This window comes from Chromatocurvus halotolerans (assembly GCF_004340525.1).
Classification (GTDB): domain Bacteria; phylum Pseudomonadota; class Gammaproteobacteria; order Pseudomonadales; family Halieaceae; genus Chromatocurvus; species Chromatocurvus halotolerans.
In genome coordinates this window covers 1-115,343 of the sequence record NZ_SLWX01000007.1, presented here as the reverse complement: position 1 = coordinate 115,343, position 115,343 = coordinate 1, and the positions used below count along the sequence as shown (strand labels likewise).

Annotated in this window: 97 protein-coding genes, 1 tRNA gene and 1 pseudogene; 35 read left to right on the top strand and 64 right to left on the bottom strand. The window is 62.8% G+C overall.

The genetic code is table 11. The annotated features are described in order from the left end of the window. Window positions 1–65: 65 nt before the first annotated feature. From EV688_RS09865 to leuC, 16 genes and pseudogenes are all read right to left on the bottom strand, one after another. A complete protein-coding gene (locus tag EV688_RS09865; RefSeq protein WP_420867060.1) occupies window positions 66–1,001 on the bottom strand; it encodes an AAA family ATPase in 936 nt (311 codons plus the stop codon). After that, on the bottom strand, window positions 992–2,197 hold the full coding sequence (locus tag EV688_RS09860; protein WP_117317735.1) for an O-succinylhomoserine sulfhydrylase: 1,206 nt from the start codon (window positions 2,195–2,197) through the stop codon (window positions 992–994). The genes EV688_RS09865 and EV688_RS09860 overlap by 10 nt, the downstream gene beginning before the upstream one ends. Window positions 2,198–2,231: 34 nt before the next feature. Continuing rightward, the gene (gene purF / locus EV688_RS09855) at window positions 2,232–3,758 is read right to left on the bottom strand and encodes an amidophosphoribosyltransferase (protein WP_117317733.1); all 1,527 of its coding nucleotides are present in this window, start codon (window positions 3,756–3,758) and stop codon (window positions 2,232–2,234) included. A 42-nt stretch (window positions 3,759–3,800) separates the two neighbouring features. Next, window positions 3,801–4,322, bottom strand: a complete 522-nt coding sequence (locus EV688_RS09850) for a CvpA family protein (RefSeq protein ID WP_117317731.1) — start codon at window positions 4,320–4,322, stop codon at window positions 3,801–3,803. After that, on the bottom strand, window positions 4,312–4,890 hold the full coding sequence (locus EV688_RS09845) for an SPOR domain-containing protein (RefSeq protein ID WP_117317729.1): 579 nt from the start codon (window positions 4,888–4,890) through the stop codon (window positions 4,312–4,314). The genes EV688_RS09850 and EV688_RS09845 overlap by 11 nt, the downstream gene beginning before the upstream one ends. Then, a complete protein-coding gene (folC, locus tag EV688_RS09840; protein ID WP_240624360.1) occupies window positions 4,875–6,173 on the bottom strand; it encodes a bifunctional tetrahydrofolate synthase/dihydrofolate synthase in 1,299 nt (432 codons plus the stop codon). The genes EV688_RS09845 and folC overlap by 16 nt, the downstream gene beginning before the upstream one ends. A 421-nt stretch (window positions 6,174–6,594) precedes the next feature. Further along, window positions 6,595–7,440 (bottom strand): annotated as a pseudogene (gene accD, locus EV688_RS09835) (acetyl-CoA carboxylase, carboxyltransferase subunit beta); the annotation flags it as partial. A gap of 40 nt (window positions 7,441–7,480) precedes the next feature. Continuing rightward, on the bottom strand, window positions 7,481–8,314 hold the full coding sequence (trpA, locus tag EV688_RS09830; protein WP_117317724.1) for a tryptophan synthase subunit alpha: 834 nt from the start codon (window positions 8,312–8,314) through the stop codon (window positions 7,481–7,483). Window positions 8,315–8,322: 8 nt separating this feature from the next. Beyond that, window positions 8,323–9,543, bottom strand: a complete 1,221-nt coding sequence (trpB, locus tag EV688_RS09825) for a tryptophan synthase subunit beta (RefSeq protein WP_117317722.1) — start codon at window positions 9,541–9,543, stop codon at window positions 8,323–8,325. Further along, window positions 9,540–10,190: a phosphoribosylanthranilate isomerase gene (locus tag EV688_RS09820; protein WP_117317720.1), complete on the bottom strand. Its 651-nt coding sequence runs from the start codon at window positions 10,188–10,190 to the stop codon at window positions 9,540–9,542. Before EV688_RS09820 ends, trpB begins: the two co-directional genes overlap by 4 nt. 66 nt (window positions 10,191–10,256) lie before the next feature. Then, entirely contained in the window at window positions 10,257–11,093 is an 837-nt protein-coding gene (gene truA, locus EV688_RS09815; RefSeq protein ID WP_240624352.1) for a tRNA pseudouridine(38-40) synthase TruA, read from the bottom strand. Beyond that, on the bottom strand, window positions 11,086–13,884 hold the full coding sequence (locus EV688_RS09810; RefSeq protein WP_117317716.1) for a motility hub landmark protein FimV: 2,799 nt from the start codon (window positions 13,882–13,884) through the stop codon (window positions 11,086–11,088). The genes truA and EV688_RS09810 overlap by 8 nt, the downstream gene beginning before the upstream one ends. A gap of 197 nt (window positions 13,885–14,081) precedes the next feature. Beyond that, window positions 14,082–15,107: an aspartate-semialdehyde dehydrogenase gene (locus tag EV688_RS09805; protein WP_117317714.1), complete on the bottom strand. Its 1,026-nt coding sequence runs from the start codon at window positions 15,105–15,107 to the stop codon at window positions 14,082–14,084. 18 nt (window positions 15,108–15,125) lie between these two features. Further along, the gene (gene leuB, locus EV688_RS09800) at window positions 15,126–16,229 is read right to left on the bottom strand and encodes a 3-isopropylmalate dehydrogenase (RefSeq protein WP_117317712.1); all 1,104 of its coding nucleotides are present in this window, start codon (window positions 16,227–16,229) and stop codon (window positions 15,126–15,128) included. A 1-nt stretch (window position 16,230) separates the two neighbouring features. Beyond that, window positions 16,231–16,893, bottom strand: a complete 663-nt coding sequence (gene leuD, locus EV688_RS09795; protein ID WP_117317710.1) for a 3-isopropylmalate dehydratase small subunit — start codon at window positions 16,891–16,893, stop codon at window positions 16,231–16,233. Further along, window positions 16,890–18,323, bottom strand: coding sequence for a 3-isopropylmalate dehydratase large subunit (leuC, locus tag EV688_RS09790; RefSeq protein ID WP_117317709.1), 1,434 nt, complete (start codon window positions 18,321–18,323; stop codon window positions 16,890–16,892). The genes leuD and leuC overlap by 4 nt, the downstream gene beginning before the upstream one ends. Window positions 18,324–18,457: 134 nt before the next feature. Here leuC and EV688_RS09785 point away from each other — a divergent pair, with 134 nt between their 5' ends. Next, complete coding sequence (locus EV688_RS09785) at window positions 18,458–19,357, top strand: LysR family transcriptional regulator (protein WP_240624351.1); 900 nt, start codon at window positions 18,458–18,460, stop codon at window positions 19,355–19,357. On the opposite strand, the gene EV688_RS09780 is transcribed toward EV688_RS09785, so the two are convergent. The 5 genes from EV688_RS09780 to EV688_RS09760 are packed head-to-tail and all read right to left on the bottom strand — an operon-like array spanning window position 19,347 to window position 24,471. Then, window positions 19,347–19,820 carry a PaaI family thioesterase gene (locus tag EV688_RS09780; protein WP_240624350.1) on the bottom strand — a complete coding sequence of 158 codons (474 nt, stop codon included), beginning with the start codon at window positions 19,818–19,820 and terminating at the stop codon, window positions 19,347–19,349. The genes EV688_RS09785 and EV688_RS09780 overlap by 11 nt on opposite strands. 49 nt (window positions 19,821–19,869) lie before the next feature. Next, window positions 19,870–20,325, bottom strand: coding sequence for a flavodoxin family protein (locus tag EV688_RS09775; protein ID WP_205686627.1), 456 nt, complete (start codon window positions 20,323–20,325; stop codon window positions 19,870–19,872). Then, window positions 20,322–22,535 (bottom strand): bifunctional 23S rRNA (guanine(2069)-N(7))-methyltransferase RlmK/23S rRNA (guanine(2445)-N(2))-methyltransferase RlmL, encoded by a 2,214-nt coding sequence (rlmKL, locus tag EV688_RS09770; RefSeq protein WP_117317707.1) that lies wholly within the window; start codon window positions 22,533–22,535, stop codon window positions 20,322–20,324. Before rlmKL ends, EV688_RS09775 begins: the two co-directional genes overlap by 4 nt. Then, the gene (locus EV688_RS09765) at window positions 22,532–23,674 is read right to left on the bottom strand and encodes a hypothetical protein (RefSeq protein ID WP_117317705.1); all 1,143 of its coding nucleotides are present in this window, start codon (window positions 23,672–23,674) and stop codon (window positions 22,532–22,534) included. The genes rlmKL and EV688_RS09765 overlap by 4 nt, the downstream gene beginning before the upstream one ends. After that, on the bottom strand, window positions 23,671–24,471 hold the full coding sequence (locus EV688_RS09760; protein ID WP_131917618.1) for a hypothetical protein: 801 nt from the start codon (window positions 24,469–24,471) through the stop codon (window positions 23,671–23,673). Before EV688_RS09760 ends, EV688_RS09765 begins: the two co-directional genes overlap by 4 nt. A gap of 94 nt (window positions 24,472–24,565) precedes the next feature. On the opposite strand from EV688_RS09760, the gene ppdK reads away from it, so the two are divergent. The 4 genes from ppdK to EV688_RS09740 are packed head-to-tail and all read left to right on the top strand — an operon-like array spanning window position 24,566 to window position 30,464. After that, on the top strand, window positions 24,566–27,166 hold the full coding sequence (gene ppdK / locus EV688_RS09755; RefSeq protein WP_117317701.1) for a pyruvate, phosphate dikinase: 2,601 nt from the start codon (window positions 24,566–24,568) through the stop codon (window positions 27,164–27,166). A gap of 40 nt (window positions 27,167–27,206) precedes the next feature. Next, on the top strand, window positions 27,207–28,403 hold the full coding sequence (locus EV688_RS09750) for a pyridoxal-phosphate-dependent aminotransferase family protein (protein ID WP_205686626.1): 1,197 nt from the start codon (window positions 27,207–27,209) through the stop codon (window positions 28,401–28,403). A gap of 24 nt (window positions 28,404–28,427) precedes the next feature. Then, complete coding sequence (gene pap, locus EV688_RS09745) at window positions 28,428–29,942, top strand: polyphosphate:AMP phosphotransferase (protein ID WP_117317882.1); 1,515 nt, start codon at window positions 28,428–28,430, stop codon at window positions 29,940–29,942. 33 nt (window positions 29,943–29,975) lie between these two features. After that, a complete protein-coding gene (locus EV688_RS09740) occupies window positions 29,976–30,464 on the top strand; it encodes an asparaginase domain-containing protein (protein WP_117317699.1) in 489 nt (162 codons plus the stop codon). 6 nt (window positions 30,465–30,470) lie between these two features. Here EV688_RS09740 and EV688_RS09735 read toward each other — a convergent pair whose 3' ends face one another. The 4 genes from EV688_RS09735 to EV688_RS09720 all read right to left on the bottom strand — a co-directional run bounded on the left by EV688_RS09735 (window position 30,471) and on the right by EV688_RS09720 (window position 34,746). Beyond that, complete coding sequence (locus EV688_RS09735) at window positions 30,471–31,991, bottom strand: acetyl-CoA acetyltransferase (RefSeq protein ID WP_117317698.1); 1,521 nt, start codon at window positions 31,989–31,991, stop codon at window positions 30,471–30,473. 158 nt (window positions 31,992–32,149) lie between these two features. Further along, on the bottom strand, window positions 32,150–32,872 hold the full coding sequence (locus EV688_RS09730) for a dienelactone hydrolase family protein (RefSeq protein ID WP_117317696.1): 723 nt from the start codon (window positions 32,870–32,872) through the stop codon (window positions 32,150–32,152). Between the two features lie 12 nt (window positions 32,873–32,884). Next, complete coding sequence (locus EV688_RS09725) at window positions 32,885–33,673, bottom strand: lysophospholipid acyltransferase family protein (RefSeq protein WP_117317695.1); 789 nt, start codon at window positions 33,671–33,673, stop codon at window positions 32,885–32,887. Further along, window positions 33,670–34,746, bottom strand: coding sequence for an alpha/beta hydrolase (locus EV688_RS09720; RefSeq protein ID WP_117317880.1), 1,077 nt, complete (start codon window positions 34,744–34,746; stop codon window positions 33,670–33,672). Before EV688_RS09720 ends, EV688_RS09725 begins: the two co-directional genes overlap by 4 nt. Before the next feature lie 161 nt (window positions 34,747–34,907). Between EV688_RS09720 and EV688_RS09715 the strand changes: the two genes are divergently transcribed. The 3 genes from EV688_RS09715 to EV688_RS09705 all read left to right on the top strand — a co-directional run bounded on the left by EV688_RS09715 (window position 34,908) and on the right by EV688_RS09705 (window position 37,867). Next, the gene (locus tag EV688_RS09715; RefSeq protein WP_117317693.1) at window positions 34,908–35,231 is read left to right on the top strand and encodes a hypothetical protein; all 324 of its coding nucleotides are present in this window, start codon (window positions 34,908–34,910) and stop codon (window positions 35,229–35,231) included. Window positions 35,232–35,294: 63 nt separating this feature from the next. Next, the gene (locus EV688_RS09710) at window positions 35,295–36,704 is read left to right on the top strand and encodes an SDR family NAD(P)-dependent oxidoreductase (RefSeq protein ID WP_117317691.1); all 1,410 of its coding nucleotides are present in this window, start codon (window positions 35,295–35,297) and stop codon (window positions 36,702–36,704) included. An 11-nt stretch (window positions 36,705–36,715) separates the two neighbouring features. Beyond that, window positions 36,716–37,867 (top strand): epoxide hydrolase family protein, encoded by a 1,152-nt coding sequence (locus tag EV688_RS09705; RefSeq protein ID WP_117317689.1) that lies wholly within the window; start codon window positions 36,716–36,718, stop codon window positions 37,865–37,867. On the opposite strand, the gene EV688_RS09700 is transcribed toward EV688_RS09705, so the two are convergent. The 3 genes from EV688_RS09700 to EV688_RS09690 all read right to left on the bottom strand — a co-directional run bounded on the left by EV688_RS09700 (window position 37,838) and on the right by EV688_RS09690 (window position 40,575). Continuing rightward, window positions 37,838–39,004, bottom strand: coding sequence for an acyl-CoA dehydrogenase family protein (locus EV688_RS09700; RefSeq protein WP_117317687.1), 1,167 nt, complete (start codon window positions 39,002–39,004; stop codon window positions 37,838–37,840). The two genes, EV688_RS09705 and EV688_RS09700, sit on opposite strands and share 30 nt — an antisense overlap. Window positions 39,005–39,014: 10 nt before the next feature. Then, window positions 39,015–40,250: an acyl-CoA dehydrogenase family protein gene (locus EV688_RS09695; protein ID WP_117317685.1), complete on the bottom strand. Its 1,236-nt coding sequence runs from the start codon at window positions 40,248–40,250 to the stop codon at window positions 39,015–39,017. Between the two features lie 88 nt (window positions 40,251–40,338). Then, complete coding sequence (locus EV688_RS09690; RefSeq protein ID WP_117317684.1) at window positions 40,339–40,575, bottom strand: SlyX family protein; 237 nt, start codon at window positions 40,573–40,575, stop codon at window positions 40,339–40,341. An 86-nt stretch (window positions 40,576–40,661) separates the two neighbouring features. Between EV688_RS09690 and EV688_RS09685 the strand changes: the two genes are divergently transcribed. Continuing rightward, on the top strand, window positions 40,662–41,021 hold the full coding sequence (locus tag EV688_RS09685; protein ID WP_117317682.1) for a translation initiation factor Sui1: 360 nt from the start codon (window positions 40,662–40,664) through the stop codon (window positions 41,019–41,021). Between the two features lie 32 nt (window positions 41,022–41,053). On the opposite strand, the gene EV688_RS09680 is transcribed toward EV688_RS09685, so the two are convergent. The 4 genes from EV688_RS09680 to EV688_RS09665 all read right to left on the bottom strand — a co-directional run bounded on the left by EV688_RS09680 (window position 41,054) and on the right by EV688_RS09665 (window position 44,531). Then, complete coding sequence (locus EV688_RS09680) at window positions 41,054–41,761, bottom strand: TIGR04282 family arsenosugar biosynthesis glycosyltransferase (protein ID WP_117317680.1); 708 nt, start codon at window positions 41,759–41,761, stop codon at window positions 41,054–41,056. Then, on the bottom strand, window positions 41,751–42,428 hold the full coding sequence (locus EV688_RS09675) for a TIGR04283 family arsenosugar biosynthesis glycosyltransferase (protein ID WP_205686625.1): 678 nt from the start codon (window positions 42,426–42,428) through the stop codon (window positions 41,751–41,753). Before EV688_RS09675 ends, EV688_RS09680 begins: the two co-directional genes overlap by 11 nt. Window positions 42,429–42,431: 3 nt before the next feature. Then, entirely contained in the window at window positions 42,432–44,372 is a 1,941-nt protein-coding gene (locus EV688_RS09670) for a transglycosylase SLT domain-containing protein (protein WP_131917616.1), read from the bottom strand. Window positions 44,373–44,454: 82 nt separating this feature from the next. After that, window positions 44,455–44,531: transfer RNA gene (locus EV688_RS09665), tRNA-Arg, on the bottom strand. A 170-nt stretch (window positions 44,532–44,701) separates the two neighbouring features. Here EV688_RS09665 and EV688_RS09660 point away from each other — a divergent pair. Beyond that, window positions 44,702–45,823, top strand: a complete 1,122-nt coding sequence (locus EV688_RS09660) for a PilT/PilU family type 4a pilus ATPase (RefSeq protein ID WP_117317676.1) — start codon at window positions 44,702–44,704, stop codon at window positions 45,821–45,823. Window positions 45,824–45,839: 16 nt separating this feature from the next. Here EV688_RS09660 and EV688_RS09655 read toward each other — a convergent pair whose 3' ends face one another. The 7 genes from EV688_RS09655 to EV688_RS09625 all read right to left on the bottom strand — a co-directional run bounded on the left by EV688_RS09655 (window position 45,840) and on the right by EV688_RS09625 (window position 54,740). Further along, window positions 45,840–46,862, bottom strand: coding sequence for a zinc-dependent alcohol dehydrogenase family protein (locus EV688_RS09655; protein ID WP_117317674.1), 1,023 nt, complete (start codon window positions 46,860–46,862; stop codon window positions 45,840–45,842). 30 nt (window positions 46,863–46,892) lie between these two features. After that, on the bottom strand, window positions 46,893–48,185 hold the full coding sequence (locus EV688_RS09650; protein ID WP_162883901.1) for an acetyl-CoA hydrolase/transferase family protein: 1,293 nt from the start codon (window positions 48,183–48,185) through the stop codon (window positions 46,893–46,895). A gap of 79 nt (window positions 48,186–48,264) precedes the next feature. Continuing rightward, a complete protein-coding gene (locus tag EV688_RS09645; protein ID WP_240624349.1) occupies window positions 48,265–48,705 on the bottom strand; it encodes a DUF3429 domain-containing protein in 441 nt (146 codons plus the stop codon). Beyond that, complete coding sequence (locus tag EV688_RS09640; protein ID WP_338065945.1) at window positions 48,702–49,310, bottom strand: DUF3833 domain-containing protein; 609 nt, start codon at window positions 49,308–49,310, stop codon at window positions 48,702–48,704. Before EV688_RS09640 ends, EV688_RS09645 begins: the two co-directional genes overlap by 4 nt. Window positions 49,311–49,531: 221 nt before the next feature. Then, window positions 49,532–49,888, bottom strand: a complete 357-nt coding sequence (locus EV688_RS09635; protein ID WP_117317672.1) for a hypothetical protein — start codon at window positions 49,886–49,888, stop codon at window positions 49,532–49,534. Window positions 49,889–50,049: 161 nt separating this feature from the next. Further along, window positions 50,050–51,525 (bottom strand): hypothetical protein, encoded by a 1,476-nt coding sequence (locus EV688_RS09630; protein WP_117317670.1) that lies wholly within the window; start codon window positions 51,523–51,525, stop codon window positions 50,050–50,052. 56 nt (window positions 51,526–51,581) lie between these two features. After that, window positions 51,582–54,740: a TonB-dependent receptor domain-containing protein gene (locus EV688_RS09625; RefSeq protein ID WP_240624348.1), complete on the bottom strand. Its 3,159-nt coding sequence runs from the start codon at window positions 54,738–54,740 to the stop codon at window positions 51,582–51,584. A gap of 291 nt (window positions 54,741–55,031) precedes the next feature. On the opposite strand from EV688_RS09625, the gene EV688_RS09620 reads away from it, so the two are divergent. The 3 genes from EV688_RS09620 to EV688_RS09610 all read left to right on the top strand — a co-directional run bounded on the left by EV688_RS09620 (window position 55,032) and on the right by EV688_RS09610 (window position 57,870). Further along, window positions 55,032–55,223, top strand: coding sequence for a hypothetical protein (locus tag EV688_RS09620; protein WP_117317668.1), 192 nt, complete (start codon window positions 55,032–55,034; stop codon window positions 55,221–55,223). Between the two features lie 63 nt (window positions 55,224–55,286). Beyond that, a complete protein-coding gene (gene olsF, locus EV688_RS09615; protein WP_117317666.1) occupies window positions 55,287–56,999 on the top strand; it encodes a bifunctional ornithine lipid synthase OlsF in 1,713 nt (570 codons plus the stop codon). Between the two features lie 10 nt (window positions 57,000–57,009). After that, on the top strand, window positions 57,010–57,870 hold the full coding sequence (locus tag EV688_RS09610; RefSeq protein ID WP_117317664.1) for a UDP-2,3-diacylglucosamine diphosphatase: 861 nt from the start codon (window positions 57,010–57,012) through the stop codon (window positions 57,868–57,870). On the opposite strand, the gene EV688_RS09605 is transcribed toward EV688_RS09610, so the two are convergent. Continuing rightward, window positions 57,788–59,128: a M20/M25/M40 family metallo-hydrolase gene (locus EV688_RS09605; RefSeq protein WP_117317662.1), complete on the bottom strand. Its 1,341-nt coding sequence runs from the start codon at window positions 59,126–59,128 to the stop codon at window positions 57,788–57,790. The two genes, EV688_RS09610 and EV688_RS09605, sit on opposite strands and share 83 nt — an antisense overlap. Window positions 59,129–59,238: 110 nt before the next feature. On the opposite strand from EV688_RS09605, the gene EV688_RS09600 reads away from it, so the two are divergent. From EV688_RS09600 to EV688_RS09580, 5 genes are all read left to right on the top strand, one after another. After that, complete coding sequence (locus tag EV688_RS09600; RefSeq protein ID WP_117317660.1) at window positions 59,239–60,723, top strand: FAD-linked oxidase C-terminal domain-containing protein; 1,485 nt, start codon at window positions 59,239–59,241, stop codon at window positions 60,721–60,723. Beyond that, entirely contained in the window at window positions 60,716–61,771 is a 1,056-nt protein-coding gene (glcE, locus tag EV688_RS09595) for a glycolate oxidase subunit GlcE (RefSeq protein ID WP_117317658.1), read from the top strand. The genes EV688_RS09600 and glcE overlap by 8 nt, the downstream gene beginning before the upstream one ends. Window positions 61,772–61,783: 12 nt before the next feature. Next, complete coding sequence (gene glcF, locus EV688_RS09590) at window positions 61,784–63,043, top strand: glycolate oxidase subunit GlcF (RefSeq protein WP_117317656.1); 1,260 nt, start codon at window positions 61,784–61,786, stop codon at window positions 63,041–63,043. A 269-nt stretch (window positions 63,044–63,312) separates the two neighbouring features. After that, window positions 63,313–63,516 carry a ribosome modulation factor gene (rmf, locus tag EV688_RS09585; RefSeq protein WP_117317655.1) on the top strand — a complete coding sequence of 68 codons (204 nt, stop codon included), beginning with the start codon at window positions 63,313–63,315 and terminating at the stop codon, window positions 63,514–63,516. A gap of 261 nt (window positions 63,517–63,777) precedes the next feature. Next, window positions 63,778–65,898 carry a putative bifunctional diguanylate cyclase/phosphodiesterase gene (locus EV688_RS09580; protein WP_117317653.1) on the top strand — a complete coding sequence of 707 codons (2,121 nt, stop codon included), beginning with the start codon at window positions 63,778–63,780 and terminating at the stop codon, window positions 65,896–65,898. Window positions 65,899–65,928: 30 nt separating this feature from the next. Here EV688_RS09580 and EV688_RS09575 read toward each other — a convergent pair whose 3' ends face one another. Continuing rightward, window positions 65,929–70,836 carry an NAD-glutamate dehydrogenase gene (locus tag EV688_RS09575; protein ID WP_240624347.1) on the bottom strand — a complete coding sequence of 1,636 codons (4,908 nt, stop codon included), beginning with the start codon at window positions 70,834–70,836 and terminating at the stop codon, window positions 65,929–65,931. A 169-nt stretch (window positions 70,837–71,005) separates the two neighbouring features. Here EV688_RS09575 and EV688_RS09570 point away from each other — a divergent pair, with 169 nt between their 5' ends. The 6 genes from EV688_RS09570 to EV688_RS09545 are packed head-to-tail and all read left to right on the top strand — an operon-like array spanning window position 71,006 to window position 77,951. Then, entirely contained in the window at window positions 71,006–71,962 is a 957-nt protein-coding gene (locus EV688_RS09570; protein ID WP_117317651.1) for an AAA family ATPase, read from the top strand. 10 nt (window positions 71,963–71,972) lie between these two features. Continuing rightward, window positions 71,973–72,914, top strand: coding sequence for a DUF58 domain-containing protein (locus EV688_RS09565; RefSeq protein WP_117317649.1), 942 nt, complete (start codon window positions 71,973–71,975; stop codon window positions 72,912–72,914). Continuing rightward, window positions 72,911–73,390, top strand: coding sequence for a DUF4381 domain-containing protein (locus tag EV688_RS09560; protein WP_117317647.1), 480 nt, complete (start codon window positions 72,911–72,913; stop codon window positions 73,388–73,390). The genes EV688_RS09565 and EV688_RS09560 overlap by 4 nt, the downstream gene beginning before the upstream one ends. Next, a complete protein-coding gene (locus EV688_RS09555) occupies window positions 73,383–74,417 on the top strand; it encodes a VWA domain-containing protein (RefSeq protein ID WP_117317645.1) in 1,035 nt (344 codons plus the stop codon). Before EV688_RS09560 ends, EV688_RS09555 begins: the two co-directional genes overlap by 8 nt. Then, a complete protein-coding gene (locus EV688_RS09550; protein WP_117317643.1) occupies window positions 74,414–76,261 on the top strand; it encodes a vWA domain-containing protein in 1,848 nt (615 codons plus the stop codon). Before EV688_RS09555 ends, EV688_RS09550 begins: the two co-directional genes overlap by 4 nt. Then, window positions 76,245–77,951 carry a BatD family protein gene (locus EV688_RS09545; RefSeq protein WP_162883900.1) on the top strand — a complete coding sequence of 569 codons (1,707 nt, stop codon included), beginning with the start codon at window positions 76,245–76,247 and terminating at the stop codon, window positions 77,949–77,951. Before EV688_RS09550 ends, EV688_RS09545 begins: the two co-directional genes overlap by 17 nt. 34 nt (window positions 77,952–77,985) lie before the next feature. Here the strand turns inward: EV688_RS09545 and pepN are convergent, their stop codons facing one another. Genes pepN through EV688_RS09520 form a run of 5 tightly spaced genes read right to left on the bottom strand, consistent with a single transcriptional unit; the run spans window position 77,986 to window position 83,341 of the window. Next, entirely contained in the window at window positions 77,986–80,640 is a 2,655-nt protein-coding gene (gene pepN / locus EV688_RS09540) for an aminopeptidase N (RefSeq protein WP_117317639.1), read from the bottom strand. Window positions 80,641–80,645: 5 nt separating this feature from the next. Further along, on the bottom strand, window positions 80,646–81,491 hold the full coding sequence (locus tag EV688_RS09535) for a DUF2797 domain-containing protein (RefSeq protein WP_240624346.1): 846 nt from the start codon (window positions 81,489–81,491) through the stop codon (window positions 80,646–80,648). Then, entirely contained in the window at window positions 81,484–81,780 is a 297-nt protein-coding gene (locus tag EV688_RS09530) for a YeaC family protein (RefSeq protein WP_117317637.1), read from the bottom strand. The genes EV688_RS09535 and EV688_RS09530 overlap by 8 nt, the downstream gene beginning before the upstream one ends. Before the next feature lie 47 nt (window positions 81,781–81,827). Continuing rightward, complete coding sequence (locus tag EV688_RS09525; RefSeq protein WP_117317635.1) at window positions 81,828–82,457, bottom strand: rhomboid family intramembrane serine protease; 630 nt, start codon at window positions 82,455–82,457, stop codon at window positions 81,828–81,830. Window positions 82,458–82,459: 2 nt separating this feature from the next. Next, window positions 82,460–83,341 carry an NAD(+) kinase gene (locus EV688_RS09520; RefSeq protein WP_117317633.1) on the bottom strand — a complete coding sequence of 294 codons (882 nt, stop codon included), beginning with the start codon at window positions 83,339–83,341 and terminating at the stop codon, window positions 82,460–82,462. A gap of 118 nt (window positions 83,342–83,459) precedes the next feature. On the opposite strand from EV688_RS09520, the gene EV688_RS09515 reads away from it, so the two are divergent. Further along, a complete protein-coding gene (locus tag EV688_RS09515) occupies window positions 83,460–84,410 on the top strand; it encodes a DUF1853 family protein (RefSeq protein ID WP_162883899.1) in 951 nt (316 codons plus the stop codon). Window positions 84,411–84,428: 18 nt separating this feature from the next. On the opposite strand, the gene lipA is transcribed toward EV688_RS09515, so the two are convergent. The 11 genes from lipA to EV688_RS09460 form a co-directional block, all read right to left on the bottom strand. Then, a complete protein-coding gene (lipA, locus tag EV688_RS09510) occupies window positions 84,429–85,418 on the bottom strand; it encodes a lipoyl synthase (RefSeq protein WP_117317629.1) in 990 nt (329 codons plus the stop codon). 102 nt (window positions 85,419–85,520) lie between these two features. After that, on the bottom strand, window positions 85,521–86,498 hold the full coding sequence (locus EV688_RS09505; RefSeq protein WP_240624345.1) for an ABC transporter ATP-binding protein: 978 nt from the start codon (window positions 86,496–86,498) through the stop codon (window positions 85,521–85,523). Next, window positions 86,495–87,466 carry an ABC transporter ATP-binding protein gene (locus EV688_RS09500; RefSeq protein WP_240624344.1) on the bottom strand — a complete coding sequence of 324 codons (972 nt, stop codon included), beginning with the start codon at window positions 87,464–87,466 and terminating at the stop codon, window positions 86,495–86,497. Before EV688_RS09500 ends, EV688_RS09505 begins: the two co-directional genes overlap by 4 nt. A gap of 7 nt (window positions 87,467–87,473) precedes the next feature. Continuing rightward, complete coding sequence (locus EV688_RS09495; RefSeq protein ID WP_117317625.1) at window positions 87,474–89,441, bottom strand: extracellular solute-binding protein; 1,968 nt, start codon at window positions 89,439–89,441, stop codon at window positions 87,474–87,476. Window positions 89,442–89,466: 25 nt separating this feature from the next. After that, on the bottom strand, window positions 89,467–90,534 hold the full coding sequence (locus EV688_RS09490; RefSeq protein WP_117317623.1) for an ABC transporter permease: 1,068 nt from the start codon (window positions 90,532–90,534) through the stop codon (window positions 89,467–89,469). 3 nt (window positions 90,535–90,537) lie between these two features. Beyond that, the gene (locus EV688_RS09485) at window positions 90,538–91,557 is read right to left on the bottom strand and encodes an ABC transporter permease (protein WP_117317621.1); all 1,020 of its coding nucleotides are present in this window, start codon (window positions 91,555–91,557) and stop codon (window positions 90,538–90,540) included. A 140-nt stretch (window positions 91,558–91,697) separates the two neighbouring features. After that, a complete protein-coding gene (locus EV688_RS09480) occupies window positions 91,698–92,138 on the bottom strand; it encodes a group I truncated hemoglobin (protein WP_117317619.1) in 441 nt (146 codons plus the stop codon). Continuing rightward, window positions 92,138–92,950, bottom strand: a complete 813-nt coding sequence (locus EV688_RS09475) for a DUF3034 family protein (RefSeq protein WP_117317618.1) — start codon at window positions 92,948–92,950, stop codon at window positions 92,138–92,140. Before EV688_RS09475 ends, EV688_RS09480 begins: the two co-directional genes overlap by 1 nt. A 31-nt stretch (window positions 92,951–92,981) precedes the next feature. Next, the gene (locus tag EV688_RS09470; RefSeq protein WP_117317616.1) at window positions 92,982–95,348 is read right to left on the bottom strand and encodes a putative bifunctional diguanylate cyclase/phosphodiesterase; all 2,367 of its coding nucleotides are present in this window, start codon (window positions 95,346–95,348) and stop codon (window positions 92,982–92,984) included. After that, window positions 95,338–95,943 (bottom strand): methylamine utilization protein, encoded by a 606-nt coding sequence (locus EV688_RS09465; RefSeq protein ID WP_117317614.1) that lies wholly within the window; start codon window positions 95,941–95,943, stop codon window positions 95,338–95,340. The genes EV688_RS09470 and EV688_RS09465 overlap by 11 nt, the downstream gene beginning before the upstream one ends. 44 nt (window positions 95,944–95,987) lie before the next feature. Then, complete coding sequence (locus EV688_RS09460) at window positions 95,988–96,968, bottom strand: sensor domain-containing diguanylate cyclase (protein WP_117317612.1); 981 nt, start codon at window positions 96,966–96,968, stop codon at window positions 95,988–95,990. 157 nt (window positions 96,969–97,125) lie between these two features. On the opposite strand from EV688_RS09460, the gene EV688_RS09455 reads away from it, so the two are divergent. Next, on the top strand, window positions 97,126–99,234 hold the full coding sequence (locus EV688_RS09455) for a putative bifunctional diguanylate cyclase/phosphodiesterase (protein WP_117317610.1): 2,109 nt from the start codon (window positions 97,126–97,128) through the stop codon (window positions 99,232–99,234). Here the strand turns inward: EV688_RS09455 and EV688_RS09450 are convergent. Further along, window positions 99,227–100,102, bottom strand: a complete 876-nt coding sequence (locus EV688_RS09450) for a crotonase/enoyl-CoA hydratase family protein (RefSeq protein WP_117317608.1) — start codon at window positions 100,100–100,102, stop codon at window positions 99,227–99,229. The genes EV688_RS09455 and EV688_RS09450 overlap by 8 nt on opposite strands. Before the next feature lie 178 nt (window positions 100,103–100,280). Between EV688_RS09450 and EV688_RS09445 the strand changes: the two genes are divergently transcribed. Genes EV688_RS09445 through EV688_RS09435 form a run of 3 tightly spaced genes read left to right on the top strand, consistent with a single transcriptional unit; the run spans window position 100,281 to window position 103,556 of the window. Next, a complete protein-coding gene (locus EV688_RS09445; RefSeq protein ID WP_117317606.1) occupies window positions 100,281–101,189 on the top strand; it encodes an alpha/beta fold hydrolase in 909 nt (302 codons plus the stop codon). Window position 101,190: 1 nt separating this feature from the next. Then, window positions 101,191–102,810 (top strand): alkaline phosphatase family protein, encoded by a 1,620-nt coding sequence (locus tag EV688_RS09440; RefSeq protein WP_117317604.1) that lies wholly within the window; start codon window positions 101,191–101,193, stop codon window positions 102,808–102,810. Next, the gene (locus EV688_RS09435) at window positions 102,810–103,556 is read left to right on the top strand and encodes an FkbM family methyltransferase (RefSeq protein WP_205686624.1); all 747 of its coding nucleotides are present in this window, start codon (window positions 102,810–102,812) and stop codon (window positions 103,554–103,556) included. The genes EV688_RS09440 and EV688_RS09435 overlap by 1 nt, the downstream gene beginning before the upstream one ends. A 21-nt stretch (window positions 103,557–103,577) precedes the next feature. Here EV688_RS09435 and EV688_RS09430 read toward each other — a convergent pair whose 3' ends face one another. After that, window positions 103,578–104,414 carry a class I SAM-dependent methyltransferase gene (locus EV688_RS09430; RefSeq protein WP_117317602.1) on the bottom strand — a complete coding sequence of 279 codons (837 nt, stop codon included), beginning with the start codon at window positions 104,412–104,414 and terminating at the stop codon, window positions 103,578–103,580. Further along, window positions 104,411–105,469, bottom strand: coding sequence for a glycosyltransferase family 4 protein (locus EV688_RS09425; RefSeq protein WP_205686623.1), 1,059 nt, complete (start codon window positions 105,467–105,469; stop codon window positions 104,411–104,413). Before EV688_RS09425 ends, EV688_RS09430 begins: the two co-directional genes overlap by 4 nt. 138 nt (window positions 105,470–105,607) lie before the next feature. On the opposite strand from EV688_RS09425, the gene ribA reads away from it, so the two are divergent. From ribA to EV688_RS09405, 4 genes are read left to right on the top strand one after another with little or no spacing between them, the layout of a single operon-like run. Beyond that, a complete protein-coding gene (gene ribA, locus EV688_RS09420; RefSeq protein WP_240624343.1) occupies window positions 105,608–106,219 on the top strand; it encodes a GTP cyclohydrolase II in 612 nt (203 codons plus the stop codon). Beyond that, entirely contained in the window at window positions 106,209–106,952 is a 744-nt protein-coding gene (locus EV688_RS09415; RefSeq protein ID WP_117317598.1) for a RibD family protein, read from the top strand. Before ribA ends, EV688_RS09415 begins: the two co-directional genes overlap by 11 nt. Then, the gene (locus tag EV688_RS09410; RefSeq protein WP_117317597.1) at window positions 106,949–107,983 is read left to right on the top strand and encodes a zinc-dependent alcohol dehydrogenase; all 1,035 of its coding nucleotides are present in this window, start codon (window positions 106,949–106,951) and stop codon (window positions 107,981–107,983) included. The genes EV688_RS09415 and EV688_RS09410 overlap by 4 nt, the downstream gene beginning before the upstream one ends. 10 nt (window positions 107,984–107,993) lie before the next feature. Beyond that, the gene (locus EV688_RS09405; protein ID WP_117317595.1) at window positions 107,994–108,374 is read left to right on the top strand and encodes a 6-pyruvoyl trahydropterin synthase family protein; all 381 of its coding nucleotides are present in this window, start codon (window positions 107,994–107,996) and stop codon (window positions 108,372–108,374) included. Here the strand turns inward: EV688_RS09405 and EV688_RS09400 are convergent. Further along, complete coding sequence (locus EV688_RS09400) at window positions 108,363–109,457, bottom strand: lysylphosphatidylglycerol synthase transmembrane domain-containing protein (protein ID WP_162883898.1); 1,095 nt, start codon at window positions 109,455–109,457, stop codon at window positions 108,363–108,365. The two genes, EV688_RS09405 and EV688_RS09400, sit on opposite strands and share 12 nt — an antisense overlap. Then, window positions 109,454–110,284 (bottom strand): CDP-alcohol phosphatidyltransferase family protein, encoded by an 831-nt coding sequence (locus EV688_RS09395; protein WP_117317591.1) that lies wholly within the window; start codon window positions 110,282–110,284, stop codon window positions 109,454–109,456. The genes EV688_RS09400 and EV688_RS09395 overlap by 4 nt, the downstream gene beginning before the upstream one ends. A 212-nt stretch (window positions 110,285–110,496) precedes the next feature. On the opposite strand from EV688_RS09395, the gene mdoH reads away from it, so the two are divergent. Next, window positions 110,497–112,416, top strand: a complete 1,920-nt coding sequence (gene mdoH, locus EV688_RS09390; protein ID WP_117317589.1) for a glucans biosynthesis glucosyltransferase MdoH — start codon at window positions 110,497–110,499, stop codon at window positions 112,414–112,416. On the opposite strand, the gene EV688_RS09385 is transcribed toward mdoH, so the two are convergent. Then, window positions 112,400–112,942, bottom strand: a complete 543-nt coding sequence (locus EV688_RS09385; RefSeq protein ID WP_117317587.1) for a cytochrome b — start codon at window positions 112,940–112,942, stop codon at window positions 112,400–112,402. The two genes, mdoH and EV688_RS09385, sit on opposite strands and share 17 nt — an antisense overlap. A gap of 276 nt (window positions 112,943–113,218) precedes the next feature. On the opposite strand from EV688_RS09385, the gene EV688_RS09380 reads away from it, so the two are divergent. After that, complete coding sequence (locus tag EV688_RS09380) at window positions 113,219–114,031, top strand: copper resistance protein NlpE N-terminal domain-containing protein (protein WP_162883897.1); 813 nt, start codon at window positions 113,219–113,221, stop codon at window positions 114,029–114,031. 157 nt (window positions 114,032–114,188) lie between these two features. Here the strand turns inward: EV688_RS09380 and EV688_RS09375 are convergent, their stop codons facing one another. Next, entirely contained in the window at window positions 114,189–115,064 is an 876-nt protein-coding gene (locus EV688_RS09375; protein ID WP_117317583.1) for a ParB family protein, read from the bottom strand. Between the last annotated feature and the right edge of the window lie 279 nt (window positions 115,065–115,343).

Here is a 115,343-nt window from a genome sequence, read left to right as displayed (position 1 = left end):
ATGCCACAGGTAACGTCGTTTCAGGCTATCCGGCAGGATGACTCACCTCAGGGCCTGTCCACACATCATGACGCCAGTACAGGCACATCCTGCTGCAACATTGCGACCAGCGCCATTCCGTCGCCGGCGAAGCGCTCGCCCGGCACCAGCCGATGGCCCGCAACGGGGCCCAGGACCGCCTGCAGATCCTCGGGCAGAACATGGTCGCGATCGTCCATGAGTGCCCAGGTCTTTGCAGCGCGCAGGAGTGCGAGCACACCACGCGGGGACAGGCCGACGGAGACATCGCCTCCAGCGCGGGTGCGGGCGACCAGCCTCTGCAGATAATCCAACAGGGCTTCCGAAGTATGCACGGCTTCCACCTGATCGCGGATCGCGCCCAGTTGCTCCACCGACATCACCTGCTCGAGGCTGGCTGCCTGACCGCCGAGGTCACCCCGTCTCATCAGGTCGCGCTCTGCCCCGGGATCGGGGTAGCCGAGCTCGATGCGCATGAGAAAGCGGTCGAGCTGCGATTCCGGCAGCGCGTAGGTTCCCGACTGTTCACTCGGGTTCTGCGTGGCAATGACAAAAAACGGCGTTGGCAGTGGCCGTGTCTCGCCCTCAATGCTGACCTGGCCCTCTGCCATCGCCTCGAGCAGCGCACTCTGGGTCCGCGGCGTCGTTCGGTTGATTTCGTCGGCGAGCAGCACCTGAGTAAAGACCGGCCCGGGGTGGAACAGGAAACTGTTGTCCTCCCGTTGATAGACAGCAACACCGAGAATATCCGCAGGCAGCAGATCACTGGTGAACTGCACGCGGTTATAGGAGAGACCGAGTACCCGCGCCAGCGCGTGTGCCAGCGTGGTCTTGCCCATCCCGGGGAGATCCTCGATCAGCAGATGGCCGCGCGCCAGCAGACAGCACAGCGCCAGGCGAATCGGCTGTGATTTCCCGAGCAGAACCGTGGAAACCGCCGCCACCGCGGCATCGATGGCTTGCTTGTGACTGTTCACGGCGATGCTATCGCGGCCAGCCCGCGCGCGAGATCCGCCTGCAGATCCGCCACATCCTCAAGGCCTACGGCGATGCGAATGAGGCCATCGCGGATGCCTGACGCATCGCGCTGCTCCTGGGTCAGTCGACCGTGGGTGGTCGTTGCCGGGTGCACGATGGTGGTTTTGGCATCCCCGAGATTTGCGGTCAGCGACATGACCCGGGTTGCGTCGATGCAGCGCCAGGCAGCCTCCCTCCCCCCGGCCACGACGAAAGAGAGGACACCGCCGAAGGCAGATTGCTGCCGCGTCGCCAGCGCGTGTCCCGGATGAGATTCCAGCCCGGCGTAATACACCTGCTCTACCGCGGGCTGCTGCTGCAGCCAGAGGGCAAGCATCATAGCCGCCTCGCTGTGCGCCCGCATGCGCAGCCCCAGCGTTTCCAGGCCCTTGAGAAACACCCAGGCGTTGAACGGACTCATTGTGGGGCCACAGGTGCGCAGGAAGGCGACAATTTCCTGCAGGTGTTCCGCCCCACCGACGACCGCGCCGCCCACACAGCGACCCTGGCCATCGAGATACTTGGTTGCCGAATGCGTCACGATATCGGCCCCCAGGTCGAGGGGCTTTTGCAGCGCAGGCGTGCAGAAGCAGTTGTCGACAACCAGCAGGCTGTTGCTGGCACGGGCGATTTCCGCCATCGCGCCAAGATCCGCGACCTCGCATAGCGGGTTCGAGGGTGTCTCCAGAAACAGCATGGCGGTTTCCGGACGGACGGCAGCGCGCCAGGCGGACAGGTCAACCAACGGCACGAAGCTGGTGCTGACGCCGAACTTTTCCAGGTAGCGGGTGAAAAGACCGCTGGTGGTGCCAAAGACATCCGCCGAACAGATCACATGGTCGCCGGATTTCAGCAATGCCATGCACACGCTGAGAATCGCAGCCATGCCAGAGCTGGTGCCCACAGCCTGCTCACCCCCCTCCAGGGCCGCGAGGCGCTGCTCGAAAATGCGCACCGTCGGGTTGGTATAGCGCGAGTAGACATTCCCCTTTCGCTCACCGGTAAAGCGGGCTGCGGCATCGGCGGCGGAATCAAACACATAGCTGGAGGTCGCGAAAATCGGCTCCGAGTGTTCTCCCTCGGCAGTTCTTGTCACCCCGGAGCGGACCGCACGGGTCTGCGGTCCCAGTGTTTCAAGAAATGCCTCATCGAGCTCTCTCATCATTCCTCCTGGCGACGACGTCGCTGGTGGCCCACTAGCGATCGTTGTGTATGCCGACAACGGCACCATGGGCGGGATCATTGGCATCCTGCTGCGCTCTCGCTTCGTCGTTGCGCGCCACGTCGAGATCCCTGAGATACCCGGCATCAACATCGCCGGTGATGTACTTGCCGTCAAATACCGAGCAATCAAAACCGCTCACGTTGCTGTTACCCTCCTGGGAGCAGCGCACGAGGTCATCCAGATCCTGGTACACCAGCCAGTCTGCGCCGATCGCCGCACAGACCTCGTCCACCGTTCGCCCATGGGCAATCAGTTCGGCGGCCGATGGCATGTCGATGCCATAGACGTTGGGATAGCGCACCGGGGGCGCCGCGGACGCGACGTACACCCGCGCCGCGCCGGCATCCCTGGCCATCTGGATAATTTCCCGCGACGTCGTGCCGCGAACAATCGAATCATCCACCAGCATCACGTTCTTGCCCTCGAACTCGAGCCGGATCGGATTCAGCTTCTGGCGCACGGACTTCCGCCGCTGCCGCTGTCCCGGCATGATGAAGGTGCGGCCGATATAGCGATTCTTGATGAAGCCCTCACGGAACTTGATCCCCAGGTCGTGGGCCAGCGATTGCCCCGCGGTACGACTGGTGTCGGGAATGGGAATCACCACATCGATATCGTGCTGTGGGCGTTCGCGCTGGATCTTGCTTGCCAGCGCGGACCCCTGCCGCATGCGCGTTTTGTAGACAGAGATCCTGTCGATCATGCTGTCAGGGCGCGCGAAGTACACATGCTCGAAAATACAGGGGCGCAGCTCGGGGTTTTCCGCACACTGCTGGCGGTGCAGCACGCCGTCCCCATCGACGAACACGGCCTCTCCCGGCGCGACATCATCTATCAGGGTAAAACCGACGACGTCCAGCGCGACACTCTCAGAGGCAACCAGGTAATCCCTGCCGCCGGGACTGTCCCTGTAGCCGATCACCAACGGACGGATACCGTATGGATCGCGGAAAGCCACCATGCCGTGGTTGACCAGCATGGCCACCGCCGCATACGCGCCGCGACAGCGACGATGGACCGAGTTCACCGCAGCAAAAATATCGGAAGGCTGCGGCTTCAGCTTGCCCAGCCGCTGCAGCTCATAGGCAAAGATGTTCAGCAGCACCTCAGAGTCCGAGTCCGTATTCAGGTGCCGCAGCTCGCTCTCGAACAGGGCGCGCGTCAGTGCCGCCGAATTGGTCAGATTGCCATTGTGTGCCAGTGCGATACCGTAGGGGGAGTTCACGTAGAACGGCTGCGCCAGCGCAGGCCCGGAACTGCCGGCAGTCGGGTAGCGCACATGCCCGATCCCCATCGAACCCTCAAGCCGCTGCATGTGTTGCTGGCGGAAAACATCGCGTACCAGGCCCTCACTCTTGCGCTGATTGAATTTCCCGCGACTGCAGGTCATGATCCCCGCCGCGTCCTGCCCGCGGTGCTGTAATACCGTCAGGGCGTCATATATCTCGGGCGCCACGTTGACGTTGTCACGACTCACCAGACCTACCAGACCGCACATAGACTACTTTCCAGGTTGTAACGCAGAGTGTTTGTTTCGCTATCACAGCGATAGTGATGGCACCTGACCGGCACGCACATCGGCGAAAGCGCGCAGGCTCCAGTCGAGCGTCATGTCGATGGACGGCATCAGTGCAGATTCGTACAGCACCTGCTGATCCCGCGGTGGCACCAGGTCCCGCAGCACAAAGACAATTGCCAGAACAATCAGCAGACCGCGCAGAAAACCGAAAACCGTGCCCAGGAGCCGGTCGAGCAAGCCCAGGCCGGAAGCCTTGACCGCACGCGAGAAGACTTTTGCCAGCAGACCACAGACAAGCAGCACCACCACGAACACCAGCGACCAGGCGACGATATAGCGGCCTGTCAGGTTTTGTATCAATCCCGTCAGCAGCGTTGCGACATCGCTTGCAAACAGGTTAGCAGTGATAAAAGCGATCACCCAGCCGGCAAGTGACAGTGCTTCCCGGGAAAAACCCCGCCACAGGCTGATGACCATGGAGACCGACAGCAGCACCACCACGAACCAGTCAAAGCCGTTGAACGTGGCAAGGTCAGGGGACATAGCGCGCCACCAGGGATTCAACGCCGTAGCGTGCGTCGACGCGCTGCTTGATGGTTTCCAGTTCTGCGCGTTCAAACTTGGGACCGACGTACACACGGTACAGGGTGCCGCTGCCGCGTTGTAGCGGTCTGATGTAGGATTTCATCTCCTGATGATTGAGTTCGTCGCGAAGCTGCTGCGCCTTGTCCCGGGAGCTCATGGTGGCGACCTGCAGCGACCAGGCAATCGGGATTCCGTCGGCATCCAGCGCGGGCAATTCCGGCGACGCATCACGGGTAACGGGGCCCGGATCAGGTGCTGGCGAGGGTTCTGCGTCCCTCGGCTCTTCCGGTAAGGTCACATCTCCCCCTTCATCCACGGCAGCAATGGCAGGCTCCGGTGAGGCGCGCAGACCCTCGCTGTCCGGAGACGGCAGCGCCCGGTTGTCCACGCGGGGGGCGGGGGGGATATTCTCGGGCCGCGTCGGCGACGCCCGCTCGGGCGACACGAAGATGATCGGCCAGAACACCACGCCAAGAGCAACCAGTATCAGGGCTCCGACCAGTCTCTGTTTCAGAGGGGTGTCCACGTCTTCTCCAGGTCTCCTGCGACACCAGTATCCAGCAGTGCGGGCATTATACCCCCCACCGTGTGGAAGGACCCAAAGACGACGACACGATTGCCCGGCGACACACGATCCAGAAGACGGCTCCACGCCTGCAGCGGATTTTCCGTCTCTTCGATGACGTTCACACCGGACGCGCTGACAATGCGGGAAAGCGTCGCCGAGGCCATCGAGCGCGTCGTATCGGGCAGGCTGCAGACCACAGCGCCAGAAAGATGCGGCGCCAGAGGTTCGATGACGCCTTTGACGTCCTTGTCGCCCAGCACACCCACAATGGCGATAGTCTCGGCAGCGGGCAGCGTCGCAAGGTGCTCAGCCAGCGCCTGCGCCGCGTCAGGATTGTGGGCAACATCAAGCACAAGGTCGAGGCCCTGGAACGCCACGTGCTGTTGCCGCCCCGGAAAGACAAGTCCGGCGAGCGCCTGTTCGGCGATCGCCTGTGTGACCGGCATGCCAGCCAGGCTCGCGGCACACAGTGCAGCGGCGACATTGGATGGCTGCAGGCCTGCCGAGAGCGGCACCTGAAGCCGCTGGGCATTGGGCAGCGTCACCTCCAGTTGCCGGTCCCCGAGCAACTGCCATTGCCAATGGCTACCTGCGCGCTGGGGCCGCGCCAATCGATCCTCGACCACACGATACAGGGAGTCAGGGTAGCCGGGTTCCGCGAGGACAACCGGCTTCGCCTCGCGCACAATGCCCGCTTTCTCGGCGGCGATAGCCTCGAGGGTATCGCCGAGCCACTTCTGATGATCCAGCGCGATGCGCGTGACCACCGCAACGCTGGCATCTACCGCATTCACGGCATCGAGCCGGCCACCAAGCCCGACCTCCAGAACCGCGATATCCACCTGCTGGTCTCGAAATACGTACAGCGCTGCCAGCGTGGCAAACTCGAAGTAACTGAGGGAAATATCGCCCCGTGCTCCGTCAATGGCAATGAAGGCACTAATAATCAATGCGTCGGGGACCGGCAGACCATCAATGCAGATGCGTTCGTTGTAGCGCATCAGGTGCGGCGAGGAATACGTCCCTACCCGCCTGCCGCCGGCAACGAGCAGGGCGGTGGCACAGCGCACAACGGTTCCCTTGCCATTGGTTCCGGCGACGGTAATAACGGGAACGCGGCACGGCAGCAAACCGAGTCGTGTGGCAACAGCGGAAACCCGCTCCAGCCCCAGATCAATCTTGCGCGGGTGCAGTGTCTCTAGGTGCGTTAGCCAGGCGTTGAGATCCCGATTTTCAGTCATCTCCACGCGCAGGCTTCTTGTCCGGATCCTCGTCATCCGATGGCGCCGATTCGGCCGAATCGTGACTGGCCTCAGAGGCATCGTTATCGTCAGACTCCGCGTCTGACCCGGCCTCTGCGGCAAGCGCTTCGTCATCTTCAGAGGACGCGCTGTCGGCCTCCGCGGAAGCAGACCCGGAAACGTCTGCCACAGCGCTGTCTTCAGACGCCGCAGGCGACTCCGAGGAGGCTTCCGATACCTCTCCCGGCGCAAGCTCAGAGGCAGATTCGGCGGCAAACTCTCCGGTATCGGCGGCGCCGCCCTGGACCACAGCTGCTGCGGCTATCACTGCAGCGTCCTGATCCTCTGTCTGTACTGCTTCCTCCTCCGCTTCAGTCGCGCTTTCGGCACCATCGACATGATCCGGGTGAGTGGCTACGGCCGTGAGTTTGGCCAGCACACGACCAATCGTGTCGCGCATGTCACCGCGATGCACGATCATGTCGATCGCCCCGTGCTCCAGCAGAAATTCACTGCGCTGGAACCCCTTCGGTAACTTCTGTCGTATTGTCTGCTCAATGATATTGGGCCCGGCAAAGCCGGCGCGGGCATCGGGTTCGGCAATGTTCAGGTCGCCGAGCAACGCCAGGGAGGCAGAAACACCGCCGTAAATCGGGTCCGTCAGCACGGAAATGTAGGGCACCCCCGCCTGACGCAGCCGCTCAATGACAGCGCTGGTCTTCGCCATCTGCATCAGCGAGATCAGGGCTTCCTGCATGCGCGCGCCGCCAGAGGCCGAAAAACACACCAGGGGCTGCCGGTTCTCCAGCGCCAGCTGGGCCGCCCGCGTGAATTTCTCTCCCACCGCGTAGCCCATGGAGCCACCGTGGAAATTGAACTCGAAGGCGACTGCCACCAGCGGGATCTGCTGCACGCTGCCGCGCATGGCAATCAGTGCGTCGCGTTCGCCGGTGGCCTTCTGGGCCGCCGAGAGCCGGTCCCGATAGCGTTTCTTGTCCCGGAACTTGAGCCGGTCCACCGGCTCGATGTCCTTGAAAATCTCTTCGCGCCCCTCGGGGTCAAGAAACAGGTCGAGGCGCCGGCGGGCGCCGATACGCATGTGATGATCGCATTTCGGGCAGACCTCCCGATTGCGCTCCAGATCGGGAATGTAGAGAACCGCCTCGCATTTGATGCATTTCTTCCATAGCCCTTCCGGCACGCTTGCTCGACGGCTGCCCGACTGGCGGTTGACGCCCGATGGCAAAATCTTGTCAATCCAGCTCATTTCTCCCCCTTCCTAACCGACCGGCCGCGCCGGCGCGGCGTTATAGTGCGTCAGTTACAGACCTTGCATCAATGCCCGAGCGAATCTCTCCCAGCAGCGATGCCGCCGCTGCCATGGCCTCTGCGGGCTCGCCGCCGCCCGCGATAACATCCGCCACCAGGCTGACGAGGGCCGAGCCCACCACGACGCCATCTGCGACGCGAGCCACGGCAGCCGCCGATGCGGCATCCTTGATACCGAACCCGACGCAGACAGGGAGTTCCGTGCAGAGACGGATACGGGACACGTGGTCACTGACATCATCGATATCCAGATTTCCGGCACCGGTAACGCCCTTCAGCGACACGTAATAAATGAAGCCGCTGGCCTGGTCAGTGATCAGGTGAAGCCGGGCTTCTGGCGTCGTCGGTGCAATGAGGAAGATATTGTCCATACCTACCCGCTTGAGCTCGCGATTCACGCGCTCGACTTCCTCCGGAGGAACATCCACCGTCAGCAGACCATCGACACCGGCTTTCACTGCCGCGTCGGCAAACGCGGGGTAGCCCATGTGCTCCACCGGATTGGCATAACCCATCAGGAGCAAGGGGGTATCGGGATCCTTTTCACGAAATTCACTGACCATCGACAACACATCGCGAAGACGTACCCGGTTCTTCAGTGCACGCTCATGGCCACGCTGTATGACCGGACCCTCGGACATCGGGTCGGAGAACGGCACCCCGACCTCAATCACGTCGGCGCCGGCATCAACCAGTGCATGCAACAACGGCACGGTGAGCCCGGGGGTCGGATCGCCGGCAACGACATACGTTATCAGGGCCTTGCGACCGGCCGCAGACAGGTCGGCAAAACGCTGCGCTATTCGACTCATGGCGTCCCTTACAGTTCTATACCGTCGATTTTGGCGACGGTCAGGATATCCTTGTCACCACGTCCGGACAGGTTAACCACAATGGTCTGCTCAGGCGTCATGCTCGCGGCGAGTTTCTCGGCATAGGCCAGCGCATGTGCGGTTTCCAGTGCCGGCATGATGCCTTCTGTACGCGTGACTCGGTGAAACGCCGCCAGTGCCTCGGTATCGTCAGCAGAGACGTAGGTGACACGGCCGGTATCTTTCAACCAGGAGTGCTCGGGACCGACACCGGGGTAATCAAGGCCGGCCGACACCGAGTGGGTCTCGGTAATCTGGCCATCTTCATCCTGCATGAGATAGGTCCGATTGCCGTGAAGTACGCCGGGAGACCCCGCCGAGAGCGGTGCCGCGTGGCGTCCTGTGCCGATTCCATGACCACCTGCCTCGACCCCGTAGATCTCGACGGCGTCATCCTGCAGAAACGGATGAAACAGACCGATCGCATTGGAGCCTCCGCCGACACAGGCGACCAGCGCATCCGGCAGCCTGCCTGTCTGTGCCAGCGACTGCGCGCGGGCTTCACGACCCATAACGCACTGGAAATCGCGAACGATCATCGGATACGGGTGTGGGCCGGCTACGCTGCCGATGATGTAGAAGGTATTGTCGACGTTGGTCACCCAGTCGCGCATTGCCTCGTTCATCGCATCCTTCAGGGTGCTTGATCCGGACGTCACCGGCACCACCGTCGCGCCGAGCAACTTCATGCGGTACACGTTGAGCGACTGACGCTGCACATCCTCGGCGCCCATGAATACGTGGCACTCGAGACCGAGGCGTGCAGCAATAGTTGCGGTGGCAACACCATGCTGGCCCGCGCCGGTCTCGGCAATCACCCGGGGCTTGCCCATATGCTTGGCGAGCAGGGCCTGCCCCACGGTGTTATTAATCTTATGCGCACCTGTGTGGTTGAGGTCCTCACGCTTCAGGTAAATACGTGCACCCCCGATCATGTCCGACCAGCGGCGGGCCTCGTACAGTGGTGAGGGACGACCGACATAATGCGCGAGGTCGTGGTCGAACTCGCGCTGGAAATCGGGGTCTTTCGACAGCATGCGGTACACATCATCGAGTTCGGCCAACGCATGCATCAGCGTTTCAGATACGAATTTGCCACCGTAGTCGCCAAAGCGACCCTGTGCGTCCGGCATGCTCGCAATGAGTCTGCTGTCCAGTTTGCTTGTCATTCGTCTATCTCGCTGTTGAGTTGATCATCTGCTTCACGCACTGCCTGGACAAGCCCGGCGATCATGCGCGGGTCTTTTTCACCCGGCGCGACTTCAACCCCCGTGCTGGCATCCACCGCAGCCGGTCGGACCTGGGTGATCGCCTGGCCGATATTTCCGGCATGCAGCCCGCCCGCGAGCACCACAGGGCGCGTCAGGCCCGGGGGTATGGCATCCCAGCTGAACGTCTCGCCGGTGCCGCCCGGAGCCTCGGGACGATACGTATCGAGCAACAAGCCGCTGGCCGAGCGGTAGGGAATGGCCTCCTGCGCGAGATCGACATCCGGCCGCATCCTGAGCGCCTTGAGGTAAGGCATCCTGAATTGCTCGCAGAAATTGCTCGACTCATCGCCGTGGAATTGCAGCATGCCTATCGGCAGCTTCTCGATCACTCGCTCGACAAACTGTGCTTCCGGATTCACGAACAGGGCGACAAGCGTCACGAAGGGCGGTACGGCAGCAGCGATGTCTGCGGCCTGCGCCAGCGATACCGACCTGGGGCTGGGATTATAAAAGACGAGGCCAAGTGCATCGATGCCCAGAGCAGCAGCCGCTTCAGCGTCGCAGGGCCGCGTCAGCCCGCAGATCTTGATGCGCGTCCTGAGCATGCAGGCAGTCCACCTCACCAGAAACAAAGTGTCACAATCATAACAGAAACGCGCCCCGGGATGGCCTCAGGCGTGCAATAAAAGCGGACGATCCTGTGCCGGATCCTGCGGCAGCGCAAAGCGCTCGGGATAGGTCACGCCGGTGAGGTAGAGGCCCTGCGGCCCGGCCGTGGCTGCTGCGCGGGTGCGATCCCTGTCACGCAGCAGGCTACCGACCCAGGCCACGTTATGTCTGCCCGAGCCAACCGCAACCAGCGTGCCAGCGATGTTGCGCACCATGTGGTGGAGAAAGGCGTTGGCGGAGATGTCAATCGCCACCAGGGGGCCTGATCGCCGCACCGACACCCGGTGCACACAGCGCATTGCCGTGCGGGACTGGCAGGAGGCGGCGCGAAACGCACTGAAGTCCTGCTCACCCACAAGAACCTGCGCGGCCTCGTGCATGCGCGGCGCATCCAGCGGCTCCCGGATCCAGGTTGCGCGGTCGCGATACAAGGCCGACGCCACAGGGGTGTTGGCGATGATGTAGCGGTAGTGTCGTGCCAGGGCGCTGTGACGCGCATGAAAATCGGTGGCTACTGTGGCTGCGTGCAGTAAGCGGATATCACCCGGAAGATTGGCGTTGCCGCCCCTGACCCAGGCGCCACTGCCACGCTCGCAGGGCGCAACAAAATGAATCCACTGCGCCGCTGCGTGGACGCCGGTATCGGTGCGCCCAGCGCAGTGAACGCGAAGCGGCTGGTTCGCCACACGGGACAAGGCGTTTTCCAGTGAATCCTGCACCGTAGCGACGCCGGACTGCGACTGCCAGCCTGAATAGCCACTGCCATCATATTCGACGCAGCAGGCGACAATGTCGCCAGCCGCAGTGGCAGAACGCTGACTGAAGAGGTTGTCAGCCAATGCGGTCGAGCAGGGCCCGTGCTTCCCGCTCTTGCGCTTCAGATCCTGCAGACATGACCTGCTCGAGAATCCGGCGTGCACCGTCATCGTCGCCCATATCGAGGTAGGCGCGTGCAAGATCCAGTTTTGTCGCAACCTGGTCCGCATCGGTGGCAAACATCATCTCGTCTGAGCCGGGCTCATCACTGCCCCTGTCATCACGCGAGTGCTCGTCTGGCGCCTCCGCCTCACGCAATGCCTCGCTGAGGTCGAGCTCGTCATCCTCCAGATCCGCTGTCGCCGCCGGCCTGTCGTCCTCAATCGCCAACTCGTCGAAATCCAGTTCCAGCTCCATGACCTCTTCAGACTGCGGAGGCCGCGAAACGTCGTCGGGCACCGGGCCCGCCGCGCCGTGGCTGCCGCCAGAGACGCCAAGAACCTCGTCGTCCTCCGGGGAGATATCATCGAGGGAGAATTCCAGCGGCTCGTACTCGACCTCCCCCATCGAGCGGTCATCGGGCGCGTCGTAGCTGACGTCGTCCCGTGCATCTTCCCGGGCCGCGGGGGTGCCCGCCAGCGGCGCCGAGGGCGCCGGACCGGCTGCTGGCTCCTCGTAGGACCTGAGCCAGGCGTCTTCGGGGGATTCGGGCTCTGCCGCTGTCTCTGGTGCAGACTCCGCTTGCGGCTCGGACTCCTGCAGGGGTGACGACTGCGGACCGAATGCTGACAATCCTTCAGATTCCGGCGCGAACTGGAACTGAGACTCTGTCTCGATCTCCGCGTTCGGATCCGGCTCCGGCGCGATTTCCGGCTCCGGCGCGATTTCCGGCTCCGGCGCAATTTCCGGCTCCGGCTCATTAGCGGGCGCCACGGATTCGACGCTACTGCCGACAATCGCCTCTCCCCGACGCATGGCGTCGGCATCACCGAGCTCGCTCAATGCGTTGAGTTGTTCCCCGGCTTTGTCCGGCTCACCCATATCGACGTAAAGTTCGATCAGCTTCAGGCGGTAGGCCGCGTTACCGGGCTCAGCGTCGATCGCGGTAGTCAGCAGTTCCGCCGCCTGCAGATATCGCCCGTAAGCGATGTAGATGTCTGCCTCGGCAAGTGCGTCGCCCGCACCGGAATCGTCAATGTAATCATCGTAGCGACGTTCGCCGTAGCCACGATTATTACGCGCAGGTGCAGCAGCATCAGAACTTCCCGGCTGCGGGCCTGCGGGAACAACCGGTGTGACGGGCACCGTCGGCGGCTTCTCAGCCGCAGCCGGTTCATCGCGAAGCGTGACGCCGGCGAAAACGTCGTCACTGTCGTCGTCATGTGCGCCATCGACGTCGAAGCTGTCATCCTCGAGCGCCGCCTGTTCACGCCGTCGCAGCCATAACAACAGGCCGAGAAGCGCGACCAGCAGCGCCGCCGCGATCGCGTAAAGCCAGCTGCCCAAACGCTCGAGAAGACCGGGCGCCGGCTGCGGTGCCGGCTCTGGGACGGGTGTTTCAGCCACCGGCGTAGACCGCGACGGTGCCACGGCCGGCGGCTCTGCCGTTTCAGCTTGCGCAGCAGGCGCCTGCTGCGCTGCCAGGCGAGCTTCCCGCAGCGCCTGCTCGAGTGTGGCGATCTGCTCATCCTTGAGAGCAACAATCTGTTCGAGCGTGTCCAGTCTCTCGGACATCTCTGCGAGTTGCCCCGCAAGCTCACCCTGCCCCGACCGGGCTTCTTCATCACTGGCATCCGATGTCGCCGGTGCGTCAGGTGCAATGTCCTGCACGGTTGGCGCGAGCGATGCGGAATCGTCTGCTGCACTGCCGGCGGCGCTGGCGTCACTGACCTCGCGTGACGGCTGGCCTTCAAGAGGAGCGTCCGAACCATCGGCAGGGTCTGCGGAGATGCGCAGGGAAGCGGCTGCCGTCACGCCTGGCGTACCCGCCTGCTGACTCGCCCAGTCTGCGTTCTGCTGCTGCACCTCGGCCAGTGCCTCGGAAAAATCACCTGAACTGATATCGCCGTCCGCAGGCAGATAAATGATGTAGCCGGCCTTCACGCGGTTGATGTTGCCATTGATGAACGCTTCCGGATTGAGGCGCTGAATGTCCAGCATCGCCTGCTGAACGCTCACGCCCTGCGGGCGTCCCCGGGAGGCAATCTGCCACAGCGTTTCATCGCGCCGCACCATATAGCGCTGACCCGGCGCGGGAGTCTCGGAAGTTTCGGCTGAAAATGCCCGCCTGGGCATCCCGCCCGCCGGCAATTCGCTGCCGCTGGTGGTCACCTGCCCGCCCCCGCCGTTGCTCGTGTCAACGCTCGTGTCAGGCTCTGCTGCCGCTTCGGACGCATCGTCAGAGCGCTGCGCAGCACTCTCGGCCGCAGCAACCTCCTCCGATGCGGAAACTATCAGCGGCTCTTCGCGAAACACCGGGGGATCAACCAGCACCGTGTACTCCCTCAACAACCTGCCGGAGGGCCAGCGCGCCTCGATAATGACGTCGACAAAGGGTTCGAGTACCGGTTCCGTAGTTGTCAGGCGAATGACGCCAGTATTGCGCTCGCGGTCGATACTGACCTCGAACTGAATGCGTGTGAGGAAATAGCTGCGCTCGACGCCGAGACGGTCGAAATCCTCCGTGCCGGCGAGGCGTACCTTGATCTCGTCGGCGACCAGATCCCGCGTATCGTTGAGCCTGACCTCGGCGTCGAGGGGCTCATTCAGGTAGGAGTTGAGGGTGATGTCGCCAAGGCCAAGAGCGGATACCGTTCCAGCATGCAGCAGACTGCCAATGAGAACAGCTGATGATAGGTGAACTCGCTTTGCCATGTATCGACGCCTTGTTATTGTCCTGACTCCCGGAGGCGATATTGCCTGGGATCCCCCCTCAGGGACTCACAACGTACAATGCAAAATGCCATTATTCACAACGGCTTGCAACGCAATATGAACAAAATGCTGAAAGACGCCTCAGTGCTGTGGCCAGCCCCCCCGCGCGGGGTTCAAGTATCGAGTAAGGCCATGCGTTAATCAAGATAGTCACGGATCATAAGTTCGGCGATCTGCACGCTGTTGAGCGCTGCGCCCTTGCGCACATTGTCTGCGACCACCCAGAGATCGAGACCTCTCGGATGCGAGATATCCTCGCGCACACGGCTGACAAACACCGGATCCTTACCCGCGGCCTCCGTCACCGCGGTGGCGTATCCTCCGTCGGCGTGATCATCGAGCAAGGTGATCCCCGGGGCCTTGCGCAGCAGCTCCTGCGCCTCGGCGGCGGAAATCTTGTCGACTGTCTCGATATGCACTGCCTCTGAATGCCCGAAGAACACAGGCACACGCACGCAGGTCGGATTCACCAGAAGCCCACTGTCGCCAAAGATCTTCTGGGTTTCCCACACCATCTTCATTTCTTCACGCGTGTAGCCGTTGTCCTGAAAGGTATCGATGTGTGGCAGAGCATTGAACGCTATCTGCTTGGGATAGACCTCGGGCTCTGCGGGCTGGCCGTTCAGCAGACGGGCGGTCTGGCCGGCCAGTTCCTCAATGGCTTCCTTGCCGGTGCCCGACACGGCCTGGTAGGTCGCCACGTTAACGCGGCGGATGCCGACGGCATCGTAGATCGGCTTCAGCGCCACCAGCATCTGAATCGTGGAACAGTTGGGGTTGGCGATGATGCCGCGGTCACGCCAGTTGGCCAGCGCCTCCGGGTTCACTTCGGGAACCACCAGCGGTATGTCATCGTCGCGTCGGAAATGCGAGGTGTTATCGATGACCACACAGCCCGCAGCGGCCGCTTTCGGCGCGAACTCCGCCGAAATGGAGCCTCCCGCGGAAAAAAGCCCGATGTGCGCCTGGCTGAAATCGAAATCGGCCAGGTTGCTGATGGTAATGCGCCTGTCGCCGTAACTGATTGTCTTGCCCGCGGAGCGCTCACTCGCCAGCGCGTAGAGATTGTCCACCGGGAACTGACGTTCGGCCAGAATCTCGAGCATGACCTCACCGACCGCGCCGGTTGCGCCGACGACGGCCACATTATAGGTTTTTGACATCTGGCGGTATCTCCCCTCTCAGCTGCTGTGTCTGGTACTGCTGTGTTGTGAAAGTGCGGCGACCACGGCATCGCCCATCGCTTCGGTCGTGATCGCTGTCTGCCCCTGCGCGCAGATATCCGCGGTACGCAGACCTGCATCGAGGACCTGGCCGACCGCCGCCTCGATGGCGATAGCCACCGCAGGCTCGGCAAGCGTATAGCGCATCATCATGGCGACCGACAGAATGGTCGCCAGCGGGTTGGCCCTGCCCTGCCCCGAAATGTCCGGTGCCGAGCCATGGCACGGTTCATACAGGCCAAAACCCGCTTCGTTCAGCGATGCAGAGGGTAACATACCTATGGATCCGGTGAGCATCGCGGCCGCATCCGACAGAATATCGCCAAACAGATTCCCTGTGACGATGACATCGAACTGCTTCGGCGCCATGACCAGCTGCATGGCCGCGTTGTCGACGTAGAGATGCGTCAGCTCGACATCGGGGTAAGATGGCGCTATGGACTCGAGAACCTCGCGCCACAGGGCGGTCACCTCGAGCACGTTCGCCTTGTCGACCGAGCACAGGCGACGATCGCGCTGTCGCGCCAGCCTGAAAGCGAGATGTGCAATTCGCTGTATCTCTGACTCCCGGTAAACATCGGTATTGAACCCTTCCCGCTCACCGTTTTCCAGCGTGCGAACGCCGCGCGGCTCACCAAAATAAATGCCACCCGTCAGCTCCCGCACAATCAGGAGATCAAGACCAGCGACGATTTCCGGCTTCAGGCTCGAAGCCCCCGCCAGCTGCGGATAGAGCAACGCCGGGCGCAGGTTACCGAAAAGTCCAAGCTCACTGCGGATCTTCAGCAGCCCCCGCTCCGGTCGCAGTTCCCGCGCAACCCCATCCCACTGCGGCCCGCCCACTGCGCCCAGCAGGATCGCATCCGACTGCCGGGCACTTGCCAGCGTACTGTCCGGCAGCGGTACACCCTCGACGTCCAGAGCCGCTCCGCCGATCAGCCCGTAGTCCAGATCAAGGCCAAGCCCAAAGCACCGGTCCACCGCGCGCAGCACTTTGTCAGCCTCTGCAACGATCTCGCCACCGATGTGATCCCCGGGCAGCATTAGAATCCGACGGCCCACGCTACCTCTCCGCCGCTGTATCAAGGCTGCCGAAAAGCCATGGCGACCGTTGTCGCCACTGGGCCTCGAAACGCCGGATGGTGTCCGCGCTTTTCAATGTCATGCCGATGTCATCGAGACCCTCGAGCATGCGCTGCTTGCGGAAAGCATCAACCTCGAAGGAGAACACGTCTCCTGCCGGCGTCATCACACGCTGTGACCGCAGATCGACCTCCAGCGTAAAACCCTCGTGCGCGTAGACACTGGCGAACAGCGTGTCTACCTGTTCCGCTGTCAGCACCAGCGGGAGCACGCCGTTCTTGAAACAGTTGTTGTAGAAAATGTCCGCGAAACTGGGTGCAATAATCACCCGGAATCCATAATCCGCCAACGCCCAGGGAGCGTGCTCGCGGCTGGAACCGCAGCCGAAGTTCTCCCGCGCCAGGAGTATTGTCGCGCCCTGGTAGCGTGGAAAATTCAGCGGAAAATCCGGATTCAACGGTCGCCCGCTGCAGTCCGCCCCGGGCTGCCCCTCGTCGAGGTAACGCAGATCATCGAACAGGTTGGGACCGAAGCCCGTTCTCTTGATGGACTTGAGAAACTGCTTGGGAATAATCAGATCTGTGTCCACGTTGGCACGATCCATGGGTGCAACCAGGCCCTCGTGATGGCTAAACGGCGTCATGCGGCGACCTCCACCAGTTGGCGAACATCCGTAAAATGGCCGGTGACCGCCGCGGCTGCCGCCATGGCCGGGCTCACCAGGTGGGTGCGGCCGCCAGAGCCCTGCCGACCCTCGAAATTACGGTTGGACGTCGACGCGCAGTGCTCACCGGCGCCGAGCCTGTCGGCGTTCATGGCCAGGCACATGGAGCACCCGGGTTCGCGCCACTCCATGCCCGCCGCCAGGAATATTCGGTCGAGACCCTCGGCCTCCGCCTGCCGCTTGACCTGGCCCGAGCCCGGAACCACCAGCACCTGCCTGACCGAGTCGGCTTTGCGCCGACCCCGGACAACGGCTGCCGCCTCACGCAGATCCTCGATTCTGGAATTGGTGCAAGAGCCGATAAACACCCTGTCCGGCCTGATATCCGTGATCGGCATGCCCGGCCGGAGCCCCATGTAGTCCAGTGCACGCTGTACGGCAGCTGCGCGCGATGGGCTGTCCATACCTGCCGGATCCGGTACGTGACCGTGCACCGATGTCACCATCTCGGGCGAGGTGCCCCAGGTCACCTGCGGCTCGATGGCGGCACCGTCGAGCTCGACCACGCGGTCGAATTTCGCACCTTCATCGCTGTGCAGGTCGCGCCAGGCTGCGACCGCAGCCTCCCACATGGCGCCCCGGGGTGCGAAGGGGCGGTTGCGTACGTAGTCGATGGTGATCTCATCGACCGCAATCACGCCCACGCGTGCACCGGCTTCGATCGACATATTGCAAAGCGTCATGCGGCCTTCCATGGAAAGTGCACGCACCGCTTCTCCGGCAAATTCAATGGCGTAGCCCGTCCCCCCCGCCGTGCCTATCCTGCCAATGATTGCGAGCGCGAGGTCCTTGGCGCTGACGCCTGGCTGCAGGCGCCCACTCACCCGCACCTGCAGATTTTTCATTTTCTGCTGGACCAGACATTGCGTGGCCAGAACGTGTTCAACCTCGGAGGTGCCGATGCCGTGCGCCAGCGCAGCGAAGGCTCCGTGGGTAGAGGTATGGGAATCACCACACACCAGTGTCATGCCTGGCAGTGTGGCTCCCGTCTCGGGGCCGATCACATGAACAATGCCCTGGCGGACATCGTTGATGGGGATTTCGACAATGTCGAACGCGCGGCAATTATCGTCGAGTGTCTGGACCTGGAGACGGGAGATGGGATCGAGAATACCCGCCACCCCTCCACGACGCTCATCGGCGCCGGTGGGCACATTGTGGTCCGGGACGGCCAGATTGGCCCCCAGACGCCACGGCTTGCGCCCCGCGAGCCGGAGACCCTCAAACGCCTGTGGCGACGTCACCTCATGCAGAAGGTGACGATCGATGTAGATCAACGCAGAGCCGTTGTCCCACTGCTCCACCAGATGATGATTCCAGAGCTTGTCGTACAGTGTCATTGCAGCCATTGTCGATCTCCCGGTATCCCTGGCAACCTGCGAGGCGACAGCGTATCGCGCCTTTTTGAATTACTCCAATTTATTATTTTTATTTATCGCATAACCAAATACTATAGGTCGACCTCCACGGAAGAGTCATCCGCGTGTCTGCCGATCTCGACCTGCACAACCTGCGCGCTTTCCGCGCTATCGCCGAGACCGGCTCGTTCTCCGCAGCGGCGATGCGCCTGCACCTGTCCCAGCCGGCAATCAGCAAGCGCATTGCACTCCTGGAGGCACATCTCGGGGTAACCCTGTTCGATCGCGTGGGAAGACGCGTCCTCCTGACCGAGGCAGGCTCCGCACTGCTGCCCCATGCCACTGCGATCGAGCTGTCTTTCGCTGCCGCCGAGCAGGCGGTGAGAGACCTTGATGGCGAGGTGTCCGGTCGACTGCACCTGGGCACCAGTCACCATATCGGGCTGCACCGGCTGCCGCCGATCCTGAGCGCCTTTACACGCGCTTATCCGGACGTGCGGCTAGACATACAGTTTCTCGATTCCGAGCAGGCGTATGCGGCGCTGGCCGCGGGAGACATCGAGCTTGCAATCGCAACGCTGGCGCCCCAGGACAGCCGGCAACTTGCCAGCCATGCACTGTGGCAGGACCCACTGGATTTCATGGTGGCAGCAGACCACCCTCTGGCCAGCAGCTCCGAGACAACCCTCATGGCACTATCGAACCACGCCGCCGTGCTCCCGGGTCTTGAAACCTTCACCGGTCAACGGGTGTCGCGCTGCTTTGACGCGGCGGAGCTTCAGCTTCAGGTCGCCATGTCGACCAACTATCTGGAAACCCTGCGCATGATGGCAGCCGTGGGCCTTGGCTGGACTGTGCTGCCGCGGCGCATGCAGGATCGCTCGCTGCGCTGTCTCGCCGTCAAGGGGGTACAGCTGGAGCGCACCCTGGGCTACGCCATTCACCGCCAGCGCTCACCCTCCCGAGCGGCCAGCGCACTGATTGAGGCTCTACGCCGTGCCGGCGATGGCGCAATCAGACACTGAAGATTTTCGCGGCAGCGGCGCGACCGGCATCGTCCTTCCAAACGCCCTGATGATCAGGGATGTAGAACGTGCCGCTGTAGCGGGCGATGACCTTGTCACCATCGCGAATCACACCCGAGCAGAAACCGAAGCGACGCTTTGTCTCCACGTGATCCGTGTGTGTCTGCAGCCAGCTGCCCTTGCGGCCAGGGGCGATGAAATCGAAAGACAGGCTGACGGTGGGCAGACCGCGGGGGGCTTCGAGTTGCGAACTCACTGTTGATGCCGCGGCAATATCCGCCAGTGTCATGAGGGCGCCGCCATGGCATATCCCCATGAGGTTGCAGTGCTGGTCGAGCACGCGAAGACCGAACATCAACTCCCGGTTGGCCCCCACACAGCGGTAATAGGGTTGAAGACTGTCGCTGTAGGCCAGGCCTTCCGGCATGAGCTCAAAGCCCTCGGGTACGCTATCTGGTGACAAGGTTTCCTCCTGTTTGTGTTGGCCGTCTGCGGCCGTTGCGGCAGAGCGATCAGAAAATGGCCATCGCCACTCCCGTGGCGAAAGCTTCACCGAATTCCCGGGCAACATCGAGTGCCTGAGCATCCGGCAGACCGTGGAGTATTTGCGGCTCGGTCGCCGGTGTAAAGGGAATACCCTTGAATATCCGCTGCGCCTCGGCGACCGCGCCCTGACCGTCGCTGCCGGCGCTGATCAGCAATCCGTAGGGCAGCACCAGACCCCTGGCTATCGTCGGGTAAAAAATGCGGTCGAGAAAATCCTTCGCGCCGCCGTTGAGACGCCCGTTGTTTTCGGCACAGACCAGCAGCAGTGCATCCACCCGCGCCAGGTCGGCACTGCCCAGGTCCGCACATCGGCCGCAGCGGACAGCCAGCTCACCGCTGGCTCTTGCCCCGGCGGCGGCGGCGAGCGCCAGGGCCGCGCTGGCACCGCTCTGGCTGTGGTAGGCAATAAGCAGAGTCTTCATGACAACGCCCCGTGGCGATGCGAGAAACGAAAGCAGACATGTGGCTTCTTGCCCCGACGAAAATCGGGATCCAGAGTCTGTGCAGTGACGTCCTCACAGCAGAACTCTTCGGCCATGGCCGGGTCCAGCTGAAACCTGCGCTTGTTGTTGGAAAAGTACATCACGCCGTCGGGACGCAGTCGCCGCATGGTGGACCGGATCAGCGCCGGGTGATCACGCTGCAGGTCAAAGACGTCTTCCAGTCGCTTCGAGTTGGAGAACGATGGCGGATCCAGCAGGATGAGATCGGCGTCCTGGCCACCGCGCTCCAGCCAGGCTCGGGCATCGTCACGCACAAGGTGGTGACGATTCTCTGCCAGTCCGTTACGCGCCAGATTTTTGCGCAACCAGTCGAGGTAGGTGTTCGACATGTCGACGCTGGTGGTCGAACGGGCGCCGCCCAGTGCCGCGTGCACCGTCGCGGAGCCGGTGTAACAGAAGAGATTGAGGAAATCCCGTCCACGGGCCTCCTCGGCAAGACGACGACGCAGGGATCGATGATCCAGAAACAGGCCGGTATCGAGGTAATCCTGAAGGTTGACCAGGAGTGACGCCTGCCCCTCTCTCACCGTCAGCAGTCGGTCGCTGCTGTCCTGACGCGTGTACTGGGCCGTTCCGCGCTGCCGCTGACGCTGTTTGAGAACGATGTGCGATGGCGCAATAGCCAGCGCGTCGGGTACCGCCTGCAGGACATCCTCGAGACGAAGCCGGGCCGCCTCGGGATCGACGCCGGCCGGTGCCGCGTATTCCGCGATATGTACCCAGTCCGCATAGATATCGACCGCCACCGCGTACTCGGGCATGTCGGCGTCGTAAACGCGGTAGCACTCAATCCCGTTGCGCTTCACCCAGTTGGCCAGATGCCGACGATTCTTGCGCAGACGGTTGGCAAACATGACCGCGCCCTCGCTGAGCGCAGTCCTGTCCTGCGACGGCGCGTTGTCTGTGGCTTCCGCGCTCTGCGGCTCGCGCTGCAGCGGCGCGTCCCGCAGGCGATTGTCGCGCAGCGCAAACAGCAGCAGTGACGACTTCAGCGCACCGTTGTAAAGCGCATACTGCCGGTGACTGCGCAGTCCGATCGCCCGTCCCAGCTCAAGATCAGCGGTAAATACCGCCGCGTCCCAGCCATCGAATTCGTCGTGCAGAACCTGTCCGAGACGCTGATACAGATGCCGCAGCGAGGCTTTTTCCCCCAGGCGCTCGCCATAGGGCGGGTTGCAGATCACCAGCCCCTGGGACATCGGCCGGTGGCTGGGCCGGCGAAGCTCAGCGAGGGGCTTGCAGCTCACCCTGACATGGCGCTGCAGACCTGCCGCTGCAATATTGGCCTGCGCGTAGCGCACGACAGCCGGATCGGCGTCGTAGCCGCGAATTTCCGGGAGCTCCCGCTCCAGTCCCCTCGCCGCGCGGGAGCGGGCATCACCCAGCACCGCCTCCCACTGCCGGGCATCGTGGGCAAGCCAGGCCTCGAACGCAAAGCGCTGGCGTGAGAGTCCGGGGGCATGATCTGCGGCCATCAATGCCCCTTCGATAAGCAAGGTCGCAGATCCGCACATCGGGTCAACCAGGGCACCGCCGCGGGCGGCCATCCCCGGCCAGTCCGCCCGCAACAGCAGCGCCGCCGCAAGATTCTCCTTGAGCGGCGCGTCACCGGCGCGAACCCGATACCCCCGCTGGTGCAGGCTGCCGCCACACAGATCCAGCGCCACTCTGGCGAGTCCCTTGAACAGCTGCACACTGACACGGATATCCGCCTGACGTCGGTTGACATCCGGCCTCGGCTGGCCGCGATCCCTGAAGGTATCGACGATGGCGTCCTTGCTGCGCTGGGCCCCGAACTGCGTGTTGCGAATTGCCGGTGTCTGGCCATGAAAGTCCACGGCGAAGGAGCTGTGCGCCGAAAACAGCTCAGGCCAGGCTATCTCCCTCAGGCCCCGATACAGTGCGTCGGGGTCTGTCGCCTCGAAATCCGCCAGAGGCAGGAGTATCCGGTTGGCCAGCCGCGACCAGAGACAGGCACGGTAAAGCGTCGCCCGACTGCCGGCAAAGAAAACCCCTGCCGGGGTCTCGCGCACACCGGTTGCTCCCAGGGCGGCAAGTTCGTGCGTCAGCAGGGAACCAATCCCACGCGGGCACAGGGCGAGGTATTCGCGCGTCGTATCGGCATTCATGACGTCGGACCGGCCTCCAGGGCAAATATCCGCTCCAGCAGACTGCGCCATTCGACAAACTGCTCGCGCAGTGACCCCTGGAGCCGAAAGATGCGGTCGTCGACATCGACAACCGTTGCGGTCACCTCATTGTCGAAGCCGGTGGCCAGCTCATACAGGTCCTGCTCATGCACCTTCGCCCGGCGAAAGGTGTTGTAGGTCTGCTGCATCGCTGAAAACGTCCCCCGCCGGCTCTGTATCTCTCGCTGGGACTGCCGCGCCACGTAGTCTTCCTCATACACGACAAGTTCGCGGCTGTACTCCCGCCACAGGTGGTAGGTAGGGGCAAAATCCTCTACCAGGACGCGGTACTGTTCGTCCACAGTGTCGATAAACAGATTTTCCTGGCGCTGCAGGCGTCGCACCCGCTGCAGCATGGTGTCACCCTCCGCGGGAAAGCCCGTGAGCGCCACGCGCCCCGACGCGTTGCGCTCGAGATAATCCGAAAATACCGCGGGTGCCAGGCGCTCGGCGAAGCGCATCAACGCAATATCGGGCAACGCGGCGACAGCGGCGGCATCGCTGCCTGAGCGCACCGCGTGCAGGTCGTTGGCAATCTGGTGATAGACGCTTGCAAAGGGGTCCCGGCCGTCCGCAACCGGATAGTCATCGGCAGTGGTACGCCCCCTGTAGGTTCGCGACAGCCATTCACGGCCGGCCGCATCGGTAGCCATGACTGACAGCACCAGATCGCGGCCATCGGCATGCAGAATCTTCCCCGACACAATGAGCGCCGCGGAATCAGGGCGCTCCGGCACCACGCGGACGACCCCCCAGTGGCCGCTCTCCTCCAGCGCCCGGCGCAGCTGTACCGGAATAAACAGGGATTCCGCCTTGCGAACCTCGGCGAAAACCGCGTCGACATCGTCCTGCCGCACGGTATCGAGCCCAGTGTCGAAAACCAGCACGGCGACGTCCAGCAGAGGCTGCTTCGCCGATGTGCCTGCGCGCTTCAATGCTGTCTCTGCCACCGGATCAGGCCAGGTCGCGTCCACCGGCGCAGGCGCCCGTGCGGACCGCGACGTCGGGGCCGACGAACAGGCGCTCAGCAGTGCGACGCACAGGCATATCACCATTACATTCGGCCAGCCGCGCATCATTTGCTCTCCGTCGTGCAGACCCGCCCACGGGTGACCGTCATTTCGCAGCGGTACCCGCGATCTCCGGGTTCGAAGCGGTTGTAGACACGCTGCACACTGAACGGCGAGCTGACGCGATCCGAGAATACCGTGGTGTAGACGCCGAGCTGGTCACCCGAGGGCGCCAGGCTGAAGCGATGGCGGATTGACAGTCCCTCCGGCAGGGCGATGCGGAACACGAGCTGGGAGCCGTCCCAGCCGCAGGCCTCGCGACCCACGCCGAGATCCCGCACGCTGGTCGCCTGGCGCAGAAAGTCACAGGTCAACGCGAAATTGCCCTCGCGCTTGACCTGTATTCGCGTGCGGCTCTGCTCCACTTCGAACAACTGTGATTCGGTAATCAGCTCGGCCATGCGAGCGAGACCGATCACCGAGGGTGCGCTGTCCGTGCCGGACCCGCCGAGTACGACACCCGGTCCTCCGCGGCCGCCTCGCTCACTGCGCATTGCCGCCTGGCGCTCGGCCTGTTTACGCAGATTACGCACCAGGGCGCTCATCTGCGCCTGGACGTTATCGCTCTGGGCGAAATTCAGTTCCCAGTGGCCGGAAAAATCCACGGGGGCAGCGACGGATGGCTCACTGCGCTCCTGCGCTGTTTGCGTGCAGGACGCCAGAAAAGCGGCAACGCCGGCAGTGCACCACGCGGACATCCTGCGCAGGCCCCACCGGGTGGGGGCGGCGCGGTCGGGGCCGCCGGTAAGTGGCAAGCGACGACCCGTTGACCGCCCGCTGCGATCCTCGAATAACACCACGCGCATAGTTTTCTTGTCGTCCGGGATAAATGACGCATGGTACATGAAACAGTATACTCGCGCTCCTTGACTCAAGCCGCAGGCAGCATCGGGAGAGACCATGGCAAAGCGCGTTTACCTGTTCAATGAAGGCAACCGTGACGATCGGGACCTGCTGGGAGGCAAGGGCGCGAATCTCTGCGAAATGACCAATCTGGGTCTCCCTGTGCCCTTCGGCTTTGTCATCACCACGCCGACCTGCCGGGAGTTCTTCGAGAACGGGAACCATCTGCCGAATCTGCTGGAACAGGAATATCGCGTGGCTCTCGACCTGGTCGAGAAGAAGATGGATGCGCGCTTTGGCGATCCTGAGAATCCGCTGCTGTTCTCGGTGCGCTCCGGCGCGCCCATCTCGATGCCCGGCATGATGAACACGATTCTCAACCTGGGGCTGAACGACGCCATTGTCGAGGGTCTTGCCAAGAAAACCGGCAACCCTCGCTTCGCCTACGATTCCTACCGACGCTTTATCCAGATGTTCGCCGACGTGGTGATGGATCTCGACGGCGCGCAGTTCGAGCGGGAAATCGAGCGCTACAAGCACGCCCAGGGCTACCAGAGCGATATCGACATGAGCGCGGCAGACTGGCGCGCCATTGTCGAGATCTTCAAGGGCATTGCCGATTTTCCGCAGGATCCCTTCGTGCAGCTGCGCAAGGCCGTCGAAGCCGTATTTCTCTCCTGGCATACCCCCCGCGCCAACGTTTACCGGGAAATGAACAACATCCCGGATTCGCTGGGCACGGCGGTGACCGTGCAGGCCATGGTGTTCGGCAATTTTGGCGATGACTCCGGGTCCGGCGTGGCGTTCACCCGCAACCCCTCTACCGGCGAGCACACCTTTTTCGGCGAGTTTCTGTTCAATGCCGCAGGAGAGGATGTCGTGGCAGGCACGCGCACGCCGCAGCCGATCTCGACGCTGCAGGATCGCCTTCCCGAGGTCTACCAGCAGCTCGATGAAACCCAGCGCCTGCTCGAGAGGCACTACCGCGACATGCAGGACATCGAGTTCACGGTTCAGGAAGGCCGCTTCTACATGCTGCAGACCCGCAGCGGCAAGCGCACCGGGCGCGCCTCCATCAAGATCGCGGTCGATATGGTGAATGAGGGCCTGATCAACGAGAAGGAGGCACTGCTTCGGGTATCTCCCGAGCACGTCGAGGCGTTCCTGCATCCCATGGTGGACCCCGCCGCGAAAAAGGATGTGGTCGCCACAGGCCTGCCGGCAAGCCCCGGAGGGGCAACGGGACACGTGGTGTTCTCGGCTGACGAGGCGGTAGAGGTGGCTCGCGGCGGCCGCCCGGTCATCCTGGTACGCCGGGAAACGACGCCGGAGGACATTCACGGCATGAAAGTTGCTCAGGGCATACTGACCGAGCTCGGCGGCATGACCTCCCACGCCGCCGTCGTCGCCCGGGGCATGGGCGTCTGTGCCATCACCGGCGCTACCGGGTTGAACGTAAATATAGAAGCGGGAACGGCCACCACGCGGGACGGCCATGTGATCAGGCGCGGCGACGTCATCACCCTCGACGGCAGCAGCGGCGAGGTGATGCTCGGCGATATTCCCAAGACCGAAGCCAGCTCCAGTGACGACTTCCAGACCCTCCTGTCCTGGGCCGATACCCATCGCCGCCTGAAAGTCCGGGCGAATGCCGAAACCCCCGAGGACGCCCGGCGCGCGCGCGAGCTCGGCGCCGAAGGCATTGGCCTGTGCCGCACCGAACACATGTTCTTCGACCGCGAACGGATTGATCTCATGCGCGCGATGATCCTGGCGCGCAACAAGGATGAGCGTGAGCCCTACCTGCAGAAACTGCGCGTTTTCCAGCAGGAGGATCTGCTGGCGCTGTTCAAGGTGATGGATGGCCTGCCGGTGACGGTGCGCCTTCTTGACCCGCCGCTGCACGAGTTCCTGCCCCACGGCGAGGAGGATGTGGTCGAGCTGGCGAAGCGACTCGGTCGCTCTGCGGACGAGGTCCGCGAGGCTGCGGCGTCGCTGTCCGAGGTCAACCCCATGCTCGGCTTCCGCGGCTGCCGCCTGTCGGTCGTCATGCCCGAGATCACCCGCATGCAGGTCAGCGCCATTATTGGCGCCGCCATCGAGGCCATCGAGCAGGGCTACCAGCCCTACCCGGAAATCATGATTCCCCTGGTCATCAACGTGCGCGAGATACGCCTGATCGGAGAGATTATCGACAGCAGCATCCGCAAGATGCTCAAGGAAAAGTCCGTGTCGCTGCGCTACAAGGTCGGCACCATGATGGAGACACCCCGCGCCTGCCTGGGCGCCGACCGGCTGGCACCCGAGGTGGAGTTCATGAGCTTCGGCACCAATGACCTGACGCAGATGACCTACGGTTTTTCGAGAGACGACGCCGGCCGCTTTATCCCCGATTATCTGGAGAACAAGCTGATCGAGCACGATCCCTTCGTCAGCCTCGACCAGCGCGCGGTGGGCCGCCTGATGCGCATGGCGGTGGAGGAATCCCGGGGCGCGAACAAGAACATCAAATACGGTATCTGCGGCGAGCACGGCGGCGATCCGCGCTCGATACAGTTCTGCCACGACCTTGGCCTCGACTACGTGTCCTGCAGCCCCTTCCGACTGCCCGTGGCCCGGGTTGCCGCGGCGCAGGCACAGGTGCTGTCCGAAGGCTGACGCAGCCGTCCGACCACCGACCACAAACGGAGTCCGTTGCATGCACCACAGCTTCCATCCACCGCAGCGAACGCTGATGGGGCCGGGCCCCTCGGACGTACCGCCGCGGGTGCTCGCCGCCCTCGCCCAGCCGACTATAGGCCATCTGGATCCGTGCTTCATCGAATTGATGGATGCCATCAAGAAGCAGCTGCAGTACGTCTTCCAGACCGACAACCCGCTGACGCTGCCCATTTCGGCGCCCGGCTCTGCGGGCATGGAAGCCTGCTTTGTGAACCTGGTATCGCCCGGCGACACCGTCATTGTCTGCCAGAACGGGGTTTTCGGTGGGCGCATGAAGGAAAATGTCGAACGCTGCGGCGCGACCGCAGTGATGGTCGAGGATGCCTGGGGCAAGCCCGTGGATGTCGACAAGGTCGCGGCCGCATTCTCCGCCCATCCGCAGGCCAGCCTGCTGGCCTTCGTGCATGCGGAAACCTCCACCGGTGCGCGCAGTGATGCGGCGGCGCTGTGTGCGCTCGCGCGCGAAAACCGGGCGCTGAGCATCGTCGATTCGGTCACCGGACTGGCAGGCATTCCCGTAGCGGTGGATGCCTGGGGCGCAGATGCAGTGTATTCGGGCACGCAGAAATGCCTGTCCTGTGTGCCCGGCATCTCACCGGTCACCTTTAGTCCGCGCGCCGTGGAGCGCATCCTATCGCGATCGCACAAGGTCCAGAGCTGGTTCCTCGACATGCAGCTGGTGATGGCGTACTGGGACGGCGACAGCAAGCGCGCCTACCACCACACCGCGCCAGTCAATGCGATGTATGCGCTGCATGAATCGCTGCTGATGGTAGAAGAAGAAGGACTGGCAGCGGGACACGCGCGTCATCGACGCAACCATGAAGCGCTGGTTGCCGGTCTCGGCGCCATTGGTCTGGAGATGGCGGTCGCGCCGGAGCATCGCCTGCCGCAGCTGAACGCCGTGTGCATCCCCGAGGGGGTCGACGATGCCTCGGTCCGTTCAACATTACTGGCCGAGTTTGACCTGGAGATCGGTGCCGGTCTGGGCGCGCTGGCCGGGAAGACCTGGCGTATCGGTCTGATGGGACACAGCAGCCGGCCGCGCAACGTGTTCACCTGTCTGTCAGCGCTCGAATCCATACTCTCGCGCCAGGGTGCCATTTCGGTGGCGCCCGGCAGCGCGATTACCGCCGCGAGGTCCACCTATGGCGCAGACGATCAGGCGCATTAGTGCACTGGCGACGGATTGAAGCGCGTGTTTGAAGCGCTGGAAACCGGCAAAAAGCTGCCCAGGAAGGAATTCAAGCGTCTGCGGGATGCACTGCGCCCCGCCCTGCTGTCACAGCAATTCGAATTCCAGGCACGACAGTACCCTGTGATTATTATCCTCGGCGGTTTCGACGGCAGCGGCAAGGGCAGCGTGAGCCATCGTATCAACGAGTGGATGGATCCACGGTTCATTGACACGCACGCATTCTGGCTGCACTCGGACGAGGAGGAGTCACGACCACGCTACTGGCGTTTCTGGCGCTGCATGCCACCGAAGGGGAGCACCAGCGTCATGCTTGGCGCCTGGTACCAGGAACCCGCCTATCAGGCGATGGCGGATGAAATCTCGGATCGGGAGTTTGTCTCCCGTCTGCGCGACATAGAGGCCTTCGAGCGCATGCTGAGCGCTGACGGGACTCTGATCATCAAGATATGGCTGCACGTGACGCGCAAGACCCAGCGCAAACAGCTGGCGGAGGAGCTGCCCCAGAAGGCCAGAAATCCACGCGTGCCCGCGGACGCCGAAGCCTGGTGGAAACGCTACCCGCGCGCGCTCGAGGTTTCCGAGGAGATGCTGCGCCTGACCGACTCCAGCCACTCCCCCTGGCATCGCCTGGAGGCAGATGACCACAACTATCGCGACATTGCGGCTGCCGATGTCATTCTCAAAGCCATGCAGGCCCACGACAGACGGCGTGCGCAGCGAGACAAGGCGCCCTCGGCGGCGCCGGCGGTAGAGGATCTGGGCCAGGACCCCGCCGAGCCGTCCAGCGGACGGCTGCCAACAGTGCTGGATCGGGTCGACCTCGGTCAGTCCCTGGAAAAAAGCACGTACAAGAAAAAGCTCGCGTCACTGCAGGCGACGCTGCAGGATCACGCCTGGCGCGCTCACCGGGAGAAACGGTCCCTTGTCGCAGTGTTCGAGGGCTGGGATGCCGCAGGCAAGGGCTCTGCCATCCGGCGCGTCACTTCCGCCATCGACCCGCGACTCTACAAGCTGCTTCAGTTCGCGGCACCCAGCGACGAGGAGCGCGCGCAGCACTATCTCTGGCGTTTCTGGCGGCGGCTCCAGCGCGACGGTTGCGCCACCCTGTTCGACCGGTCCTGGTACGGACGCGTGCTGGTGGAGCGCATAGAGGGTTACGCGACCCAGGCAGAGTGGCAGCGCGCCTACAGCGAGATCAATCAATTCGAAGCCCAGCTGGCCGCGCACGGCTGTATCGTCGCGAAATTCTGGCTGCACATCAGTCCACAGGAACAGCTGACGCGCTTTCGGGAGCGCGAGGAAACCCCACACAAGCAACACAAGATGTCGGACGACGACTGGCGCAACCGCGATCGCTGGAACGATTACGCCATCGCCGTCGAGGATATGGTGGCAAAGACCAGCACAGCCCATGCGCCATGGACGCTGGTTGCGGGAGAAGACAAACGCTTTGCACGGGTGCAGATCCTGAGTACCCTGTGCGACCGTTTCGAGGATGCGCTGGGCAAGACCTGACGCATCGGTCAATGATCCAGCCAGGAAAACCGGATGCATCCACACGTTATTACCACGGGCGGCACAATCGACAAGATCTATTTCGATGCCAAGAGCGACTATCAGGTTGGCGAGCCTGTCATTGGCGATCTGTTACGCCAGATGGGCGTGGCCTTCGAATTTACCGTGGAATCGGCGATGCGCAAGGACAGCCTCGACATCACCGAGGCCGACCGCGCATTGATCAGGGATCGCGTGCAGGCCGCGGACAGTGACCACATCCTCATCACCCATGGCACGGATGGCATGGTGACGACGGGCCTTGCGCTGGTTCGCGAGGCCGCTCAAAAACGTATCGTGCTGACCGGCGCCCTCCAGCCAGCCGCCTTTGCGGGCTCGGATGCCATCTTCAATATCGGCTGCGCCATCGGCGCACTGCAGTGCGTTGATCCGGGGGTCTATATCGCCATGAACGGCCGGGTTTTCCCAGTCGGAAACGTCAGGAAAAATCTCGAGAAAAATCGCTTCGAGCCAGTGCGCTAAGGCCCTTCAGGTAAAGCGGAACCGGTTCACCGGTTCATCGGGGACCACCCGACCTTCCCGCCCTATGCAATCATTGTGTAGCAGCGTGTCACAGGCGGCTTCATCAACGGCATGCGCAAGACAGCGGCGACCATCATCGAGGCGACCGACAACAATGCCCCGCGCCGGCATGCCGTCCTTGAAGGGAACGGCATGCGCCTCTACGACGAGACGCCCGCTATGCGGATGCGCATTCAGAGTAGGGTGCGCCAGGGCATCCACGCTGCGCTGCACGCTGTCCCGGTCTCTTTCGAGCCAGGGGACGGAGGGTGCAGACCGCCCGTAGAGACCGACCGCATGCTTGGTCAGATAACCGCCGTTTGCGCTGACGAGACCACAGCGGCCGCGGGAATCGCGCAACAGGTCGACCATGCGGGCAATCGCATGCAGGGAGTAATTGTTGCCGGGCCCGCCAAAACGCATCAGGCCGCCCGTAACCGTGACACCCCGGGGATCATCCGCCGCCATCCCCAGTGCATCACAGGCGACCTCCACGGCGGAGGGAAAGCAGCTGTACAGGTCAAACCGTTCCACGTCACCAATGGAAATATCCGCCATGTCCAGTACCTGTGAGAAACACCCGGATAACGCCGGCGAGCGGTAAAAATCCACGCGCTCGGAGGTGTGCCAGACATCGTTGGCCTCGGCTCCTGCCTGCAGGTACACCATTCTCTCGGGTGGGACACCCAGACTGCGGGCATGCGCGTCCGTTGTCAGGATGACGCTGGCCGACATATCCACGGCAAGAATAGCGTTCATCGCCCGCGTGTAGGGGCTGGTAATCATGCGGTTCCCCGCCTCGGTGCTGAGAACCGCCTCCACTGACAGCGGATCCTGCTTCCAGGCCAGGGGATTGCTCGCCGCCACCTGGCTCATGCGACTGACAAGCCCGCCGAGGCGCCCGGCCTGTTCGCGTTCCGTCCAGCCGTGTGCGTGTCGCAGCGCGCTCTGAAACAGGGGATAGGTATTGATGGGCTCGAACAGCCCATGTGCGTGCTCTGACGGTAGACAGGGCTCGCGGCCGCTACCCAGATCACTGGACTCGCGGGTGCCACCCTGCTGCCATGCGGACAGGTCGGCGCCATTGCGCAGGCCGGCAAACAGGGTCGCCATGAGTTCGCCGCCGCTGACAAGCACCGCGTTGACCTCGCCGCGGACCAGGTCATCGGCGCAGCGATTGATGAACCACTGCGGCAGATTGCCGCCGAAATCCGAGGTGAGCAGCGTGGCTGGCTCAATACCCAGCGCCTCGGCGACGCCGGAGCCGGCCGTGGTCGGGAACATTGCCGCCAGTTCGGGAACCTGGCGCGCGAGGAAAGGCACCGTTACGAGGCAGTCGATGCTCTGCAGCAGCCCGTGGCAGTCGGCGTCCGCCAGCGCGAGACGCGCACTGTCCACCATTGCATCAATGGGCGTCCGCCCGGGGTCAGTGTCGCGGTAGGTGCATTGTCCGACGCCAATCACCACAGGATGTAACGGCTGTCCCATACCTTATCTCTCCTTGCTCATGCTGCTATCACCTGCATCCTCCCGGGCCAGCCTGCCGGTGGGCAGGGCTGCGAACCGTGGCCTGGCTCAACGCCCTGTTGAACCGTAGCGCGCAGGTATCCGCCGATGCGGCGCCGACCCCGAACCGCTGGGAACGGCTAAAACAGCTCCTCAAGGAAATTGTACAGTGAGCGATGGGAACGCCGGTTCGCCGACTCGCTGTACACCGCCCCGAAGTCGGGGTCGTTGGCCTCGGGAACCGTAAAGGCGTGCATGGTGTTGCCGTAGGCGTGCACCTGCCAGTCCGCCCCCGCCGCGGTCAGCTCATGACCCAGATCGAGAACACTCCCGGGATCAACCATCGGATCGTCGTAGCCGTGCAGGCAAAGCACTTTTGCGGTGATGGGCGCGGGCTTGTCGCCGGCAGTCCCCGGCGGGGTAAACAGCCCGTGGAAAGAGATCACACCACGCACATCGCTGCCGCTGCGCGCCAGGTCCAGGACACACAAGCCGCCAAAGCAGAAGCCCATCGCGGCGACCTTCTGCGCATCGACCTCTGCCTGCTCTCGTAAAACATCAATCGCGCGGTGCATGCGACGCGCCACCCGCTCCCGATTCTCCATGAACGGCATCATCAAGGCCTGGTTCTCCTCCGTGGAGCTTCCCCTTACACCCTTGCCGTACATGTCGAGAGCAAAGCCCACATAGCCCCTTGCCGCAAGATCCCTCGCCTTGGCCATCTCGAACTCTCCCCGACCGCCCCAGGCGTGGGCAACAGCCACCGCGGGTAACGGTTGGGAGGCACTGGCGTCAAACACCAGATAGCCCTCCAGCAGAGAGCCGTCACAGTCATACTCGATAAATCGCTCTTCAAGCGCCATGGAAAACTCCCCTTATTGGCTTGCTGACGTGTCAGTGACGCGGTCCTGTCCCGGCCTTGCCGCGATGTATGCCTCGGGGTCGAGGCGCCGCATCTCCGCCTCGATCCAGGCTTCAACCTCATCCATCACGGGCCCGGGCCGGCGGCCCGCCGCATCGATGGACGGACCGATCGATACATCGATCGTGCCAGGCACCAGCCAGAAAGAGCGCCGCGGCCAGCAGCGGCCCGACGTCAACGCGACCGGAATAATACTCGCGCCGGTCGCCACTGCGAGCCGACTGGCGCCCGACTTGTAGGTCCCCTTTTCACCGCGTGCGGCGCGGGTGCCCTCAGGAAACATGATGACCCATTTGCCGCGATCCATGAGCTTCGCACCCAGCGTGGCAACGCGCGTCCACGCGGCGGAGCGCTGGCTGCGGTCAATCGGAATCATCTCGAGGCGACCCAGCGCCCAGCCGAAGACGGGGATACGCAGGAGTTCGCGCTTGAAGACATAGGCCAACGGGTGTGGCGTGATGCTCGGGAAAAAAAACGTTTCCCAGGTCGACTGATGCTTCGGGCACAGAATCACGCGCTGCATGTCGCTGGGCCCCGGCAGGTTTTCCCAGCCACTGATGCGATAACGAACCCCGCCGATCCGCCGGGCCGCGCCGATGACGCCTCGAAGCCAGGGCACGGCGAACCACCACCATAGCCTGTCCGACGACACGAAGGGAGAGCAGATGAGAAGCCCCGCGCCCAGCGGGACAAGCGTCAGGACGAGCCAGGCAAAAACCAGCAGCGAACGGAGTGCATTCATGCAGACCCGGCCTGCACCTGCTTCGGCATTTCCAGGGCAGCAACAAACTCCGCGATGTTGGCATAGGCCTCCTCCGCTTCGGGCAGCTCAGGGGTGAACATCGGCCAGACATGCACCATGTGAGGCCAGGTCTGCAGCTGTACGGGAGATCCCGCCGCCTGCGCTTTCGCAGCGTAGCGACGGGCATCATCAATCAGCATCTCCGCCTCGCTTGCGATTATCAGCACCGGGGGAAGCTTCTCAAGATTACCCCGAAGCGGTGACACCCGCGGGTCTCTCGGCGGGATCCGCCAGCTGAACCAGTAATACCACCAGAGGACCGGCGTCGGCACCTTGACCAGTTTCGCAAACGCCGGGCCGAGCATCGGATCGGTCTCGATATTGTCGCGAAGGCTCGGCGAGGTCATGGTGGTATCGGTCGAGGGCGAGAGCGCGACGGCGGCATCGGGCATGCGCAGACCGGAGTCCCGCGCCCAGGCAATCACGTCGAGGGTAAGACTGCCCCCCGCGGAATCCCCCGCAACCAGCAGGAAATCCGGCGGCTCGGCATCCTCGGGGCCATTGTGCAGAATCCAGCGATAACCTTCCCGGGAATCGACAATCCCGTCTATGCGACGGTATTCCGGGAGCAGACGGTAGTCGAGGGCAAACACTGCGGCGTTCAGCGTCTGCGACAGCTTGTCCGTTACCGGCCGATGACTCAGGGGACTCCCCGCAAACCAGGCCCCACCGTGGATATAAAGCACCCGGCGACGCGTATCCACGCCGGGCGACTGCACCCACTCGCCGCTGATGCCGTCGCGCTGGACCCGGGTGAACGTGCTGGCATAGCTTTTACCGGCAGGAATGGAATCCATTAATTCGCGAATCGCCTTGATCCGTCCGAAACCGGACTCACCTTCGCCGACGCGGGCGAACCCCCGCAGCTGCTCCACCACGGCGTGATGGGCGTCACTCGGCCGGGTGTCGGGGGACGGCTGCGGCGGCCGGTCGAGATAACGCAGGTTTTCTCCGCGAAGGTAGCTGACGCTGAACCAAACCAGCGCGACGATAATCAAGATGACCCAGATCATGCAGATGCTCCGGTGAAACGTGAGCCGCATTAAACCAGACTCCGTTGAACTTGAAAAATGCGCAACATGAAAAATGCGCGGATGCATTGGCGGTCAGATAGCGTAAACTGACGGGTTACCGAGCAGAGAGCGCCTCATCCCAGGAGCCCCCCGGCACGCCAATGAAGAAGCTGTTGACCAAGGCCGAGCTGCGCGCGCAACTGGCACAGGAAATGGAGCAGTACCTGAACCAGGGCGGCGCGATCAGCAGCGTAGACCAGGGCGTGAGCGGCCGAGAGACTGGCGCGCCTTTCCGGGCGACGACGCGAGAGCTGTTTGTCGAACCCCGCGCCGAGCGAACGCAGATCCCGGAAGTCATCGCTGCCCTTGAGGCCCGACGCAGGCCACCCCGCAAGGCACCGGCACCGACGCGCAAACGCCAGCGCCGCAAAGTCATTTACGACGATTTTGGCGAACCGCTAAGGCACGTCTGGAGTGACGACTGATCGACGCTTCGGTGAACTGCGCCTGTTCGGTTGCCGTATATCGCCGAGGCACAGGAGTTTTGCATGATTACGCTGCACGAAACCATCACCGTTGAACGGACGCGAAGCGAAGCCTTCCGCTACATCTCGGATTTCCGCACGACAACCGAGTGGGACGCCACCGCCATCAGGGCAGAGAAAACCACCCCGGGCGCGGTGGACAAGGGCACCGAATTCGTTGTGCATTGCCGGCTGCCCCTCGGCTCTGTGGCCATTCGCTACACGGTAGCGGCGCTCGAGCCCGATCACTACATCGAGCTGCACGGATCGGCATCCCTGTTTGATATCGTCGATCGCATCACCTTTGATGACTCGGGATCGGGTACGCACATCGATTACGTGGCGGAAATCACGCCCAAGGGCGCGATGCGGATGGCAGAGAGCGCCCTGGTGCCCGGAATGCAGCGTATGGGCAGGAATTCCCTGCAGGGTATGCAGCGTGCGCTCGAGGATGATTTTCCAGCGCCCACCACTTCCGATAGCAGCCGTCGCGCCGACAACCTGGTGCTGCCCGGGCTCGCGATGTTCAGCCGCTGGGGGTATCGCCGCGGCCGCAAGCACTGGAATCCGGTGTCTGCCGACCTGCGCGACCAGCACATGGTGATCACCGGCGCCAATTCGGGAATCGGCCTGGCTGCCGCGCGCCAGCTTGCGGAGCGAGGGGCCCAACTCACCCTTGTGGTTCGCAACCCCGAGAAAGCTGCCGCAACCGTCGAGTCCCTGATCTTTGAGACAGGAAACCACAGCATCGCCGCGGAAATCGCCGACCTGTCCCTGATGCACGAGGTCGACCAGCTCGTTGACAGGCTGGTGACAGCGGGACGACCGATCGATGTACTCGTCAACAATGCAGGCGCCCTGTTCAACCCGAGACGCGAAACCTCCGAGGGGCTGGAAGCCAGCTTTGCCCTTCTCTTGTTGAGCCCCTATCGCCTGAGTCGCGGCCTGCAGCCACTGCTCGCCGCCTCCGGCGGGGGCCGCATTGTGAACGTCGTCTCCGGCGGCATGTACAGCCAGCCGCTGGAAGTGCACAAGCTCATCGCGCGGGAAAAGAACTATTCAGGCAGCGTCGCCTATGCGCGGGCCAAGCGCGCCCTCATGGTCGTGACCGAGCAGTGGGCCGAGGACTGGGCGGACGACAACATTGTGGTCAACGCCATGCACCCGGGCTGGGCAGACACCCCAGGCGTGGAGTCGGCGCTGCCCGGCTTTCACCGCCTGACCCGTCGCATTCTGCGCAGCCCCGACGAAGGTGCCGACACCATTGTCTGGCTGGCTGCCGCCACCGAGGCCGGCGCCGTGAGTGGAAAACTGTTTCTCGACCGCGAACCGAGAACCACACACCTGCGGGACAATACCCGTGAAACGCCGGAAGAACGCGAAAAGCTGCGCGCCTTCCTGGAGGACTTCAGGCTCGAAAACGCGGCGGGGTAGGACAAGGACTCATGCAGCAGGCTGTTTACCCTTTTCGTATCGACATCCCACAGGCGCAGCTGGACGACCTGCAGTATCGGCTGTCCCGGACGCGCTGGCCGGATGCAGAAACCTGCGAGGGCTGGGACCAGGGAACGCCCCTGTCCTATGCGAAGGCGCTTTCCGCCCACTGGGCAAAAAGCTATGACTGGCGGCGCTGTGAGGCACGACTGAACGGCTGGCAGCAGTTCACGACCGACATCGATGGCCTCTCGATTCACTTCATTCACCGGATGAGCCCTAATCCGGACGCCCTCCCCCTGCTGATCACGCACGGCTGGCCGGGATCGGTCATCGAATTTCACAAGGTGATCGAGCCACTGGCGGACCCCGCGGCCCACGGCGGTGATACCGCGGATGCCTTCCATCTCGTCATCCCCTCCCTGCCCGGCTACGGGTTTTCCGGCAAGCCCACAGGCACCGGGACGTCCGTCGAGAAGATCGCCGCCCTGTGGGGAACGCTCATGCAGCGGCTGGGCTATGAGCGCTATGTCGCCCAGGGCGGCGACTGGGGCAGCCTGGTCACGCTGGCCATGGCCACGGCCAGACCCGCTGGCCTTGCCGGCGTGCATGTCAACATGCCGGTGGCCGCACCCGACGCGAACAACATGGATGCGCTGACTGACGCGGAGCGAACTGCATTGGCGGCGCTTGAGCATTACCAGCGCTGGGGCTCCGGCTACGCGCGCCAGCAGTCAACGCGCCCGCAGAGCCTCGCCTACGGCCTTGCCGATTCACCGGTGGGTCAGATGAGCTGGATTGTCGAGAAATTCCAGGCGTGGACGGATTGCGAGCGCGACGGCGTGCGCCATCCCGAAAATGCCCTGAGTCGTGATGAGATGCTCGATAACGTCATGCTCTACTGGCTGAACAACACCGCGGGCAGTTCGGCGCGACTGTACTGGGAGAGCTTTCACCATACGGCGTTCGATCCCGTCGAGCTTCCGGTTGGCTGCTCGCTGTTCCCGGGTGAAATCCTGCGCACCAGCCGCCGCTGGGCGGAGAAACGCTTCCTCAACCTCATTCACTGGAACGAGCTGCCAAGAGGCGGCCATTTCGCCGCCTTCGAGCAGCCGCAGCTGTTTGTCGAGGAATTACGCCGCTGCTTCCGCGCCCTGCGCTGACCCGCCTGCGGCCGCGGGGTCGCCCAGCAGGATGTCGGCCAGACGTGCGCGATGCCAGGTGGCGTCTCCCCACAGAACCTCGCTGTGCTTCTGGCGCTTGAAGTACAGGTGTACGTAGCACTCCCAGGTAAAGCCGATGCCTCCGTGGGTCTGCACGGCGCGGCCCGCCGAAAACGCCGCGGTGTCACAGGCAGAGGCCTGCGCCATGTGTGCCAGCTGGCGTGCCCGGCCGGGTTCATGATCGATGGCGCAGGCAGCGCTATAGAGCAGTGACCGGGTCGCATCAACATGGATCATCACATCCACCAGGGGATGCTTCACCGCCTGGAAGAAGCCGAGGGGATGATCAAACTGCTGGCGGGACCTGGCGTACTCGACGCTGGTCTGCAGCAACCATTCCGCGGCACCCGCCATATCCGCTGCAAGCAGCACCCAAAGCGCCGGCATGGCCCTGTCCAGCGCGGCGGCGCCGGCATCACCCAGCCGGCTGGCGGCAACGCCGTTGAACGTAACGCGTCCCTGATCCCGGGTCAGATCGACGATGGCATCCGGTTCCACGCCGACCCCGTCTGCGTCCACCGACACCCAGAACAGCTGCAGACCCTGCGCGCCGCTGGCACTGACCAGAAGCCGCGTCGCCTTGCGCACATCCTGGATAAAATGCGCGCCGCCGCTGAGCACCTCACCGTCGTACGTGACGCCGCTGCTGGCGATATCCCAGGAACCGGTTTTGTCGGTCAGCGCCAGGGCGACGGCACAGCCTTCGACGATCTCCTGCTGCGCTGTGTGCCCGGCATCGCCGCACTCGGCGAGGATATAGCTGGCGGCCAGCGTACCGAGGAGAGGACAGGGGAAGGCCGCCCTGCCGAGCTCTTCCACGAGCCCCGCCACGGCAACGCAGGGCATGCCCAGGCCGCCGGCGCTTTCCGGCACGGCGAGCGATGTCCAGCCGAGGTCCACCATCGGCTGCCACAGTTCCTGCGGCCAGGGCGCCTCGGGACACCGATACGGATCGTGCGATCCGGCAACCCGTGCATGCAGCCTGTCGACCGGCAGATGCTGGGCAAAGAACTTTGCCGCCGAGGATTTCAGCAACGCGGCTTCTTCACCAAAGCCGTAATTGTTCGGTTGACTCATGATCTTTGCCCTATTTTGACTTTGCCAGGCCCAGCACACGCTCGCCAAGGATATTGCGCTGCACCTCGCTGGTGCCGGCGGCGATCGTCATGCCGAAGGAATTCATGTACGCCAGCGGCCACTGCCCCCTGTCCGGCGCGTGCTCGTCTGCCATGTACAGCGTGGCAGCGGCACCAGCCACCTCGAGCGCGACCCGCGCCGTATCCTGCCCGAGTTCGCTGGCAAGCAGCTTGTTCTGCAGCGGCAGACGCATGGGGTGATCCAGAAGGGCCGGCACCCGCGCGCGCCGCTGGTTCTCCTTGAGGGCCTCCTCCCGGATCACCTGCTGCATCATGCGATCGCGCAGCACAGGGTCATCCGCCGCCGTACCGGCGCCCCGCGGCGTCTTGCGGGCGAGTTCCAGCAGGCTCCGCGCCGTCGCCGAGTGCGACTCCCGGGATTTGAGCCCGCCAGCCCGCGGCGCCTGCAGCTCACCGGCGCCCCGCTCGTGCAACAGTGTCGTCATGGCCACCTGCCAGCCCTTGCCGAGTTCGTCCAGCCGGTAGCGATCATCAACCTCCAGCCCGTCGAAGATCACCTCGTTGAAACCGGTCTCACCGGTCATCTTGATCAGGGGCCGCACGCTGACGCCCTTGCCGAGGGCTGCGCGAATGGGCACCACGAAATAGGACAGCCCCTCGTACTTGTGGGACTTGTCGGTACGCAGCAGGATGATCATCCATTCGGCAAAGTGCGCCAGGGACGTCCATACCTTGTGGCCATTGATTACCCACCTGTCGCCCTTCGGCTCCGCAAAGGTCTGCACCGAGGCCAGGTCAGAGCCCGCGCCGGGCTCGCTGAAGCCCTGGCACCAGATGTCCTCGCCCGAGAACAGCCTCGGCAGCAGCTCTCGCTTTACGTCATCCCGGGCGTGGTGAAGAACGGTGGGCGCGGCCATGCCCAGGCCGATCACGTTGGGAAAGAAGGGCGTGCGCGCCGCCTGCATCTCCTCGTTGGCCACGCGCTGGCAGTCCTTGCGACCGCCGCCGCCAACCTCCACGGGGTAGTCGCAGCCGACCAGCCCGGCATCGTAGGCGGCTTTCTGCCAGGCCTGGAGGTAGTCAAGCTGATCCCGGGTCATGATTTCCAGGGGCGACTGCGGCAGGCGCACCGTGGGTTCACCGGGATGATGGTCAGCCAGCCAATCGCGGCAGTAGCTGCGAAATTCCGCCTGCTCCGCGCTGTCTCGTTTTCCGCTGTCACTCATGAGTCACCCTCAATAAAACTGCTTGATCGCTCAATACCGAACCGAAGTGTGGTGTATTCGCGGCCGGCCCGCAATACGGAGGGCGCGCTCAGTAATGCGGGGGCGGCGGCTCCGCTGAGTTTTCCCCGGCGTCACCGTCCGGCTCGGAGCCTGCCAGAACTTCACGCAGCCTGGCCTCCAGGAGTCGCACATGGTGGCGCAGCTCGATCAGCTGCATCTGCTGTGCCGCCAGTGCGTCGTTCAGTGCGCGCACAGTCTCCGACTGGTAGGCCTGCTCGGTCTGCAGACGTTCAAGCTCAGCTCGCGTAAAATTCTCTGTGCTCATGTTTCCCACACCCTGACGTTGGCCACCGCAGCGTACACGCCTTGGCACCCTGCGCAAGCCGATGCGGACAGAAGAGGATTGCAGGAATGCCACGCAACAGCAGTCGCCCCGTTTATTCCACCGATGTCGGCAGACTCTGCCCCGGCTGCCGGGAAGCCGTACGCCAGTGCCGCTGTCGCGCCAGCGGCACTGGCCGCCCGCCGTCAGACGGGATTGTGCGCCTGCACCGGGAGAGCAAGGGACGCGGCGGCAAGGCCGTCACCATCATTCGGGGACTGCCCCTCGATGGGCAGGAACTCAAGGCGCTGGCAAAAAAACTCAAGCAGCGCTGTGGCGTCGGCGGCGCCGTGAAAGACGGCGCGGTGGAAATACAGGGCGACCAGCGCGAACTGCTGAAAACCCTGCTGTCTGACGAGGGCTACCAGGTCAGGATTGCCGGGGGCTGAATCGATCGTCCGGCAGGCATCCCCGGGGCGCCTCAGCGACTGCAGGCGCAAAGTCGCCGACCCTGCGCGAGCAGGCTGTCACTTCCCTCGTGATCGGGCCGCCCGGTCTCCCGCTGTTGCGTCGCCCGCCAGAGTGGCAGGTCCTCGGGACGATCAATATCCTCGCGCAGCGGCAGGAGTGTATGGGATACCCCACAGTGGCGCGCCCGGGCAAGCGTCTGCGCCATGACGTCACTGCTGCCCCAGCCGATGCCGTCGAAACAGGCAGGGTTGACGCGGGTGGCGCCCACCAGGACATAACCGCCATCCGTGGCGGGCCCCCAGACCATGTCGTGATCATCCAGTGATCGGGCCGCCGCACGAAGATAGCCGGTATCGAGTCCCGGACAGTCACTGCCGACCAGCATCACTTTTCTAAACCGGCAAAGGCCGTCCTGCAGCGCATTCAGCATGCGCTCACCGAGATCTGCTCCGCGCTGCAAATGCAGCCCCATGCCGTAATGCGACGCCAAGCGTGACAGCCACGGATGCGCGACATCCCCGGTCACCCACAGCTCGCGGGCGCCCGTCGACAAACGCGCCAGCTGGGTCGCCGTATAAACGAGCAATTCACAGTGCAGTGCACAGGCCTCCTGCGGATCCAGAGCAGGGTGCATGCGCGTCTTTACGCTGCCTGCCTGCGGCGCGCGGGCGAACTGAATGTACAGACACGCATCTTTCTGCAGCCGCTCAGCGGTCATAGTAAATACGCCAGAGCGTCATTGGCGGTACGCCGCAGACGTAGAGGAAACGCAGCCACCACATGGTCAGCACCGTGCGCAGGATACCGTTTTCTTCCCAGCGCCGGCTCGAGGTACACACCACGGCGTCCAGTATGAGAGGTCCGGCAACGCGGCGCAGGCGCTTGCAGATGTCAACGTCCTCCATCAGCGGCAGCGACGCGAAGCCCTGCACTCTCTGAAACAGCTCCCGGGAAACAAACAGCAGCTGATCACCGGTGGCAACCCGGGTCCATCGTGAGCGAAGGTTCATGCCACGCTCTACAAGGCGCAGACCGCGGTGTGGGCCACTCAGCCGGACGCGACAGAACCCCCAGCCCGGCGAACGCGACATCGCCTGCTGCAGCTGTGGCAGGGAAAAACAGGGCCGGGTATCTGCGTGGAGGAAAAACAGATAGCTGCCCCTTGCACAGGCAGCGCCGAGATTCATCTGCGCGGCTCTACCCGGGGCGCCGAGCAATACCACATCCGCGACACCCAGGGCTTCTTCGATACTATGGTCTGAGCTTTCGCCGTCGACCACGATCAGCTCGCAGCCTGCGAAGCGGCTTTTCAGATCGGCAAGTAGAGGTCCGATGACCCCTGCCTCGTTACGCATGGGGATGATGAAGGAAAATGCGGGGATCATGTCTCAGTACAGCATCATGCGCTCCGCGGGGCGGAGCAGGTCCGGCATCTCGCCGCGCAGGTAACCGAACACCACGTTGTAGGCAAGCACCGCCTTCACGTAGTCGCGCGTCTCCCGATAGGGCAGCGTTTCGATCCAGATATCCACGGGCACCCGGTCGTCACCGCTATTGCGCCACGTTCGCGCGCGCCCGGGGCCGGCATTGTAGGCGGCAAGTGCGAGGGGACGATTGTCGTCAAAGCGGTCAAGCAGTTCGCGGTAGTAGGCGCTGCCGAGCCGAACATTGTGATCCACGTCATACAGCGACGTGCTCGGGGGTGCGCCGATCTTTCGCGACACCTGCCGGCCCGTCTGCGGCAGGAGCTGCATCAGGCCGCGGGCGTCCGCGGTGGAGCGTGCCATCGGAAAGAACGCGCTTTCACGCCGCGCTATCGACATGATTTCGGTGGTGCTCACGCCAACGGTCGCGGCCTGTGCCGCAAACACCTCGGGATAGGCCTCGGGAAATCGCAGACTGAGAGCATCGTTCGCCGACGCCATGTTGGCCGCATCAATTGCCAGATGGTGCCAGCCTTCATCCGCCGCCCACTGCGCCAGGCGTACCTGGTCTGCACTGCCTTCCCGGGCAAGCGCGTAGCGCCACTCCGCGTGTGCCAGCCAGGGCTCACTGAGCGCCTGCAGCTCGTTGACCCGCCGCACCCCGGGCAGTCGCAGGAAGGTTCTGTCCTCATCGGATGTCCGCTCCGGTGCCTGATTGCTGAGTTCATAGTCGACGCCCAGGGTATCGGCGGCAAGAAAGCCGTAGTAGTTTCGTTGCTGCGCCGCGGCGACAAAGCAGGCCTGCGCGCCAGTCTCATCGCCCGTCTCACGCAGTGCCCTGCCGCGCCAGTAGAGCCACAGGCTGGAATCCAGCGCCTCTGCGCTGAGTGCGGGCAGGGTCTGCAGCATTTCATCCCAACGCTGCTCGGCCAGCAGCCAGCGCAGCCGCATTTCCGTCAGTTGGTCATCCTCCCATCGAGGCAGGTTCTCCTCCAGCCAGGGCTCCGCAATCTCGATCCTGTCCAGCAGACTGCGAAACGCGATTCGCTTTTGCGTTTTGACGCGCTCTTCGCCGCCGGCATCGTCCGCCAACGGAGCCTTCTGCCAGAGCGTCAATGCCTTTTCCGGACTATAGGCCGCAAGACGCCGGATACCGAGATGGATGATATCGTCACGATAAGCGCTGTCCGGCAGGCCGGCAGTCACCGTGAGCACGGTATCGGGACGACGGTATACCGATTCCGCCCGCTCTACCCAGGGAGTCAGGGATGCGGTTGCCTGCTTGCCCACATAGGTCATCAGACCGCCCTGGCGCGCTTCAAAAGCGAGCTTGAGCCGGTTCCAGACATGCCTGTCTGTCAGGCCACCCGCGTCCATCCATGCCTTGAACAGCGGATCGCACTCTTTTGGCCGCGATTGCCCATGCACCCAGAGTTCGGTCGCTCCCTGCCAGGCCCGCAGCGCGTTGCCGGTGGCCAGCTGGGCGCGGAAATAGTAACACTGCAGCTCAATGTCATTGGGACTTTCGGGCATTACGGCAAGGTAGTCCTGCCACCGGCGCTCACGTCCCGCCCGCGACAGATAGGCCGCAAGAAAACGGTTCGCAAGCGGCGAATCCCGGCTGCGGTCCATGAATTGCCGGGCGTCCTGCACCGTTACCCGGGAGGACCCCGAGCGCAGACGAAAATAATCGAGGTACAGCGCCAGCGGGTAGTCATCGAGACGACTGCGCAACCGCTCGTAGTCTGTCCAGCGACCACGGTCAATGGCCTGCCGGGCCTCGCCATAGCTGGCGCGGTAATCCGACAGGGCACTGTCCTGCAAGGGCTGTGAAAACGCAGTGGGGCAGAGGGTGCCGACAGCGGCAAGCAGCGCGATGAGAGGTATCGCCCTTAGAGACAACAACGCAGACTCCTGTAGAGGCTTGGCAGGCAGTCTAGCACCGCGGCGCCCGAGTGCCTACGGGCGCCGGGTCAGTCACGGAAAGTGGTCCGCCTGGCAAGAGTCGAACTTGCGACCTACCGCTTAGGAGGCGGTTGCTCTATCCTGCTGAGCTACAGGCGGAAGTGTGAGACGCGGATTATTCCGCGACGACGCCGCGAACACAAGTTTTGCACTTGTCTTGCGCCTGGGTGGCCGCCATCAGCGCAAAGTGCCCGCGTCTTCCCTGCCGACTGCCCTTTTGCCAGCGGCGCGACGGTGCGATACTTCCCGCACAGCCATGGGATGCCACTATGTCCGATACAGACCTCGAAATTGCCCCCTATCTCGCCCTGATGGTCAAGAAAGACGGCGAGGACATGTACCTGCACACGGGCGCCAAGATCCTGATCAAGGGAGCCTTCGGCTTCGCCTGGATCGGCGAGAAGCTGGTGACCGGACAGGTTGATCGCATTTTCAGAACGCTCACCTCGGACCGCAAGATCATGGAGTTCGAGGAGCATGGCGAGGTGGATTTCAGCCTCGGCATCCCCAACCTGGGGCGCTTCCGGGGGTCTGCCTTCAAGCAGCGCGGCGAGACATCCCTGGTGTTCCGCTATGTGCACAACGACATACCGACCGTGGAGCAGCTCGGACTGCCGACGGTTCTCAACGACCTGGTGATGGAGAAGAACGGGCTTATCGTGGTGGTGGGCTCGACCGGGTCCGGCAAATCGACCAGCCTCGCGGCCATGATCGACCACCGCAACAGCAATGCCGCCGGCCACATCCTGACGCTGGAGGACCCGATCGAGTACCTGCACGCGCACAAGCGATCCGTCGTCGCCCAGCGCGAGATCGGTGTCGATACGGAAACCTACAACACGGGAATCCGCTCGGCCATGCGCTCAGCGCCCAACGTGATCCTGCTCGGTGAGATCCGCGACCACGAAACCATGGAGTACGCGCTGAAATTCGCCAACACCGGCCACCTGTGCCTGACCACGCTACACTCGAATAACGCGATCTCGGCAATAGAACGCATGATCACTTTCTTTCCGCCGGAGGATCAGGCCAACGAGGTCGCACGCATTGCCCAGAATCTGCGCGCCATCATTTCCCAGCGCCTGGTGCCCACCATCGCCGGCGGCAAGACCGCGGCCATGGAGGTACTGATCAATACCCCGCGCGTGCAGGACCTGATTTCGAAGCAGGACCTCGGTGAGCTGCGCGACACCATGGCCCAGGGTGGCAAGTACCAGATGCGCACCTACGACCAGGCCATGATCGAGCTTTATGAAAAGGGCAAGATCACTGCCGAGACAGCGATCGAGTTTGCCGAATCCAAGAACAATGTGTCGCTGCATATTCGCCTGAACAAGGGCGACAACTTCAACGACATCAATCTTCAGCTCGATGAGATCGACCGCTCGTAGGGAGCCGGCCGCGCTTTCAGTCCGCCGTGTCGCCCATCAGCAGGCAGATTTTGCCGAAATGCGCCTGTGACTCCTGGTGCCGGAAGGCGTCTGCCATCTGCGCCAGCGGGTAGTCGCTGTCAATGACCGGGTGCAGGTCGGCACTTTCGATGGCGGCAATCATGCCTTCCTGCATCGCCTGGCTGCCCACCGTAATGCCCGAGATGCGCGCATTCTTCTGGAACAGTTCCGCCAGCGGCACCTCCCCCGCTATCCCCGTCAGAACCCCGATCATGCAGATGCAGCCGCCGAAGGCGACCGCCTTGACCGACTGTCGCACGGTTGCCGGCCCGCCGACCTCCACCACCAGCGACACGCCCGCGCCGCCGGTCAGGCGTGCCGCCTCTTTACCCCAGTCGGGCTGCTCGCGGTAATTGATAACGTGTTCAGCACCCAGCGCGCGCAGGCGCTCGAGTTTTTCACTGGAGGACGAGGTGGCGATGACGCGGCAGCCCATGAGCCGGGCAAACTGCAGGGCAAACAGACTCACACCGCCGCTGCCCTGCACAAGTATCCAGTCGCCGGGCCGCAGCTGCGTCTCGACAGTCAGGGCGCGCCAGGCGGTGAGCGCGGCGCAGGGCAAGGTTGCGGCCTCGCGCAGCGTCAGGTTCGACGGAATCCGGCTGAATACCGACGCCGGCATGGTCACCGTGGAAGAAGCAAAGCCGTCAACGTGGTCGCCGGGCACGCCAAGCAGTCGGTGCATGCGCGCCGGGCCATCGACCCAGGCGGGAAAGAAGTGGCTCATCACGCGGTCGCCAACTGCGAAGCCGGTGACGCCGTCACCGACCGCGGTGACAACGCCGGCGCCATCCGACAACGGAATCCGACCCGGCTGCACCGGGAGCACACCGGTAACCACGACGTAATCGTGAAAGTTGAGCGAGCTGGCCGCCACGTCTACCTGAACGTCGCCGGGTCCCGGTTGCCGCGGCTCAGCAGGTTCCTTTACGAGGGTATCGAGACCTACCGGATTGCCGAGGCGTATCTGTTCATTCATGGGTTATCTCTCTGCTGGGCTGAGGACACATCACGACACCGTGATATGCAGGTTTTCGTAGGCTTCCCGGGCCAGTGTCTCGCGGAAATCCGGGTGCGCGATGGCTACCAGCGCGGCTGCCCGCTGGGACAGCGATCTGCCGCGCAGCTGGGCAACGCCGAACTCTGTCACCACGTAGTCGACCTGGGCACGGGTGGTCACGACCCCTGCCCCGGCCGCCAGCGTTGATACCAGGCGGGATGACTGGCCGCCCTGCGCCGTGCTGGGCAGCGCGATAATGCTCTTGCCGCGCTCCGAATAAGTGGCACCGAGCACAAAATCCACCTGACCTCCCACGCCGGAATAGATGCGGTGCCCGATGGAGTCGGCACAGACCTGGCCGGAAAGATCAATCTGGAGGGCACTGTTGATCGAGGTGACCCGCGGATTCTTGGCAATCACCGTAGGATTGTTGACGAATTCGATATCGAGAAAAGTCACCTCGGGGTTGTCGTGCACGTAGCCGTAAAGCTCGCTGCTACCCATGGCGAAACCGGTGACGGTGCGCCCGCGCGCCACTTTCTTCTGTGAATTGTCAATCACTCCGGCGTCGAGCAGTGGCAGGACGCCGTCGGAGAACATTTCCGTGTGAATACCGAGGCGGCTGTGGCCGCCCAGACAGCGCAACGCTGCATCCGGAATCGCCCCGATACCCATCTGCAGGCAGGCGCCATTTTCCACCAGACTGGCGACATTTGCGCCGATGCGGCTCTCTACCGCCGATGGCGGACGGCCACCGGAAGTAATCAGGGGTTCCCGGGATTCGAAGGCCGAATGGATATTGCGGACATTGATGAAGCTGTCACCGTGGGTGCGGGGCATGTCGGGATTGATGTGGGCAATGATTCTTCCAGCGACCTCACAGGCGGCCCGGGTCGCTTCGACAGAAATCCCGAGGGAGCAGTTGCCGTGATGGTCCGGCGGCGATACCTGGACCAGCGCCGTATCCACCCGTTGTTCACCCTTGCGAAACAGCTTGGGCAGTTCCGAAAGAAACATCGGCACGTAATCTGCCCGGCCGGCGTTGATGAGTTCCCGGGTGGCCTTGCCGGCGAAAAAACAGCGGTGCCGCACATGCCCTTCCATGGCAGGAACCGTCACGGATTCGGCGTGCTCCAGGTGCAGCTGCATGAGAGTAATGTTGCTGCGGGAAAGGGCGTGACTGGCCAGAGCATCGAGCAGCACCTTCGGGGTGGCGGCCATGGAATGGCACCAGACAAACTCATCGGAATCGATGGCGCTGACCGCTTCCTGCGCTGATTTTGCGTATATCACGCCCTGCATCCTGTCCGGCAAAGCCCGAGTGTATATAACCAGGGCTCCACGGTTCAATCAACGCAAGGCATTGGCCAGCAGTGCGCTATCAGGGATTGAGCTGCACCAGAGCCGCCGCGTACACCAGATGCGCGATGACAGCCACCAGCGTGAGACGCGTGCGCAGCGTGCGGTACCACCCGCCACGGGGCAGTGTGTTGAGCTCGTACCAGAGCTGCGCAAGGTGGCCAAGCATCAGCAGCAGGGACGCGATCAATGGCTGCGCCGTCAGAAAGCCCAGCACGGCAAAAATAACAACACCGTTACTGACCAGAAGGCGTGGCGTGCGGGCGCTCTCTGCATATCGCGGCGCAGACCCCCAGAGACTGCCGGCGAGAAAGCACAGTATCGCCAGGGAATACACCAGAAAGCCCTGCATGCAAAGCGCCTGCACGTAGCCCTGAAGCGCCCAGACACCGACAGCAAAGCCCAGAAACGGCAGCAATCCGGCATACCCCAGTGACTGCGCCAGGCGCGGTGGCAGGTTCATCGCAAAGCCCCCGACGACACCTCGGAGTGATCCACGCGGCGAATGACCAGCACGATCTCACCCACCCGGAACCCGAACTTGCGCATTACCGATTCGTTGAGCAAAGTGTTGCCATCGATAAGGTACATACGATCATCGATCTTTACATCAATGGTGCCATCCCCGTAAGGCACACGGAGCGTGTAATCGAGAAACATGGCATTGCCGGCAACCGTCACCGGTGACTCACCCACGACATCCCCGGCGGTGCCGATATACCTGCCCGGACCGTCGGGCCGCAGCGTCCAGACGCGCTGACTCTCTTCCCCATCGGAAAACACAAACTGCTCGTCCAGGGTGCCGACGCCGTCCCGCCAGGAGGCGTCGATCTCTGCAATGAAGCGACGCGTCACGCGGCCGCGGCGATCCTTCAGCATTCCGTGTGCGACCAGTTCACCGCTGAAGAATGCTTCAGGATCAAAGGTGGGTGTCTCGTCGCGGTAGTCCGAGACCGAGACAGTCGTGCATGCGCCAAGCGCCATGGTCATTGCGGCTGTCAGAAACAGGCGACGTACGCTTGACCCCATCACGGCACGAACACCTTCGACTGCCTGCATCAGGTTCATCACCTGCACCTCCTTCGCTCGTAATTCCCCGATTGAATCCCGTATTCTGGCACAAAAAAAAGCCCGACCGAGTGATTGGCCGGGCGAACGACCATCAGGGGGAAGAGATGGTCCGGGGAAGCAAACCAGACCGATGTCTGGTTCGGAGTAAGTTACGGTGTCAGGCGATCAGAGGATCACCACGCGGATATGCTTTTTCACACCGGATCTCTAACCCTGAGCTACAGCTGGAAGCTACTGCTCACCAGCCGCGTGCAGACGCGACTGGCATTGAACTGACGCAGCCGCGCCTGAACCAGTTCCTGGTCGGACTCGGGTATCCCAAACATCAAACCGTCAAAATACCCGACGGCCTTGGCATAGATCACATCGGCGGCATCATCCTCGAAGTCTGCCAGAGCCTGGTCAACCAGATCGTTGAAATCATTTTCAGAGAGGTACCCCAGGGAATCCTGCGCCATCACGCAGGCAACGGTTTTCGCAGCAGCGAACTCCTTGGGCCCGAGCGCGAGAGCCTGTGCACCGGAGGGCAGCAGCAGCGACAGCAGAACACCGCTGACGAAAAGAATTTTATGCATGTGGCAAGCTCCCGCGATCAATGCCCGAGACCATACACGAGGAAGGTGACATTTTTATGACAAACAGTGGTTCGAGTCCGAGTCGTAAACCTCTCGCCCTATGCAAAGAAAAGCCGTGCCCCGTTTCCGGGGCACGGCTTTCACAAGCGTTATCGCAAGCCCTAGTTGACGGTGCCGGGCAGTGTCCAGCCCTGCCACCAGACGTCGCTGCCGTCAGGGTTTACGGCCCCGATGAAGTCAGTTTCGTCCAGGAAGGCTTCGTCGGCGAGGCTTTCGGAGTAGATACCGTTGATCTCCGTCCAGCTGATCGGGGCACTCAGTTGCGCCTCGGACGCCTGCGACGCCAGATTATCGTCGAGATTCGCCTCTACCTGTGAGATCGTCGTGGCATCCAGCGTGTTGTTGCCGATGTTGCCGGTGCCAGCACCTCCAGCGCAGTCGGCAATCACGTTGTTCAGCACCAACGCTGTATTGATCAGGGCTTCGGAATCAGCACCCTGCACCTCAACACAGTTCTCGATCGTGCTGTTGCTGTCTGCGACCGTGAACACAACATTATGGAAGAATCCGCCGGACCCCGCCTTGAACACCAGCATTTCCTCTTCGTCGTCAGCAACGCCGTCGCCGATGATCGTGACGTTGGCAACGGTGGGCTTGGACAGCGGCTCGGGATTACCTTGTGTGTCCATCTCGAACGCGTTGCCCTGCACGGAGTCGTTCTGCTTGACGAGAATGTACTGAAGGTTGCCAACGAAACCCTCGTCCCAGTCAACAGAATCGTCCAGGTTACCCGTGAACACACCGTACTTGACGTCAACTTCGCCGCCATAGAACTCGATGCCGTCGTCAGAATTGTCATTGACCTGAATGTGATCGATCTGCGTGCCCTTGCCGACACTCATCAGCGAGATACCGTTGATCTCGTTGCCAACGGAGAACTCAAAGCCACCTTCGGTAACGATCACGTAGGACAGCGTGCCGCTGTCATCGCTCGGGTCAAAGCCTCCAGCGAAGCCGGATTCACCCTCGGAGTCAATATTGCATGTATCGACGCCGCACTGGTTGTGGCTGCCGAAGCCGTGCACGATCAAACCGCCCCACTCACCGCTGCCGTCGTAGCCTGGATCGTCAGAGCTGAAGATAATTGGTGCATCGGCAGTGCCGATGGCCTGAATCCGGCTTCCCCGAGTGATCAGAAGGTTGGCGAAAGTGCCTGTCGCACCTTTGACTTCGGTGCCTTCCTGAATCGTCAGGGTGACATTCTGAAGCGCGTTGCCGCTTGTCAGCTCACCGTCGGCACCGATCTCAGCGTTGCCGTTTCCGACGGTAACGCGGCCTTCCATCAGCCAGACGATGTCGTTGTCGAGCGTCCGGTTCTGGGAAATCTGTGCTGGCAGGGCGCAAACGTCGTTGCCGTCAGCGTCCCGCTGCTTGGCACCCGCCCAGTCAGGACAGTTCTGCGAAACACCTCCGGTATTGCCACCGGTTTCACCACCCGAGCCCCCTTCAGGGTTATTGTTGGTGGTGTTATTCGTGGGCGCGTCGATAACGATGTTCGACTCATCACCCTCGGAACACCCGTAAAGGCCGCCGAGGGCGCCCAGGATTGCTGTTGCCAGCACCGTTTTTCTGATCATCAGTCTCTCTCCCAGAGGTTTGTTGCCAGAGTTTGTCACGCCAGTCGCGTGTCAGTTCAAAAAACCCAATCCACACCGAGCTGAAACTCGACGCCACGCTTGTAGCCGAGGAAGGTGTCCCCTGCCTGCGTAAATTCAACATCATCGTTCAGCAGGTTGTTGATCTTCGCTCGCAGGGTGAAGCTCTCGCTCAGGTCATAGCGATAGATGAGATTGAGATCGAGCCGCGGCTCCTCAATCACGTCAGCATTGCCGAGAATGCCCACATCCTTGATTGACTCACCGTTCTGATTGAGCAGCATCGTGAGCTGGTGACCGCGGGCGAGGTCGTCGTAGCCCAGCACCAGGTTGAAGGTGTAGTCAGGCTGGCCCTGCAGCTTGCGGCTCTCCTCACCCGGGCGCTCTACTTCGGACTCAATGAGGCTTGCGTTGAGTGCCACGAAGAATGAACGGCTGTAATCCTCGCCGATCTGGAACTCCTTCTTGCCTTCTATCTCGATGCCGTACAGCTCTGCGGAATCCGCGTTGTCAAAGGTGCGTGAGTTGCCGGCAGTGCCGGAGGCAGGCTGCACGACACGCTCGATAGGCTTGTCCATGTCCTTGTAAAAAACCGCAGCGGACACGCTGTCCTCGTCGCTGAGGTACCACTCCCAGCGCATATCGACGTTGATGATGTCCGAGATTTCGAGGTTGGGATTACCCCGCACGCGGAAGTCGAACTCAGTATCAAAGAACGTGGCATTCGCCGCCTCCTTGAAGTCCGGCCGCGCCACCGTCTGTGAAACTGCGAAGCGAAGCTGCTGCGTATCGGAGTAAAGCCAGTTGAAACCCAGGCTTGGCAACAGGCTGTCTTCCTCAATAATCGACTGCACGGCGTCGCCCGCACCCTGCAGTGAAAAAGTATCAGTGGTCTGATTGTAATCCTCGTAACGCAGTCCGGCGATGAACTGGTAGCGACCATTCAGCATGTGGTCATAAGCCAGATAGGCGCTGTTGTATTCCAGTTCCGCTTCATAGCTGTCACTGGCCAGGGTCTTGTCCTGAAAAGCGAAGCCGTTGTTGGGATCACCGGTAATTGTCTGCGGGGTTATGATCTCAGAGACCAGCACGTTGGGGGCAATCAGGTTGTCTACCAGTCCCTGGTTGATGTTAAAACCATAGGTATCGGAGTCAGAGTCGCGCTCCCGGTAGATGAGCTGGACGCCGGTCTCCAGCGTCGCGTAGGAGCTTCCATCGTCGAGCACGTCCCAGGACAGATCCGCAGAAAAATCGAGATTATCGTCAGTTAGTTCATCGTAGCGACGAACGATGGTATTCGGCTCCAGAAAGAAACCATCAAGCGGTATGTTCTGCTCATTATTCAGTTTTGAAAAATCAAAGCCCGCGATCAGCGACTCGGGAGCCGTCGTACCCTGGTTAGCGCTGAATACCACCTCACGACGATCGGGGGCATCCCGGCGCGCCTGGCTGGCGGTGATCTGCCAGTTGCCGGTAAGGGTACGGCTGTCGTTTATGAGATGTGAGCCGGTGAACTGCTGCGACAGATACTGCCGTTCCACCCAGTCGACCGTATGGAAAATCTGCGACTGGAACTCATCCCCCTCCCTGCCCACGGTGCGCACAACCTTGCTCTGCGTGCTGCGTGATACCAGCGTATTGGACTCGAAGGTGTGGTCACCGATATTCAGGCCAAGCGCCATCAGACCATTGACCTCGACATTGTTGGCGTTTTCCTGGAAGCGGAAGATGTCAAGCGTGTCACCGGATGGCGTGAAGGTGTTACGCACGCCATCGTCTTTCTGCGTCCAGGAGTTCTCGAAATTGACCGCAATGAAGGCGCCCATTTCGGCATCCTCAATGTAAAACAGATCGCCGTAGTTGGCACCGATGCGCACATCCGGGGACGCGGTGGCCATGCCGAGGTCCATGTCCTCACTGATCAGAAGCGCACCCGCCCTCTGCAGTTCCCGCTGGACGCTGTCGTTAAGATCGAAGCTCGCCCCCGTCGCGGTATCTGTCACCGTGCCCAGGCCAAGAATCTCGGAAATCCCGCGCACGCCGCCGGGCACCTCGCGCTTGCCTGCGTCCCAACCGATCAGATCGAATCCACCATTGTTCTCATCAGTGAAGGCATCTTCCCCGGTCAGCCCCTGAGTGCCTGTAACCCGGATGCTGAGCCCGCCCGATCGCTCATCGGGGAACGTCCGGGTATTGATCACCAGGTTTCCGCCCGTGCTTTCGCCTGGCATGCTCGCCAGAAATGTCTTCTTGATATCGAGCTGACTGACGAAATTGCTGGGGAAAAGATCCAGCGGAACCGTCCGCTTTGAGGGATCGGTGCTTGGCATAAATGCGCCGTTGAGTGTCGTCGCAATATAACGGCCACCCAGGCCGCGAATAAAGACAAACCGATTGTCCTGCACCGTCACGCTGGGTACACGCACCACCGACGAGGCAACATTGGTATCGGCAAATCGGGCAAGTGATTCGAGGTCGAGAGTGTCAACGATGTTGGACGAATCACGCTCGGACAGCCCGAAAGCCCCGGGATTGTAGGTCGCCACCACGGTGACCTCCTCCATTTGCAGCGACGGCAGGGAGACTCCAGAGGAAGGCAACTGAAGAGTGACCGCCCGCGTCACGTTGGACACGACGCGCACTGTCTCGGCAACAGTGTCGGCGCCATCACGCTCAATCGTCATCTCGTAACGACCGCGCGGAAGCTCAACATCGAAGCGTCCTTGCGCATCGGAATTCAGCACGATGTCCGTACCGCGAATGACGATACGCGCGCTGGGTACGCGGCTGCCGGCAGACGCCACAACGCCAGTCAGCGAGCCGGTCGGCGCGGCCCGACGCAACTCGCCCGACTCCGTCGGACTGTATGACTCGACAAAGTGATTCTCGCTACCGAGGTCGATAACGACATCAACCAGCTGTCCGCGCGCGGTATCGAAACGAAAACTGTAGAGCGTCGCGTCGCCGTCCTTGACCTGAAAGCTGTGTGCACCCGGCGTAAGGTCGAAGCTTGCCGACCCGTCGCGACGCACGGCTTTCGCAGTGGATCCGTCCAGAACCAGGGTAACGTCAGTCGCGGGAGCGTCCCCATCAAAGGTATAAACGATCAGTTCACCAGCAGCTCGCGAAGGCAACGCCTGCAGCAGCAGAAGCAACAGCACAGCTCCACCCAGCCGATTCATGTACGCCTTGATCATGTCTGTTATGCCCCTGCTCTCGTTTCTGGTTGTATCTGGTCGCCGCCGGCGCCCGGACCGGCTGGCTTCCACGGAAAGCACCTTACTGACGATTTATGACGTGAATGTGACAACGTTGTTTTTTTATTGGAGTTTTTTTGCGTCGAGCACTCGAACCCATATTGGTACCGAGCTGGCCAGGACGGCCTTCGAAGACCGACCACTGGCGTCGTCACGAAATCTTCACCAAACTGTTTTTTTTCTGAAACACGGCAGCCGCATCCTGTCAATGGACAACAGGAGGGCATCGCCATGATTCGACAGTCGAACACCCCCAACCCGGCAGAAAAACAGCGCCTGCGCGACGCGATCAACCGTCACGTCAATCAGTTTCTTGAGTGCGGCGGCAAGATACGGGTCATCGAGACGCCGCAGAAACGCAGCACGGAACGGCTTCTCAGTCCCTGGCACAGCGAACACGAATTTGATGGCCTGCTGGATTGATGCGCACAACGGCAGGCACGCCAGTTCCCCACGCACGACCCACCCACAAGGACAAACCTGGCTATGCTGAACGTAGAGCATGCAATTGAAAGCCGGTATCCCGACCTCTTCAGACGTCACCGCCGGGTGGCAAAAACCCTGTCCCGATTCCTCGCCTATCTTTTCTTTGAATCGCGCTTTGAACGCTTCGCGCAGGACTATCCTCACCTGACCGGGTTCGACTTTGTCGAGCAGGTCCTGCGCACCTTCGATTTCAATATCCGGCTGACGGAAACAGAGCGTGCCCGTATTCCCTCGAGCGGCCGCGTTGTCATCGTGGCAAATCACCCCATCGGCTCGCTGGACGGGCTCGCCCTGCTGCATCTGGTGCGCGGCGTCAGACCGGACGTGAAGGTGGTTGCCAACGAGCTGCTCACATCCATCGGCCCGCTTCACAGCGTCCTCCTTCCCGTCACCAACATAGGCAATAAAGGAAGCTCGCGGGACAACCTGCGCGCCATACGCCGGCATCTCGAGTCTGAATGCGCGCTGATCATCTTCCCGGCCGGGGAAGTGTCGCGACTGGCGCCGAGCGGTGTCCGCGACGGTGTCTGGCAAAGCGGCTTTATCAAGCTTGCGGGCGCAACTCGCTCGCCGGTGCTGCCCATCCACGTTGCCGGACGCAACTCGCTGTTCTTTTACAGCCTGTCCATGCTGGCGCGACCGCTGTCCACGCTGTGGCTGGTCAGGGAAATGTTCAAGCAGAGCCACAACACGGTGGACGCCCGCATCGGCCGGCCGATACCCCATGAAATATACAGTGCCAGCGGCTTTGCCCCGGCGCAGCTGGCACGCATGTTCCGCAAACATGTCTACCGGCTGGGTAGCGGTGGCAAGCCGGTATTCCGCTCGGTCGAAACGGTGGCGCCTGCAGAGAACCGCCAGCTCCTGCAGCAGGAGCTTGGCAGCAGCGAGCATCTCGGCAGTACACCGGACGGAAAGACGCTGTATCTCGTTGACTACAACGCGTCCCCCTGTGTGATGCGCGAACTCGGTCGCCTGCGTGAGTACACCTTTCGCAGCATCGGTGAGGGCACGGGGCAGCCACGGGATATCGACCGCTACGATGTCGACTACGTCCACCTGGTTCTCTGGGACCCGGACGAGCGCGAGATAGCCGGCGCCTATCGCCTTGCCGATGCCGGCAGGCTGATCGACAGCCGCGGCATTACCGCGCTCTACTCGAGCACCCTGTTCCACTTTCCGGATACCGTTCTGCCGCAGCTGCGACAGGGACTGGAGCTGGGTCGCAGCTTTGTGCAGCCCCGCTACCAGAGCCGCCACAGCCTCGACTACCTGTGGTGGGGAATCGGCGCCTTCCTCAAGCGCAACCCCGGATATCGCTACCTGTTCGGGCCCGCGTCGATCAGCCGGCACTATGGCAGCGACGGCACCGCCCTTCTCACCGGATACTACGGCCACTATTTTGCCGCGCCTGAACTGGGCATCCGCGCGCGCAACCCGCTTCAACTCACCGACGAGAGCATGGCGAAAGCCCGCGAGGGGTTCCTCGGCGATGACCCGGAGACGGATTTCCGCACACTCCGGACCCGCCTGGCCGCGCATGGCCTCCCGGTACCCACCCTGTACAAGCACTACGCACAGGCGATGTGCCCCGGCGGCGTGACCTTCAGCGCGTTCAACGTCGATTCCGATTTCGGCGACTGCGTGGACAGCTTTGTCCTCGCCGACCTCGAGCAACTGACCCCGCGCAAGCGGCAACGCTACCTGAATTGAAGGAGGCGCCATGCAGGCCCTGCCGGTAGATGGAAACCTGGAATGCCAGACCGTGTGGCTATCGGACGTGCACCTTGGCAGCGTGCACTGCAAGGCGGAGGCGCTGCTGGCGTTTCTCGACCGCCTGCGCTGTGAGCGCATTTACCTCGTGGGCGACATTATCGACCTGTGGGCAATGCAGCGACGGGTACACTGGCCCGAGAGCCATAACCGCGTCATGCGCAAGCTGCTGAAGCTTTCCCGGCAGGGGGTGCGCATTACCTACATACCGGGCAATCACGACCAGACCCTGCGCGACTTCTGTGGCAGCCGCTTCGGCAACATCCGGGTGCGACGCCAGGCCATTCACACCACCTCAGCCGGCCTGCGGCTGCTGGTCACCCACGGCGACGAGCTGGATTATGCGGTACGTTACAGCCGTCTCAATCGCATTGTCGGTGATGCCGGCTACGACCTGCTCATGTGGGTCAACCGGCATATCAACGAAGTTCGGGAGCGCGCCGGCAAGCCCTACTGGTCACTGGCGAAATGGGTAAAGGTGAATCTCTCCCAGGCTGACAGAGCCATACAGGCCTACCAGCATGCCGCGATCAACCTGGCGCGCAGCCGCGGTGTCGACGGCATTGTCTGTGGCCACCTGCATCACCCCGTGGTGCAGGATTACGACGGCACGCTGTACTGCAATGATGGCGACTGGGTGGAGAGCTGCTCGGCACTGATAGAGGACGCCGCCGGAGAGCTCTGCCTGGTGCGTGCACTGGCCCCCGCCGGCAACACCGACGAGCTGCTTATCGCGCGGGGGCCGACGGAAACGCGTCCGGGCTGCTCGACAGGCGGTACAGAAACAGCGCTGCCCGCTGCGACTGGGTGAGCAGCGTGTTGAGGTCCGCCGCTTCATCCACGGTGTGGCCGCCACTGCCCATCATGCCGATTCCATCGAGCGCCGCCCGAACATAGGGCGCCGTGAAAGAGACGTCGGCAGCACCCGCCAGCCGCGGGTTGACCGCCCGCACCTGCCCCAGCCCCAGCGCTTCACTGGCACCGCTGTAAAGCGCCAGCAAGCCCCGGTTGTTATCGGTGGGCGGCATGGGTGGGTAGCCCGGATCGAACACAAACTCTGCCTGCGTGCCGTTGAGATTATTGGAGGCTATCTCGCGCATGACGGCAACCGCCCGCTCGAGCTGTTGCGGTGACAAGGCGCGGATGCCGCCGGTCGCTACCGCGGTCTGGGCGATGACGTTGCCCTTGCCGAAGGCCTCGCCGCGGGTGTTCGCACTGTCGTGCCGGATATCTGTGCCCGCCATGACCAGCCCCGGGTTGAAGGTCAGATTTTCCTCCTCCGCAAGCGCTTCGCGCCAGGCATTGAGAATGCGTGCCATCTCGAAAGCCGCGCCATCACCGATATCCTCACGGAAAATCTGCGACGAATGTGCGGGGCGGCCCCGGGTGGAAAGCTGCCAGCTGCTGGAGCCGCGACGGGCAACGACGGCCGTCGCGGTGTCGCCGTCGCCATCCTCGAAGCCGATGGCATAGTCGGCCCATCTCGCAGCCTCCTCCAGCGCTGCATTGGCGACGCTGAGCGGCCGGCCACGGTCTTCCTCATCACCGGTAAGGACAGCGCGAACCTGCAGGCCATCCAGTAACCCCGCCTGCTGTAGCGCGCGCAGCGCCTCCAGCATGACCACGTTGCCGCCCTTCATGTCAGTGATGCCCGGCGCACGCACGCGCCCATCCTCGAGCACGGTCCATTCCTGAAAACCGGCATCCGCGGGGAATACGGTATCGAGGTGACCGATCAGCAAGACACGCGGGCCCTCGGAGCCGCCGCTGGCAACCAGGTGCCCTGCCCGATGAAACGCGGCACCATCGACCCATTCCGTGGCAAAGCCGATGTCACGGAACTCCGACGCCAGCAGCTCGCCGACCCGTTTCACGCCGTCAAGGTTCATGGTGCCGCTGTTGATCTCGACCGAGGCCCTGAGCAGCGCCACCGCCTCGGTGTGTCGTGCCGCGACGGCATCGACGATATCCTGTTCACGCGGGTCCAGCGAGGGGTTGGCGGCGGCGCTGACGACACAGGCACAGCCAAGGACCAGTGAAGCGACGCAGCGGGACAGTGGGTTCTTCATTGAAAGACCTCTAGCATGGAACGGTTTCTGGGACGGCAGTCTCACATGCCGGACACGGTCGTCAGCGTACCACCGCAGCGTATGCTGACGTAACATCGGGACCACGGGCGATGAGCCGCAGCACCAGGGTGAGTGGATTGGCGAGGGTGAAACGCAAGCCGGACATTGATGTCAGTGAACTGTTGCAGGGTTTGAGAGAGGTATTGCCGGCGCAGGCCGTGATTACCGATGAAGCGTCCCTGCGCGCCTGGGAGTGCGATGGCCTGCCGCTCTACTGCGAGCTGCCGCTGGCGGTGGTGATGCCGCGCGAGGCGGACGAGGTCGCCGCAGTCATGTCACTGTGTCACCGCCTCGACGTTCCGGTGGTCCCCCGGGGCTCCGGGACCGGCCTGTCCGCCGGCGCCATGCCGCACCCTGAAGGAATCGTAATCAGTCTGGCGGGGCTTGACCGCATTGTCGATACCGACCCCGCCAACCGCGTCGCCCGCGTGCAGCCGGGTGTCACCAATCTGTCGATCTCCGAGGCCGCGGCTGCCCATGGCCTGTTTTACGCGCCCGACCCCTCCTCCCAGATCGCCTGCTCCATTGGCGGCAACGTTGCCGAGAATGCCGGCGGCGTGCACTGCCTGAAATATGGCCTCACGGTGCATAACGTGACCGGCCTGACCCTGATCACCGCCGAGGGTGAGACGCTCACGCTCGGCGGCAGCGGCCTCGACACCCCGGGTCCGGACCTGCTGGCGCTGATGATCGGTTCCGAAGGCCTGCTGGGTGTTGTGGTGGAAATCACCGTGAAACTACTGCCCTTGCCGGCATCCGTCGCGGTGATCATGGCGGGCTTTGACACGGTGGCAGCGGCAGGCGATGCGGTAGGAGCGGTGATTGCCGCGGGAATACTGCCTGCCGGCCTCGAGATGATGGATGCCCTGGCCATCCAGGCAGCAGAGGATTTTGCCGGCGCCGGCTATCCGCGGGAGGCTGCAGCCCTGCTGCTGTGCGAGCTCGACGGCAGCGACGCAGAAGTCGCAGAACAGTGCGCCGCGGTCAGCGCCCTGCTGCACGACGCGGGGGCAAGCCACGTTGAGATGGCAACGGACAGCGCCACCCGGCAGCGGCTGTGGCGCGGCCGCAAGTCCGCGTTCCCCGCCGTTGGCCGCCTGTCGCCGGACTACTACTGCATGGACGGCACCATTCCGCGGCGGCACGTGGCGCAGATTCTTGCCGAGATCAGCGACATGGCCGGGCAAAGTGGCCTGCGCGTTGCCAATGTGTTTCACGCCGGGGACGGCAACCTGCACCCGCTGATCCTGTTTGATGCCAGCAAGCCCGACGAGATCCGCCGCGCCGAGGCCCTCGGTGCCCGTATTCTCGAGCGCAGCGTGGAACTCGGCGGCTGCATTACCGGCGAACATGGCGTCGGCCTGGAAAAACTGGCGCAGATGTCGGTGCAATTCAGTAACGCCGAGCTACTGCAGCTCGAAGCCATCAAGGTGGCATTCGACCCCTCGCTCAACCTCAATCCCGGCAAGGGCATTCCCGTGCTCAAGCGCTGCCAGGAATACCGTGCTCTGCCGCAGAGGCACCATCATGGCTGACTGTTCGAGTGAACTGCGCGACGCAGTCCTGGAGGCGATAGCGGTGCAATCCCCCCTGCGAATCGCCGGCGCGGGCAGCAAGGCCGGATACTTCGGGCGCGAGATCGAGGGCACGCCGCTGGACGTGACTGCCCACTGCGGCATCACCGACTACCAGCCGGATGAGCTGGTGATAAGCGCCCGCGCCGGCACGCCAATTGCGCAGATTCAAGCCGCACTTGCCGGGCAGGACCAGATGCTACCCGCCGAGTGCCCCCTGTTCGGCGGCGCCGCGACGCTTGGCGGCAGCGTTGCCTGCAATGCCTCGGGCCCGGGCCGCCCCTGGCGCGGCGCTCTGCGAGACAGTATTCTCGGGCTCGGACTCATTAATGGCCGCGGTGAGATCCTGCGCTATGGTGGCCAGGTCATGAAGAATGTGGCCGGTTACGACGTCAGCCGCCTGCAGGCTGGCGCCCAGGGCACCCTCGGCGTGATCACCGACGTCACACTGCGGGTCGTGCCGAAGCCGGCACGGGAAATCACGCTCGCTTACACGCTCCCGGCAGCGGCGGCCCTTGCGCGGATGGTCACACTGGCAGGGCTGCCCGGGCCCGTGAGCGGCGCCTGCTGGATCGGGAATACTCTGTATCTTCGCGCAAGCGGCACGGCCGCCGGCGTGGAGGACTTCCGTCGTCGCCAGGGTGGCGACCTGGTGAGTGACAAGGCGCCCTGGAAGGCGCTGGATACACTGGATAACGCCCCCTTTTCAGGGACGGCGCCCCTGTGGCGTCTCTCCGTGGCACCGTCCTCGCCGCTAAGCGGCGCAGAGCCAGACATGATCGACTGGGGCGGTGCTCTGCGGTTTTTCGCCGGCGGACACGACCCGGTGGCCATGCAAGACGCTGCCCTGGCGGCGGGCGGTCGCGCGCAGCTGTGGCGCGGCGGCGACCGCCACAGCGACGTCAACGGGCCGATGTCCAGCGTGGAGAAGAAGCTCCAGCAACGCCTCAAGGAGGCCCTGGACCCCGGCGGCATCTTCAATCCCGGCCGCCTTTTCAGCGATGGATAACAGGCGTTTCACATGCATGTAAAACTCCATGCCGATTTCGCGGGCAACGCCGCAGCGCAGGAAGCCGCTGCACTGACGAGTGCCTGCGTGCACTGCGGCTTCTGTCTGGCAACCTGCCCGACCTATCTTGACAACCGCGATGAGCGCGACAGTCCCCGCGGGCGAATCTATCTCATCAAGTCCCTGCTCGAAACCGGAAACGGCGACGCTGCCGTTGAAACCCACCTCGATCGCTGCCTGACCTGTCGCAGCTGCGAAACCACCTGCCCCTCGGGCGTGGCCTATGCCCGCATCGCCGATGCCGGGCGCCGCCTTGTGCATCACCGGGACAGCCGCCCGCTGGCGACGCGCACGCTGCGCTGGCTGCTGCGCCAGGTTGTGCCCCGCCCCGCCCTGTTCACCCCGCTGCTGCGGCTTGGCCAGGGTCTGCGCGGCGTCATGCCGCCGGCGCTGCGTGAGCACATTCCGCCTCGACAGCAGCGCCTGCCCCTGCCGTCGCGCAGTCTGCCCCGGCGCATGGTGCTGCTGCAGGGCTGCGTTCAGCGTGCCGCGACGCCGCGCACCAATGACGCGGCGCGCCGGGTGTTTGCGCGCCTGGGTATCGAGCTGGTCTATGCCAGGGGTGAAACCTGCTGCGGCGCCGTCAATCACCACCTCGGGGCCCACGACGCGGCGCTGACCGATCTGCGTCGAACAGTGGATGCCATCTGGCCGCACCTCGAGAACGGCGCAGAGGCGGTCATCAGCAGCGCGACAGGTTGCGGTGTGCAGATCGCCGACTGCGGGCGACTGCTCGCGGCAGACCCCGATTACGCCGACCGGGCGGCCCGGGTCAGCGACTTGACGCGGGACATCGCCGACGCCCTGGAGCAGGAGGCCATTGAGTCCCTGCCGCTGCGCCCCGCCCCCGGGTCCATCGCCGTGCATGTCCCCTGCAGCCAGCAGCACGGCATGCGCCAGCCGGGGAACGTCAGGCGACTCATGGCGCGCTGGGGCTACACGCTCGCGAAGACCCGCGATGATCATCTTTGCTGCGGCTCCGCGGGCACCTATTCCATTCTACAGCCCGCCACGAGCCGGCGCCTGCGTGACCGCAAGCTCGCCGCCCTGAAAATGGCGCATCCGGACAGGATCGTCACTGCCAACGTGGGCTGCCAGCTTCACCTGCAGGGGGCTGCCGGGGCCCCGGTCATGCACTGGATAGAGTGCATTGCCGAGGACCTTCAGGCAGACGACGCGCTGTCCGCAGGGCCCTCTGCCGCGCCGTCTTAAAACCCTCATAACCTAGATTAAATATAAGATAGACATTTTAACTATATGATATAAAGGGTTTTTATGCCCTTTTATACTTGTCAGGCTTAATGCCGACCCCGCTAGTAACCAAACGATAGTCGACAGCCTGCTCCCGGTCTGATTACATCGGCCATGTGGCAGGTCATGCTGCGGCTCGCCGGGTAGTCTCGTCCCGAGGCGGCCCCGCTTCAGCAGGCAGCACGACCCTCCCACATTCGTAGGTTTCGAATACGACCAGAGGCGACACTATGAAAAGACAAAAACGCGATATGGGCACACGGGCATTTGATCGCGGCTATCACGCCGGCGTTTCCGGACGCAGCATGGATATCTGTCCGCACGAGAACGAACAACAGCGAATGAACTGGCTATCGGGCTGGCGCGAGGGCAGATCCGACCAATGGGATGGCATGACCGGCGTCTCCGGCGTGCACCGCATACCGACCATCTGACATACAGCCGGGCCGCAGGAAGCGGCCCGGTACCCGTACTGACAAACACCACTCTCTGACTCTCCAGCACCTGACACGGGAATACCCGACCCGGGCGAAGCAGACATATCCCATCCCGGCATAACCCCAGCCGGGCATAAAAGACGTTTGCATTTTCCCGGATATCCGTTAACCATTCGGCACAGAAGCGGTGCAACCGGCGTCGCCAGCAGAAAGACCTCGAGAACACGCCGACGCGACGGCGCACAGGACAGGGATTTCATGACGCGACCGCCCACATCAGAAGAAGGGAAGACAATGCCGCAGGGACAGGGTGCGGGCGCAATGGATCGCGCCGCAATGGAGGCCGTCATTGAGGCGCTGCCTGACCTGTTTTTCCTGCTGGACGGAGACGGCAGCGTTGTCCGCTACCGCGCCGGCCAGGCGAGTTATCTCTACACGGCACCGGAAACATTTCTCGGTGTCCGACCGGAAGATGTGCTGCCCGATCGGGTCGCAACCACATTCAAGACAACCATTGAACGCTGCAAAGCCTCCGGAAAGCTGGAGTCCTGTGAGTACCAGCTGCAAATGGCCGAAGGTCCGGTCTGGTTCGAAGCCCGGCTGAAGGTCGCCCCGGACGCGCAGCACATCGTCTGCCTGATACGCGACATCAGCCCGCACCGCAGGGCCCTGGCGCGTCTGGAAATCTACGAGTCCGCCGTTTCCAGCACCCGCGATCAGCTCGCGGTCATCGGCGCTGACTATCGCTATCTGATGATCAACGCGGCCTACGCCGCCTTTCTCGACCTGCCCGAGGCCAGCGTCCGCGGCATGCGCGTCGACGAAGTTCTCGGTGAAGAGCGCCTGAATGGCGGCATTCGCAAGCGACTCGAGCAATGCCTCGCGGGAGAAACCGTCTGCTTCCAGGAGTGGCGGGAAAAGCCCGCTACCGGCGAGAGACTCTACGTCAATGTCCTGTACACGCCATTGCGCCATGGCGATGCGATCACCGGGGTCGTGGTCAGCGGGCATGACATCACGTCTCTGCACGAAGCGCGCAGGAAACTGGAGAGCCTGGCCCACTACGACGCGCTCACCGGCCTGCCCAATCGCGCGGTGATCGACTCGCTGCTGGATGGCAGCCTGAAGCGCGCACGACGCGGGCAGCACCGACTCGCCGTCATGTTCATCGACCTGGACCGCTTCAAGGAAGTGAATGACACACTCGGCCACGCCGCCGGTGATGCCCTGCTTGTCGAGGCAAGCAGACGCATGTCAGCCCTGCTTCGCGACACCGACGCGCTGGCCCGGGTGGGCGGCGATGAGTTTGTGGTGATTCTCGATAATCTGGCAGAGACACGCAGCGCCTCCACGGTAGCCGGCAAGCTGATGCAACGATTGCTGGAACCCTTCGACCTTGACGGTCACCAGGCGACCATCAGCTGCAGTATCGGTATCAGCATCTACCCGGACGACGCCAGTGATCGCTCGCAGCTTCTCAGGTTTGCGGATACCGCCATGTATCGTGCCAAGACCCAGGGTCGCAACGACTGGCGTTTCTACACGCCGGACATGACTGCAAGCGCAACCCGGCATCTCAATGTGGTGGAAGCCTTGCGCCGTGCGCTCACGCTGGGCGTACTGACTCAGGTATACCATCCGCTGATCGATCTCGGTAGCGGTGCCTGCGTTGCCTTCGAGGCACTCGCACGCTGGCACGATCCGGACCTCGGCGATATTGCACCTTCCGAGTTCATCGGCATCGCCGAGCAGTCGGGTCTGGTGCGTCAACTGGACCTGTGGTCGATGCGCATGGCCTGCGAACGCATGCGCGACTGGCTGGATGATGGCATTGCACCCGATTACATCAGCGTCAACTTCAGCGAGGCATCGCTCTCACACGCCGGATTTTACGATGAGCTCAAGGCCATTCTCAGCCTGCTGGATATCCCTGCGAACCGGCTGCAGCTGGAAATGACCGAAGGGGTAGTCCTGCGCAATGACACCGCCACCATCCGCAACCTGCAGCGCATTGCCGCACTGGGCCTGAGACTGGCCGTCGACAACTTCGGCACCGGCTATGCCGCGCTCAGCCAGCTGCGCGCCGTGCCGGTAAAGACCCTGAAAATTGACGGTTCCTTCATTCAGTCGATCAGCCCGGATGCCGATAACGATATCGTTATTGCCAACACCATCATCGCCATGGGCGAGGCTCTGCATATGTCGCTGGTGGCCGGCGGCATCGAGGATGCCCACCAGGCGGACTTCGTGCGCGCGCGCAAGGGGATTCTGGGTCAGGGCTTCTTCTTCGGACAGCCCCTCAGCAGCGATGAAGCGAGCAATCTGATGCGCGAGTCGCGCAAGATGCCCCTGCTGCCAAAGGCCGCATCACCGCGCTGACCCGCCGCCCGGACGGCGTCGTCACAGACATCATGACGACCCGCGGCGGCTGCTCTGCGCCAGATCCAGCAGCTCACGATTGGCCACCGCAAACATGGCAAAATCCGGCGCGGTCGTGCTGTGCAGCTCACCCAGCATATCGCGCCAGCGCGACAGCAGCTGGGCCTCTTCTTTTTCCCAGCGCGAGAGGCAGCCCGCCACATCCAGACCGTCGCACTTCCGGTGCAACACCCCCATGGTCAACGTGCACTGCTGCCACTGCAGGTCCTCGAGATAGGTCTCGCGCGCCATGGCCTGCCACTCATTGTCCACATTCGTCGCCAGTATCTGGCTGCCGAACCAGTCCAGTTCAAGTCGCTCACCGAGGTCAAAGTACAGCTCGGCCACCTCCATAAGCGGTACGCCTGTCTGCGCCGCCGCATCCTGTATCGCCAGACCGGTAAATGCCTGCAGGCCGCCAGCGATCGTCGACGCCAGCGCATCGCTCACGCCCGCCTCGCAATACTGGTCCCGCTGCTGTTGAAAGAGCTGGAGCGCAGGGCCACGCAGCAGTGCCGGCAGAGCGGTGGCCAGCTCACCGATACCCGCGTGAAACTCGCTGATCAGATCACTCGGCCTTAGCTGATGCCGCCGATTGCGCAACAGCCAGCGTGTCGAACGCTTGACCAGTCGCACGATATTGACCGTCATCTCGAGCTGTATGCGCGCATCAACGCTGTAGTCCAGCGCCTCCATATCCGACCAGGTTGCGGGTACCGAGAAAATTTCCAGGGCGGCGATATAGGCCCGCGCGACATCATCCACGGTTGCCCCCGTCGCCTTCTGCTGGCGCGGCACAAAATTCAGCCCCATGCGGTTGACGATGTCGTTCGCGAGCTGGGTGCACATGATTTCACGGTGCAGTCGGTGCTCGTCCACCTCCTCCGGGTAGCGCTCCACTAGCTGGGCCGGGAATGCCGTGGCAACGGCCAGCGCAAGGATGGGATCACCGCCAAGCGCAGAGGCGATGAGCTGCTCCTTGAGGATGGCCTTGCTGTAGGACACGAGAATGGCCAGCTCCGGGCGGGTGAGCTGCTTGCCGTGCACGTGGCGGTCGGCCAGCTCATCGTCCGAGGGCAGGAACTCGAGCTCGCGATCCAGCTTGCCGCTGTCCTCGAGTTGCGCGATCAGCCGCCGGTACTCGCCGCCCCGGGACCGAGCCTCGAACTCCGCCAGACTGATGGCCTGCACCTGCCGGTAATTGTTCAGCAGCACCAGCCGGGCAACGCTTTCGGTCATGGTCTCCAGCAGCTCATTGCGGTGCCTGGCCGTCAGCTCCCCGCGGCGCACCACGGTATCCAGCAGAATCTTGATGTTTACCTCGTGGTCGGAACAGTCCACGCCACCGGCGTTGTCGATGAAATCGGTGTTGGAACGTCCGCCGGCAAGGCCGTATTCGATTCTCCCCAGCTGGGTCATGCCGAGGTTGCCGCCCTCACCGATGACCCGACAGCGCAGCTCCCTGCCGTTCACCCGCAGGCTGTCGTTGGTCTTGTCGCCGACATCCGTGTGTGCCTCGCGACTGGATTTGACGTAGGTGCCGATACCGCCATTCCACAGCAGATCCACGCGGGCCTTGAGCAGGTAGTTGATCAGTTCCGCGGGCGTGACCCGCGCCACCGGAATATCGAAGCGGGCACGCATCTGCGGCGATACGGTGATCGACTTTGCCTGACGACTGAAAATGCCACCGCCCTTTGAAATCAGTTCGGCGTTGTAGTCCTCCCAGCTCGATCGCGGCAGCCGGAACAGACGCTCACGCTCGACAAAGCTTGCCGCCGCGTCCGGCTCGGGATCGATAAAGATATGCAGGTGGTTGAAGGCCGCCACCAGCCGGATATGCGGTGACAACAGCATGCCATTGCCGAATACGTCCCCCGCCATATCACCGATACCGACGACAGTGAAGTCGGTGGTCGCGACGTTGATGCCCAGCTCCCGGAAGTGACGCTCCACCGATACCCAGGCACCGCGTGCGGTGATTCCCATTTTCTTGTGGTCGTAGCCAACGCTGCCCCCGGACGCAAACGCATCGCCCAGCCAGAAATCGTATTCCTCTGCCAGCGCGTTGGCGATGTCAGAAAATGACGCGGTGCCCTTGTCCGCTGCAACCACGAGGTAGGGGTCCTCGTCATCCTTGGCCACCACATGCTGCGGTCGCACGATGCCGTCACCCACCCGGTTGTCGGTGATATCGAGCAGGCCGCGGATAAACGTCCGGTAGCATTCCACGCCCTCGGTCTGCACCTCATCCCGACTCATGTCGGGACTCAGTCGCTTGGCCACGAAGCCACCCTTGGCGCCGACCGGCACGATCACCGCGTTCTTCACCTGCTGGGCCTTGACCAGCCCAAGAACCTCGGTGCGGAAGTCCTCAAGACGATCGGACCAGCGTAGACCGCCGCGCGCCACCTTGCCGCCGCGCAGATGCACCCCTTCCAGGCGTGGGGAGTAAACGTAGATCTCGTACAGCGGCACGGGCCGCGGCATGTCCGCAATGTCTCCCGGGGCGAGCTTGAAGGAGAAATAAGGCTTGAGATCCCCACGCGCATCCGGCTGGAAGAAATTGGTGCGCCGGGTCGCCTTGATGACCTGCACAAACTGCCGGATGATGCGGTCCTGACCAAGGTTCTGAACCCGATCCAGACCAGTGGAAATGCGTTCTTCCACCGCGGCCTCGCGCTGTGCGCGCCAGTCGTCGTCGCCGTCGAACACCGGCGAGAACCGGGTCAGGAACAGTTCGACAATGCCTGCCGACAGATGCAGGTGATCGGCCATGGTCTCGGCGATATAGCTGAGACTGTAGGGAAAATTGATCTGGCGCATGTAGCACGCGTAGGCCCGGAGCAGGGCAATTTCCCGCCAGCTCAGCCGGGTGCCTAGCAGCATGCGATTGAAGCTGTCGCTCTCAGCCTCGCCAAACCAGATGCGCGCAAATGCATCCTCGAACTCGGCCTTGACCTCGTCCAGATCGATATTCTGGGCCAGCGAGTAGATCAGCGAAAACTCCTGTATCCAGTACACCCCGTCCGTGCGTGTCCGCACCGGATAGGCGCGCTCCGTCACCACCCGCAGGCCGAGGTTCTCGAGAATCGGCAGCACGTCGGACAGTGGCAGCGGGTGCTCCGCGCTGTACAGCCGCAGCTTGAGGTGGTCATCCGGCTCCTCAAGCAGTCGGTAGAGCCGCATTCCCAGCGCCCTGCCCCGCTGCACCGCCAGCAGCTCGTGCATGTCCATCACGCCCACCCGCGGGTCGAAGTCGTCGCGATAGCCCGGGGAGAAACCATCGCCAATTTCGCGCATGAGGCGTTCGCCCTCCTCATCCCCGAATTCCTCGACCAGACGACCTCGCAGCCGGTCCTCCCATGCCAGTGTCGCCTGCACTATCTGCTCCTCTATTTCGTTGACATCACAGCGCTGTTCCTTTGCCGGATCGACCCGAAGGACAAAATGCACCCGAACCAGAATGGATTCGCTGAACTGCGTGGTGAATTCGGATTCCTCGGCACCGAAAGCCTCGGTGAGAATGCTTTGGATGCGACGACGCTGGTAGGTGGTATAGCGGTCGCGGGGCATGTAAACCAGACAGCTGAAAAATTTGCCGTGGGTATCGCGGCGCACGAACAGCCGTGTCTGCCGCCGCTCCTGTATACGATTGATCGCGCTGGCGGTCTCGAACAGGCGCGTGACGCTCGACTGGAACAGCTCGTCTCTCGGGAACAGCTCGAGCACACGGATAAGCTCGCGCCCGTCATGTTCATTCTTGTCCAGACCGGACAAGGCCAGCGCGCCGCTGACCTTGTCCCGCAGTACCGGGATCAGAGCGGGATTCATGTTGTAGACGGCCGCCGTGTAGAGACCGAGAAAGCGGTGCTGTCCGATCAGAACGCCATCGTCATCGAACACCTTGACTTCCACATAGTCGGGGTAGGCCTGGCGATGCACGCGCGAGCGCGTGCGCGACTTGCCGAAACTCAGCACGGTCTCCCTGAGGCCGGCAGGACCGGTCTCGCGGATGTCGCTCTCCAGCTCGAGCGCCCCCCGCGTGTCGCGCTGACGCAGAATACCAAGGTGACTGTCGAGCTCACTGGTCACGGCACACTCGGCACCGGCGCTCTCGACGTGCAGGTATTCGTAGCCGAGGAAGGTCATGTGATCGTGCCTGAGCCAGGACAGGAAGGCCTCTGTTTCTGCCCGCTCCTGCTGCGGCATCCAGACATTGGCTTCGACGCCGGCCTGCGCCGCTTCCAGCCGTTCCCGCATGGCCGCAAAATCGTCGACAACGTGCGCGACGTCCGAAAGAATTCCCTGTATCGCCTTTTCAAGATCAGCAAGGTCTGCGAAATTGGAATGTCGGGTAATCTCGAAATACAGCAGGCTCTCGTGCGAGAGTTCTTCGTCTTCACAATCGCGCCCCGTTACCTCCAGCAGCTTGCCACTGGCGTCGCGCCGGGTGGTCAGGTTGCAGCTGGCGAGCGTATGAATGTTAATGCCCCGTTGGTTGATCTCGCCGCGCACCGAGGCCGTGCAGAACGGCATATCCCGGCAGAGAATGGCGATGACCGTGGCTGTGCTCTCCCACCCGTGCCGGTCCATGTGCGGATTGAAAATGCGCACGCGGGGCTTGCGGGTATCGAGCACTCGCATGAAGTGCAGCAGACCATAAAGACAGCCATACAGGTTTTCCGCGGAACGCCCGCGCATGTCCTCCGCCGGAAAGCGGCTGTAAAAGGCGGCAGCCAGATTCCCCAGCGAACTCGCCACACTCCTGTCCGCCCGTTGCTCAATCCGCCGCGCAAGATCCTCCAGCAGACTGTTCTTGAGCTTTTCCCACGCCATTTCGGCCCCCGCTTCTGACAACAGATTTTCAACCGCGCCACCCACTGGTGACGTGTGCACAGTCTATCCCATGCGGGCCTTGCTTTGATCCCCGTGACAGGAACTTTCGCGGCAGGTCCTGGTCCGATTGTGCGCCGGGCACGACGGTTTGGCGAGACACAGCGCCTGCGCTAGACTGTCGCGCACTTGCCTGCAAACCCTAATGCGAAAACCACTCAGAGGAGACAGCGTGTCCGCCGCGACCCTTCAGTCATTGCAGTCCTGGCTCGACAGTCAGGTCATCGGGCAGAGCCACCTGGTAGAGCGCATGCTGATTGCCCTGCTTGCCGACGGACACCTTCTTGTCGAGGGTGCACCCGGTCTTGCCAAGACCCGCGCCATCAAGTGTCTCGGAGAGGGGCTTGAGGGCAGTTTCCACCGCGTGCAGTTCACGCCCGACCTGCTGCCGGGTGACATTACCGGCACCGAGATCTACCGCCCCCAGGAGGGTGGCTTCCATTTCCAGCGCGGACCCATTTTCAACAATCTTGTGCTCGCCGACGAAATCAACCGGGCGCCGGCAAAGGTGCAGTCTGCGCTGCTCGAAGCCATGGCGGAGCGCCAGGTCAGCGTCGGCAGTGAAACCTATTCACTGCCCGGCCTGTTCATGGTCATGGCGACGCAGAATCCGATTGAACAGGAAGGCACCTACCCGCTGCCCGAGGCGCAGCTGGACCGCTTCCTCCTGCATGTGAACGTTGACTACCCCGACGCGGAGGCCGAAACCGCTATCCTGCGGTTGACCCGGCGCGAGGCCAGGGAAACAGCGCCCGCGCCGGCGCCGCAAATTGAGCAGGAAACGGTGTTTGCCGCGCGCGGCGAACTGCTCACGCTGCATATGGCAGAGAGCGTGGAGCGGTATATCGTCCAGCTGGTCATGGCGACGCGGCAGCCCGGGCACTACAGCACCGAGCTGGCGCAGTGGATCAGCTACGGCGCCAGCCCTCGCGCGACCATCGCCCTTGATCGCTGCGCGCGCGCCCACGCCTGGCTGCGTGGCGCTGACTTCGTGGCCCCCGATGACGTGCAGGCGGTGGTCGCAGACGTCATGCGGCACCGTCTGCTGCTGACCTTCGAGGCAGAGGCCAACGGGGTCACGCCCGACCGGGTCATCAGCGAGATCGTAGCCCACGTCCCGGTCGCCTAGGCGCACACGCATGCCAGCCGAGGATTTCAACCGACCCGCGCATGGCGCCTATGCCGAACTTGAGGCACTGATCGCCCTGCGCTTTCCGGCGCGGCAGATCGACATCCGCAAACGCCGGCGGGCACTCAGCAAGATGAGCGGCGGTAACCGGGCAAACGCGCGCGGTCGCGGCATCGATTTCGACGAGGTCCGCAGCTACCAGCCGGGAGATGACATACGCGCCATTGACTGGCGGGTGACCGCGCGCACCGGTGCGGCACACACCAAGCTGTATCACGAAGAGCGGGAGCGCCCGGTCCTGATCGCAGTGGATCAGCGCGCCGGCATGTTTTTCGGCTCGCGGCACTGCTTCAAGTCAGTGCTTGCCGCACATCTTGGCGCCCTCATCACCTGGAGTGCGCTGAACTGCGGCGAGCGCATTGGCGGCGTTGTCTTCAGCGATGACGGCCACCGCGATATCCGCCCGCGGCGCAGCCGAAAAACCGCACTGGGGCTGCTCTCCACGGTGGTCGAATTCAACCGGCAATTGCAGGCCCCCGGCGTCGATGGTGGCGAGGGGTTCTCGGACCTGCTCGCCATATGCCGGCGCATCGCGCGTCCAGGCGCCAGCCTCGTGATCATCAGCGACTTCAATGGCCTGCTGCAGCAGCGGGCACAGGAGCACCTGTTCCAGCTAAGCCGCCATGTCGAACTCACCGCACTGCACTGCACCGATGCGCTCGAGCAGCAGCTGCCGCCGCCGGGAGATTACGTCGTTACTGATGGCCTGCAGCGCAGCACCCTCTCCACCGGTGCCAATACCCTGCGCAGCAGCTACGCACGCGAGTCCAGTGAGTACCAGGCCGCCATCACCGACGCACTGCGGCGCGTCGGTGCGCCCTGTCGCCGGGTCACCACCGATGAATCTCCGTTTCAGGTCCTGCGCGACCTCTACGGCGGCGTCAGCGCATGACGCCACAGGATCCCCTGCAGGCGCTGCACCCGCTGCGCGAGCCCGCTCCGATAGGCTGGTGGCCGCCGGCACCGGGCTGGTGGTTTCTCGCTGCTCTCTGCCTGGGTCTGCTGACAGCACTCGCTGTCTGGGGCTGGCGTCGGTACCAGCGCAACCGCTATCGTCGCCAGGCGATCACTGAACTTGAGGCACTGGGCGCGGACCTACTCCCGGACAACGAGCGTGTGCAGCAGATCAACGCGGTACTCAAGCGCGCGGCACTGATGGCCTACAGCGCAACCCGGGTGGCGCCGCTTGGCGGCGACGACTGGATCCGGTTTCTCGACGCCACCCTGCCGCACAAGCGCCGGGCCTTTGCCGGCATCGACGGCGACATTCTCTACACGCCGGAACCATCACCAGCGACTGCCGAGGCATTTGCCAAAGCGGCCGCCATCTGGGTGCGTCATCATCAGCGGGAGATCGCGGATGCTTGAGGTGCTCTGGCCCTGGGTGGCCCTGCTCCTGCCACTGCCGCTCCTGGCGCGCCGTGTGCTGCCCGCTGCGGGCCAGGCCCAGGCGCCGGCATTGCGCATTCCTTTTTTCCGCCGCTGGCAGTCCCTGTCCGAGCAGGCCGTTGCTGTCAGCGGCGTGAATCGTCGCCTGCCTGCCGTTCTGCTCTGGCTGTGCTGGGTGCTGCTCCTGATGGCGCTATCGCGACCCACCTGGATCGGCGAGCCGGTGCAGCTCCCCGACAGCGGCAGGGACCTGATGCTGGCTGTCGACATCTCTGGCAGCATGCGCGTAGAAGACATGCTGGTTGCCGACACGCCCGTGCGACGCATTGACGCTGTAAAGGCGGTGGCCACCGACTTCCTGCGGCGGCGCAGTGGCGATCGCGTCGGCCTCATTCTGTTTGGCAGCAATGCCTACGTACAGTCACCGCTGAGTTTTGATACCGCCACCGTCGAACGTTTTCTCAACGAGGCACAGATCGGCTTCGCCGGCCAGGAGACCGCCATTGGTGACGCCATCGGTCTCGCGGTCAAGCGACTGCGCGAGCGACCGACCGACAGCCGGGTCCTGATTGTCCTGACCGACGGTCAGGATACCGCGAGCACGGTCGATCCGCTCGAGGCGGCGGCACTCGCAGCGTCTCTGGACATCCGCATACACACGATCGGTATCGGCGCTGACAGCATGGTCGTGCCCGGCGTCCTCGGCTCGCGCTTCGGCAACCGCCAGGTCAACCCCTCGGCAGACCTTGACGAAGACACCATGCGAGCCATTGCCGGGCGCACCGGCGGTCGCTACTTCCGGGCACGTGATCCCCAGGACCTGGTGCAGATCTACCAGACCATCGATCGCCTCGAGCCCGTGGAGGTCAGCACGGCAACCTATCGGCCACGCCGTTCGCTGGTGCACATCCCCCTGCTGGTGGCACTGGCGCTCAGCGCGGGGCTGGTACTGTTCGGCAGCGGCAGTGCAATCCGGCGCCAGGCCGCGGGCGGGAGTCCCGGATGATGGAATTTCTGTCAGACCTGCACCTTCTGCGGCCACACTGGCTCTGGCTCCTTGCGCCCGTCGCACTCCTGGTGTGGTGGCTGGCGCGGCGCCGTGAAGATGTCGGCAGCTGGCAGGGGGTTATCGCCCCGGAACTGCTGCCCTACCTTATCGAAGGCACGGCGACCCGTCGCCGGCGCGGCTGGCTGCCGCTGCTGGCACTGGGCTGGACTGTGGCCGTACTGGCAGCGACCGGACCGAGCTGGCAGAAGCTGCCGCAGCCCGTTCTGCAGAAACAGGATGCCCTGGTGCTGGTGCTGGATCTGAGCTATTCCATGTGGGCACAGGACCTGCCTCCCTCGCGGATCGAAGGTGCCCGGCGCAAGCTGCTGGACCTGCTCGACCTGCGTGAAGAAGGACAGACCGCACTCATCGCCTTCGCCGGCGATGCACACGTGGTGACGCCCCTGACCGACGACCATCCGACCATCGCCAACCTGCTACCGGCCCTGGACCCGGGAATGATGCCGCTTCCCGGCAGTGAGCCTGCCGCTGCCATCGAAGCGGCAACGCAGCTGCTGCGGTCGGCAGGGGTTCCCCGGGGCCGTATTCTGCTGGTCACCGATGGACTGAGTGACCGTGATTCCGAGGCCATTCGCGACGCACTGGCCGACAGTGGCGCCCGCCTGAGCATACTCGGCGTCGGCACGGCGGAAGGCGCACCGATCCCTCTCCCCGGCGGCGGCTTCCTCAAGGACGAGGATGGTGCCATCGTCATGCCAAAACTGCCGGCAACTCCCCTGCGCGCGCTCGCAGCCAGCGCGGGAGGGGATTACCGCGGCATTACCGTGGACCTGTCGGACCTTGACGATCTGCTGGCAGCCGCGGCTGATCCCCTCGACGCGGAGGCCCGCGAAATCGAGCGCCAGGCTGACACCTGGGCTGACATGGCACACTGGTTCGCGCTGCCACTGCTGCCGCTGTTACTCGTGGCGTTCCGCCGCAGCGCTGTCTACACCCTGATTCCCCTGCTGGTGCTGTTACCCAGCGAACCGACCCGGGCCGATCTGTGGAGTGACCTCTGGCTGACAAAGGATCAGCAGGCGGCACGTGCATTGGCTGCCGGTGAGCCGGAGAAAGCCGCCGAGACCTTCGTCGACCCCGACTGGCGCGGGAGCGCTGCCTATCAGGCCGGTGACTTCGCCGATGCGGCGCAGAGTTTCATGCAGCAGGACACGGCGGACAGCTGGTATAACCGCGGTAACGCACTGGCAAGGCAGGGCGAGCTAGATGCCGCCATGGAGGCCTACCGCGAATCGCTGCAGCGCGACCCCGGACGGGAAGACGCGAAGGACAACCTGGAACTGGTGGAAGCGATGAAACGCCAGCAGGAGCAGGAACAGCAGAATCAGGACCCGAGCGACACAGACCCGCAGGAAGACGGTGATGACGCGGGTCAGGATTCGGCGGCTGACGACAATTCCGGCGATAGCGCTCAGGACAGCGCGGACTCGCCCGGAGAACAGCAGTCGGGTGACGGCGCTGCGCAGACGCCACCCGGCGATGATCCGACCGAGGATACAACGTCACAACAGGACGCAGACAGCGACCCGACAGCGGGGAATGACAATCAGGATGCCGAAGGCGACCCCGGTGACGCCGCTGAATCCCGCGAGCTGCCGAGCGCCGAGATCGATACGGCATCGTCCCTTGCCGAGTCGCTGGAGCGCGATCAGGCCATGCAGCAGTGGCTGCGACGGGTGCCGGATGACCCGGCGGGACTGCTGCGCGAGAAATTCCGCTACGAAAGCCGCAAGCGACAGCGCAAGGGCGATGACAGGAGGGGCAATGACGACGTGTGGTAAGCGGTTCCCGGCCTGGCTGGCAGTGATCTGGCTGCTGCCAGCGCTGGCGCTGGCAGACCTGACGGCAACAATAGACCGCACGCAGGTCAGATTGGGAGACAGCCTGCAGCTGACGCTCTCCTCGGACGGTGTCACCGACCCAGCGACGGCAGATCTGTCGCCCCTGGCGCGCGACTTCGAGATTCTGCAGCAGTCCAGCCGCAGCAGCACTCAGATTGTCAACGGCACAACCACGCGGGAGAAAGCGCTGGTGATAGAGCTGGTGCCGCGGCGCGCTGGCGAGCTGGAAATACCCGCGCTTTTTGCCGGCGGAGAACGCACGCAACCCATACCGCTGCAGGTGTCGGAAGCGACCGGCGGCCCGGCGAGCGACGAGCAGGTTGTCTTCACCGCCAGTGTCGACAGCGACTCGGTGTACGTGCAGCAGCAGGTCATACTGACGCTCACCCTGCAGCAGGGGATTGCCCTGGACGACCGCAGCGTCACCGAACTGAAGCTGGATGATGCCTACGTCAAGGCGCTCGGCCAGAACTCCTACCAGCGCAGCAGCGGCGGACGGCGCTGGCTGGTGCATGAGATACGCTACGCGATCTTCCCCGAACAGAGCGGGACGCTCACCATTCCCGCGCAGACCTTTGCCGGCCGTGCGCGGCAGGGATCCCGCAGTCTGTTCGATCTGGACAGCGGGCCGCGCATCAGCCGCAACAGCGAAGCCATTACTCTCGAGGTAAAGCCGAGACCCTCGTCTTTTCCCGGCAGCACGTGGCTGCCCGCCAGCAGTCTCGAGATCGAGGAAAGCTGGTCCCGGGAACCTGACGGTCTGGCCACCGGCGATTCCGTGACGCGAACCGTTACCGTTACCGGCGAGGGTCTGCAGGGAGCGCAGCTGCCGCCGCTGGAATTTCCCGACACACAGGGACTCAAGTATTACCCGGACAAACCCAGCATCGAGGAAGCCGAAACCGACACCGGCGTCATCGGACTGCGCACCGACAGCGCAGCCCTGGTGCCGGTCAGGCCGGGCGTCTACCGCATACCCGAGGTTCGCATTCCCTGGTGGGACACGGTCGAGGACCGCCTGCGCTACGCGGTTCTTCCCGGCAGGGAGATCTCCGTCGATACCGCCGCAGGCGATAGCGCCGACAGCTCCCCTACGGAAGCACCGCGCGCACAGGCAGCCCCGGGCGAGAATGGCCGTCAGCCGGCCCTGACGCAGGGCAGTAATAATCGATGGGCATGGATCAGCGGTGTGCTCGCCCTTTGCTGGCTGCTGACCGCAGCAGCGCTCGGTCGGATGGTATGGCAACGCCGACAGCGCGAACCCGAACCAGCCGCCACTGCGCCGGCGCCGCGTGAGCCCGCGGCCTGGAAACAGCTCCAGGCCGCCTGCGCCGCCGGTCGTCCGGGCCCTGCGCGGGAGGCGCTGCGCCGCTGGCTGCAGACCCTGCCGCCACCGGCGTCCTCGCAGACCCCGTTAGCCTTCGCCGCCAGCCTGCAGGACAGTGTTCTGCACGGCGCAGTCGGCGACCTGGACAGGGCGCTGTACGGGATTTCGGGGAAACCCGACGCCTGGGACGGTAACGCCCTGCTCTTGGCAGCGGCGTCGGCGCGCCAGCGCTACCTGAAAGGCAGCGAAGCAGCTGACGCACACAGAACTGCCTCGCTGCCGTCGCTGTACCCGGGCGGATAACGCGCGGCCAGCGAGTGCCGCGCGGGCCCGTTCGTCAGGCGAGGCTTTTGCTGACGACCTCGTAGACGTCTGGCGAGAGATCGGGCAAGGCCGCAAGGCGCTGCAGCTCCTCGCGCATCGCATCACGTCCCGCCGGGTAATTGCGCCACTTTGTCAGCGGCACGAGCAGGCGCGCTGCCATCTGAGGATTGCGACGGTTCAGGATTTCCACGATGCCGCCGAGAAAACCATAGCCGGCACCGTCGGCCCGATGAAAACCGGTGGGATTTCCCGAGGCAAAGGCACCAACGACAGCCCGCACCTTGTTCGGGTTATCCAGCGTGAAGGCGGGATGCTCCATCAGCGCCCGCACCCGCTCGAGTGAATCGCCGACCGTCAGCATGGCCTGCAGCTGCAGCCACTGGTTGACCACCAGGGTCTCGTGGGACCAGTCGTCATAAAAGCGCTGCAGCGCCGATTCACGCTGCGAGGCCTCGCCATACTGCGCCAGGATCTGCAGCGCCGCCAGTCGATCCGTAAGGTTATCCGCCGCCTCAAGCTGAGTCGCGGCCAGAGCGACCTGGGCCTCACCCAGCGTCGCCAGATAGGACAGACAGACGTTGGCCAGCGTCCGCCGGCCAATCTGCTCGCCGACCGGCGCGTACTCCTCGCTCACCCGGCATCGCCGGTAGACGCCCGCGAGCTCGTCGCCCAGTGCCCCGGCGATGGCGCCGCGGGCGTGCTCACGCGCCGCATGAATTCCCTCGACGTCCGCACCGCCGGCGTGACTGGCCAGCTCCGCCAGGGTGTTTTCTCCCGGTAATGCCAGCATCGCGGCGGCAACCGCGGGCTCGAGCTGTTCGTCGCGCAACAGCCCCCCCAGCGCGTCCACCAGCAGGGGATCCAGCGCCAGTGCCTCACCGTCCCGGCGCTGGGTCTGCAGATTGCCCAGCGCCTGTACCATCAACTGCTGACCCGCATCCCAGCGCGCGAAGCCGTCGCCGTCGCGCATCATGAGGGCACACAGGTCCTCGCGGGAGAAGTCGTAGCGCACGCGCACCGGGGCGGAGAAGCCTCGCAGCAGCGAAGGCACGGGTTTTTCCGGCACGTCGGTGAACAGGAAGGACTGCTCTGCCGCATTCACCTCGAGCACCCGGTGCGTGTTGTCCGCTAGCTCGCTCCCGGCGGGCTCACCCTGCAGCTGCAGACGCAGATTGCCGGCGTCACCAAGCAGCCCCATGGCCAGCGGAATGACCAGGGGCAGCTTGTCGGGCTGGCCGGGCGTTGCCGGGCAGGACTGGGTCACGTGCAGGGCAAAAGTGCGCGCGTCGGCGTCGTATTCCCCGCTGATGGCAAGTTCGGGTGTTCCCGCCTGGGAGTACCAGCGCCGGAACTGCGACAGGTCGACGCCGGAGCTGTCCTGCATGGCATCGACAAAATCATCACAGGTCACGGCCTGGCCGTCGTGGCGTTCGAAATACAGGTCGGAGCCCGCGCGAAAGCGCTCGGGACCCAGCAAGGTGTGGATCATCCGCACCACCGCCGCGCCCTTCTCGTAAACCGTGAGCGTGTAGAAATTGGAAATCTCGATAAAAGAGTCCGGGCGCACGGGATGCGCCATGGGGCCACCATCCTCCGCGAACTGTGCGGTGCGCAGCAGGGTTGCGTCCTCGATGCGCTTGAGATCCCGGGCACCGCGGTCGGCGGAGAACTCGGCATCGCGAAAGACCGTGAAGCCCTCTTTCAGGCTGAGCTGGAACCAGTCGCGGCAGGTAACGCGGTTGCCGGACCAGTTGTGGAAATACTCGTGGGCCACAATGGACTCGACGCGCTCAAAGCCGACATCTGTCGTCGTCTCCGGGCTCGCAAGAATGCAGGAAGTATTGAAGATATTGAGGCTCTTGTTTTCCATCGCCCCCATGTTGAAATCGTCGACCGCCACGATATTGAAAATATCCAGGTCGTACTCGCGGCCATAAACTTCCTCGTCCCAACGCATCGCATGCTTGAGAGACTGCATGGCGTGATCGCACTTGCCGAGATCCTTCTCCTCCACATAGATCCGCAGCACAACGCTGCGACCGCTCATCGTGGTGAAGGTATCCTCGACACGGGCAAGGTCCCCCGCCACCAGTGCGAACAGATACGCCGGCTTGGGGAAGGGATCCTCCCAGACAACGCGGTGGCGTGCATCGGCCAGCCCGGACTGCGCCGTGCGGTTACCATTGCTGAGCAGAACCGGGTAGCGTTCGAGATCGGCGTCGATAGTGACGGAAAACACCGACATGACGTCCGGTCGATCGAGAAAATAGGTGATCTTGCGGAAGCCCTCGGCCTCGCACTGAGTGCAGAACATGGCGCGGGACTTGTACAGCCCCTCCAGCGCCGTGTTGTCCTGCGGACGGATGCGGGTTGTGGTCTGCAGCTCAACCGTCTCGGCAAGCCCTGTCAGGGTCAGGGACGCGTCGTCCACGGCATACTCACCGTCGACGAGCGCCCTGCCGTTCAGCGCGATGGCCAGCAGTTCAAGATCCTCGCCGTGCAGGCGCAGGGAGGTCGCGGATGAGCCCGGTCGTCGAGCCAGGCGCAGCGTGGCGTGCACCAGGGCGAACTCCTCATGCAGCTCAAAATGCAGGCGGGTTTCCGGGATCAGGTACTCCGGCGGCTGGTAGTTCTTGAGGTAGATGGCCTTTGGCTGGGCATCGCGCATGGGTGTCAGGTCTCCGTGGTCGCAGTCAGTTGCAGGCGGTAGCCGGCATATTTACGCATGTTGATGACGCCGGTATCAAAGATCAGGTACTGACCCTTGATGCCGAGCAGCGTGCCACCGACATCTGGCGTCTTGTCAAGGTTGAAGGACTTCACCTTCACCGGGTAGGTCAGCACCGGGTAGCTGATGGTCGTTTCCACAGCGTCGGGCAGGGGCTGTATGGCGGCAATGCCATGGGCCGCCTGCAGCGCTGCAATTTCGGTTGCACACTGGTCCATCAGGGCATCCCGGGCGGCCGACAGGTCGTGTACGTCGCCCGGCCCCTTGAGCATGGCCTGCCAGTGGGTCTTGTCGGCAACGTGTCGGGCAAACAGCGTTTCCACCAGGCCCGACTGCAGCCGATTGCTGACCCGGAATACCGGCAGCGCCTGGGTCGCGCCCTGGTCCATCCAGCGTGTTGGCACCTGCGTGCCGCGGGTGATACCGACCTTGATGCCGGAGGTATTGGCAAGATACACCACGTGATCGATCATGCAGTTCGCCTCACCCCACTGGGGCTCACGACAGGTACCGGCAAAGAAGTGACAGGTCTCCGGCTTGACGATACAGCTGTCGCAGCGCGCCAGTCGCTTGAAGCAGGGGTAGCAATAGCCCTGGCTGAAACTCTTCGAGGTCTTGCGATCACAGTGGATGCAGTGGATATCACCTAAAAAGGACAGCTGCAGCGAGCGACCGATCCACGCGTTGAGCGGGGTTTCGACGTCGCCCAGTGGCAGCCGGTACTGTACGACATCTGCCAGCTCCGTGCGCATTTTGCGCACACCACCGGCGGCCAGCGGCGCATTACTCATCGCCGCGGGCTCTTTTGTCCGGGTTGTCTTTCTCCTGCCATCGCAGTGGCTGGTCGCTGACAGCGCCGGGCGGTTTGCCGCCCCCTTTGCGGCCGCGGTCGATAAAACCGACGCGCTCCTCCGGTGGCAGATTACGCTCACCCCAGGCGATGATGGCTGACAGACAGTGCTCTCGCTGCACCGCAGTCACTTCCCTGCCATCCGGCCACCTGCCGGTCTCGACAGCGCGCTTCAGGCGCTCGTAAACATCAGGGTTCAGGCTGCCGACAAGCTTGTCGTATTCATCCATGCGCTGTCCGTATCGTTGTTCAGGGTGGCAGAGTATAGCGGCCCGGATCAGGCTTTGCCGACCCGGTGGGAGGCGTATCCGGCAATCGCCCCCAGCACCCCACCGGCCAGCAGACCGCCGACGTGCGCCGCGTTGGCGACCGCGCCAAAACCGAGCACTTCAATGACGCCGAACAGGCAGATCAGCAGCCAGCCGATCATGAACAGCATGAGTCCCGGGGGCGGCGCAAACTGCCAGCGCGGCTGCAGGCGGGCGGCAACCCAGCTGAAACCGAGAAGGCCGTATACCACTCCGGACATGCCGCCGAAAATACTCGGTCCGCCAGCGGCAAACTGGCTGCTGTTGGAGATAACAGCGATGGCAAGAAACAGCAGCAGGAGCCATCGGCTGCCCAGTGTGCGCTCTATGCGGTGACCGAACTCCCAGGTCCACAGCGCATTGAACACGATGTGCAGCCAGCTGAAGTGCAGGAAGACCGGCGTCACCAGGCGCCAGTACTCACCGTTCATCGGCGTAAACGAAGGGCCAGCGCGCCCGAGGTTGAAGGGCAGATAGGTCAGTCCCGATACCCAGCGCAGGGGCATGTTCAGATACACCAGGAAAAACCCGACGATAGACAGCAGCAGCAGGCCGGCTGTAACCGGCACTGGCCTCAGGGCTGCAAGAAGATCTCCCATACTCACTCCACCAATGCGTTGCTCCAGTGCAGTTTGTCCCTGCAGCTGGCATAAAAACTGTGTCCGACAGGATGCAGCAGCGTCAACCGCTCAGGCTTCTTGCGGATGACCACGGCGTCGCCGGGTCGCGCCGTCATGTTGACCTGGCCATCGCAGGTGACCGGGGGATGGATGCGGTTGCGGGCGAGCACATCGAGGCGGATCTCGCTGCTGCCCTGCACCACGATTGGCCGGCTGCTCAGTGCATGCGGGAACATGGGCACCAGTACAATCGCGTCGAGAGAAGGATGCATGATGGGGCCGCCTCCGGACAGGGCGTAGGCGGTGGACCCGGTCGGGGTCGAGACGATCAGGCCATCCGCCCGCTGACGGTAGACGAATTCGCCATCGATGGACAGCTCGAACTCGATCATCTGTGCCGAGGTACCGGAGTTGACAACCACATCGTTGAGCGCATCGGCATGGGCAATGCTTTTGCCATCACGTTCCACCGATACGTCGAGCAGAAAGCGGTTCTCCTCGGTATACGCACCATCGAGAACCGCAGGAACCTGCTCTGACAGTTCATCGGGACTGATATCCGTGAGAAAACCCAGGCGACCACGGTTGATGCCCAGAACGGGCGTGTTGTATCGCGCCAGCGTGCGCGCCGCGCTCAGCAGGCTGCCATCACCGCCAATGACGATGACCAGGTCCGCGCGCTCGCCGATCTCGTCCCGGGACAGCAGGGGGCAATCCTCTGTGGCAACGGCACCCAGGCGGTCCTCCAGCATGACCGTGATACCGCGCGCGCGAAGCAGCGCAATCAGCTCATCCACGACCGTCTGCAAACCCTCTTGACGACTGCGCCCGACGAGGCCGACACGCTGAAACCTTTCTGTCATGCACTGCACTCCCAAAACCGATGCCGAGTATACCTGCCATGACGTCCCGAACCCATGACGCCCGCCTCCGTCGCCTGCCCGTGATAGTCTGACGAACCGGCATTCAAAGGAGACACGATTGAACGTCCTTGAACGGCTTGCACACCCTGTGGTGCGCGACCTGGCGTGGGCAGTCTTTTCCGATGACCTGATCCTCGCCGGGTCCATCGGCTCAGCGCAGCATTCGCTGCACAGCTGCGGGTTGTCAAAGCTGACGCCGGCACGCAAGGCCTGGCTGCTGGAGCTCGATCAATCGCCAGAGGCTCTGCTCGATCAGGTCCGCGCGGCTCGTGACCAGCGCCTCGGCCTCTACTTCGAATCGCTCTGGCATTTCTTCCTCGACAGTGACCCGGCCGCAGAGCTGCTGGCGCATAATCTGCCGGTTCGCGAGGGCGGCCGCACGGTGGGGGAATTCGACTGTCTTTACCACTGTCGCAACAGTGGCCAGGTGGTTCACCTTGAGCTGGCAGTCAAGTTCTATCTTTACACCGGCGCGGAGAGCGGCGGCACCGGCGACGGACGCGCCGACTGGCTCGGCCCAGGGCGTCGCGACCGGCTGGACCGGAAACTGGATCATCTGGCCACGCGCCAGACCCGCCTCGCCGACGAGAGCGCCGCACGACGCCTGCTGGAGTCGCGCGGACTCATGCCAGCGCGCCGGGAAGTGGTGGTAAAGGGACGTCTGTTTCGCCGGCCTGACCAGCCATGCCTGCCACCGCCAGGTTTCAATCCCGCACAGGCCTTGCTGAGTTGGGGTAGCCCTGACACGCTGACTGTCCAGCTTGCCGACAAACACGCCAAGTACACGCGTGTTCTGCCTCGCCAGTGCTGGCTGTCGCCACTGCAGCTGTCCGAAGCCCCACTCTCCGGTCTGCTGCCCCCGGAAGGGCAGGATCGTTGCGCCGCACTGCAGACACAGCTGGCAGGTAGCAACCGTCCAGTGCTGGTGGCCTCACTGGACAGTGAGTACCGGGAGCTTCAGCGTTTCTTTGTGGCCCCGACCGGGTGGCCCGGAGACGCGAACCGCTGACGCGACCGCCGCCTGGTATCAGGAGAGCCCAACATTGTTCTTTTTCAGCACCTGCTCCGCGCGATAGCTGGAGCGGACCATGACGCCGGACACCACCTCGAGAAAGCCGCGCTCAAGACCCCACTCCCGGTAAGTGGCAAACGCCTCGGGCGTGACGTAGCGGTCGATGGGATAATGGTGTGGTGTCGGCTGCAGATACTGACCGAAGGTGACAATGTCGACATTGGCTGCGCGAAGGTCATCCAGGGCTTCGCAGATTTCGTCGTCGCTTTCACCGAGCCCCAGCATCAGACTCGTCTTGGTAAGCACATCAGGACGGCAGGCCTTGGCGTGCGCCAGCACCTCGAGGGTCTGCTCGTAGCTGGCGCGCGGATCCCGCACGGGATGCGTCAGGCGACGCACCGTTTCCATGTTCTGGGCAAAGACCTCGATACCGGAATTGACGACGGTCTCCACATCCTGCAGAACGCCGAGGAAATCCGGCGTGAGGGCCTCGACCGCCGTGTCGGGATTGAGTGCCTTCACTTCGCGTACGCAGGCGGCATAGTGTGCGGCTCCGCCATCCGCCAGGTCATCGCGATTGACCGACGTCAGCACCACGTACTTAAGACCCATCAACTGTACCGACTGCGCCGTTTTCAATGGCTCCTGTTCATCCAGCCAGCCGCGGGGGTTGCCCGTATTCACGGCGCAGAAGCGACAGGCGCGGGTACAGACATCTCCCATCAACATGATGGTTGCGGTGCCGGCACTCCAGCACTCGCTCATGTTGGGGCACTTCGCCTCCTCGCAGACTGTCGCCAGTCCGTGCTCGTGAACAATGCCTTTGACCTTGTCGTAGACAGGGCCGCCATGAATGCGGGTACGCAGCCACTTGGGTTTTGCGAGCCGCTGCGACTGGGAGGCCGAGGCCTTGATGCCGTCCTTGATCACGCGCATGCCCCGCGGATTTACAAATTTCTCGCCGCTCGTGACGTTCACAACCGGGATCAAGGGTACCTCACTCATGGTGGCTCCTGTCGCTGAAGAATTTCAGGCGCCGTATTATATCGGAAACCTACCCACGCCACAGGACGACGGCATTGGCTGTCGGCCAGACCGCAACGGCGATCAGGGTCGTCCCGGAACGAGGTGGCAGGCGGCCAGCTGGTTACCGCCAATATCGAGTAGCGTCGGCGTCTGGCGCGAACAGCGCTCCTCGGCAACGGGGCAGCGCGGATGAAAGCTGCAGCCCGAAGGCGGGTTGATTGGCGACGGCACGTCGCCATGCAGGACCTGACGCTGCACGCGGCGATGCGGGTCGGGCACGGGGATGGCAGCGATCAGACTCTGGCTGTAGGGATGTCGTGCCTGGTGGTAAATGGTCTCGCTGGCAGCGGTCTCGACAATCTTGCCGAGGTACATGATGGCCACCCGATCGGACACGTGCTTCACCACCGCCAGATCATGGGCAATGAACAGGTAGGACAGCTTGAACTCCCGCTGCAGATCCACCAGCAGGTTGAGAATCTGGCTCTGGATGGACACATCCAGCGCCGATACCGGCTCGTCGCAGATCACCAGCTTCGGATTCAGCGCGATGGCCCGCGCGATGCCGATCCGCTGGCGCTGGCCGCCGGAAAACTCGAACGGATAACGACTCGCCGAGCGCGCCGGCAAACCGACGGTATTCAGCAGCTCCGCCACCCGCTTCTGCCGCCATGGCCGGCCACCCAGCTTCTGGACAATAAAGGGCTCTTCCAGGATGTCGCCCACCGTATGCCGCGAATTCAGCGACTCCATGGGGTCCTGGAAAATCATCTGGATATCCCGACGCAGCGGCCGCAGGGTGCGATCCGGCAGATGCGTAATGTCCTGGCCGTTGAAGCGGATGCTGCCGCCCGTGGGCCTGTACAGCCGCGCAACGCAGCGTCCCAGCGTGGATTTGCCGCAACCGGATTCACCCACCAGACCGAGGGTTTCCCCGGGACCGATGCTGAACGACACACCATCGACGGCCCGGTTGAAGGTCCTGGCGCGCAGCAGCAGACCCTCCCGCACGGGGAAGTGCATGCAGAGATTATCGACCTCGAGCAGTGCTTCGTTCACAGGTCCCGCCAGCGGCTGCAGCTGACCCGATGTCCGGCGGCGACCTGTTCTGACGGCGGTGGCGCCGCACGACAGGCCTCGAGGGCATGGGGACAGCGATTCTCGAAGCGACAGCCCGACGGCAGGTCATGCAGGCCGGGCACCATGCCCTCGATAACGCCGAGACGGGATTTCGGTTCGCTGTCCAGGCGCGGGATGGCATGCAGCAGGCCGCGGCTGTAGGGGTGGGCCGGACGATCGAAGATATCGAACACGGAACCGCTCTCGGCAACCTTGCCCGCGTACATCACCACAACCTCACTGCAGGTCTCTGCAATCACACCCAGATCGTGGGTGATCATGACTACCGCCATGCCCATCTCTGCCTGCAGATCCTTGATCAGCTCGAGAATCTGCGCCTGGATGGTGACGTCCAGCGCCGTGGTCGGCTCGTCCGCAATCAACAGTGCGGGTCGACAGGCCAGCGCCATGGCGATGACAACCCGCTGGCGCATGCCCCCGGACAGCTGGTGGGGATACTCACCAAGGCGCACGTCCGGCGAGGGAATCCCGACCCGGTCGAGCAGTTCCGCCGCCTCGCGAAGGGCGTTTTCGGGCCTGCAGACGCCGTGCAGCAGCATGCCCTCGGTAAGCTGGCGGCCGATGGTGTGGACCGGATTGAGCGCGGTCATGGGTTCCTGAAAAACCATGCCGATCTGCCGACCCCGAACTTTCTCCATGTCGGGAATGGACAGCTGCGCGAGATCACGATTCTGGAAACGGATCGCACCGCCGGCAATGCGACCCATGGGCTGGGGCAGCAGGCGCATGATGGACAGCGCCGTAACGCTCTTGCCACAGCCGGACTCGCCGACAATACCGAGCGTGGTCCCGGCGTCAACGCTGAAGCTGACGCCGTCAACCGCGCGCACCAGTCCCTCGTCGGTGGCGAACTCGGTGACCAGATTGTCGACCGCCAGCAAGGTCACCGGCGGCTTACTCTGCCCAACGGTCATGGACCGTGATAGAGGGTTCGAAGGTCTCTCCCGCCTGCCGCGCCGCCTCGGTTTCCTGCTTCAGGTCGTTATCAATCCAGTGCACGAAGAGATCCCCCGCGCTCGCCGCATGCCGGTGGGAGAAGCCCTCGGGGTAGCGCACCCAGCGCCAGTAGCCCGTGCGGAAAAAGCCCTGATAAAAGCCCGGAACAAACGAGGCGTGCTCATGGTGCAGCTCGATCATGCGATGGGACAGCGCGATCATTTCGTCACCGTCGGTCGATGCCCGATAACGCTCGATCAGTTCGTCCATCTCCTGCAGGGCAAACACCTCAAGGTTATTGGTCTGGGTCTTGAGCTGTCGGTCAGGATTTACGCTGCCGTCCTCGAGGAACGCACGGTCCCAGGCGTTATCCGAGTGATAGTGCTCCCAGAATCGGGGATAGGCTTCCATGAAGCGTCCGAACGCCGTGAAAAAGATCTCGTGCTGCTTTTCCTGCACCTTTTTCCAGCCAACGGTGCTGTCGAGGATCTCCAGACGCAGATCCAGCCCCGCCTTGGCCGCTTCCTGACGCAGAATCGTGAGGACATCGCGCAGGTTTTCATAGCCGGTAGACAGCATGAAGGACAGCTTCTGCCCGGCATCGTTCATCAATATGCCATCGGCGTCGCGGCGAGTGAAACCCGCCCGGGCAAAAGCGGCCTGCGCCTTGGTAATATCGAACTCGCGCGCCGTCAGGGTCGGGTGGGAATACTCGCCAAAGCCGTCGTTGGCCGTGCTGAGCCTGTCGTTGTCGCCGCGAAAAAATTTCTCGAGCACCATTTCCCAGTTGGTGGCATGGGCAATCCCCACACGGATATCCCGATCCTGCAGCAGGGGCTGCGCAGTGTTGATCCACAGACCGAACGGCGGACGCGGCCGCTGGTTGTAGAACGTGCTCTTGTGGATGTAGCCCGCCTGCACGTCGGGATCGGAATCGGGCAGCTTCTCGTACCAGTACTCGGCCAGATTGAGGCCGAATTGGTCAATGTCCCCGCGCTTGAAGGCCTCGAACATTTTCGCCGTGTCACGAATAACGCTGAACTGAATGCGATCGGGGTTGAAGCGATAGCGGAAATGCTTCTTGTCCCGGGCCCACCAGTTTTCCAGCCTGGTCAGGGCAATGGAGCGACCCTTGCGGACGTCCTGGTCCCGGACAACATAGGCACCCGAGGTAGGCTCGAACTTCCACTGGTAGCGCTCGGTGAAATCGTCACCCATCTCCCGGTAAAAGTGCTGCGGGACAGGTCCCAGCAGGAGCCCCCGCTCATCCATGTCGGGCTTCTGCTCCGCCATGGTGATGGAGATGGTGTGGTCATCATAGCGGGAGATATTGGTGTAGGTCGTGCTGTAAAAATTGTTGTACCAGGGGGCCATGATGTAGGGCGAGCGGTAGAACCAGAACATGAACAGGTAGTCATCCGCGGTGATGCGCTCGCCATCGGACCAGGTTGCCGCCGGGTCCAGCTTTGCGTAGACCGTGTTGTTGTCCCAGTCCACCGCCCAGGCCTCCGCCAGACCCGGGAAGAGTTCCAGCGTGTCCGGGTGCTGATGGGCCAGGCCCATCCCCACGTTGTCCAGCAGATAAGGACGAAAACTGCCGTTGGAATCTGGCCCGACCGTGCGCAGCGTGCGCGGAAAATCCTGCAGGGCGGCATACTGGGTACCGCCTTTTTTCGCCTGCGGCGAGCCGATCTCCGGAAGATGGTCATTGCGGGTCCACTGCAGGTCCGGCGGCAGATCGTCGGGCGTTCTGAAGCCGAAGAAATCCGGGTTCGCCGCGTAGAAAGCTTCCACTTCCGCGGTGACACCGGCGCCCGCTGCCTCCGTCGACGCGCCCGATCCGGCGCCGTCACCGCCGGAATCACCGCAGCCGCCGAGCAAAAGCAGGAAACCGGCTACGAATAGCGCGGACAGTGTCTCTCTCATGGCAATGACCTCGATAGTGGAAGCGTCAACGGTAAACGGAAAAGGTTTTGGGGTCGAATGATTCCCGGATGGCCTCGCCGATAAAGGTGACCAGCGTCAGCAGGGCAACCAGTGTGCCGAAGGCAGAGATCACGATCCACGGCGCGGTGCGCAGGTTGGCGGTGCCCTGCTTCAGCAGTTCGCCCAGGCTGGGCGTCGGTGCCGGCAGGCCAAACCCGAGGAAATCCAGCGCGGTAATGGCAGAAATCGCCGCGACAATGGTAAAGGGCATGAACGTCACCAGGGTCGAGAGCACATTGGGCATGATGTGACGAAAAATAATGCGTGAATTGGAGGCGCCGATGACCCGCGCAGAGGCAATGTAATCGCGGGATTTTTCCTTGTAGGTCTCGGTACGCATGTAATAGGTCATGCCGGTCCAGGAAAACAGCACCATCACCAGCAGCAGAATGCCGATGCGGGTGGACACGGCAACGGTGGAGGGAATCACCGAAAAGATGATGATCACCATGTACAGAAAAGGCACGTTGGACCAGATTTCAATAATGCGCTGAAAAATCAGGTCAAACACACCGCCAAAATAGCCCATGGCACAGCCAATGGTAATGCCGATGAGGTACACGCAGGCCGTGAAAACCAGGGCAAAGACCAGCGCGATGCGAGTGCCGTAGAACAGCCGCGCGAGGATATCGCGGCTCGTGGTGTCGGTACCCAGGTAGTGCTGCTGGGATGCGTCGGGCGGCAGCGGTCGGAAAATGCCGCCAGGCGCATGATTCTCGTAGGGATTGTAGGGCACCGGCGGCAACAGCACCCAGTTGTCCCCGCCAGATTGCGCAAACCGCGTTTTCAGTTCCCGGTAGTTGGTTTCGTAGTCATAGTCGAGCCCGAAGTCCGTACCGGGGTGAAAGGTCGTGTAGGTGGGAAAATAGAGCTGGCCTTCATAGCTCACGATAAGGGCGCGGCTGTTGATCAGCAGTTCACCAATGATCAGCAGCACGCCAAGGCCCGCCAGCAGCAGAAAGCTGTAGTAGCCGCGCCGGATATTGCGGAAGCGCCGGAGTTTCTTCTGGGTCTGGGGGTTGAGACGCAGCACCGGCTACTGGAACCTGATCCGCGGGTCGACCAGGGCGACCAGAATATCCGACAGGATATTACCGATCAGCAGCAGCAGGCTGGCGAGCAGCACGACCCCCATCACCACCGGGTAATCACGATCGAGAATCGCCGTGAGACCGAGCAGGCCGAAACCGTCAATATCGAAAATCGTCTCGATCAGGAACGAGCCTGACACCAGCAGAGTAATGTTCTGGCCAAAGGTGGTCGCTATCGGGATCAGCGAGTTGCGTACCGCATGGCGCGTGACCGACCGGCGAAAGGAGACGCCCTTGGCGACGGCGGTGCGTATATAGTCCGCGGCGAGGTTGTCCATCAGGTGATTTTTCAGGAGCAGCGTTACCAGGGCGAAGCTACCCACGAGGTAGCAGATAAGCGGCAACACCGAATGGTTCAGCAGATCCAGTGCCTGTTCGCCCGCGCTCAGATCCCGGAAGTCGTAGCTGACAAAGCCGCCCATGGGAAACCACTCCAGGCGAACGGCAAAAAACAGTATCAGCAGCGAACCCAGTGCATAACCGGGGATCGCATAGCCGATGAAAATCAGGATAGAGCTGATATTGTCGACAAAGGTACGGTGCCGGATGGCCTTGAGAATGCCGAGGGGAATACAGACCACATAGGTGATCAACAGCGTGACCAACCCGTAGTACAGGGAAACCGGAAAGCGCTCCTTGATGACATCCCAGACGGGTTCGTTGTAGCGATAGGACGCGCCCAGGTCACCGCGCAGCACCTTGCCTAGCCATTGCAGATAGCTCTGTAACACCGGCTTGTCAAAGCCGTAGTACTCGCGCAGCCGATCCAGCTGATCCTCGGAAATCGCCATGCCCTGCCCCGCCATCTGCGAGCCACCGCCGGCCATGCTCATCTGCTGGGTCTCCATGATCGCCCGTTCCAGCGGCCCGCCCGGCACCAGGCGGGTGATGGCGAAAACGATGATGGTGACGCCGATCAGCGTCGGCGGGACAAGCAGCAAACGCCGTAGAAAATAGTCTCGCATATAGGTGGTAGGGTCCTGGTGGGCGCAATCTCTGCTCGCGATTCCTGCTGATAGGCCGCCTCGCTCATCTTCGGATGTTGCCATAAAGCCAGGCCACGGCAAAGCAGGCTCTGTCCTGCGGCGCCATACGCTGCGCCGACCTAACGATAAACGATATCCCCGTACATGGCGGCCAGGCGCTTCAAAAGCCGATTCTGGGCGCCCACCGGCACGTCCCGGCGCTCCATTGCCCGGATGAGATCCTCCACGACGCTGTTGAACTGGGCGCGCGTGACCTGCATGTCGCGGTGGGTCTCGCGCATGTTGTCGCCGCTGTATTCGCAGGGACCACCGGATACGTCACACAGCTGCTCAATGAATTTCTCGCGAAACCGGTCGATATCGGTGTTGGCAAACAGGGGCAGGACATCGGTGTCCTCTGCCAGTTCGTAAAGGAATCCGTCGACAATCGCGGTGATCCCAGACTGGCCGCCAAGCTCGCGATAGAGGACAGCGTCATCGTGCCGGGTGCCAGTGCAGGCCAGCATGACGAGTAACGCAAACGCGAGCAGCGTGCGGAGCAGAAGCACGGGCAATGACATCACCGATTCAGCTGCAACGACAGGTACCAGCCACGCTGGGACTCGAGACCGGCAATATCACCGAGATCGGACCAGGCCGCGACCACCGCAACATGCTTGCTGGGAAACCAGCCGACAAAGGCATCCATCCAGTCATCCTCGGCAACCGCTGCCAGTCGATCCGGTTTCTGGCGATACTCGAATCCGACCACCCAGTGACGGTTGAGGAATACGCCGAGACTGCCCTCTGCCACCCAGTCGCGATCGCTGCCATCAGCGTTACCAAATCCGAGCAGACCGGCCTGGTTGGCATCGGTAGAACGCAAGGTGAGGCTAGTCAGCACATTGCGGCCGACCACACCATCCAGCCACAGCCGACTGGCAGACAGGGTATAGTCGAGGCCCTTATCCGAGTCCGCCCCCACGGCGCCGGGAACCGCAAAATCCCGGTTTTTCTTGTACTGGACACCCGCACTGATCTGCGGAAGCACACCGTACACCAGGTCGCCAACCAGGCGCAGCTTGCCGCCGAAGACATCCTGGCGGATGGCGAGACCCAGCGGCTCGACCCTGAGCTTCTGCCTGGCATAGCTAAGCTCAACACGGTTGTTGATACCAAGCGCCAGTGCGGCAACGTCGAGTTCGAAATCATCGACCTGTACGCGCGTGATCGCCGCCGCCCCGCCCCACTCGCCATCGTCACCATAGCCACTGATCATCGCCCAGGGCACGAGACCGCCACCGGCCTGACCCTCGAACTGGGTCGCCCCTCCGGTCGCCAGCAGCTTGCTGTCCGCAAGTGCGCCCGGCGTAAAGAATGCAGCGAGCAGCATCCACACTATCCTGGACACGTGGCGGGCTGTTTCAGGCATCCAGCAAGGCCGGAATCTGACGCACGTGCGGCGGTAGCTCGCGTAACCACGGCTCGAGGCTGTCGGCAGACATCGGCCGCGCCAGGTAATAGCCCTGCACGGCATCACAGGCCATACCTGCCAGCAGTTTCAGCACCTGTTCATTCTCCACGCCCTCCGCCACCACCTTGAGGCCCAGGTAGTGTGCCATTTCAATCGTGGAGCGGACAATCTGCCGATCGTCCTTTTCGGTGTCCATACGCATGACGAGGCTTTTGTCGATCTTGAGTTCCTGGACCGGGAGTGCCTTGAGCTGTGCGAGGGAGGAAAAGCCGGTACCAAAATCGTCGATGGACAGGCGTATCCCCGCCGCTTCGACGTCGTTGAGATTGGCCGTTGCCAGCCCCATGTCCGCCATCATCGCGGTTTCGGTAATTTCGAGTACGACGGCAGACGGTGGCAGCCCGGCCTCGGCGACCACGGCAATCACGCCGCGCAGAAACGACGACTGCAGAATATCCAGCCCCGACAGGTTGATACACGCCGACAGCACAAGACCGGATTCGCGCCAGACCACGAGCTGCTGCACCACATCTCGCACCACCAGCTCACTGATACGCGTGATGATCCCCGTCTGCTCGGCAATCGCAATGAACTCATCGGGGAACACCGCTCCCAGCTCCTCGTCCGTCCAGCGCATGAGTGCCTCAACCTCGCACACGGCACGCGCGCTGAAATCGTACTTGGGCTGGTAACTGAGCGTGAAACCGTTTTCCTCGACGGCACGCGGCAGACGATTGGCCACCTGTATCTGGCGCAGGTGTTTTTCATCCTGCCCCAGTTGATACACCGCGTGATCCAGCGCACTGCGGCGGGCCTGGGAAAGCGCGATCTGTGCGCGCCTGAGAAGATCGTCAAAGTCACTGCCATGCTGGGGGCAGAAAACGAACCCCAGCGCGAACTCCAGCCTCGCAGGCACGCCGTTGACCACCACGGCATTGGCGAACTCATCGCGCAATTTGCGCATGACGACGCCCACCGACGCTGGCTCCATATCAGCGAGGAACAGCAGAATCTGTTGGTCCGCAACCCGCGCCGCCATATCGCCGCGCCGCAGGCTGTCGCTGACGCGCGCCGCGACGTGCCGCAGCACCTCATCACTGAAGTCGTTACCGTAAAGATCCTTCACCTGCTGCAGGCTGTGCAGATCCAGGAGCGCAAGCGCAAATCGCGGACTGGCGGCACTCTCGGTGACGTGACGGGTAAACAGGAAAAAGATGTAATTGCGATTCGGCAATTGCGTGAGCAGATCATACTGCGCCTGATGCTGGATCCGCGCTTCGCGTTCCGCCACCGTGTCCTGCATCAGGTTCAGCGTGCTTGCCAGTGCATCGAACTCGCGCCCCGCGCGCAGCTCGATACGCTGGGAATAGTCACCTTCCGAGATTTTCTGTGCCGCCTTTACCAGTTGATAGACCGGGCGCGCCACCCAGCGAGCCACCAACAGCGTTGCCAGCGCAGCCGCGAGTAACGCCGTGAACGTAATGAGCACCATCTGCAGCCGCATGGGCGCGTACTGATCCAGCGCCTGCTGCAGTGACTCGGACAGCACCGCAACCAGCTGCGCATCAGCGGTGTCCAGCATGACCCGCTCCCGACTGAGCCAGGCGGCGGCGCGCAGATTGTCAGCGAATTCGCTGGCGACAGCGGCGACATTCTCTCCCATCGCGTCATTGCCACGCGCACTGTCCAGCAGCGTGCCGGGCAGTGTGCTGATGCGCTGGGTTGATGGCGCAGCGCGCTCAGCGAAGAACAGGGTGACATCGACATTGGTGATTTCCCGGATACGGGCAAGCGCCTGCTCGTCGATGGCGCGACCGAGGCCCAGCCAGCCAATCAGGTCCGGCGCCCGCACCGGTATCAGCACCAGCTGAAACGCGCCTGCACCAATCACGACAGGCAGGCCCACCCCGCGGGACATGGCGGGATCGAGCGACTCGTAGGCCTCCTGCGGCAGGGCATCGAGGGGATGCGTGCTCATGATGACATTGCGCTGCGGGGAGACCAGCATGACCAGATCCGCGGCGATCCGCTGGCCGTGATTGGCCAGGACACTGAGCATGGTGTCCGTCTCGCCGGTCGCCATGGCGCGCTTGAAGGCGAAATCGCCCGCCAGCACCTCGCCGCGCTCCAGCAGTTGCTCCCGGTCCTGGCGCAGAAATTCGATGAATACGCGCTCTATAACGGAAAGCTCCTCACCGAGAAGCGTCTCAACGTTCTCGTTGGTCGCGCGCAGAACCGCCAGGGTCGTGGAAATCACCGTGACCGCCAGCAATCCGACGATCAGCAGAAGGAGCCTCGAGCGAAAGCTACTTCGCATCGCGGGAGAAGCGTTTCAGCAATGACTCCAGTTCAGAAACAGACTTGACCTGCTGTGGATCTGTCCAGGCCACGGGCAGTGTCAGGGAAACCCTGCCCTGGGTGGTTTCCTGCGCTTTCAGCTGAAATGCCATGGATTCCCCGAGCTGCGGATGCCAGATAGTCAGTGTCACTGGCACTCCCGACGGCAGCCAGGGCAGGCGTGCCAGCCCGTCGCTGTCAGCCAGCGCCTGTGGCCGGCCGTTGGCTACAACAACATAGGCCTTCATGTTGTCGTGAATATTGCAGCCGAGGGTTACGACACCCGGCGTTTCGAAAATCACCGGCGGGGCGTCGTTGCTGCGGTAAAGCTTGATTTCGAAGGCGTTGCCTTCTGAAAACGAGTAAACGTGATGGCGTGTATCGTCACTGTTCGGAAAGGACACTGCGGCCCCCGGCGCAACGAGACTGATGTGGGGCACAAAGCGCCGGTTGCGCTGATCGACCACGGCCTCTGCCGGCAATGCCTCCGCCGTGTACGCCGTGCCCATATAGGCGACCAGGGCTCCCGGAAGTGGCTCGCCATCATTTCCCAGAACCGTGACATCCAGGGCCATGCACGTCCCGGATAACAGACAGCCCACCGCAATCGCCAGGCTCCTCACGCCGTCTGGTCACCCTGCCGGGTCTTGCGCTTCTTGCGCGCGTACATGAGGTCGTCAGCAGCTTCAATCAATGCCTCGATGCCGCGATCATCGTCAGCTGCCCGGGTGACGTAGCCGGCACTGTATTCCAGGTCGTATCCCCGCAACTCACGGCGGTTGTAGTCAGAGAGCGCCTCGCCGAAGCGCTCGAGCGATTCTTTTGCACCCGCCTCGTCGGCACCCGTCAGCAGAACAATGAATTCATCGCCACCCGTGCGCGCGTAAACATCGGAATCGCGGAACACCTCTTGCATGATGCGGGAAAAGGCTATTAGTGCACGATCGCCCTCGGCATGGCCGAAGCGGTCATTGATCGGCTTGAACTTGTCGAGATCCAGCACGATAAGCACGGCGGGCTCCTTATGCCGACGGCACATGGCGACGGCGTGCTTCGCCAGCGCCATGAATCCCCGACGGTTGGAAATACCGGTCAGCTCATCCAGCGTGGCCATCTGCAGCGCCGCAATTTCCTGCTCGGCCATTTTCGCCAGGTCCTGCAGCAGCAGGCGGTCCTCATCGTCAAGCGTTCGCGGTTCGTGGTCGATCAGGCAAAGCGTGCCCATTTTGTGGCCGTTCGCCACCTGCAGGGGGCAGCCGGCGTAGAAGCGCACATTGGGATCTCCGGTGACCAGAGGGTTGTCATGGAAGCGCTCGTCGCGGGTTGCGTCCTCCACCGTAAAGACGCCATCCCCGAGAATGGCATGCCCGCAGAAGGAGACGGCGCGCGGAGTCTCGGTGGCGTCAAGCCCCGCGCTGGACTTGAACCACTGGCGATCGCTGTCGACAATGCTGACCAGCGAGATCGGCACGCCGAACATGCGTCTCGCCATCCGCGTCAGGCGGTCAAAGCGCTCTTCCGGTGCAGAATCGAGGATCTTCAGCGCGTGCAGGGTAGCGAGACGCTGCGTTTCGTTGTCCGGGATCTTGGGTTCTTGCATGAGGTTTCCGCGCAGGCGCCTCCCGTGTTACGAAATCCCGAGTATACCGCAGTTGACAGGCATGCCGCGAAGTCGACAGGTCCGTGTCAAGGGTCCTGTCACGAAATTGTCATGTTTACGCTGGTAACCTGAAACTTTTCACGTCAAGAGCCCCCCTATGCTGACAAGGAAAGACTTGCCGGACCTCCTGAAGCCTGCCGAGCCCCTGATCGCGGAGGTAAGCGTGGCCGATGTGGCCGACAGGATTCTGCTGTCAAACAACGTTAAGTTTCTGTCATTGCCGGTCGTCGATTCCGGGGGCAAACCTGCGGGAATGGTCAGCCGGTACCAGTTGCAGGACATTTTTCTGCAGCGCTACGGACGCGAATTGTGGGGTCGGCGCCCGGTCTCCGAACTGATGAACACGTCGCCACTGCTCATTCCCCTGTCGATGAGCATTGAAGAAGCCGCATCCCGTGTCACGGCACACGTTCATTATCCCATCACCGAAGATTTCATTTTCGTTGATGGGGAGGGCCGCTATCAGGGCATCGGCATCGTCCTCGACCTGCTGGAGGCCATGTCCGAGGATCTGGGCCGGAACCGTCGGGCACTCATGCGTGCCCAGCGTATCGCCGGACTGGCAAGCTGGGAGTGGAGCGCGGAAGACACAACGCTGATCTGGTCTTCGCAGCTGAACGATATGCTGGATATCGACCAGGCTCTGGTCGAGGCCCCCTGTTCCAGAATCATACAGGCGTTTGAGCCTGATTCTCAGATTGAACTGGGAGCGTTCTTCGCCGCTGGCATTGAACGCCAGCCCCAGACACTCGAGCTGCATGTCCAACATCGACAGACGGGGCTTCGCTTCATTGAATTCCACGGCGAACATTTTATCGACGCTGATACCGGCGAGCATCGGGCGGTGGGTACACTGCGCGACATTACCCAACGGCGACTGACGGAAGAGCGTCTGGCACACCTCGCGAATTACGATCACCTCACCGGCCTGCCCAATCGTTACCTGTTTCAGGACCGGCTCAAACACGCCATCGCGCAAGCCGGCCGCAGTGGCCGTCTTGTCGCCCTGCTGTTCCTGGATATTGATCGCTTCAAGTGGATCAACGATGCGCTGGGGCATGCTGCGGGTGATTGCCTGCTCAAGCAGGTGGCGCAACGACTCCAGGGCGTCCTGCGCAGCTCCGACACCGTGGCCCGGCTTGGTGGCGACGAGTTCACCATCATCCTCGAGAATATCGACACCAACGCCCAGATACAGACTGTCGCCGAGCAGATTCTGCGGGGATTCAGTGAAAAATTTCAGCTCGGCGAACGAGGCATTGCGGTGTCCACCAGTATCGGTGTCGCGCTGTACCCGAACGATGCTGTCGACCTCGATACGCTGCTCAAGTGCGCCGATGCCGCCATGTATCGCGCGAAGGAACAGGGGCGCGATGGTTATCACTTCTACACCGCGGAGCTGAATCGTCAGGCAGACCGGCGTTTTCAGCTGGAACACGGTCTGCGCAGTGCAATGGAGCGCAACGAGTTCACACTATACTTCCAGCCTCAGGTTCACACCGATAGCGGACATCTCCGGGGGGCCGAGGCGCTGCTGCGCTGGCACCCCGCGAGCGGAAGCGTGAACCCCACCGAGTTCATCCCCTTGCTGGAGGATCTGCGGCTGATCATTCCGGTCGGCCGTTGGGTCCTGGAGCGTGCCTGTGCAGCAGCTGCGCAGTGGCAGCACGGCGCTTTGGCAGGGGTAAGAGTGGCGGTCAACCTTTCGGTGCATCAGTTGCGACAGTCGGACTTCGTGAGCATGCTGCAGAGCATTCTTTTCGAGACAGGGCTGACACCAGACCTTCTGGAAATCGAGGTGACGGAAAGTGTTCTCCTCGATGATCGAGGCGGCACGGCGACCCTGCTCGCCCTTAACGGGTTGGGCGTACGCGTGGCGATTGATGACTTTGGCACCGGCTACTCTTCACTGTCGTACCTCAAGCGTTTATCCGTGGATGCACTGAAACTCGACCGGACCTTTGTCAAAGATCTGACGACGGACGCAGACGACGATGCCATCGCGTCCGCGGTAATCAGCCTGGCACACGCCCTGGCCATTACCGTTACGGCGGAAGGCGTGGAGACACTCAGTCAGAAGCGATTCCTGCAGGACAGACGCTGTGATCACATCCAGGGATATCTGATCAGCCGACCGATGCCCGAAAGCGCATTCCTGAGCTGGGCGCAGGAGCGTGCTGGCGCGCTTGTCCCGGAGGTCATCTGAAGTCCGGCTCACCCTGCCAGTCAAAGAAGTCCGGCATATCGACAGACACCCGGTTGCTATAGGCCGCCGGGCGCTTTTCGAGAAACGACGCCACGCCCTCTTTTGCATCCGCCGATGCACCGCGGGCCTGCACTGCGCGGCTGTCGAGCTGGTGTGCCTCCATGGGATGCGCTGCGCCGGCCATGCGCCACAGCATCTGACGCGTCATGGCGACAGACACCGGTGCCGTGTTGTCGGCAATCTCCCGAGCCAGCGCCAGCGCTGCCGGATAGAGTTCTTCCGGCGCATGGACGGACCGCACCAGCCCGCGCTTCTCCAGCTCATCGGCGTTCACCAGACGACCGCTCATGCACCACTCAAGCGCCGTGGACAGCCCTACCGCACGGGAGATGAACCAGGATGAGGCGGCCTCGGGCACAATACCGCGTCGCGCAAACACAAAGCCATAGCGGGCGGTTTCCGAGGCCAGGCGGATGTCCATCGCGAGAGAGAGGGTGGCTCCCACGCCGACGGCGGCACCGTTGATGGCACCGATAACCGGCTTCAGACTGCGGAAAAGGCGCAGGGCCACCATGCCACCACCGTCGCGATTGATGCCGCTGGCCAGAGGATCTGGCGCATTGCCTTTCTGCTTCTCGTAATCGAAGCTATCGGCACCGGCAGACAGATCCGCACCGGCGCAGAAGGCCAGGCCGGCGCCGGTCACGATCACCGCCCTCACCGCGTCGTCGGCATCGGTCTGGTCAAAGGCCGCAATCAGCTCCTCCATCATCGTGACCGTAAACGCGTTCATGCGGTCGGGCCGATTGAGCGTGATCGTGGCGATACCGTCGTCGACGACGAGGGTGATGGTTTCAAATGAGGGCATGACATCTCCTTGTTGCCAGAGAGCGACGCGCATGTGCGGACACCGGATCGGGCAAGAATACCAGCGCCTGCGCCCCGGAGCATCAGCCCTGCCGCCGCGTGCATGCCCAGGCTGCGTTGGCCAGGTCGACCACTGGCTCGGTTATACTGCCGTCGATACCCGCAATGGAAAGCAGCACATGGCGCGCGCAACGGCCAACGGGATTGGCATAGAGTACGAATCCTTCGGCGATGAAAACACAGAAGCGATCCTGCTTGTCATGGGGCTGGGAACGCAGCTCACCGGCTGGCCAGAGACGCTCTGTGAAGGCCTGGCAGAGCGGGGTTACCGGGTGATTCGCTTTGACAATCGCGACATCGGACTGTCGGATCACCTCGCGGGCGCCGCCGTGCCGAACATTCCCCTCGTGGTCGGGCGGCACATGCTGCGCTTCCCGCCCGCCGTGCCCTACACCCTCGACGACATGGCCAAGGATGCTGTCAAGCTGCTTGACGCCCTGGGCATCAGCCGCGCGCACCTGGTGGGCGCTTCCATGGGCGGCATGATTGCGCAGCTCGTGGCCGCGGACTTCCCACAGCGGACACTCAGCCTGACGTCCATCATGTCGACCACGGGCAACCGCGCCCTGCCGCGCGCCGACCGGCACGCGACCCGCGCCCTGCTCATGAAACCCCGGGATCCGCTCGACCCCGAATCAGTGATTGTCCGCAACGTGCGTGTGCGCAAGGCCGTGCAGAGCCCAGCCTACCCGAAGAGCGATGCCGAGCTTTATGATGCCGCAGCCCTGGCGTTCCATCGCGGCGGCTACGACCCGGCCGGCGTGGCGCGACAACTTGCCGCCACGATCGTCGCCGCGGACCGTCGGCCGCTGCTGGGCCGGATTTCGGTACCGTCGCTGGTCATACACGGGGACGCCGACCCGCTGGTCAAGCTCGAGTGCGGTCTCGACACGGCGCGGCATCTGCAGAACGCGGATCTCGAGATATTCCCGGGCATGGGCCACGACTTCCCGGCGCCACTGCTGGACGCCATCGCCGACAAGATTCATCACACCGCCAGCAGGGCCCGAACAGAGGTGGCGACCTAAGGTGCACTACCGGCAGGCCAGCAACTTCCTGATCACCGCTGCGGCCCTCATCCTCGTGTTTGTCGCTCTGGTGTTGCCGAACCGGCTGGACTGGATCAGAGGCGTCGCCTTCAACGTATTTCCGCTCGAGCTTGTGGTTATCGGCCTGTTGCTGCTACTGCCCGGTCGCGCAGGCGATGGCGCCCGTATTCTCCTGGCGCTGTTACTCAGCCTCTCGATACTGCTGCGAATTGCAGACCTTGCCACTCATGAGATTTTTGCCCGACGCTTCAACCTGATCTTCGACACCCATCTGCTGGCCGATGCCGGCCGCCTGCTGAGCGGTGCGCTGGGCAGTCTGGCGTGGCTGCTGGCAGGCCTGCTGGTGGTGATGCTGGCGGGACTGCTCGGCTGGCTGGCCCTGGTCACGCTCGGGCGTTTTCAGCGGCTCCTGCAGGGAACGCCGCGGTTTTCTCTGCTGACACTTGTAGCACTGCTGATCGCCTGGGGCCTGCTGAAACATCTGGGCGCAACACCCCGGGCAGATGCCTTTGCGTTCCGGCAGCTGGTGGAACACGGACAGGATACAGTGAACAGCATCCGGGATATCCGGGTGTTCAACGAGACGGTGGGTAATGACCCCATGGCCGGGAGATCTGGCGGCTCACTGCTCTCAAAACTTGAGGGCAAGGACGTGTTCATTGTCTTCGCCGAATCCTACGGGCGAGCGCTGCTGGAACGCGATCCTTTCGCCGAATCGGTAACCGCCAGGCTGAGCTGGGCCGAGGACACACTGCAGGCAGACGGCGCGCAGATGCGCAGCGCCTTCCTGACCGCCGCCACCGTGGGCGGACAGAGCTGGCTCAACCATGCCACCCTGCTGTCGGGTGCCTGGATTGACAGTGAGACGCGCTTCAGAAGTCTCATTGTCAGCGATCGGGTCGCACTGAACCGCCTCTTTCGTGATGCCGGCTGGCGTACCGTCGCCGCCTTGCCCGCCATCAGCATGGCCTGGCCGGAAGGCGCGTATTACGGCTATGACCACATCTACAGCGCCCGTAATTTCGGCTACGAGGGCGAGCCCTTCAACTGGGTCACCATGCCCGACCAGTACGTCTGGTCAGCGCTCCAGGCCCGGGAACGCGAGACGGGTGACGCAACGCGACCGCCACTGATGGCCGAGCTCGCCCTGATCTCATCCCATGCGCCGTGGACGCCGATTGCCGAACTCGTGCCCTGGGATGAGGTGGACGATGGACGTATCTTCAATGATCAGGCGCTGGCAGGGCCCAGCCCTGAGCAGGTGTGGGGCAATGTCGAGACGGTTCGCGATCACTATCGGCAGTCCATCGAATACATGCTGGAGACGCTGGTGTCCTACGTGACGACCTTCGGCGGTGAGAACCTGGTGCTGCTGGTGCTGGGGGATCATCCGGCAGCGCCGAGAATCTCGGGTGACGCGGAGGATCGCGATGTCCCTGTACACCTGATCGCCCATGACCCGGCCATCATCGACGCCATTGCCGACTGGCAGTGGCAGCCGGGCATGCTGCCCACTGCGGACGCTCCCGTGTGGCGAATGGACCAGCTGCGCGACCGTTTCATCGAGGCTTTTTCCGAGCCAGACAAGGATAACCACTGATGACCTGGACAGGCTGGCGGGAACGGCTCGGGCTGTGGCGTTCACTGCTGATGTACTATGGCATTCCCGGGCGGCAGTCACGCATGCGACGGTGCTACGGGCAGTTTATCCGGCACGGCGACCTGTGTTTCGAGATCGGCGCCCACGTTGGCAATCGGCTGCGGGCGTGGCGGACCCTCGGCGCGCGGGTCGTGGCAGTGGAGCCCCAGCCCCTGCTGATGAGGACCCTGCAGCGCCGCTACGGCGCGGACCCGGCGATCGCCCTTGTGGAAAAGGCCGTTGCCGCTGAGCCGGGTGAGGCGACGCTGTTTATCAGCACACGTACGCCAACCGTTACCACGATGTCAGCAGACTGGATCGCACGCGTGCAGCAGCACCCTTCTTTTCAGGCGGTGCGCTGGGACCGCGAGGTCAGTGTACCGGTGACAACGCTCGACGCCCTGATCGAGGAATATGGCGAACCGGGATTCTGCAAGATCGATGTCGAGGGGTTTGAGCTACAGGTATTGCAGGGCCTGTCCCGACCGCTTGCCGCGCTGTCCTTCGAATACATCCCGGCAACGATCGCGATGGCGCTGTCCTGCATCGACCGCCTCGAAGCGCTGGGTCGCTACGAGTACAACCTGGCGCCGGGAGAAACGCATCGCCTGCAGTTCGATCGCTGGCGCACGCCCGACGACATGCGTGATGTGCTGACAGCCTTGCGGGAAGGCAGCGGCGACGTCTATGCCCGGCTTCGCCACTGATGCCCGGGTCTGAGCCGGCGTCTACACCGTTGCGTGCGCTGACGCCGGGTCCGGCACGGCCAGCAGGTCCGTGTGCCCTACCGTGCAGGACCCGGATGTCACCTGCGCCTGGCGGAACCTGACCCAGTCTTCCAGGGAGCTGACAGCCACACCAGGGCTGCCCGCCACCGCAGCGGCAATGCCGGTTATCAGCGCCGATACGAGCGGTTCATCGGCCCCGTCAAGCACCCAGGGGCTGCTGGCAGAGAAGACCCTGAAGCCGGCCTGCGAAAACGCGTCGCACATGGCGCCTGCCGCCTCCGGCCCCAGCGCGGGACCAAAGCCCTTGTCCCGACGCTGATCACAATTGAAGGCCTCGAGAACGACGTCATCCAGCGGATGGGAGGGGGTCCACTGCGTCAGGCCATCGTAGTTGAGCGCGGAATACACGCCAATCGGGTCCTGTCCCGCGGGCCTTTGCAGCACCTGCGCCAGCGCCTGCAGAAACTCCGCGGACACCAGATCAAATAGCGCAGACGCCGTGACCAGCCTTGCACCGTCCAGAGGCAGGGTGCCAATGTCCGACAGATCCGCGGCAAATGTTTCGATGCCGGTCTGGCCGCCGTGGCGTCGACGGGCTTCCGCCAGCAGCGCTGGGTCGTGGTCCAGCAGACGCCAGAGCAGCGGCCGTTGGCCGGCGCCGTCCAGAGCCCGTAGCGTGGAACCGGTACCCGCACCCAGATCTACCACAATGGCCTCACGGCCCCGCGAGGGAGCCAGCTGCAGCCAGTGCACTGCCCGCTCGCAGAGGTCGCTGTCCCGGGCACGCCGGTCGGCGTCCTCGCGAAGATCAAGCCAATCGATACTGAAACCACTCATAATAATGCTGCATCCTCGATAACGCGGGCCACGCAAGCGGCAGTGTCGGACCAGGTCGGTAATGTCCCGGCGGCCAGGCGGGCGCCTGCCTGCAGCTGTCGACGCAGCTCCTCCCGGGCCAGCAGGCTGTGCAGCGCCGCCGTCAATGCCTGCACGTCATCGGGAGGTACCAGCAGTCCCGCCGATTCGGGCACCACATCCGGCACGGCGCCCGCACGGGCCGCAACAACGGGCAGGCCAGCCGCCAGTGCCTCGGCGAACACCATGCCGTAGCCCTCGTAGCGCGAGGGCAGCACGAACAGGTCGGCACGCTGGAACTCCCCCTGCGTTTCGTCTACGACCCCTACAAAATCGATACGCGAGTGAAGCCCCAGGCGATTCACCTGCCGCTGCAGCTCATCGCTCCATGCCGGATCGAACTCGCGACCGCCGACAAAACGTGCCTGCCAGGGCAGGTGTTGCAAGGGTGCCAGCGCATTGATCAGGACATCGTGGCCCTTGCGCCGGGTCAGTGAGGCCACCGCCAGCAGCCTGGGCGGTTGCCCCTGGCAGCGCGCGAAGGGTACCCGGGTGGTGCCGGGCCGGGCGACAGTCACCCTCTCAGGCGGCACCGCGAACTGCGTGATCAGCGTCCGTCGGGTGTGGGCGCTGGTTACCAGAACCGCGCGCGCCGCCTGCAGTGCCCGCTGCTCCGATCGCTGAAAACGCCGTTGCTGCGCCGGATCGAGCCCGGATTCCAGCGCCAGCGGATGGTGGCACAGCGCAACGAGGCGCAGCCGCTTCGCCCGCACCGGCGCCAGCGCCGTCTCATCGAAGGCCCCCAGGGCCAATCCATCGATGATGACCAGAGCACTGTCAGGGAGGGCGGAAAGCGTCTCGCCTGCCTCCTGCAATGCCCGGTCATCGGCAAAGGGAAAACGCCCTGACAGCGACAGTGTCGCCACTTCCAGCCCCAGTTGCCGCAGTTCCCGGATCAGTTGGCGATCGTAGTGATACCCACCCGTCAGGGTGTCGAGGCGTCCGGGAAACGCGAAATACAGGGGTGCAATGCTCACAGGCGGTTTGATCCGTTGTCGTCAAGGTGTCGTAGTTTAAGACTTTGTCGAGGCATACAACCGGGGTCAGGCGGACGTATGATGAAAACATCACAACACCAATCCGAGTGTCCTATGGCGGAGCCTGAAGCAACCCGAATGACCCGTACAAGGATTCCCACAGAGCACGGCGACTTTCAGCTGTGTTTCTACAGCAATACACTGGACAGCAAAGAGCACCTCGCTCTCTATATGGGCGATCTGAGCAGTGTCGAGTCCGTTCTGGTGCGAGTGCATTCTGAATGTTTTACCGGTGATGTACTAGGCTCGCGTCGCTGTGACTGCGGTGAACAGCTCGACCGGTCCCTGGCGATGGTGGCTGCAGCCGGTGTCGGCGTGGTCATTTACCTGCGGCAGGAAGGGCGCGGCATCGGCCTTCTGGAAAAGCTGCGGGCCTACAACCTTCAGGATCAGGGCTATGATACGGTCGATGCCAACCTCATGCTGGGGCATGGCGCCGATGAGCGCGATTACTCGCTGGCAGCGCTGATCCTGGAAGACCTGGGCGTTCCCTCCGTGCGGCTGATGACCAACAATCCCGCGAAGATTCTGGCGCTGGAAGCAGCGGGGATCACGGTCTCGGAACGGGTGTCACTCGCCGTCAACGCCAACTTCGACAACGCAGACTATCTGCTGACCAAGGCGCAGCGCATGGATCACTTGCTGCCGCTCAAGCCGGTCAGGAAGACACAGTCAGCCCATGAGTCTTAACGAGGATATAGAACGATGGCTGGTGCGTGAGCAGGCTGACTTCCACAGTTTGCGGCTCGGCAACTCTGAAGCACGTCCCCACGTCACATTGAGCTACGCCCAGAGCTGGGATGGCAGCATTACGACCGCACCCGGCAGGACAGTCGTGCTCAGCAGCGACGAGGGCATGCAGATGACGCACCAGCTGCGCAGCCTGCATGACGGCATCCTCGTCGGTATCGGTACGGTGCTGGCAGACGACCCGCAGCTCACGGTACGTGAATGGACGGGCGCGGATCCACAGCCCATTGTGCTGGACAGTCAGCTGCGCATCCCCGCCTCCAGCCGGCTCTGCCAAAGTGAACACCAGACATGCTGGGTACTGACAACGCAAGCCACAGGCGCAGCGCGCAGCGGGTGCGAGTTGATTGTGGTGCCGGGCGATGACAGTGGACAGGTCCACCTGCACAAGGCCATGGAGATTCTCTACCGGCGCGGTATCCGAAAACTGATGATCGAAGGGGGAGCCGCCGTTATCACCGCCTTCCTGCGCGCGGGCCTGGCGGATGCTGCGGTATTGACGGTGGCGCCCGTCTTTATCGGGGGCTACAACGCCATTGGCCCGTTGGGCAACACGGACACCCTGTCCTGCCCGCGCGTCACGACACTGCACAGCCGGCAGCTGGGCAACGAAATCATCGTCTGGGGAAGGCTGTGTTACACCCACGCCGCACCGCCGGATACCACGACATGACTGATCTGACTGGCACAGTAAGCGCGTCGCAACTCTGGTTCACGGCGCCTCTGGAGGTAGAGGTGCGGAACGTGGCGCTGGCGCCACCGGGGCCGGGTGAAGTCCGGGTGAAAACCCGCTATTCCGCCGTAAGCGCCGGCACGGAGCTATTGCTGTACCGGGGCCAGATCCCGCAGTCGATGGCACTGGACAGCACGCTTGAATCCCTGCAGCAGGCGCCTCACTACCCCGTACAGTTCGGTTACGCCTGTATTGGCGACGTGCAGGCCATCGGTAGCGGAGTCGATGCAACCTGGGCGGGACAACGGGTGTTTGGCTTTCAGCCCCACGCCAGTCATTTCCTCGCGTTGCCGGAACACCTTATCGCGGTACCGGACGACATTGTGGCATCGTCGGCGGTATTCCTGCCCAACATGGAAACCGCCGTCAACCTGATACAGGACGGCCAGCCCATGATGGGCGAACGGGTTGTAGTGCTGGGCCAGGGCGTGGTGGGTCTGCTGTTGTCAGCCCTGCTCGCACAGTATCCGCTGGCGTCGCTCGCCGCGGTGGAAGGACAGCTGCAGCGACAGCAGCTTGCCCGCCGGATGGGTGTCCAGTCCGTGTGGAGCCCGGCAGAGGCGGAGCTGCCTGCGCAACGAGCGTCCGGCCTCGGCAATGCCGATCTGATCTACGAGGTCAGTGGCCATCCACAGGCACTCAACCTCGCCATCGGTCTGGGCGGCTATGCCAGTCGCATCGTTATCGGCAGCTGGTACGGCAATAAGCCAGTGTCGGTTGACCTTGGCGGCGACGCCCATCGCAACCGCCTGCAGCTGATGACCAGCCAGGTCAGCACCCTGGCACCGGCGTTAAGCGGACGCTGGGACAAACGGCGCCGTTTCGACCTCGCCTGGGACATGATCCGTCGTGTCGACCCGGGTCAGCTTGTCACGCAAACCCTGCCCCTGCAGGAAGCCCCGGCGCTGTATCATCAACTTCATGAACAGCTGCCCGATATCGTGCAGCCCTTGTTTCATTACCCAGACTGACAGGACGCTTATGTATACCGTTGCCGTTACACAGGATTTTATTGCCAACCACTACCTCATAGGCGGTGACTGGGGTGACGAAAACACTCCCCATGCGCACCACTACGTGCTCGAGGTCAGCATCGAGAGCGACACCCTCGATCAGCACGGTTATCTGGTAGACATTGTCGAGATCGAGGCGGCACTGACCACCACGGTGGCGTATTTCCGCGACTGCATGCTGAATGACAAGCCGGAATTTGCCGGCCTCAATCCCAGCATCGAGCACTTCAGCCGGATTCTGAACGAGAAACTGATGGCGGGTATTACGCCGCCTGGCAGCGGTAGCCTGACTGTGAAACTGTGGGAAAACGCCACCTGCTGGGCAGCGTACCGCCAATCATTCAGCTAGGACAGCCGGCTCGCTGTAATGACCGGCGCGGTAGAAACTGAAGAGACAGCCCGCGCCAATCAGCAGCACCAGTGCATCGCGCAGGCGTATCAGGGCAATCAGCCCGATAGCAGCACTCGCGGGAAACCCCAGGTACTGGAAGGACCACACCAGTGAGGCCTCAATCGTGCCAATGCCGCCGGGCACCGGCAGCAGCATCGCCAGTCTCATTCCCAGCATGACCAGCACAACGTCTGTGGGTGAGACCGCAAGACCGAGAAAGCCCAGCAGCATCGCCAGCTCAATCAGCAGCGCGACCCAGCCCGCCAGAGACAGCAGCAGCGCCAGCCAAAGCTTCGGTCTGTGGCCCGAGAGGGCATCACGCAGCAACGCGACCAGCGCCTGCCACCCCCCCCTGCCCTTCTGCCGGACATTTTCATCATTGCTACCAATCATCCTGTCGCCGCGCATACCGGTAACCGCAGCCCGCAGGCGCTCGGCAAGCGGACTGCAGTGTCTAGCCAGCCAGTCAGGATGCCGCAGCACCAAAGCCGCCGCCAGCAGCATCACGCAGAGAACCGCGGCCAGTATCACTGTCACCAGCAGCCACTCCTGAACCGGCAGCAGCGTGGTGCCTAGCAGCATCAGCACGCCCGCCAGCAGAACAGCAAGGTTGGTGCCAGTTTCCACGAATCGGTCCAGTCCCAGCGTTGCGACGGCGCGGTGCATCGGCGTGCCGTAATAACGGTGCAACCAGTACAGCTGCAGTGGCTCGCCGCCAAAATGGGGGCCCGGGGTCAGAAAACTCACGGTACTACCGGCCTGGCGCAGACGAAACAGGCTCGCCAGGGGCAGTGACGCCAGTAACGCCTGCCCCAGCAGCTGCCAGCGCTTTACCGCGAGGTACAGGATGACAACGTTGACCAGGAACCAGAGCAGCCAGTCGGGCGGGGACAGCAAGGCCAGCTGGGAGACACTGTCACCCAGGGGTAACTGCCTGAGGGTCCAGGCAAACAGCCCCAGCGCCAGCAACCACAGCACCAGGGTGACGGCGCTTTTGCGCGTGATGTTGTCGGTGTGGTGAAGCCCGGACCTCTGTGTCAAGAACACGACTCCCGACAAACATCACGCCGACCGCTGACGTACCACCAGTCGCGGCAGAAGCCGATCAGCAGCGGGAGCATCAACACCACGCCGAGACCCGTGGTGACACCGTGGGGCACCGGCGGCCAGAGTGCGACGGCCACCAGCGCCATCTGCACACCGGCCAGGTATCGGCGCAGCCGACTGGGCGGCAGCGGGTAGACAGGCAAGGCGTGTCGCTTCCGCCAGATGATCCCGCATTGAAACAGGTAATAGGCGACGCTAACCAGAAGATAGCTGACGTGGAGCTTGCCATAGGCAATCGCAAGCAGCGGTGCGATCAGCAGGCCGAATGCATCAAGCGCTGTGTCGAGCTCCGCACCCAGCCGGGTCGTATGCTGCTGATACCGCGCCATACGACCGTCGAGCAGATCCGCCAGCGCCGCTGCCGTATACAGCAGCGCCGGGACGTACAGCAGCCACGGGCTGGTGTCCGCGGGCGCAACCAGCAGAAAGCCGGCGAGCGCGGAAATCAGCAGACCGCGAAACAGCGTAATTCGGTTGCCGTGTCCCAGCGTGGCGTAGCGCCGGGGCCTGTCGGGCTCTTCCGGACTGCTGCAGTTCAGGTGGAGCCGCTTACGACACTGCCAGAGCACGAAACTCCAGCAGGCGAGGCTGACCAGCAACCAGCGCAGCGCTAGCTGCGCGCCCTCAAGGCCTGACAATACCGTTGCGCCGACCAGCAGCAGGCTCACGCCCAGAATGGCAAGGCGCAGCAGTTCACCCTGCAGGGCGGGCTCTACCCCGACTCGCGGCACGTCATCCAGCGCCTCAGACAAGCCCGGCATGTACGTCCCGGATGATTGATGAATTTCGTCTTCCTTGCACAATGCAGAAACCTTGACCGTGTCCGTCGTGACTATACGGGTAAGGTCACTGGCGAGACCATCCCCCAACCGTACCGCTGATCTGTCTTACCCCTATATACGTAGCCTCAGACAGCCACGCCAACCTTGACTCGCGCTATTTTTGGACAAAACAGGGACAAAATGCAGCCATCATGACGTCCGCGTTATCCTCAACGCCACCGGCATCGCCGCTGGCCATGCCCACGCAAGTGCTGTCCCGGCGACCCGCGCGATTCGATGCCAGTCCGGATCCGCTCACGATCCTGGCGCGCGCCATCACCTTCGGTGGCAGCCTGGCGTTGACGGCGGGTGCCTGCTACCAGCTATATCGCATCATCCCGCTTGATGAAGCCGCGACGCTCGCTGCTCCAGCCCGTCTCTGGCTGACTTTCCTGCTCTGGCTGCTGCTATTCCTCTTCACCACAACCTTTGCCTGGATATCCCTGTCGGCGACAGGGGCGTTGGCGGGGCTCCTGTCTGTCTGCCACCTGTCGGGGTCCACTCGCAGGCAGAGACACCCCGGGGCGGATACCGCGCTGCGCGGCCGAACTGTCCTGATTATGCCCATCTACAACGAGGACGCCATCAGCGCCTGCGCAGCACTGGCAGCGATGGGTGAGGACCTGGCGAGAACCGGACTGCAGGGACACTTCGAGATTTTCATTCTCTCGGACAGCAACGCCGCTGACGTCCTGGCCACAGAGCAGGCGGCGGCGCAGTACCTGCGTGACCATCTGCGGGGAACCATGCCCGTCTGGTACCGCCGCCGCGAGCATAACAGCGAGAGAAAGGCCGGCAATATTCGCGATTTCGTCAACCGATGGGGAGACAGTTACGACTACATGGTTGTCCTGGACGCCGATAGCCTGATCGCCGGTGAAACGCTGGTCGCGCTGGTTCGGGAAATGGACGCTGATCCCGCAAGCGGCATATTGCAGACGCTGCCACGTCTTCACGGCGGAAAAACCCTGTTCGCGAGGCTTCAACAGTTTGCCGGCATCGCCTACGGCCCTGTCTTCTCACGCGGCCTGTGCGCCTGGCAGGGCCACGACGGCAACTACTGGGGCCACAATGCCATTATCCGCACGCGCGCTTTCGCCGCGTCCGCCGGCCTCCCGGTGCTGCCGGGGCGTCGCCCTTTCGCTGGCGAGATACGCTCTCACGACTTTGTCGAGGCCGCCCTGATGCGACGCGCAGGATGGTCAGTCAGAATGCTGCCAGAGCTGGCGCACTCCTGGGAAGAGTGCCCTACCACGCTCCTGGATGCCGCCATCCGCGATCGTCGCTGGGCGCAGGGCAATGTCCAGCACCTGGCAGTGGTCTCTGCCAGGGGTCTGCGCTGGCCCAGCCGGGCGCATATGTTGATGGGCGTCATGAACTATCTGACCTCGTTGCTCTGGCTGGCGATGGTTACGCTTGGCCTGGTACTGAGCACACAGTTTGCGCTGCCGCAGCCGGGGCTTTTACCCGTAGAGAACCTGCCGGTTTTTGACTCCAAAGGCATGATCGGCCTGTTCATTTTCACCATGGCATTGCTGTTGCTGCCGAAAATGCTCGGCCTCGCTTCGGGTCTGCTGACGCCGGAGATGCGCGGGGGCATGGGGCGACTGACATTTTTCTGCAGTGTGCTGCTGGAGCTGCTCTTCTCCGTCCTGCATGCCCCCATCTTCATGCTGATACACAGCCGGCACCTGTGGGACATTTTGCATGGGCAGGACTCCGGCTGGTCTGCGCAGCGACGCCAGGAGAGCGGTATTCACTGGCGGCAACTGCTGATGAGTCACGGCACACACACGGTAGTCGGGATTCTGCTGCTGAGCCTACTGCTGTGGTTGCCGTCTTCACTGCTGTACTGGATGCTGCCCATTATTGTCGGCCTGTTACTGGCCGTCCCGCTGTCCGCGCTGGGCGGCAGTCAGGCAGCGGGTCAGTGGCTCGAGCGGCGAGGCCTGTTAGGCATACCCGAAGAGCGTGCGCTCCCGGAAATCATGCAGCGCCGTCATGCCTTGCTGGACGCCTGCGAACCCATCATCACGGCGCGAGCTGCCCGTACGGCTACACCATCCGTCTGAAAATACCGTCCTTGCGCAGCGCATGCCTGAGCGCCCCGGAGACATGCGCGGCGACCAGCACGGCGAGAGTGATGGCAAGCCATCCGTGCACCTCGAAAAGTGTTTCCGCCAGTTCCCGGTCTTCAGGGACAAACGGCATGGCTGGCAGTTTGTAGCCCCCGACGGTATCGAGGGCAGGAAAAGCCGTCACGCCGGACCAGCCGAACAGCGGTGTCAGTACCAGCAGCACGTAAAGCAGGGATTGCACGGTCCGGGCGGCCAGCAGAATGTTCCGGGGCATCGCATTTGGCGGGTACGGCGGGTTACGGTAGCGAATCTTGACGGCTATCCGCAGAATCATCAGCACAAGTACGCTGAAACCGATGGCCTTGTGCCAGCGATACAGCGTATTGGTAAGCTCCCCCCAGATATCGGCTTCTGCCCGCGACGCCATCCACAGCCCAACGGGTATCAGCGTCAGGACCATCAGCGCCATCAGCCAGTGCAGCACCCGCCAGCCTGCAGGGTATTTCCAGATTCGGGACATAGACTATCTCCCTTTCTTCGCTGCGGCGACACCGCCGGGATGGCGACAGGACCGGTATCCGGATAGTCAGGTAGATCGGGGGTCAGCGTCAATCATGCGGCGGGCTGCAGGCTCGACAGCAACAAGCGCGCAGAGCCGCCAACGCCGGGAACTCATCGTTCCATAGGGAAGACCGCCTACAGTATGATAGGGACTGCCATGATCTCTATCGAGGGTGTCGACATGCGCTGCCAGACGAGATTTGCGCTTTCGTGGTTAGTTGCTTGCAGTCTGCTGTTGTCCGGCTGCTCTGATGATGCTGATCCGCCGGAGACGCAGACGATAAATCCCGGACACGAGGATGCGCAGCCCTCAGCAGATACCCCGCCCCAGGGTCAGGCGTCGCTGCCGACGCCCGCAGACACCAGTCGGCTGGCGCTTGACTGGGCCGGTACCTACTCAGGCACCTTGCCCTGCGCAAGCTGCCCCGGGATCGAGACCGTTATCACGCTTTATGAAAACGACACCTACGAACGCTCACTGCAGTACCTCAACGAGAATCCGCGCCCTGTCACCGAAACAGGCGCGTTCACGTGGAATGACGCGGGGAGCATTATAACCCTGGACACCGATGACAACGGCCCTAGACACTACCAGGTGCGTGAACACCACCTCCTCCAGCTGGATATGCAGGGGCAGCCTATTCAGGGCGACCTCGCTGAGCGCTACATTCTGGACCAGCACCTTGAGGACCCGGCTATCGAGGATGTTCAGTGGCGCTTGATCGAATTGAACGGAAAGGCAATTGCCCCGCAAGACCACCAGACACAACCTTTCTTCACACTGCAATCCGAGACATCGCAGGCCGTCGGCAACACATCGTGCAATTCCTTCAACGGGACCTACAGCATCACGCGCAATCAACGCATTGATTTCGGTGAAAACCTCGCCATGACGCGCATGGCCTGTTCCGACATGAACACTGAGCAGGCCTTTCTCGACATGCTCACATCGGTGAGAACCTATGCTTTGGAAGATGACAACTCAATGATGCTTCGTGACAGCGCAACAGCCCCGGTTGCGCGTCTCATCAAGGCCGGCAACCAGTGACTACCCTGACAGCCGATACCGCGGCGATTCTGCGCAGGTTGCGAATAGGCTCGGGACCGCCATTGTAGGCGACCAGGGGGCTGGCCCATCTGTCGTACTTTCTTGGCAGCGGACCCATGACGGCCTGGGAATCTGCCGGAGAGCCGATAGTCAGCGATTATTGATCTATCGCTTTACTGGCATTCCGGAGATGTTCGAAAAGTGGTTTAACGTCATTCGAAAGGGTAATGGCGGTGAGGCGGACCGCCTGAATGCTGCGATCGGCTCCCTCGGCGATCTCGACAGCGACCGCCTCCTCCAGGTCATCAAAAGACCAGTCGGGGCCATCATAGCGACGACACAGGGTGAGAAAGGCGTCGTCGTACGGCAGTTCGGTCTCCAATCCGCACGCGGCCCACAGCCGTGCAGCGGCGCCATCGAGATGGCGAATCCGCTGCACCTGCGGTTTACCGATACCGTGCTCCAGCGCCACCGGGATGACGGGCAACAGGCGCTCCACGGCATAGACCATGTGGGAGATCATGGCCTGGCTCAGCCCATAGCCGCGGCGCATCAAGGCTGCTGACAGCGCCTGCTGCGAAAGCGGTTCACCCTGCTCTGCTTCGAGGAGTTCCTTGCACGCCATGACCGCGCGCGCCTTATCGATGAAGCTGAGCTCTCCCCGAAGATCATTCTCGCGCACGTACGCGAGCAGGATTTCCGCCTCGCCCGGCCAGGGAGTGAGGACACAGGGGACCCGGCCAAAGCGCGGGTCGTGGGTTTCAGCAAAGAGTTCCCGCAGGACCTCCAGCCGGGTGCCGCCACCGGCGCTCAGGACGTAATGCGTCGTCCCCGGGGGCTGGGTAACAGCGAGCGCATAGTCCAGGCCATGGGCGCGAATGGAGTCCTTGATGCGATCGCGGGCGGGATTGGGCGAATGGCGCGGATTGCGCTCGTAAGGCGTGATGTTATCGATGGGAATGACGACCAGCTGACTGGCCACCCCCCTGCTCTGAGAGTCTATTTCCGATTCGTGCACAGCATCCATGCTCATGCGCTCCTCTATCAGTGATGGTTCGCTACGTGAAGCTCATATTCCTCCAACCTTGGGTAACCATAGGGCGCTAGAATCGACAGCCCTGGAAACCACTTTAGGCAACGATCGGATTTTTTGGCAGCAAAACCGCGTCACGGTAGTGAAAGGAAATTTGTTGATCCTCATAAATACCGGCGCAGCCCTAGCAGCCTGTCGGACTTAACCGAATAGTATCGACGTGGGATAATCCATGTCACGTGCAGTGATCGGGGCGCAATGATGGCAAACTTCGTAAAC

What these genes read in the sequence shown, in the direction of transcription:
- EV688_RS09810 (WP_117317716.1), bottom strand. Translation starts at nt 13,884, where the DNA reads ATGGCAAAGCGAGTTCACCTATCATCAGCTGTTCTCATTGGCAGTCTG.
- EV688_RS09480 (WP_117317619.1), bottom strand. Translation starts at nt 92,138, where the DNA reads ATGTCATTGCCCGTGCTTCTGCTCCGCACGCTGCTCGCGTTTGCGTTA.
- glcE (WP_117317658.1), top strand. Translation starts at nt 60,716, where the DNA reads ATGGCTGACTGTTCGAGTGAACTGCGCGACGCAGTCCTGGAGGCGATA.
- EV688_RS09445 (WP_117317606.1), top strand. Translation starts at nt 100,281, where the DNA reads ATGGCGCGCGCAACGGCCAACGGGATTGGCATAGAGTACGAATCCTTC.
- EV688_RS09455 (WP_117317610.1), top strand. Translation starts at nt 97,126, where the DNA reads ATGCTGACAAGGAAAGACTTGCCGGACCTCCTGAAGCCTGCCGAGCCC.
- EV688_RS09530 (WP_117317637.1), bottom strand. Translation starts at nt 81,780, where the DNA reads ATGGATGAATACGACAAGCTTGTCGGCAGCCTGAACCCTGATGTTTAC.
- leuC (WP_117317709.1), bottom strand. Translation starts at nt 18,323, where the DNA reads ATGGCTGCAATGACACTGTACGACAAGCTCTGGAATCATCATCTGGTG.
- EV688_RS09640 (WP_338065945.1), bottom strand. Translation starts at nt 49,310, where the DNA reads ATGAACCTGATGCAGGCAGTCGAAGGTGTTCGTGCCGTGATGGGGTCA.
- folC (WP_240624360.1), bottom strand. Translation starts at nt 6,173, where the DNA reads ATGACTGAAAATCGGGATCTCAACGCCTGGCTAACGCACCTAGAGACA.
- EV688_RS09600 (WP_117317660.1), top strand. Translation starts at nt 59,239, where the DNA reads ATGAGCCGCAGCACCAGGGTGAGTGGATTGGCGAGGGTGAAACGCAAG.
- pepN (WP_117317639.1), bottom strand. Translation starts at nt 80,640, where the DNA reads ATGCGCGATGCCCAGCCAAAGGCCATCTACCTCAAGAACTACCAGCCG.
- trpB (WP_117317722.1), bottom strand. Translation starts at nt 9,543, where the DNA reads ATGACAAGCAAACTGGACAGCAGACTCATTGCGAGCATGCCGGACGCA.
- EV688_RS09715 (WP_117317693.1), top strand. Translation starts at nt 34,908, where the DNA reads ATGAAGAAGCTGTTGACCAAGGCCGAGCTGCGCGCGCAACTGGCACAG.
- EV688_RS09435 (WP_205686624.1), top strand. Translation starts at nt 102,810, where the DNA reads ATGACCTGGACAGGCTGGCGGGAACGGCTCGGGCTGTGGCGTTCACTG.
- EV688_RS09580 (WP_117317653.1), top strand. Translation starts at nt 63,778, where the DNA reads ATGACGCGACCGCCCACATCAGAAGAAGGGAAGACAATGCCGCAGGGA.
- EV688_RS09535 (WP_240624346.1), bottom strand. Translation starts at nt 81,491, where the DNA reads ATGAGTAATGCGCCGCTGGCCGCCGGTGGTGTGCGCAAAATGCGCACG.
- EV688_RS09415 (WP_117317598.1), top strand. Translation starts at nt 106,209, where the DNA reads ATGAGTCTTAACGAGGATATAGAACGATGGCTGGTGCGTGAGCAGGCT.
- EV688_RS09545 (WP_162883900.1), top strand. Translation starts at nt 76,245, where the DNA reads ATGACGACGTGTGGTAAGCGGTTCCCGGCCTGGCTGGCAGTGATCTGG.
- rlmKL (WP_117317707.1), bottom strand. Translation starts at nt 22,535, where the DNA reads ATGAATGCCGATACGACGCGCGAATACCTCGCCCTGTGCCCGCGTGGG.
- EV688_RS09685 (WP_117317682.1), top strand. Translation starts at nt 40,662, where the DNA reads ATGCCACGCAACAGCAGTCGCCCCGTTTATTCCACCGATGTCGGCAGA.
- EV688_RS09410 (WP_117317597.1), top strand. Translation starts at nt 106,949, where the DNA reads ATGACTGATCTGACTGGCACAGTAAGCGCGTCGCAACTCTGGTTCACG.
- EV688_RS09750 (WP_205686626.1), top strand. Translation starts at nt 27,207, where the DNA reads ATGCACCACAGCTTCCATCCACCGCAGCGAACGCTGATGGGGCCGGGC.
- EV688_RS09860 (WP_117317735.1), bottom strand. Translation starts at nt 2,197, where the DNA reads ATGAGAGAGCTCGATGAGGCATTTCTTGAAACACTGGGACCGCAGACC.
- EV688_RS09675 (WP_205686625.1), bottom strand. Translation starts at nt 42,428, where the DNA reads ATGATCCCCGCATTTTCCTTCATCATCCCCATGCGTAACGAGGCAGGG.
- EV688_RS09405 (WP_117317595.1), top strand. Translation starts at nt 107,994, where the DNA reads ATGTATACCGTTGCCGTTACACAGGATTTTATTGCCAACCACTACCTC.
- purF (WP_117317733.1), bottom strand. Translation starts at nt 3,758, where the DNA reads ATGTGCGGTCTGGTAGGTCTGGTGAGTCGTGACAACGTCAACGTGGCG.
- glcF (WP_117317656.1), top strand. Translation starts at nt 61,784, where the DNA reads ATGCATGTAAAACTCCATGCCGATTTCGCGGGCAACGCCGCAGCGCAG.
- ribA (WP_240624343.1), top strand. Translation starts at nt 105,608, where the DNA reads ATGACCCGTACAAGGATTCCCACAGAGCACGGCGACTTTCAGCTGTGT.
- EV688_RS09630 (WP_117317670.1), bottom strand. Translation starts at nt 51,525, where the DNA reads ATGATCAGAAAAACGGTGCTGGCAACAGCAATCCTGGGCGCCCTCGGC.
- EV688_RS09520 (WP_117317633.1), bottom strand. Translation starts at nt 83,341, where the DNA reads ATGACAGAAAGGTTTCAGCGTGTCGGCCTCGTCGGGCGCAGTCGTCAA.
- EV688_RS09485 (WP_117317621.1), bottom strand. Translation starts at nt 91,557, where the DNA reads ATGCGAGACTATTTTCTACGGCGTTTGCTGCTTGTCCCGCCGACGCTG.
- EV688_RS09850 (WP_117317731.1), bottom strand. Translation starts at nt 4,322, where the DNA reads ATGTCCCCTGACCTTGCCACGTTCAACGGCTTTGACTGGTTCGTGGTG.
- EV688_RS09730 (WP_117317696.1), bottom strand. Translation starts at nt 32,872, where the DNA reads ATGGCGCTTGAAGAGCGATTTATCGAGTATGACTGTGACGGCTCTCTG.
- EV688_RS09375 (WP_117317583.1), bottom strand. Translation starts at nt 115,064, where the DNA reads ATGAGCATGGATGCTGTGCACGAATCGGAAATAGACTCTCAGAGCAGG.
- EV688_RS09820 (WP_117317720.1), bottom strand. Translation starts at nt 10,190, where the DNA reads ATGCTCAGGACGCGCATCAAGATCTGCGGGCTGACGCGGCCCTGCGAC.
- EV688_RS09460 (WP_117317612.1), bottom strand. Translation starts at nt 96,968, where the DNA reads ATGCAAGAACCCAAGATCCCGGACAACGAAACGCAGCGTCTCGCTACC.
- EV688_RS09385 (WP_117317587.1), bottom strand. Translation starts at nt 112,942, where the DNA reads ATGTCCCGAATCTGGAAATACCCTGCAGGCTGGCGGGTGCTGCACTGG.
- EV688_RS09645 (WP_240624349.1), bottom strand. Translation starts at nt 48,705, where the DNA reads ATGAACCTGCCACCGCGCCTGGCGCAGTCACTGGGGTATGCCGGATTG.
- EV688_RS09605 (WP_117317662.1), bottom strand. Translation starts at nt 59,128, where the DNA reads ATGAAGAACCCACTGTCCCGCTGCGTCGCTTCACTGGTCCTTGGCTGT.
- ppdK (WP_117317701.1), top strand. Translation starts at nt 24,566, where the DNA reads ATGGCAAAGCGCGTTTACCTGTTCAATGAAGGCAACCGTGACGATCGG.
- EV688_RS09620 (WP_117317668.1), top strand. Translation starts at nt 55,032, where the DNA reads ATGATTCGACAGTCGAACACCCCCAACCCGGCAGAAAAACAGCGCCTG.
- EV688_RS09450 (WP_117317608.1), bottom strand. Translation starts at nt 100,102, where the DNA reads ATGCCCTCATTTGAAACCATCACCCTCGTCGTCGACGACGGTATCGCC.
- EV688_RS09805 (WP_117317714.1), bottom strand. Translation starts at nt 15,107, where the DNA reads ATGTCAAAAACCTATAATGTGGCCGTCGTCGGCGCAACCGGCGCGGTC.
- EV688_RS09475 (WP_117317618.1), bottom strand. Translation starts at nt 92,950, where the DNA reads ATGCTGCTCGCTGCATTCTTTACGCCGGGCGCACTTGCGGACAGCAAG.
- rmf (WP_117317655.1), top strand. Translation starts at nt 63,313, where the DNA reads ATGAAAAGACAAAAACGCGATATGGGCACACGGGCATTTGATCGCGGC.
- EV688_RS09660 (WP_117317676.1), top strand. Translation starts at nt 44,702, where the DNA reads ATGTCCGATACAGACCTCGAAATTGCCCCCTATCTCGCCCTGATGGTC.
- EV688_RS09680 (WP_117317680.1), bottom strand. Translation starts at nt 41,761, where the DNA reads ATGACCGCTGAGCGGCTGCAGAAAGATGCGTGTCTGTACATTCAGTTC.
- EV688_RS09610 (WP_117317664.1), top strand. Translation starts at nt 57,010, where the DNA reads ATGCAGGCCCTGCCGGTAGATGGAAACCTGGAATGCCAGACCGTGTGG.
- EV688_RS09710 (WP_117317691.1), top strand. Translation starts at nt 35,295, where the DNA reads ATGATTACGCTGCACGAAACCATCACCGTTGAACGGACGCGAAGCGAA.
- EV688_RS09655 (WP_117317674.1), bottom strand. Translation starts at nt 46,862, where the DNA reads ATGAATGAACAGATACGCCTCGGCAATCCGGTAGGTCTCGATACCCTC.
- EV688_RS09760 (WP_131917618.1), bottom strand. Translation starts at nt 24,471, where the DNA reads ATGCGCGTGGTGTTATTCGAGGATCGCAGCGGGCGGTCAACGGGTCGT.
- leuD (WP_117317710.1), bottom strand. Translation starts at nt 16,893, where the DNA reads ATGACGCCGTTTAGCCATCACGAGGGCCTGGTTGCACCCATGGATCGT.
- EV688_RS09565 (WP_117317649.1), top strand. Translation starts at nt 71,973, where the DNA reads ATGCCAGCCGAGGATTTCAACCGACCCGCGCATGGCGCCTATGCCGAA.
- EV688_RS09740 (WP_117317699.1), top strand. Translation starts at nt 29,976, where the DNA reads ATGCATCCACACGTTATTACCACGGGCGGCACAATCGACAAGATCTAT.
- EV688_RS09765 (WP_117317705.1), bottom strand. Translation starts at nt 23,674, where the DNA reads ATGATGCGCGGCTGGCCGAATGTAATGGTGATATGCCTGTGCGTCGCA.
- EV688_RS09720 (WP_117317880.1), bottom strand. Translation starts at nt 34,746, where the DNA reads ATGATCTGGGTCATCTTGATTATCGTCGCGCTGGTTTGGTTCAGCGTC.
- EV688_RS09705 (WP_117317689.1), top strand. Translation starts at nt 36,716, where the DNA reads ATGCAGCAGGCTGTTTACCCTTTTCGTATCGACATCCCACAGGCGCAG.
- EV688_RS09725 (WP_117317695.1), bottom strand. Translation starts at nt 33,673, where the DNA reads ATGAATGCACTCCGTTCGCTGCTGGTTTTTGCCTGGCTCGTCCTGACG.
- EV688_RS09625 (WP_240624348.1), bottom strand. Translation starts at nt 54,740, where the DNA reads ATGATCAAGGCGTACATGAATCGGCTGGGTGGAGCTGTGCTGTTGCTT.
- EV688_RS09735 (WP_117317698.1), bottom strand. Translation starts at nt 31,991, where the DNA reads ATGGGACAGCCGTTACATCCTGTGGTGATTGGCGTCGGACAATGCACC.
- EV688_RS09555 (WP_117317645.1), top strand. Translation starts at nt 73,383, where the DNA reads ATGCTTGAGGTGCTCTGGCCCTGGGTGGCCCTGCTCCTGCCACTGCCG.
- EV688_RS09775 (WP_205686627.1), bottom strand. Translation starts at nt 20,325, where the DNA reads ATGAAGACTCTGCTTATTGCCTACCACAGCCAGAGCGGTGCCAGCGCG.
- olsF (WP_117317666.1), top strand. Translation starts at nt 55,287, where the DNA reads ATGCTGAACGTAGAGCATGCAATTGAAAGCCGGTATCCCGACCTCTTC.
- trpA (WP_117317724.1), bottom strand. Translation starts at nt 8,314, where the DNA reads ATGAGTCGAATAGCGCAGCGTTTTGCCGACCTGTCTGCGGCCGGTCGC.
- EV688_RS09395 (WP_117317591.1), bottom strand. Translation starts at nt 110,284, where the DNA reads ATGCCGGGCTTGTCTGAGGCGCTGGATGACGTGCCGCGAGTCGGGGTA.
- EV688_RS09470 (WP_117317616.1), bottom strand. Translation starts at nt 95,348, where the DNA reads ATGCGAAGTAGCTTTCGCTCGAGGCTCCTTCTGCTGATCGTCGGATTG.
- EV688_RS09550 (WP_117317643.1), top strand. Translation starts at nt 74,414, where the DNA reads ATGATGGAATTTCTGTCAGACCTGCACCTTCTGCGGCCACACTGGCTC.
- EV688_RS09430 (WP_117317602.1), bottom strand. Translation starts at nt 104,414, where the DNA reads ATGAGTGGTTTCAGTATCGATTGGCTTGATCTTCGCGAGGACGCCGAC.
- EV688_RS09650 (WP_162883901.1), bottom strand. Translation starts at nt 48,185, where the DNA reads ATGCAGGGCGTGATATACGCAAAATCAGCGCAGGAAGCGGTCAGCGCC.
- EV688_RS09635 (WP_117317672.1), bottom strand. Translation starts at nt 49,888, where the DNA reads ATGCATAAAATTCTTTTCGTCAGCGGTGTTCTGCTGTCGCTGCTGCTG.
- EV688_RS09695 (WP_117317685.1), bottom strand. Translation starts at nt 40,250, where the DNA reads ATGAGTGACAGCGGAAAACGAGACAGCGCGGAGCAGGCGGAATTTCGC.
- EV688_RS09700 (WP_117317687.1), bottom strand. Translation starts at nt 39,004, where the DNA reads ATGAGTCAACCGAACAATTACGGCTTTGGTGAAGAAGCCGCGTTGCTG.
- lipA (WP_117317629.1), bottom strand. Translation starts at nt 85,418, where the DNA reads ATGAGTGAGGTACCCTTGATCCCGGTTGTGAACGTCACGAGCGGCGAG.
- EV688_RS09525 (WP_117317635.1), bottom strand. Translation starts at nt 82,457, where the DNA reads ATGGGAGATCTTCTTGCAGCCCTGAGGCCAGTGCCGGTTACAGCCGGC.
- EV688_RS09465 (WP_117317614.1), bottom strand. Translation starts at nt 95,943, where the DNA reads ATGGCCCTGGATGTCACGGTTCTGGGAAATGATGGCGAGCCACTTCCG.
- EV688_RS09560 (WP_117317647.1), top strand. Translation starts at nt 72,911, where the DNA reads ATGACGCCACAGGATCCCCTGCAGGCGCTGCACCCGCTGCGCGAGCCC.
- EV688_RS09495 (WP_117317625.1), bottom strand. Translation starts at nt 89,441, where the DNA reads ATGAGAGAGACACTGTCCGCGCTATTCGTAGCCGGTTTCCTGCTTTTG.
- EV688_RS09690 (WP_117317684.1), bottom strand. Translation starts at nt 40,575, where the DNA reads ATGAGCACAGAGAATTTTACGCGAGCTGAGCTTGAACGTCTGCAGACC.
- mdoH (WP_117317589.1), top strand. Translation starts at nt 110,497, where the DNA reads ATGACGTCCGCGTTATCCTCAACGCCACCGGCATCGCCGCTGGCCATG.